Here is a 113,782-nt window from a genome sequence, read left to right as displayed (position 1 = left end):
CCGGTCGGGGTGCTGGTCGTGTCGGTGCTGCACTTCCTCCCCGACGAGGCGGACCCGGCGGGCGTGGTGCGCCGGTACATGGACGCGACGGTGCCCGGCAGCCACCTGGCCCTCTCGCACGCGCACCGCAGCGAGGAGCGCCCGGCCGGGATGGATCGTGCGCTCAGCGAGTACTCGTCCAACGTGCAGAAGATGCACGCCCGTTCGCACGACGGCATCCTGGCCATCTTCGGCGGCCTGGAACTGTTGCCCGCCCGCCTGGTCCCGGTGGACGTGTGGGGCCCCGAGGGCCGGCTCGGCGACCCCGAGGTGAAGCTGCCTCAGTTGGCGGGCGTCGCGGTCAAGGCCCGGGCGGCCGGCACCGGGTTGTAGAACTCGCGCTGGCCGACCACCAGACCGTCCCGGAAGGCCAGCACCACGATGTAGGTGTTCGCGTAGGCGCGGTCGGTGGGCCTGGCCCGCCCCTCGCCGGTGAACTCGACGATCACGGTGTCCGGGTCCACGCAGTCGTGGACCCGGGTCACCGTCAGGCGCAGCTCGAAGATGCCGAGCGCGACCTTCAGATAGGCGTCCACCGCGTCCCGGCCCTCGATCCGCACGGGCGGGTCGGCGTAGGGGAATTCGAGCACCACGTCCGGGTGGTAGCAGGCCACCTGGGCGCCCCGGTCGCCCGCGCTCACCGCCGCGAGCAGCCGCTCGGCGATCCGCACGTGCCGTGCGCGGGCCTGTTCGACATCACTGGATTCCATGGCCGCAGCCTGACCCACAACGGCCGACGAAGGAAGATCGATCACCGCCGACAGCGCGGATCGCCGGCGCACCGGGAAGCCGCCGCCGCCTCCGCATCAGGCGGTCGCCGGTCGTCCCTCCCAGGCCGGCACCGCGCGGGTCTCCGGCAGCGCCGAGAAGCACGCCACGCTGAGCACCGAAGCCGCCGCGAGATAGGCCGCGACGCTCCACGGGGTGCCGTCGCCCCGGGCCAGTTCGGTGGCCACGATCGGGGTCAGCGCGCCCCCGAGGACGCCGCCCAGGTTGTACGCGGTGGACGCGCCGGTGCACCGCACGCGCGGTTCGAACAACTCCGACAGGTACGTGCCGACCACCGAGAACATCGTGATGAAGGCGATCAGCGTGCCCAGGCAGGCCAGCGTCATCCACATCGGCTCACCGGTGGCCAGCAGCCCCAGCATCGGGAACGCCCACAACCCCATCGCCGCACAACCCGCCACGCACAGCGGCTTGCGCCCGTACCGATCACCCAGCAACGCGAACAACGGCGTGGCCGCGGCCTTGCCCACCACCGCGACCATGATGCACGCGAGCATCGTGGTGCGCCCGACCGCCAGCCTGTCGGTGGCGTAGTGCAGCGACCACGTCGTGGTCAGGTAGAAGCCCACGTAGCCGCAGGTCAGCGCCCCGGCGACGAGCAGGATCAGCCGCCAGTGCCCGCGCACCACCTCGGTGAAGGGGCTCGCCGACAACTCGTTCGCGGCGGCCAGTTCGACGAACGCCGGGGTCTCCTCGATCGAGGCGCGCAGCAGCAGCCCCAGGCCCGCGAGCACGCCGGCGAACAGGAACGGCACCCGCCAACCCCACGCCTGGAACTGGGCCTCGGTCAGCGCCCCCGACAGGGTCAGCATGATGCCGTTGGCGAGCAGGAACCCGATCGCGGGGCCCGCCTGCGGGAAGCTGCCCCACAACGCCCGGCGTCCCGGCGGCGCGTGCTCGGCCGCCAGCAACACCGCGCCGCCCCATTCGCCGCCGACCCCCAGCCCCTGGCAAAAACGCAGCAGCACGAGCAGGATCGGCGCGGCCAGGCCGATCCGGTCGTAGGTGGGCAACAACCCGACCAGCACGGTCGCGACGCCGGTCAGCAACAACGAGCCGACCAGGACCGGACGCCGCCCGCGCCGATCGCCCAACCGACCGAACAACACCGAGCCCAACGGCCGCGAGACGAAGCCCACCGCGTAGGTGGCGAATGCCGCGAGGGTGCCCGCGATCGGTGAGAAGCCGGGAAAGAACAGCGGCCCGAGCACCAGGGCCGCGGCCGTGCCGTAGACGAAGAAATCGTAGAACTCGATCGAGGTGCCGGCGAAGGACGCCGCCGCGATCCGGATCATGGAGACATTTCGCGTCACACCGGCCCAACGATCGGGTGGGGGGTGTGGTCACCCGTGCGGGCGTCACCCGTCCGGGGCGGTCTGCCGGGCCTTTCCGTGCGGGTCGCGCTGCCCGGGGGTGCGGGCCTCGCCCAGATCCGCCAGCCACGGCGCGCCCGCGTCGTCGCCCACATGCCCCAGCGCCCAGGCCGGGTTCTGGCACATCGCGGTCTGCACGATCTGGGTGCCCGGCAACGTCACCGGCCAGCACAGCAGATGACCGGCCAGCCACCAGAACTTGCCGAGCACCGCGACCGAGAGGTCGTCCTCGCCCGGCGGCCGGTCCCGATACTCGTGCCGGTACCAGGTGCGCACCACCTGCGGCCAGGTCTGCTCGGCGATCACCGTGCCGTCCCGATCGCGCAGCGGCCCGTTGCGAAACGACACGTCCCGGGCGATCCGGTGGGTCACCCGCAGACCCAACGCCCGCCGCACCGGCGTGAGCACGATGGTCACCGCGCCGCACACCGACCAGGTCAGCATGGACGGCCACAGGCCGAACACCAGGAACAGCACCGCGCCGGCGACACCGAGCGGCAGGCCGACCGCGCGCACCGCGACCGGCTCCGCGTAGACCTTGAGCGGGGTGATCGGGACCCGGAAGACGGTGTCGGGCGTGCCGGCGTAGCGCGACTCGTCGAAGTCGAGCGCGCGGGCCCGGCGGTGGGTCCGGGTCTGGAACCAGGGCAGCGACAGGGACAACACCGCGCCGGCGACACCGAGTACGAACCAGGGCAGGGACAGCTCGGGCAGTTCCATCGCCACGTCCCCCTTCGTGCGCGTCGATGTCTCCACGGTCGCCCATGGCGACCCCCGGGCGGAAGAGCACAGGCACGACAAGTGGCAGAAAATGTGCGCCTTCGCCCACGTCGGCATCGATCACCCGTACCCGTCACCGCCCGGCACCCGGCCCGACACCCGCAGGCCGCCCGGGCGTCACCGTCGGCGGAAGCCGGTCACCCCGTGGATCCGGGCCAGGTGTTGGCGCAGCGTGGACACCCGCGGGTGTTGCGGGCCCAGACGGTGCTCCTGCTCGGCCAGCAGCGGCATCAGCACGCTCTCGGACTGGTACGGGTCGCCCAGCGCCGCGAGCAACAACCCGATCCGCTCGCGCAGGTCGAACCCCTGGTACACGTCGGCGTCCGGGACCCGTCGATGCAGGTCCAGCAGTCGCCGGTACTCCCCCAGCGCGGCGGGCAGTTCGCCCAATTCCTCCAGGCACGCCGCGACCTGTCGGCCGTACTCCATCGCCTCCGCGTCGGTCGGCCCGCCGGAGGCCGCGAACACCCCGGCGAGGTACTGCAACTCCGGGAGCGCGCGCCGGAACCGACGATCCGCCAGCAACGTGTCGGCGAGCGCCTGACGCAACCCCAGGACGAGCGGGTCGTGTTCCCCGTGCCGGGCGATGGCGACCGGCAGGGCCGCGCCGAGCACGTCCACGGCCTGGGTCAACGCGCCCTCGCCGAGCAGCCGATTGGCCTCGTCCAGCGCGCTGCGCACGTCCGGCGTGGGGGGCGCGGCGGAGGGCACCGCGGCCCAGTCCGGATCCGGGCGCGGCGGGTACGCGGCGGGGCCGGCGCTCATCGCCCAGGGCGCCGCCGGCCGGTCGGGCACCGCCGCGCGTACCGGCCCCGGCAGCCCCGGCAGCGGCTGCGGCGCGGCCGGGAAGCGCAGCGGGCGGGTCGGGTCCATCGGCGCGGTCGGCGCCAGCGCGTCGCCGCTGCCCACCGGCAACAGCGGCGCGAGCAGTCGGTAGACCTCCTGCGCGTTCGCGGGCCGCTGATCGGGCTGCTTGCCCAGCAGGTGCAGCACGAGCCGGTCCAGCCCGGCGGGGATGTCCGGGCGCCGGGCGCCGAGCGGCTCCGGGGTGCCGTTGAGGTGTCCGAGCATCACCGAGGCCATCGTCGGCCCGGCGAACGGCGCCTGTCCGGCCAGCATTTCGTAGAGCAGGCAGCCGAGCGCGTACAGGTCGGTACGCGGCTCGACGATGCCGTTCATCTGCTCGGGCGCCATGTACGCGGGTGAGCCCGGCATCGCCCCGGTCGTGGTCAGCTTGGTCGACTCCGGGTCGAGCACCGCGGCCACACCCAGGTCGAGCACCTTGACCGTGCCGTCCCGGCGGACCATCACGTTGCGCGGCTTGAGGTCGCGGTGCACCACCGGCACCGCGTGCACCGCGGCCAGCACCGAACAGATCTGCGCGGCCACCGCGACCGCCCACTCCCACGGCACCGGTTGGTTCTCGGCGATCAGATCGGCCAGGTCGCAGCCGTCCAGGAGCTGCATCACCAGATACAGCTCGCCCTCGTCGGCGCCGCCGTCGAACACGGTGACCAGGCCCGGGTGGTCGATGCCCGCGGTGACCCGGCATTCGCGCAGGAAGCGTCGTTCCATCGCGCCGCGGTCGCCGGCGGTGTCCACCAGGTCGGTGCGCAGCAGCTTGACCGCGACCCGGCGCTGGAGGGTCTGGTCGTACGCCTTCCAGACCTGCCCCATGCCGCCGCGACCGATCGCCGCGGACAGTTCGTAGCGGCCCGCGATCACACGTCCGGGAATGCTCATCGAGGTCCTCCGGGATTGCCGCCGTCCTGCTCGCGCAGCCGTTCGCTGAGGCCCTGCAACCGGGCCCGGGCCCGCGCGGCGGGATCGTCGAGGGGCGGAGGCCCGGCGGCGGGCGGTGGAGCGACCGGCCCGCGCGAGTCGGCGGGCCCGACGGGCGGGGCGGGCCGGAGATACCCGGGCGGGGCCTGCGGCGGCGCCGGACGGTAGGGCATCGACTGCGGGTGCGGACGCGGGTGCGGCCCGACGGGCCCCTGCTGCCACGGCGCGTAACCGGCCTGCGGGTGCGGCTGGTGCCCGCCCATCGCCTTGGCCCAGCGGGCCGACCTGACGCACCACCAGATCGGCACCGCGACCATCAGCACGAGCAGCATGATCGTCCCGACGTCGTCCAGGATCGTCTGCGGTTCGGGCCCGCCCAGCGCCTCGCGCGCGGCCTTCTCGTCGTCCGTCTCGCTGCCCACGGCCAGGCACACGAAGGCGAGGACCACACTCACCGCGACGCCCGTCAGGACCACCCAGTCCCAGCGCCTGCGGGTGCGAACTCCGGCCACGAGCGGGAGGATCCAGGACAACAAGCCGATCGAGACGAACGCGAGCGCGGCGAGCCCGATCAGCCCGAACCAGTGACCGGCGGTACCGCGTCGACCGGGCACCGGATCGCGCGACGGACCTTCCATGTTGTGTGACTCCCGAGGCTGTGGGACTCCCGAGGCCGGCCGACTCCCCGCACGGGGTGAATCGAATGCCGCGTCCGCACCCGGTCTACCGGGAGTCGCGGGCAATGAACCGGGAGACGGCGTGCCGGAAGCCTATCGGCGGGACCGACCGGCCGGCTGCCGACCTGGAAAGCGGGACACCGGCACCGACGTCGGGTCGCCGGCCGGGCGCGCCGGCCTCGCCCGGCGACCCGCGGCACACCGCGTCGCGCCGCGCCCGAGGCCGCCCGCACGCACCCGGCGGGACGCACCGGGCACACCGAGGGGTACCGTGCTCGGGTGTACCGCTTCCTGCTGACCCCGCGCTGGATCGCGATGGCGCTGCTCGTCCTCGTGCTGGTCCCGATCATGGTCGAGCTCGGCTTCTGGCAGTTCCACCGGCACGAGCACAAGGTCGCGCACAACGACCTGATCAGCGCCAACATCGAGCGCAAGCCGGTGCCCGCACAGGAGCTCCTCGCGGTGGGCCGCAAGTTGCCCGGCGATCTGCAGTGGCGCCGGGTCACGGCGACCGGCAGGTACGACACCGAGCACGAGATGCTCGCCCGCAACCGCTCGCAGGACGGCGTCCCCGGTTTCTATGTGGTCACCCCGCTGATCACCGCCGACGGTCGGGCGCTCCTGGTCGATCGCGGCTGGGTGAAGAACCCGGCCACCGCCACCGACCGACCCGAGGTGCCGCCGGCGCCGACCGGTCAGGTCACGGTGACCGGTCGGCTGCGTCCGGACGAGACCCGCAAGGACTCCGGCATCCGCGATCTGGCGCTGCCCGACGGCCTGGTGATGCGGATCTCCGGCTTCGAACTGGCCGCGAAGCTGCCGCACCCGATCCTCGGCGGCTATGTCGAACTCACCGAGCAGACCCCGATGGCCGCGAAAGCGCCGGCGCTGATCCCGGAACCGGACGACGAGGACCTGGGCCCGCACCTGGCCTACGCGGTCCAGTGGTGGATCTTCGCGTTCGCCCTGGTGGCGATGCTGGTCAAGCTGGTGCGCAGCGAGGCCAAGGAGCTGGAGAGCGAACTGGCCGCGCTGGACGAGGACACCTCGGCCGCCTCGCCCGAGGAACAACCGGCCAAGGTCTGACCGGCGGCGCCCCGGGCCGCGAGCGCGGTCACAACCCCTTGACCAACTCCGGGAGCACGTCGCCGATCGGCTCGCGGATCACCGCGTCGGCGACCCGGTCGTAGGGCGTCTCCCCCGCGTTGACGATCACCAGCTTGGCGCCCGCCTCCCGGGCCACCCGACACAGCGACGCGGCGGGCTCGACCTGGAGCGTGGTGCCGATGGCGAGGAACACGTCGCCGATCTGCGCGGCGATCGCGGCCCGCTCCAGCACCCCGTGGTCCAGCCCCTGGCCGAACATGATCGTCGCGGTCTTCTGGATCCCGCCGCACCGCACGCAGCGCGGGTCGTCCTCGCCCATCGCCACCCGCTCCAGGGCCGTGTCCAGGGTCGTGCGCGCGTCGCAGTCGGTACACACCACGTAGAACATGGTGCCGTGCAGCTCGATGATCTTCTCCGGGCCGGTGCCCGCCCGCAGATGCAGGCCGTCCACGTTCTGGGTGATCAACGCGTTGAGCCGACCGGCCCGTTCCAGCGCCACCAGCGCGGCGTGACCCGCGTTGGGCCCGGCCAGGCGCGCGGGGTTGTCCCGGCGCAACAACCACGAACGGCGGCGGATGTCCTCGTCGCCCATGTAGTAGCCGTAGGTGACCAGCTTCTCCGCGTCCGGGTCCTTGGTCCACACGCCCTGCGGACCCCGATAGTCGGGAATGCCGGAGTCGGTGGAGATGCCCGCGCCGGTGAGCACGGTCACCCCGTCGTCGGCCGCCCGGATCCACTCCCGCACCACATCGATCTGCTCGGTCATGCCCCCGAGGGTAACGACCGGCCGACCTGATGACCTGTCAATTACCCCGCGTGGGGGCCGACAGCGGGCAGGATGGGGGGCATGGATCTAGGACTGCGCGATCGCGTATATCTGGTCACCGGCGGCACCCGCGGCCTCGGCCTCGCCACCGCCCGCGCGCTGGTGGACGACGGCGCCCGAGTGGTGGTCACCGGACGGGACGAAAAACGCGCGGCGGAGGCCGTCGCCGAACTGGGCGGCCCCGAACAGGCGCTGGGGATCGCCGCCGACAACGGCGAGAGCGGTACCGCCGAACGGCTGGTCGCCGCGGCGCTGGCCCGATTCGAGCGGCTCGACGGGGCGTTGGTGAGCGTCGGCGGCCCGCCCGCCGGGGCGATCACCGCGATCGAGGACGACCAGTGGCGGGACGCGTTCGAGTCGGTGTTCCTGGGCGCGGTCCGGCTCGCCCGGGCCACCGCCTCGGCGCTGGGCAACGGCGGTTCGATCGGCTTCGTGTTGTCCTCGTCGGTGCGCCAACCGATCCCCGGGCTCGGCGTCTCCAACGGCCTGCGCCCGGGCCTGGCGATGGTGGCCAAGACGCTGGCCGACGAGCTGGGCCCGCGCGGCATCCGGGTGTTCGGGCTGCTGCCCGGCCGGATCGACACCGACCGGGTGCGCGAGCTGGACGGCCTGAGCGGCGACGCGGAGGCGAGCCGGACCCGGCACGCCCAGTCCATCCCGCTGGCCCGCTACGGCACTCCGGAGGAATTCGGCCGGGTGGCCGCGTTCACCCTGTCCCCGGCCGCGTCCTACCTGAGCGGCGTGATGATCCCGGTCGACGGCGGCCTGACCCGCTCGCTGTGACCCGACGTGGGCCCGGAAGCTGAACCCGAAAGGGCCCGGGACACCCGTCCCGGGCCCACGAGCACGTCCTAGTCCAGATGCCGCTTGGGCAGGCCCCGGCTGGTCCGCAGGGTCAGCACCGTGGGCAGCGTGGACAGGCCCACCGCCTCGCGCGCGTTGGGCAACACCCGATCGCGCACCGCGCTCAGCAACGCGCGTGGTTCCGCGCCCGGTTCGGCCCGGACCAGGACCCGCAGCGTCGGGCCGTGCCGACGGCGGACCAGGTGCGCCGAGATGTGTTCGATGCCGTCCACGTAGGACAGGTCGTCCTCGATCGCGTCGGCGAGCGCGTTCCCGGTCACCGTCAGGGTGTCCGCCTCGTCGCCCACCATGCCGAAGCCGGTGCCCAGCCCCGACGGGCCGTCGCCGGCCCCGGCCGTGGTGTCGCGCACCCGGAGCGACCGCACCGGCCGCCGGCCGAACTGGGCGATCAGCCACCACAACGCGAGCAGCAGGAGCAGTCCCGGGGCACCGAAGGCGACCCACCACCACCAGCCGTGGTCGGTCAGCCGCTCGGCCTGACTGGTGGTGATGAACGGCTTGTCCGCCGTGTGCACCAGATCGGGATACCAGCCCCGGCCGCGCGCGGCGAGCGCGAGCCCGCCGCCGATCAGGCCCAGCCCGACCAGGAAGAGCAGGATCCGGTTGGTCACCGTACGCATGCCCGCCTCACCTCCCGCTCACCGGCTGCAGGCGCAGATCCACCCGCGGCACCCGGGCCAGCGTGAGCGCGTTGGCGCGTTCCTCCAGCCGTTCGATCAACTCGTCGTGCAGATCGTCCGGATCGCGGAAGTGGTAGTCCACCCGCAGCACCGCCTTGCGTCGACCCATCCGCACCCGCGCGTCCAACACGCCCGAGGAGGCCAGCGCGGTGTGCCGCAGGAACGAGGCTGCGGTGCGCCTGGTCATGTAGACGGTCATCGCGTCGCCCGGCGAGCGCAGCCGCAGCAGACTGCGCCGGCCCGGGGTGAGCGCGAGCAGGATCAGCCACAGCCCCAGCACCGCGGCGATCAGCCCGGCGATGATGGTCGCGTCGTCCCGCCACACGTGCGTCTGGGCGCGCTCCAGCAGGTCGCGGGACCAGCGCGGGGCCCGGTCGATCCGGGCCGTCACACCGATGTACAGCGCGGTGCCCGCGACCCCGCCCACGAGCAGCGCGACCAGCCCGGCCGGAAAGCCGCGCGGCGACCAGGCTCGGCGTACCTTCGCGCCGTCACCCCAGTCGTCGGTCGTACCCGCCGACGTCTCGGCCGGCGAGGCACCCGAGGGCGCCTCCGGCGCAGCCTCCAGGCTCACTCCACTCTCCTCTTGCCGTGCCCCCCACGGGTCAACCGGCCGACCGTCACGTCCACCCGGACCACCGGCATGCCGGTCAGGTATTCCACGTCGGCGCGCACCCGTTGCCGAATGGTCCGAGCGATCTCGACCACCGGCCCGGGATAGGGCACGTCCACGTCGAGGTTGACCGTCGCGTGGTCGTGGTGCATGGTGGCGCCCGCCCGCGGGGCGCGCAGCACGGTGTCCGGCGCGGCCTCGGTGGTGGCCGCGCGCGCGGCACGGGCGGCGATCTTCTCCACCACGCGCCCGCCGATCTGCAACACTCCGCGATGCGCGGCCGGCGCCAGGCCCTCCGCCGGTACCGCGCGCATCAGCGCCGCCGGTTGCGCGAGCTGAACAGCTCGCCGAGGTCCAGGTCGCCGTCCAGGAAGCGGCCGACCAGGAAGCCGACCACCCCGAGCGCGGCGACCAGGAGAAAGGCCCCGAACCCGCCGAGCGCGGCGGCCAGGCCGAGGGCCATGCCGACCAGCAGGCCGACCATGGGTGTAGTCATTGGCGAACGACTCCTCACTGAACCGACCATTGGTTGTTGTCGACGGTTGTCGTCGACGCCCGTCGGGTCGGGTGCCGAAGGGCCGTACGGATTCCGCCGAGCCGCCTCGCACCCCGCCCGCTACTCGACGCGCGGGTTGTTGCGCCGTCGATGCCGCTCCGCCAACTGCCGCCAGAGCCGCCCCGGCAACCGGCCGCGGCGGTAGACCGTGGTCTCCGCCGCGGCCCCCGAGCGAACCGGCGCCGGTGGCCCGGCCGCGTCGATCAGCGCTCTGAACCGCTCCAGCCCGGCGACGAATTCCTCCGGGTCACCCCCCCGGTCGGGATGACTCGCGCGGATGAATTCCCGGTACTCGCGCAGCAGTTGTCGCCGCGCGTCGTCGCCGGGCCCGACCGTCACTGAAGCTGGCGCTCCTTGGAGTCGTCTCCGTCGTACTCGATGTGGATGTCGTCCACCGCGATGTTGACCTCGACCACTTCGAGCGCGGTCATCCGCTCGACGGAGTCGATCACATTCTCTCGGACCGCTTGCGCCAATTCGGCGATGGGCACGCCGTAATCCACCACGATGTTGAGATCCACGGCACACTGCCGCTCGCCCACCTCGACGCTGACACCCTGCGCAACGTTGGGCTTGCCCCCCGGGATGCGCTGACGCACCGCGCCGAACGCTCGGGCGGCGCCCCCACCGAGCGCGTACACGCCCGGGATCTCCCGGGCGGCGATGCCCGCGATCTTGGCGACCACGCCGTCCGCGATGGACGTGCGGCCCTTCTCGGTGGCCAGCCTGACGACCTCCGTGGAACGAGCCCCGCCCGCCGGCGAACGCTCCTCGTCCTTCTGGAGCGCCTGCGTGCCGGTCTTGCTCTGGGTCGTTGTGTCCGCCATCGGCGCACTTCCTTCCTCGACTGCCCGAACCATGCGACCGGAACCCCACTCGGTCCCGCCTGTCATCGGTGCCCCTTGCCGGGTTCACCACACCTGTACGACACACACACCGGGCGAACGTCACGCGTCGTTCGGAGGATGTTTCGCGGAATCCGACGCTATCCCGCCGGGCGGTTCCCGGGCCGCATCCGGACCCGCGCCTCGCCGTGGGGTGGCGGTTCTCGTGTTGTGCCCTCGCGCGCAGTACCGTCGCCGGGTTGGGACGAGGAGGGAAGCCGATGGCCGACGAGGCCGAGCTCGACGAGGGCACCCTGGTGGTGCGGGCTCAAGAGGGCGACGCCGAGGCATTCGAGGTGCTGATGCGTCGGCACGGTCGTTCCCTGTACACGCTCGCGTTGCGCATCCTGGGACGCCCCACGGACGCGGAGGACGCGGTCCAGGAGGCGTTCATCAGCGCTTGGCGTCGCCTGCCCGGGTTCCGTGCCGAATCGTCGTTCCTGACCTGGATGTATCGCATCGTCACCAACCGCGCGTTGAACATCGCCCGGACCAGACGGCCCACGGTCGGCCTGGACCAGGTGCCGGATCGGGCGATAGAGCAGATGGCGGACAATCCGGAGCGACGGGCGGAGGGGTCGGCGGCGCTCAAGGCGCTTCAGGAGGCGATGACCACGCTCACCGAGGAGCAGCGCGCCTGTTGGGTTCTGCGCGAGTTGCACGGGCAGAGCTACGACGAGATCGCGGCGGCCGTGGGCATCGGGGCGAACGCGGTCCGAGGCAGGATCTTCCGAGCACGACAGACCCTGGCGGAGGCGATGCGGCCGTGGACGTGACGAACGAGGCGGGCGACGTGCCCGAGGCACTGCGGCTGCCGTCCGCGGCGGAACTGCTCGCGACGACCCGGCACGACCGGACGCCGGCCGGGTCGGGGGACGCCGAGCCGGATCCGAACCTGCTGCCGTGCGGGCGAGATCCCGAGGCGGTGCTCGAACACGCCGCCGCGGGCGAGTCGGACGAGCACGAGCGCTCGTGTCCCGAATGCCAGGCGCTGCTGCGCGACCACTCGGTGCTCGACCAGGTCACCCGCGAATGGGCCGAGTTGCCGGTCCCGGTACCGGACGACTTGGGCGTGCGGGTGATGCGCCTGGTCCGGGCCGAGTTGCACACCGGCCGGCTGCTGCCGCTGGGCGAGCCGGACGAGCAGTTGACGCTGACCGAGAGCGCGGCGGCGCGTACGCTGCGCGCGGCGGTGGACGCCGAACCCGGTGTGCAGGCCCGCAGTTGCCGGATCCGGCCGTACGAGAACCGGGCGGGCGCGGCGGTGCCGGGACCGGTCACCGTGCGGTTGTCGGTCGGCGTGCCCTACGGCGAGCCGATCCACGCGCTGGCCGATCGGCTGCGCGAGCGGGTGCGCCGGGCCGCGAGCGAACGACTGGGGTTGGAAGTGGCGAAGGTGGACGTGGACGTGGTGGGCCTGGAGTCGGCCGCCGGGGACCGGGAGGCGAACCGATGAGGCAGCCCGCGACGCGCATCTCGCGCGAGATGTCCATCCTGGCCCGGACCACCGCCGGCAGCGCGGCGCTGACCGTGCCGGGCGTGGTGGACCTGCAACCGGGCCTGCTGGACGCGGTCGCCCAGGTCTCGGGCGGCCTGATCCAGGGCCGGGTCCCCGGGGTGACCACGCGCGTGCTCGACGGAATCCTGCACGTGGACGTGCAGTTTCGCGCGGCGGCGGACCATCGGGTGCTGGACGTGGCCCGCGAGGTGCGCGCGGCGGTCACCGCCGAGGTGCGCCGGCAGACCGGGCAGCAGCGGGTGGTCGTGCACATCCTGGTCACCGACGCCGGGGTGTGAGCGGCCCGCTCGCCGGCGCCCGCGCCGGGGTCGGGCTCAGGCGTGCGCGAGGCTGTACGAGGGCCGCTCGTTCAGGCCGGCCGGATCGTGTCCGGGCAGGTGGCCGTAGGCCCCGATGATGCCGCCGATCTCCTCGGTGGCGGTCAGCGGGCCGGTCGCGTCGGCGGCCCTGGGCACCCGTCCGTGGCCGATCAGTTGCAGCCACTTGTTCAGGGGCAACCGGGCCCGCTCGTACACCTCCAGGGCTTCGACCGGATCCCGGTACGAGACCAACGAGCGGGCCAGCACCCGCGCGTCGACGATCGACTCGGACGCGCCGCCGAGCACGTAGGGGTACATCGGGTGGGCCGCGTCGCCGAGCAGGGTGACCCGGCCGAACGACCACTGGTCCAGCGGCGGTCGGGTCACCAAGGGATAGCCCGAGGCTTCGGTCGGCGTCCTGACCATCGCGCCGACGTCCGCGCCGGCGATGCTCCAGCCGCGGAAGACCCGGGTGAGCCGGCGCAGGTCCGCGGGCCCGTTCCAGCCGGTGTCGCCGAGCTCGCCGGCCGATTGCCGATCGGGCAGCTCCGCGAGCCAGTTGGTCAGCGTGGTCCCGTCCCGGGGGTCGATCGGCTTGATCGGGTGCGCCATGAAGCGCGCCTCGCCGTGGGCGGTCATGATCATCGTGTGCCCGTCGGCGAACGGCGCACAGCGGGTGGTGCCACGCATCAGGATGCGCGGCTGCGCGACCGGGGAGCCCTCCTGCGGCAACAGCGTCGCGCGGGTCGCCGAGTTGATCCCGTCCGCCCCGATCAGCACGTCGGCCCGCTCCTGCCAGGGCCGCTCCGCGCCGTCGACGAAGTACGCGGTCACGCCGTCGTCGTCCTGGTCGAACCCGGTCAGCCGCGAGCCCGTGCGCACCGCCGAGCGCCCCAGTCGCTGGTAGACCGCGCGCAGCAGGGCGACCTGCAACTCGCCGCGGTGCACCGACAGATGCGGCCACAGGAAGCCGGCCCGCTGGCCGCGCGGCGCGAGCACCACGCGCTCGGCCGCCCGGTCGGGATAGGCCACGCCGGACAGCGGCACGCCCAGGTTGGCGATCGGGTGGTAGAGGTCGAGTTCGGCGAGTTCGCGCACCGCGTGGGGCAGGAGGCTGATCCCCAGCCCGAGGGGCCGGATTCTCAGTGCCGCGTCGATCACCGTCACTTCGGTGATGCCCGCGTCGTACAGGCTCAGTGCCACAGCCAGTCCACCTATGCCGCCACCGGCGACGAGAACACGCACGTAGAAGCCCCTCTTGCCAACCACCTGGAATATCAACACACTACCCGCCGGTCGGGGCTGCGGTCGGCCGACGCGCGCTCAGATGGCCAGCGCCTCGGATTCGTCCGGCGCCACCTCCCGGTCCCGGAACTGACGGTGGTACAGGTCCGCGTACAGTCCGTTCCGGACGAGCAGCTCGGCGTGCGTGCCGCGTTCCACGATGCCGCCGCCGTCGACCACCAGGATCAGGTCGGCGTCGCGCACGGTGGACAACCGGTGCGCGATCACCAGCGCGGTGCGACCCTCGAGCGCGGTGGCCAGCGCCTGCTGCACTGCCGCCTCGGACTCGGAGTCCAGGTGCGCGGTCGCCTCGTCGAGCACCACCACCCGCGGTGACTTGAGCAACAGTCGGGCGATCGCCAGCCGCTGCTTCTCGCCGCCGGACAACCGGTGTCCGCGTTCGCCGACCACGGTGTCCAGCCGGTCCGGCAACTCGGCCACCAGTTCACCGATGTTCGCCCCGCGCAGCGCCGCCCACAGTTGCTCCTCGCTCGCGTCCGGCCTGGCGTAGAGCAGGTTGCCGCGGATCGTGTCGTGGAACATGTGCGAGTCCTGGGTGACCACGCCGACCGCGTCGCGCAGCGAGTCCAGCGTGACGTCGCGCACGTCGTGGCCACCGATCCGCACCGACCCCTCGGTCGCGTCGTAGAGCCGGCCGACCAGCGAGGTGATCGTGGTCTTGCCCGCGCCCGAGGGCCCCACCAGGGCCACCACCTGACCGGGCTCGGCCCGGAAGGACACGTCGTGCAACACCGGTTCGGAGCGTCGCCGATCGAGTACCGCGACGCTCTCCAGCGAGGCCAACGAGACCTGGTCCGCGCCGGGGTAGGCGAACCCGACGCCGTCGAACTCGACCGTGGCCGCATCCGCCGGCAGCGGCCGGGCGTCCGGCTTGTCGGCGATCATCGCGGGCAGGTCGAACACCTCGAAGACCCGCTCGAAGCTGACCAACGCGGTCATCACGTCCACCCGCACGTTCGCCAGCGCGGTCAGCGGCCCGTACAGCCGCCCCAGCAACACGGTCAGCGCGACCAACGTGCCCACCGTCAGCCGCCCGTCCACCGCCAGATGCCCGCCGATCAGGTACACCAGCGCGGTCGCCAGCGAGGCGACCAGGGTCAGCGCGGTGGCGAACACCCGGTTCACCAACGCGATCCGGATGCCGATGTCGCGCACCCGGGCGGCCCGCCCGGAGAACAGCGCGTCCTCCTCGTCGGGCCGACCGAAGATCTTGGCCAGCATCGCGCCGGAGACGTTGAACCGCTCGGTCATCACGGTCGACATCTCGGCGTTCAACTGCATCTGCTCGCGCGTCATGGTCTGCAACCGACGCCCGATCCACTTGGCCGGCAGCAGGAACAGCGGGAGCAGGACCAGCGAGATCAGGGTGATCTGCCAGGCCAGGTAGAACATCGTGCCCGCCACCAGCACCAGGCTCACCAGGTTGGACACCACACCGGCCAGCGTCGAGGTGAACGCGCGCTGCGCGGACAACACGTCGTTGTTCAGCCGCGAGATCAGCGCGCCGGTCTGGGTCCTGGTGAAGAACGCGATCGGCTGCCGCTGTACATGCGCGAACACCCGACTGCGCAGCTCGTAGATCGACCCCTCGCCGATCCGCGCCGAATACCACCGCTCGGCCAGGCCGAACCCGGCGGCGAGCAGCGCGATGCCCGCCACCACCATCGCGAGCACGGTCACCAGGTGACCGTCGCCCTCGAGCACCCCGTCGTCCACGATCCGCTGCGCGAGCAGCGGCGGCACGATGGTCAACACCGCGCCGATCACGACCAGGACCAGATACGCGGTGATCTGCCGCGCGAAGGGTCGCGCGAACTCGCCCACCCGCCGAACCGTGCCGGGCGCGAGCCTGCGCTCGACCACCGACGCGTCCCGCGTGTAGGACCGCAGATTCATGCCCATCGGGCCGCCGCCACTCATCCCGCCTCGCTCCCCGTACATTCCGTACATATCGAATGATCACAACAAAATCCTGAGTCAACCTCAGCACTTCGTGTACAGGAACGCCGGCATGGGCCTGCTTAGTCCCGGGTGCGATCCGGCTTTCGAGCGCGGACGGCGGCTCGACGTGTGACGTGGGTCTCGCTATTCGCCGGTCCCGGCGAGGTCGCGCAGCCGGCGGGCCTGGGCCGCGCGTTCGGCGGCACGCTGCTCGTCGTAGGTACGCGTCGAAGCGCCCGCGAGCAGGGCCTTCGTCTCGATCACCGCGTCGCGCGGCGCGGCCAGCAGCGCGGCCACCAGGTCGCGTGCGGCGCCGTCGAGTTCCTCGCCGGGCACGGCGAGGGTGGCCATTCCCGTCGACACCGCCTCCGCGGCGCCGACCCAGCGCCCGGTGACACAGATCTCCAGGGCGCGGGCATAGCCGACGAGGTCGACCAACGGCTTGGTCCCGGCCAGGTCCGGGACCAGACCGAGCGCGGTCTCACGCATCGAGAACCGCGCGTCGTCGGCACACACCCGCAGATCGCAGGCCAGCGCCAACTGGAAGCCCGCGCCCACCGCATGCCCCTGCACAGCGGCCACGGTGATCAGATCGGGGCGCCGCCACCACGTGAACGCCTCCTGGAACGAGGCGATGGTCGCGTCGAGTTCGTCGTCGCCCGCCCCGGCCAAGGTGACGAGATCCGATTCCCCCGCGATGCCCCCTCCACCGGGGAACATCCGCCGATCCAGGCCCGCGGAGAAGGACGTGCCCTCCGCGCGCAACAACACGGCCCGGACGTCACCGGGCAGGTCGCGACCGACTGCGGCGAGCGCGCGCCAGAGCGCGGGAGTCTGCGCGTTGCGCCGATCGGGGTTGGTGAGGGTCACCACCGCGAGCGAACCTTCGATCACGACCGAAAGGCCCTGCCGTGCCGCGTGATCGGCATCGCCGACCCCGCCGCCGTTGTTGTCCGTGCCGCCGTTGCTGTTCGTACTGTCGAGCTGATTCGCCACCACGTCCACGGTCCCTCCCGTGTTCGGGTCGCTTCCGTCGAACGACCACGCGCCCGACGTTACCGGTCGGTCACATGGTCGTTCGACGGACGGTACGGTGAATCCGATCCTCCGGAACTCGACCTCAGGCCGAGGACGACGCGGCGGTCTTGGCCTTGCCCCGCGTTGCCCCACCCCTGCCTCGGAGGGTCACCCCGGACTCGCTGAGCATCCGGTGCACGAAGCCGTAGGAACGGCCCGTCTCCTCCGCAAGCGCGCGGATGCTGGCACCGGAGTCGTACTTCTTCTTGAGGTCTGCCGCGAGCTGCTCGCGCGCGGCACCGGTCACCCGGCTGCCCTTCTTCAGAGTCTCGGCCACACGTGCCTCCTCATAGGAAGTGCGCTCTGGAATCCCATGATCACCCCTGGGGCATGGCATGGCCAGTGATTCCACCAGGCCCGAAGGCTTGATCATCGCGGCGCGTGGCCTCTTGCACACAAAGATCACCCGAGCGGAATCGCGCCTTCCCGTGCCGAATGCTTGACCGAATCCTGTGTCCGCCGACAAAGACGCTGGTCACCCATGAGATTCGCGACCTTGCTCTGCGTCGCCGTCGAGGCCGGTGAGCGACGTCACCCCAGGACCGGAACGACGGCTTCCCTTTGTGAGGGTTTCGTGGCGAAAACCTGTCGAGGGGACGAAAGCGATCACCCCGTCGGGTTGCCGATGACGGCAACCCGACGGGGTGTCGGTGGTTCCGGGGGTCCGGGCGCGGGCGCCCGGGTGGATCAGGCGAGCGCGACCAGGTCCGCGTAATCCTCGTTCCACAGGTCCTCGACGCCGTCCGGAAGCAGGATGATCCGCTCCGGCTGGAGCGCCTCGACCGCGCCCTCGTCGTGGGTGACCAGGACGACGGCGCCCTCGTAGGTGCGCAGCGCGTCCAGCACCTCGGCGCGGCTGGCCGGGTCGAGGTTGTTGGTGGGCTCGTCCAGGAGCAACACGTTGGCCTTGGAGACCACGAGCGTCGCGAGGGCCAGCCGGGTCTTCTCGCCGCCGGAGAGCACCCCGGCCGGCTTGTCCACGTCGTCGCCGGAGAACAGGAACGAACCCAGCACCTTGCGCACCTCGACCAGGTCGAGGTCGGGCGAGGACGAGCGCATGTTCTCCAGGACCGTGCGCTCCGGGTCGAGCGTCTCGTGTTCCTGTGCGTAGTAACCGAGTTGGAGCCCGTGGCCGGGTTCGATCTTGCCGGTGTCCGGATTCTCGACACCGCCCAGCAGCCGGAGCAGCGTGGTCTTGCCGGCGCCGTTGAGGCCCAGGATGACCACCCGCGAACCCTTGTCGATGGCCAGGTCGACGTCGGTGAAGATCTCCAGCGAGCCGTACGACTTGGACAGGCCGGTCGCCATCAGCGGGGTCTTCCCGCAGGGTGCCGGCTTGGGGAAGCGCAGCTTGGCGACCTTGTCCGACCTGCGCTCGCTCTCCAGCCCGGAGAGCAGCTTCTCGGCGCGCCGGGCCATGTTCTGCGCGGCCACCGTCTTGGTCGCCTTGGCTCGCATCTTGTCGGCCTGGGTGAAGAGCTGGTCGGCCTTCTTCTCCGCGTTGGCCCGCTCGCGCTTGCGCCGGCGCTCGTCGGTCTCGCGCTGGAGCTTGTAGGCGTTCCAGCCGACGTTGTAGATGTCGATGGTGGTGCGGTTGGCGTCCAGGTAGAACACCTTGTTGACGCACGCCTCCATCAGGCCGACATCGTGACTGATCACGATGAAGCCGCCCTTGTAGGTCTTGAGGAACTCGCGCAGCCAGCCGATCGAGTCGGCATCGAGGTGGTTGGTGGGCTCGTCCAGGAGCAACGTGTCGGCGTCCGAGAACAGGATCCGGGCCAGCTCGACCCGGCGCCGCTGGCCACCGGAGAGGGTGTGCAGTTCCTGGCCCAGGATCCGGTCCGGCAACCCCAGGCTGGCCGCGATGGTGGCCGCCTCGGCCTCGGCCGCGTAGCCGCCCTTGGTCAGGAACTCGGTCTCCAGCCGCGAGTACTTGCGCATCGCCTTCGCGGCGGTCTCGCCGCTGGCGCTGGCCATCAGGCCCTCGGCCTCGCGCATCCCGGTCAGCGCCACGTCCAGGCCGCGCGCGGACAGGATCCGATCCCGGGCGAGCACGTCCAGGTCGCCGGTGCGCGGGTCCTGCGGGAGGTAGCCGACCTCGCCGCTGCTGGTGATGGTGCCGGACGCCGGCTGGGTCTCCCCGGCGAGCGTCTTGGTCAGGGTGGTCTTGCCGGCACCGTTGCGGCCGACCAGGCCGATCCGGTCGCCGGCCGCGACCCGGAAGGAGGCCGGTTCGAGCAGGATGCGGGCGCCGGCCCGCAGTTCGACGTTGGTTGCGTTGATCATGAAGGACTGGACTCCCGGTCGGGGACTGACGAAGACGGACGGTCGTGCGGGGCTCGCAGGGGAAGCCACACCGCGCTAAGGCCGCTCGCGGGGATATCCAGAGAAACCGACCATGCACCCGAGTCTACGGGAGCGCCCACACCGGATTCCCGGGCGTCTTGCGGGCAGTGGAGCGACGCGGGCGATAAATACCTGAAAAAGGGATATCCGTCACCCCTGATCCCCCCTCCTCTTCTCCGCAGGCGGTGCCCCGATGCAGTTCGACGACGACGCGGATCTCGACACGTCGCAGATCGAGGACCGCCGCGGTGCGCGCGGCGGCGGGCCGCGCCGACCCGGCGTCGCGGTGGGCGGCGGCGCGGCGGGGCTGATCGTGGTGGTGCTCGGCCTGATCTTCGGCCTGAGCCCGGACCGGCTCGGCCTGAGCGACGACGGCGGCGGTGGCTCCGCGCCGGCGGACAACCGCGCGCTCGAGGACTCGTGCCGCAAGGGCACGGACGCCAACGCACGCGACGACTGTTGGATCGTCGGGGTGGTCAACAGCGTGCAGACGTACTGGACCGACGAATACCGGCGCCAAGGCGCCGCCTACCGACCCGCGCCCACCCGATTCTTCACCGGCAGCACCTCGACCGCGTGCGGCGGGGCGACCTCGGCGGTGGGCCCCTTCTACTGCCCGGGCGATCGCAGGGTCTACATCGACCTGGGCTTCTTCGACGACCTGCGCAGCAGGTTCGGCGCCAGGGGCGGCCCCTTCGCCGAGGCATACGTACTCGCCCACGAGTACGGCCACCACATCCAGGACCTGACCGGCCAAATGGCCAAGGTCGGCAACGACCGCCAGGGCCCGCAGAGCGGCTCGGTCCGCCTCGAACTCCAGGCCGACTGCTACGCGGGCGTCTGGGCCCGCCACGCCACCACGACTCCACAGAGCAACGGCCGCCCCCTGATCACCAGCCTCACCGACCAGGACATCGCCGACGGCCTCGACGCCGCAGCCGCCGTCGGCGACGACCGCATCCAACAACAATTCCAGGGCCGGGTAACCCCCGAAACCTGGACCCACGGCTCCGCAGCACAACGCCAAAAATGGTTCCACCAGGGCTACACCACAGCCGACCCCACCAAATGCAACACCTTCACCACCCCCCTCTAACCCCACCCGACCCACAAGGCCCCATCCCGCCGCCCCCAAAGCAAACCAACCCAGCCGGCGCATGAGGCGAACCAGCCCCGCCGGCGCATGAGGCGAACCAGCCCGGCCGGCGCTTGAGGCGAACCAGCCCGGCCGGCGCATGAGGCCAAATCAGCCCCGCCGGCGCATGAGGCGAACCAGCCCCGCCGGCGCATGAGGCGAACCAGCCCGGCCGGCGCATGAGGCCAAATCAGCCCCGCCGGCGCATGAGGCGAACCAGCCCCGCCGGCGCTTGAGGCGAACCAGCCCGGCCGGCGCATGAGGCCAAATCAGCCCCGCCGGCGCATGAGGCCAAATCAGCCCCGCCGGCGCATGAGGCGAACCAGCCCCGCCGGCGCATGAGGCCAAATCAGCCCCGCCGGCGCATGAGGCCAAATCAGCCCCGCCGGCGCATGAGGCGAACCAGCCCGGCCGGCGCATGAGGCCAATCACCGCAGCCCAGAACTCCCGCGCTCCGCGCCCGAGTTCAAGCCACGGTCTTCACATCGCACCAGACCACCTTCCCATCCGGCACCGGGTAACTCCCCCACTCCTCCGCCATCGCCTCCACCAACAACAACCCACGCCCATGCTCGTCCAGCAGGTCCACCGCACTCCCCGGCTCCGGAAGCGCCGCGTCGTGGTCCACGACCGCGATCCGAATCGAGTTCTCCCTCCGCAGCACCGCCACCGCGACCGTACGACCTCGCGTCGAGTGTTTGACCGCATTGGTGACCAGCTCCGACAGGAGCAGTTCGAGGGTGTCCCCGGGCGCATCGGGAGCTCTCTCGTCGAGCACCCGACGCAGCGCGTGCCGGGCTCGTGGGATCGCCTCCACGGTCGCCGTCAACCGCAACGACAGGAGCAGCGGACCGGCCGAAGCCTCCCCGGATCGCGGCGTTGATGCGGTTTCCCCCACGTCTCCCCCTGCTCTCCCCTGATGGCCCGAACGAGGCGGCCGGTGGCATCGGCGACCTTTGTCCAAGCTAGCCGTCCTTGTCTCCACTGTTGGTGAGATCGACTTCTTTCCCCCTCGTGAAACGTGGCGCGGGCCGGCGATGGACGCGTGACCGGCGCTCGATCGGCGCGCGTCCCCGGCGAAGGCGCCGTCGGGCGCCCTGGACACGGTTCCCGCCCTGCTCGGCGGGGTAGCGATCTCCGACGAAAGCCGCTCCGGGCAGCGCGCCGGGACCGCCGCGTGACCCGGATCGCACGGCCCGAGACGGGGCTCGGGGAACCAACCGATCCGCCGCTTCGTCCCGCAAGCAGATGGCAACGGCCCGGGACACCCCGGTGCCCGCTCGCCACCCGGCCGCTAACGTCGGGGGTACCGACCGCGTCACGGAGGACCTGCATGCAGCCCCGGCTCCAGGCCACTCTGGCCGATTTCGTACCGGCCCTGCGCTTCGTCGCGCCCGAACTCGTCGCGGACTACCTCGAACACGAGCACCTGCCCGCGGCGTGGTGGATGAGCGTGCCCGTGGTCCGGGCCGCGAACACCTTCGGTCGGGACGAGTTGCCGGGGCGCCTGGCCGATCTGGCCTACACCGAGCTTCGACACCTGCGCCTGGGCGACCTGTTGCCGGGGGCGTGGCTGGCCCGCAACGGCTTCCGCCTGTCCCAGTGGCCCGACGGCGCCCGGACGAACGTGATGGTGCGTACACCGGACTGGGCGGACCTGCTCACCACCACCGTGCGCGAGGTCGGCGACTGGACCCAGATCGGTACCTCGACGGTGCGCCCGTTGGTGGCCCGGCTGTTCGAGGAGGTGCTCGGGCTGCTGCCCGAGGACGACGAATCGGTGGACGTGGACGCGATGTTCGACCCACCCGAGACCGCCGCGAGCGAGCCGGTACCGGCACTCGCCTCGGCCTCGACGCTCGAACCGCGACCGGAACCGACCCCGACCGAGCCGGAGCCCGAGCCCGAGCCCGAACCCACCCCCGCACCGGCGCCCGTCCTGATCCCGCCCGCGCCGATCGACGGCGACTGGGACACCCCGGACGACTGGGGCGACCTGGACGAGGACGAACTACGCCCGGTCAAGCTGCCCGAGCCGCTGACCGCCGAACTGGGCACCGTGGTGCGCTGGCTGGCCGACCAGGCGCCGGACGTACCGCTGATGGCGCAACTCGCCCAGGTCACCCTGGAGACCGCCGCGGTGGTCGGCCTGGAGGACGCCTCGGAGGAGGTCCGGACGGCGTTGACCGCGCTGCTCACCCAGGTTCCGTCCGGGCTGCGGGCGTCGCTCGCGATGCCGGCGCCGCCGGTGGCCGGGCCCGGGAGCGACGAAGCGGCGGCCGAGCCGAGCGGGTCGTCCGCGTCGACGCCGGACGCGGCGGAGGGTCGGGACGCGTACGGCGAGATCCCGCCGCCCACCCGGGCCGACGTGGCCCCGGCCGCCGGCCGTCCGAAGCCGGTGCTCCGGACCGAGGACACCTCCGAGGACGCGCCGCCGCGCGCGGTGTCCGCCGAACTCGCGACCGAGGGCGACCAGCCCGGCGTGGACGCGTACGGCGAGACGCCGCCGATGACGGTCGCGGACATCCCGATCCGCACGCTCAAGGGACGCGGCCGGACCGCTACACCCGCCGAACCGGCACCGCAGTCGACATCGAAGGCGGAGCCGGCGCCGAAGTCGAAGTCGAGGTCCGCCGGGTCGGATTCCGCCGAAGACCCCGGGCAGGACGCGTTCGGCGAGGTCCCGCCGCCCACCGCCGGCGCGGTACCGGCGGTGGGCGAGTCGGACGTGCCGCGCACCCCCGAGGGCCTGCGCATCCCGCCCCGACCGAGCCACCCGCCGCGCACCGCACCGGCCCCGACCTCCGCCGCGGAGCCGGCCGCGGCCGCCGCGACCACGGCGGAGGTACCGTCGGTGCCCGCGCCGCCGGACCACTCGGTGGTGCCGCGGACCAACCGGGGCACCAAGGCCGCCGCCGCCGACCTGGAGGCCACCGTCGAGATGGTGCCGGGCACGCTGCCCGCGACCGAGGACGTCACGATGCTCGTCGACCGGCCGCCGTCGCGCGCCGGCGAACCCGGCGGCGGCGACCCGGTCGCCATCCTGGGGTCCTGGTTCACCACCGCCGAACCGCAGCGCAAGGTGCTCGCCCGGGATCGGCTGTTCACCGACGCACCACGCGATCTGGAGTCGTTGGCGGCCGAGTTCGGCACGTCGCCGGCCGAGGTCAAGATCATGGAGCGGGACCTGCGGCGCAGCCTGGACGAGCGGATCGCCCGCTCCGAGGGCGCACCGGTACGGGTGCACCTGAGCTTCGTCCGGGACCGGCTCGGCGTGCTGACCACGGTGTCCGAACTGCGCACGCTGCACCCCAAGCACACCGAGACCGTGCCGGGCCTGGAGATCCAGGTGTGGCAGGTGCTGCGCGGCCTGCTCGGCCTGCACACGTCGGTGGACGGGTGGCTTTCCACCGCGCCGCTCGGCGAGTTGTCCGACCGCACCCAGAGCACCCTGGACGCGGCCTGCGCGCACGGCCCGGTGCCGCTGCGGGCGCTGGAGCGCGACCTGGCCGCGATGGGCATCCGCAAGCCACTGCAGACCGCCTGGATCGGCCGGCTGGAGGGCTTCCAGGTGGAGAACGACCACGTGCTCTCCCGCTCGGCGGACACGCTGGAGCGGCCGGCCCAGAAGCAACAGCCGGCGCCGATCGGCGATCCGTCCTGGACCGCGGGCTGCTTCCGCGAGGACACCGGCGCGTGGGCGTTCCGGGTCGACGTGTCCACCGCGATGCTCGAAGGCGAGCCGGTCAAGGTGCCGGTGGCGTTCGCCCAAGCCCTGGGTGTCACCGCCGGCGGTCAGGTCCGGCTGCACCACGGACACGGCCCGGCGGCGCTGCGCTGGGCCGACACGCCCTACCTGGTGTCGCTGCGCGCGATCCTGGCCGGCCTGTCCGCGCACGAGGGCGACATGGTCTTCATCTCGTCCATCCACCAGGGCCGCCTGGAGGCCCGCCTGGTCCGCGGCGACGCCACGGTCCGCCTGCCCCGCTGGGCCCGCGCCCTACGCCACACCGGCGTCGACCCGGTCCCCGAGCAGGTCAACCTCCCCGAACTCCTCGGCGCCCGCATCGGCCTGGAACCCGGGATCGACCTCAAGGCCGTCCTGCACCGCCTCCAACAACGCGGCGACACCGACGTCCTCGAACTCCTCGGCGTGACCCAGCCCCGCCCCTGACGCGAAAAAGCGCCGGGCGGCCCGACGAAAGTCGACCACCCGGCGCCCCACACCAACCAACACCCAAGACCGATCCGGCCCACCCGGCACACGGGGCCGACTCGGGCCGGCGCACGAGGTCGAGCAGCCCGGCCGGCGCATGAGGCCGAAAGAGCCCGCCGGCCCCGGAAGCTACAGATTGAACCCGAGCGCTCGAAGCTGCTCGCGCCCGTCGTCGGTGATCTTGTCCGGCCCCCACGGCGGCATCCAGACCCAGTTGATCCGCATGTCCGCGACGATCCCCTCGGTCGCACTCCGCGTCTGGTCCTCGATCACGTCCGTCAACGGACACGCCGCACTGGTGAGCGTCATGTCGATGGTGGCGATGTTCGCGTCGTCCACGTGCACGCCGTACACCAGACCCAGGTCGACGACGTTGATCCCGAGCTCGGGGTCGACGACGTCGTACATCGCCTCGGTGACGTCCTCCGGCGTGGCCGCCGGTCGCGCCTGCGTCTCGGTCATTTCTGCCCTTCCGTCGTCTCCGACGCCCGCCCGGGCGTCTCCGGCACCGGCACACGCGTCTCGAGCGCCTGCGCCGTGGCGTCCTTGAAGGCCATCCATCCCAGGAGCGCGCACTTCACCCGCGCCGGGTACTTGCTGACGCCGACGAACGCCACGGCGTCCTCCAGGACGTCCTCGTCCGGCTCGCCCTGCCCCTTGGACTGCATGAGCGCGAGGAAGGCGTCCCCCGCGTGCAGCGCGTCCTCGATGGTGTGCCCGATCACCAGATCGGTCATCACGGACGCGCTGGCCTGACTGATCGAACAGCCCTGGCCCTCGTAGCTGACGTCGAGAACCTTCTCGCCGTCCAGCTTCACGCGCAGCGTGACCTCGTCCCCACAGGTCGGGTTGACGTGGTGGACCTCGGTGTCGAACGGGTCCCGCAGCCCCTTGTTATGGGGGTGCCGGTAGTGATCCAGGATGATCTCCTGGTACATCCCGTCGAGCTTCATCTCTTCGCCTCCCGCCCCTGCCCGGCCGAATCGTTGCTAACCGAAAAACTGTCGAACATGTTCCAGCCCGGCCACCAACGCGTCGACCTCGGCCGGCGTCGAGTAGAGGTAGAACGAGGCTCGTGTGGTCGCCGGCACGCCGAACCGCAGGCAGACCGGGCGGGCGCAGTGGTGGCCCACGCGGACCGCGATGCCCTGCTCGTCGAGCACCTGACCCACGTCGTGCGGGTGGATGTCGCCGAACGTGAAGGAGATCGCCGCACCGCGTGCCACGTTGTCCGCCGGACCGATGATCTTCAGACCCTCGACGGCGTTGAGCGCGTCGATCGCGTAACCCGTGATCGCGTGCTCGTGCGCGGCGATGCGATCCATGCCGATCGCCGACAGGTAGTCGATCGCCGCACCGAGTCCGACCGCCTCCGTGATCGGCGGGGTGCCGGCCTCGAACTTGTGCGGCGCGGGCGCGTACGTGGACGCGCTCATCGTCACGGTCTCGATCATCTCGCCGCCGCCCAGGAACGGCGGAAGCTCCTCCAGCAGGCCCAGCCGGCCCCACAACACGCCGATGCCGGTCGGCCCGCACATCTTGTGGCCGGTGAACGCGACGAAGTCGGCGCCCAGGGCCTGGACGTCGAGCACCATGTGCGGCGCGGCCTGCGACGCGTCGACCACGACCAGGGCGCCGACGTCGTGCGCCCGGCGCACGATCGGCTCCAGGTCGTTGACCGTGCCGAGGATGTTCGAGGTGTGCACGACCGAGACGACCTTGGTCTCCTCGGTGATCACCTGCTCGATGTTCGACAGGTCGAGCCGGCCCTCGTCGGTGAGCCCGAACCACTTGAGCTTCGTGCCGGTGCGCTGCGCGAGCAACTGCCACGGAACGATGTTCGAGTGGTGCTCCATCTCGGTGATCACCACGTCGGCGCCCACGCCGACCTTGAACGGTTCGTCCGCCCAGGTCAGCATGTTGGCCACGAGGTTGATCGCCTCGGAGGAGTTCTTGGTGAAGATCACCTCGTCCCGGCTGGGCGCGTTGATGAACGCCGCGACCTTGTCCCGGGCACCCTCGTACAGCGCGGTGGCCTCTTCGGCCAGCACGTGCACGCCCCGGTGCACGTTCGCGTTGCTGTTCGCGTAGTAGTGCGTCATGGCGTCGATCACCTGACGCGGGGTCTGCGACGTCGCCGCGTTGTCCAGATAGACAAGCGGTTTGTCGCCGTGCAGGAGCCGTTCGAGGATCGGGAAATCCTTGCGGATCGTGTCCGTGTCGAGCAGCCCCGGCAGGTGCACTGTCATGCAGTCCCCCCCTTGCCGGTGTACGCCTCGTAGCCTTCGTCTTCCAGCTTGTCCGCGAGTTCGGCGCCGCCGGACTCGACGATCCGGCCGGCCGCGAACACGTGCACGTGGTCGGGCTTGATGTACTTCAGGATGCGGGTGTAGTGGGTGATCAACAGGGTGCCGATCCGCCCGGTGGCCTGCACCCGGTTCACGCCCTCGGACACCACGCGCAGCGCGTCGACGTCCAGGCCGGAGTCGGTCTCGTCCAGGATCGCGATCTTCGGGCGCAGCAGCTCCAACTGAAGGATCTCGTGGCGCTTCTTCTCGCCGCCGGAGAAGCCCTCGTTGACGTTGCGCTCGGCGAAGGCCGGGTCCATCTGGAGACGCTCCATGGCCTCCTTGACCTCCTTGATCCACAGCCGCAGCTTGGGAGCCTCGCCACGGGTGGCGGTGGCGGCGGTGCGCAGGAAGTTGGACACCGAGACGCCGGCGACCTCGACGGGGTACTGCATGGCGAGGAACAGGCCGGCGCGGGCCCGCTCGTCGACGGTCATGGACAGCACGTCCTCGCCGTCGAGCAGCACACTCCCGCCGGTCACCTGGTACTTCGGGTGGCCCGCGACCGAGTACGCCAGGGTCGACTTGCCGGAGCCGTTCGGGCCCATGATGGCGTGGGTCTCGCCCTGCTTCACGGTCAGGTCGACGCCGCGAAGGATCTCGCGCGGACCGTTCTCGGCGTCCACACTGACGTGCAGGTCGCGGATCTCAAGCGTTGCCATAACGGACTCAGGACTCCTGGTTCACTTCGACATAGACGGCGCCGCCGTCGATCTTCACGGGGTACACGGGGACCGGCAGATTGGCCGGGGGGCCCGAGGGACGGCCGGTACGCAGATCGAAGCGCGAGCCGTGCAGCCAGCATTCGATCGCGCAGTCCTCGACCTCTCCCTCGGAGAGCGACACGTTGGCGTGCGAGCACACGTCGTTGATCGCGTAGACGTCGCCCTCGGTGCGCACGAGGGTGACCGGGACCTCGTCGAGCACGACGCGCAGCGGCGTGTCCTCGTGCAGGTCGGTCTCGGCACACGCCTTGAGGTAGCTCATCGGGCGCCGCCTTCGAGGCGCGCCTCGATCTGCTTCATCAACCGCTCCTGGAGGTCGGCGATGCCGACCCGGGCGATCACCTCGGCGAAGAAGCCGCGCACGACCAGCCGGCGGGCCTCGTCCGCCGGGATGCCGCGCGACTGGAGGTAGAAGAGCTGCTCGTCGTCGAAGCGCCCGGTCGCGCTGGCGTGCCCGGCGCCGGCGATCTCGCCGGTCTCGATCTCCAGGTTGGGCACCGAGTCGGCGCGCGCGCCGTCGGTGAGCACCAGGTTGCGGTTGAGCTCGTAGGTGTCGGTGCCCTCGGCGGCGGCCCGGATGAGCACGTCGCCGATCCACACGGTGTGCGCGTCCGCGCCCTGCAGCGCGCCCTTGTAGGTGACCAGGCTGCGGCACTGCGGCACGTCGTGGTCGACGAACAGCCGGTGCTCCAGGTGCTGGCCGGCGTCGGCGAAGTAGACGCCGTACAGCTCGGCGTCGCCGCCCGGGGCGTCGTAGACCACGCGCGGGAACAGCCGGACCAGGTCGCCGCCGAGGGTGACCACGACCGACGTGAACGACGCGTCCCGACCCACCCGGGTCAGGTGCGAGGCCACGTGCACGGAGTCGGCGTCCCAGTCCTGGATCGACACGACCTTGAGACTGGCGCCGTCGCCGACGATGAACTCGACGTTCTGCGCGTAGGTCGCGGAGCCGCCGTGGTCGAGCACCACGGTCGCCTCGGCGAACCGCTCGACCTCGATCGTGACGTGCCCGAACGCGGTGCCACCGGCGCCGTGCAGGGTGACCACGACCGGCTCGGCGAGCTGTGTGTCCTTGCCGACCACGACGAGCGTGGCCTTCTCGAACGAGCTGTACGCCTGGGCCGCGACCCGGTCGACGGGCGCGCCGGCCCGGCCGATCCGCGCGTCGGTGCGGTCGACGGTCTCGACGGTGACGCCCTCGGGCGCGGTCACCGAGACGGTGACCTCGCCCCGGTCGCCGCCGGCGGCGGTGCCGTCGTGCAGGCCGCGCAGGCGGGCCAGCGGGGTGAACCGCCAGTCCTCCTCGCGACCGGTGGGCACCACGAAGTCGGCCACGTCGTAGGACGCGGCGGCGACCTGACGGGCGTCCGCGGGCTGGGCGACCGAGCGGCCGGTGCCGGGGCCGGCGAGCACGTTCTCGGCCCCGGCCTCGCGCACGGCGATCGATCCGGCGGTGGTGCTACCGGGAGTGTTGGTGTTCGCAGCCATGGACTAGCCCACAGCCCCTTCCATCTGAAGCTCGATCAGGCGGTTCAACTCGAGGGCGTACTCCATGGGGAGTTCGCGCGCGATGGGCTCGACGAACCCGCGCACGATCATCGCCATGGCCTCGTCCTCGGTCATGCCGCGGCTCATGAGGTAGAAAAGCTGGTCGTCGGAGATCTTGGAGACGGTCGCCTCGTGACCCATCGACACGTCGTCCTCGCGGACGTCGACGTACGGGTAGGTGTCCGAGCGGCTGACCGTGTCCACGAGCAGCGCGTCGCACTTGACCGACGAGGTCGAGCCGTGCGCACCCTCCTCGATCTGGACCAGACCGCGGTAGGAGGTGCGGCCACCGCCACGCGCGACCGACTTGGACACGATGTTGGACGACGTGTTCGGGGCGCAGTGCACCATCTTCGAACCGGCGTCCTGGTGCTGGCCCTCGCCCGCGAAGGCGATCGACAGGGTCTCGCCCTTGGCGTGCTCGCCGAGCAGCCACACGGCCGGGTACTTCATGGTGACCTTGGAACCGATGTTGCCGTCGATCCACTCCATCGTGGCGCCCTCGTGGGCCACCGCGCGCTTGGTCACCAGGTTGTACACGTTGTTCGACCAGTTCTGGATGGTCGTGTACCGCACCCGGGCGTTCTTCTTGACGATGATCTCGACCACGGCCGAGTGCAGCGAGTCCGACTTGTAGATCGGCGCCGTGCAGCCCTCGACGTAGTGCACGTGCGAGCCCTCGTCGGCGATGATCAGCGTGCGCTCGAACTGGCCCATGTTCTCGGTGTTGATCCGGAAGTAGGCCTGGAGCGGGATCTCCACGTGCACGCCCGGCGGGACGTAGATGAACGAGCCGCCGGACCACACCGCGGTGTTCAGCGCGGAGAACTTGTTGTCGCCGGTCGGGATGACCGAGCCGAAGTATTCCTTGAACAGCTCCGGGTGCTCGCGCAGCCCGGTGTCGGTGTCCAGGAAGATGACGCCCTGCTCCTCCAGGTCCTCGCGGATCTGGTGGTAGACGACCTCGGACTCGTACTGCGCGGCGACGCCCGCGACCAGGCGCTGCTTCTCCGCCTCCGGGATGCCGAGGCGGTCGTAGGTGTTCTTGATGTCCTCGGGCAGGTCCTCCCACGAGGCGGCCTGCTTCTCGGTCGAGCGCACGAAGTACTTGATGTTGTCGAAGTCGATCCCGGAGAGGTCGGAGCCCCACGTCGGCATCGGCTTCTTGCCGAAGAGCCGAAGGCCCTTCATGCGCTGCTTCAACATCCACTCGGGCTCGGACTTCTTCGCCGAGATATCCGCGACGACCTCTTCGGAGATGCCTCGTCGCGCCGAGGCGCCGGCGGTGTCCGAGTCGGCCCAGCCGTACTCGTAGGTGCCCAGGCCCTCGAGCTCGGGGCGAGCGTCGGTGGTCATGAAGTAGTCCTCCCGGAAGCCGGGGTGGCGTCGGTCGATTCCCGCGAACGGGAAGGGCCCCGGCGCGGCGGATTCTTGTCTTCGCTGCGTTTGCGGCCGGACGAGCCGGCCAGGCCGGACGAGCCGACCTTCGGGCCGGACGAGCCGACCCCGCGACCGGTCGCACCGGCCGATTCAACCTGCACAGCGGGAACGTGCGTGGTGCAGACGCCGTCGCCGTGGGCGATCGTCGCCAGCCGTTGCACGTGCGTGCCGAGAAGGCGTGCGAACACCTCGGCCTCGGCCTCGCAGAGCTGCGGGAACCGCTCGGCGACATGAGCCACCGGACAGTGGTGCTGGCAAAGCTGCTCTCCGCCGGGTGCGGGCCGCGCACTCGCGGCATACCCGTCGGCGGACAGCGCCTCGGCCAGCGCTCGGGCCCGCTCCCCGGGAGGCGCGGACTCGACCGAGGGACGATACCTCTCCTCGCGGGCGGCAAGCCGCTCGCGGGCGAATTTCGCCACCGCCTCGTTGCCGAGATGCTCGGCCACGAAGCTCAGCGCCTCGGCCGCCAGCTCGTCGTACTCCTGGTGGAACCCGGAGCGGCCGACGTCGGTGAGCGCGAACACCTTGGCCGGACGGCCCCGGCCTCGGCGCCCGTGGACGCGCTGTTCGGTGGCCTCGACTACACCCTCGGCGACCAGTGCGTCCAGATGGCGACGCACGCCCGCCGGGGTCAGCTCCAATCGTTCGGCCAGATCCGCCGCGGTGGACGGGCCGTGGTCGACGATCGAACGGGTGACCCGGTGCCGGGTGCCCTCGTGACCGTCATGCTCGGGCGTGCCGACAGCCGCGGCGGGGGTCCGCCTCGGTGCCTCTTCGCTCGTCCGCATGTATTCCACAACACCATTGTTGCGTTAATCGTTCGCCAGACCAAACGGTGATCACGTGCGGTCCGTCACTTAGGCGTGCCTAACAACACACTCGCGCGGACGACCCCTCCGACCTGCGGATTTTCCTGACACACCGTCAGGTGCGCCGATCCGGAAGACCCCCACACGAGGGGCACCCGGACCTTTCTAGACTGACTCGTCATGGACTCCTCGCCGCCGGCAGTCGCGATCACCGGCCTGGTCAAGCGCTACGGCGACAAGACCGCCGTGGACGGGCTCTCGCTCACCGTCGAACGCGGCCTGGTGACCGCGGTGCTCGGCCCCAACGGAGCCGGCAAGACCAGCACGATCGAGATCTGCGAGGGCTACCGGCGGGCCGACGCGGGACGGGTACGGGTGCTCGACCTGGACCCGGTGCGCGACGCCGCCGCGCTGCGGCCCCGGATCGGGGTGATGTTGCAGGCGGGCGGCGTGTACTCGGGAGCCCGCGCCGAGGAGATGTTGCGCCACGTCGCGAAGCTGCACGCGAACCCCCTGGACGTGCCGATGCTGATCGAGCGACTGGGCCTGGACTCGTGCGGGCGCACCACCTACCGGCGGTTGTCCGGCGGACAGCAGCAGCGCCTCGCGCTCGCGCTCGCCGTGGTCGGCCGCCCCGAGCTGGTCTTCCTGGACGAGCCGACCGCCGGCCTCGACCCGCACGCCCGGCACGCCACCTGGGACCTGGTGCGCGAGCTGCGCACCGACGGGGTGAGCGTGGTGCTGACCACCCACCTGATGGACGAGGCGGAAAAGCTCGCCGACGAGGTGGCGATCGTGGATCGGGGTCGGGTGATCGCGTCCGGCTCGCCCGAGGCGCTGTGCCACGACGGCGCGGAGAATTCGCTGCGCTTCGCCGGGCCGCCCGGCCTGGACCTGGGCTCGCTGCTGAACGCGCTCCCGGAGGGCGCCAAGGCGATCGAGGTCTCCCGCGGCGCGTACCGGATCGAGGGCGACATCGACCCGCAACTGCTGGCCACGGTCACCTCGTGGTGCGCGCAGCACGGGGTGATGCCGGAGCGGCTGACCGTGGAACGACGCAGCCTGGAGGACGTGTTCATGGAGCTGACCGGACGGGAGCTGCGGAGTTGAGCGCGGTGGCGAAGGAGCAGACGCGCGGTACGTTCGTGCCCGCGCCGGGGGCGGCGCCGCTGCGCCGGATGATCCTGGCGCAGAGCGCCCTGGAAACCCGGATGTTGCTGCGCAACGGCGAACAACTGTTGCTGACGATCATCATCCCCACGCTGCTGCTGGTGGTCTTCTCCTCGGCGGACATCGTGGACACCGGGGACGGCGAGCGGGTGGACTTCCTGGCGCCGGGAGTGCTCGCGCTGGCGGTGTTGTCGACCGCGTTCACCGGGCAGGCGATCGCGACCGGGTTCGAGCGGCGCTACGGCGTGCTCAAACTGCTCGGCTCGACGCCGCTGCCGCGCTGGGGGCTGATGGTCGCCAAGACGGCCTGCGTGTTGTTGGTGGAGATCCTCCAGGTGGCGCTGCTCGTGGTGATCGCGCTGGCGCTGGGTTGGTCGCCGCACGGGAATCCCGTGTGGGTGGTCCTGCTCCTGGTCCTGGGCACGGCGGCGTTCTCCGGGCTGGGCCTGCTGATGGCCGGGACGCTGCGGGCCGAGGCCACCCTGGCCGCCGCCAACCTGGTGTTCGTCCTGCTGCTGCTGGGCGGCGGGGTGATCGTGCCGCTGGACAAATTCCCCTCCGGGGTCGAGCACACGCTCGCGCTGCTGCCGATCTCGGCGTTGTCGGACGGGCTGCGGGACGTGCTCCGGGACGGATCGGGGTTGCCGTTGGGCGACTTGGCGATTCTGGCGGTCTGGGCGGTTTTGGGGCTGGGCGCGGCGGCGCGCTTCTTCCGCTGGGAGTAGGGCCCGCGAGCGGGGCCGGGGGGCGGCGGGATCGGCGTCGACGGACACCCCTGGTGCGCTTGTGAATTCATTCACGACGTAGCATGTCGCGCATGAGTCTGCAGGCCGTCTCCCCACTCGTCGCGCGCCGCGTGTTCCTCGCGAACCTGGTGGCGCAGATCGGCATCGTCGTCACGGGCGGTCTCGTCCGACTCACCGACTCGGGCCTGGGCTGCGACACCTGGCCCCGGTGCGACAGCGACACCAGCAACTGGACGCCGCACGAGGCGGTGAGCCACCACGCGTACATCGAGTTCGGCAACCGCATGCTGACCTACGTGGTCGGCGCGATCGCGGTGGCCTGCGTGGTGGCCGCGTACCGGCTGACCGTGCGCCGCAAGGACATCACCACGCTGGCCTGGATCCAGATCGGCACCGTGGTCGGCCAGGCCGTGCTGGGCGGCATCACCGTGCTCACCGACCTGCACCCGATGGCGGTGGCCAGTCACCTGCTCCTGTCCATGTTGCTGATCGCGTCGGCGGTCGCGCTGTACGAACGCGCCGGCGAGGGCGACGCGCCGGCCCGGCTGCTGGTCCGCCCGGAGATCCGCTGGTTCGGCTACGGCACGTTGGCGGTGGCCGGCGCGCTGATCGTGATCGGCACCGTGGTCACCGGCTCCGGACCGCACGCCGGCGACCTCAAGGCCAAGCGCTTCGACGTGGACATCGACCAGATGGCCTGGCTGCACGCCGACCTGGCCTTCCTGCTCCTGGGCGCGGCCGTCGCACTGGCCCTGGCCATGCGCGTCACCGACGCCCCCGAGGCCGGCCAACGCCGCGTGTGGTGGCTGCTGGCCGTGCTGATCCCACAGGGTCTGATCGGCTACGTCCAGTACTTCAACGGGCTGCCCGAGTGGATGGTGCTCACCCACATGTTCGGCGCCGCCCTCACCGTGGTCACCGCCGTTCGGGCCCTCTTCGGCCTGCGCATGCGCGGCGACACCCCGCCCGAGGCCGGGGCGGACGACCTCGACGCCGAACTGCGCGAACCGGTCGCCACCAGCTACTGACCCGCCGCCGGCCGCTCGGCGCAGCGCCGTCGTCGGCGGGACGCGGAGTCCGTCACGGGTGGGTTCGGGCCGCGGGGTTCACGCGCGGCGGGCGTTCGCCCGACGAACGGCCTCCGGGGCCGTTCGTCGGGCGAGCGTCGGTCAGCGGCTGGGCACCGCCAGCAGGAGTGCGAAGCGGTTGCGGGTGTCGGTCCACCACTGGCGGACGGTGAAGCCCGCGTCGGCCAGTTCGACGAGCAGGGCCTCGTGGCGGAACTTGGTGGAGATCTCGGTACGCAGGAGTTCGCCGCGGGCGAAGTCGACGGAGAGGTCGACGACCGGGATCTTGACGGTCTGGTCGACGCGCGAGCGCAGGTGCATCTCGATCCGCTCCGCCTCGGCGTTCCACAGGGCGACGTGGTCGTAGGCGTCGGGGTCGAAGTCGGCGTCGAGTTCGCGGTTGAGCACGTGCAGCACGTTCTTGTTGAAGGCGGCGGTGACGCCCTGGCTGTCGTCGTAGGCGGCCACCAGCACGTCCGGGTCCTTGACCAGGTCGACGCCGAGCAGCAGGGTGTCGTCGGCGCTCAGGGCGCGGCGCAGGATGCGGTAGAAGTCCGTGCGCTGGGCCGGGTCGAGGTTGCCGAGCGTGCTGCCCAGGAAGCTGAGCAGGCGTGGGCCGGGTTCGTCGGCCAGGGCCAGGTCGTGTTCGAAATCGGTGACCGTGGCCGCGACCCGCAGTGCCGGGTAGTCCCGACACAGCGCCTCGCCGGCCTGGATCAGCGCCGAGTCGCTCACGTCCAGCGGCACATAGCGGTCCAGCGTGCCGGCGGCGGTGAGCGCGTCCAGGAGCAGCCGGGTCTTGCGGGAGGAGCCGGAGCCGAGCTCGATCAGGGTGTGCGCCCGGGTGACGGCGGCGATCTCGGCGGCGCGCCGGGTGAGGATCTCCTGTTCGGCGCGGGTGGGGTAGTACTCGGGCAGGTGGGTGATCTCCTCGAACAGCTCGCTGCCGCGCGCGTCGTAGAACCACTTCGGTGGCAGCGACTTGCTCGGCGCCGTCAGGCCCCGGAGCACGTCGGCGCGCAGGGTGCTGTCGAAATAGTCGGCGGGCAGCCGGTGATCGAGGGTGAAGCGGCTGTTCATGGGACGCCGTTCCTGTGGGGCGGATGACGGACGTGCGGCGACGGCCCGGACCGGGCGGATCGCGGCGATGCGGACACCGCTGCGGGTGGCCAGGAGGAGCGAGTGTTCGGGTACCTCGCACCACCGGCCCCAACCGTCGCCGGTGTTCTCGTCGGGCTCGGAGGCCACCAGGACCCGCCCGGGGGCGGTGCGGTACCAGAGGGTGTCCCCGTATCGGGTCGCGAAGACGGTGCCGCCGTCGGTGAGCAGCAGGTTGAGCCGGGCGCCCGGACGCACCTCGGCGATCTGTCGGACCAGCGCGCTCATCGCCCCGCCGACGGGCTCGCGCCGGCGGATGCGGCGCGCGAGCATGGCCCACAGCAGTGCCGAGTCGCACCGGGTCTCCAGGGCCAGCAGGTCGGCCGGATCGAGCGCGGGCCCGATCGGCAACCTGGTCCAGTCCGGGATCGCGCCGTTGTGGCTGAACAACCAGCGGCCGTCCCGGAACGGCGCCGCCGCGGCGGCGTCGGCACTGGTCCCGGCGGTCGCGCTGCGCACGGCGGCCAGGAACGCGCCGCTGCGCACGGTGCGGGCCAGATCGGGCAGGTTCGGGTCGGCCCAGATCGGCAACGCGCGCCGGTAGCGGGCGGGTTCGACGTCCGCAGCGGCCTCGGCCCCGCCGGTGGGCTGCTCCGACGCGGCCGGCCCGCCCGGATACCAGCCGAAGCCGAAGCCGTCCACGTTGACCGTCCCGTACCGCTGCCGACGCGGCGCCCAGGACTGCTCGTAGAGGCCGTGCGCCGGGTCGACCAGCACCTCGGCGAGGGTGACCTCCGGGCCCAGATAGGCCAGATGACGGCACATCAGCGGCCGTCCCGGGGTGCCGCGTCGCGGGCGGTCCGGAAGCCGGCGAAGATCTGCCGACGAATCGGCAGGTCCCAGTTGCGGAACGTGCCCCGGGCGACCACTTCGTCGACCCCGAACGCGCCGCCGCGCAGCACCTTGTGTCCGGGGCCGAAGAACACCTCGGAGTACTCCCGGTACGGGAACGCCGCGAACCCGGGGTAGGGCAGGAAGTCCGAGGCGGTCCACTCCCAGACGTCGCCCAGCAACTGCCGGGCCCCACAGGCGGCGGCGCCCGCCGGGTACGCGCCGGCGGCCGCCGGTCGCAGGTGCCGTTGGCCCAGGTTGGCGTGCTCGGGGGTGGGCTCCGCGTCGCCCCACGGATACCGCCGCGAGCGCCCCGCGGCCGGATCGTGCCGGGCCGCCTTCTCCCACTCGGCCTCGGTCGGCAATCGCCGGCCGGCCCAGCGGGCGTAGGCGTCGGCCTCGTACCAGCACACGTGCAGGACCGGCTCGTCCAGCGGCACCGGCTCGACACGGCCGAACCGTCGGCGCAGCCACGTGTCGCCGTCCCGATGCCAGAACAGCGGGGCGGTGAGGTCGGCCTCCCGTCGATGGCGCAGGCCCTCCGGACTCCACCAGCGGGACTCGGCATAGCCGCCGTCGGCGATGAACTCCAGGTAGTCCCCGTTGCTCACCGGCACGGTGTCCAACCAGAACTCCGGTACGTCCACGACGTGCGCGGGTCGTTCGTTGTCCAGCGCCCACGGATCGGTGTCCGTACCCATCTCGAACGTGCCCGCCGGGATCAGGACTTCGCTCGGCAGGGTGTCGGCGTCGGTCGCCCCGGGTGGTGCGGGGGCGTGCAACACCGGCTCACCGAGTCGGAGTTGGTGGGTCGCCAGCATGGTCTCGTCGTGCTGCTGTTCGTGCTGGGCGAGCATGCCGAACACGAATCCGTCGGCCAGCAGCGGATCGCCGCCGGTGCCCAGATCGGCGGATTCCAGTACGCGTGCCGCGAGTTCGCGCACCCGGCCGACGTACTCCCGGGCCTGCTCGGGATCGAGCAGCGGCAACGCGGGCCGATCCGCGCGCGGGTGTCGGAACGCGTCGTAGAGCGGGTCCAGGTCCGGGCGCAGCGCGGGTTCGCCTCCCGCGCGGCGGACCAGCCACAGCTCCTCCTGGTTGCCGATGTGCGCCAGGTCCCAGACCAGGGGTGACATCAACGGGGAGTGCTGCGCGGCCAGTTCCTTGTCGGTCAGGCAGTCGGTCAGGGCCAGCGTGCGGTGTCGGGCCCGGGTCAGCGCGGCCGCGGCTATCGACCGGCGGTCGGCGGGCGGGGGTTCGACGGGGGCCTCGATCGGCCCGGTGGCCGCCGTGGACCGGGCGGCCCGGGTCGTCGCCGGTCCGGACCGCTTCGACTGCTTCGACGCCTTCGACGGCTGCGATGGCTTCAACGACTTCATCGTCCGGTCCTTTCCAGCAGGTCGTCCGCGGGACATCGGCCCCGTTCGGCGTAGCGCCGGGTGAATTCGGCGACGGTCGCCCGGAGCGCGCCGGGGGCGTCGGCGTCGGCCAGGGCGTTCTCGGCGGCGGCGAAACAGGCCCGAACGGCCTTGCCGAGTACCGGATCGGCGGGTCCGAGTCGGGCGGCCCGGCTCCAGAGCGAGTCGGTCGGTACGGCCGAGCCGTTCGGACACAGCGGCTCGGTCGCCTCCCACGCGGCCTCGGCCGCGGCGGGATCGTCCAGCAGCGTGGCGGCCACGGCGGCGGGGACGACCCAGTCGTCACCGCACTGGGCGTCGATCATCCGCAATTCCAGCCAACCGCGCGGGCGAACCGGCGGGAAGAGCGTGGTCAGGTGGTAGTCGAGATCCTCCAGGGTGGGTGGGCGCACACCGGGTGCGCCGCGCAGCCAGGAGCGGAAGGTCAGCCCCTCGGGTGCGGTCCAGCCGTCCGCCGAAGCACCGCGTACACACAGCAGCGGGGCGTCCAGCGCGTAGCACGCCCAGACGGCGCGCGGATCGGGGTCGCTTCCCGGCGGTGCTCCCGGCGGCCGGGTGCGGCCGGGGTCCATCCGGGCCCAGACGAGTTGTCGGGTCGACCGCCATCCGGTCGGTTTGCCCTGCCACAGCGGCGAGTTGGCGAACGCGGCGACCAGTACCGGGCCGAGTCGGTGGGTCAGTTCCCACCGCGATCGGTAACCCCGGCGGCCGTCGCCCTCCTCACCCGCGTCCAGGTTGACCTGCACGGACGCGGTGCCGCGCATCATCATCCGGCCCCATGAGCCGTCCCGGTCGAAGTACGCCTCCATCGCCCGATAGCGGGGATGGTCCACCACTCGTGGTGGGTCCTGATACGGCTCCAGGCCGTGGCCGGCGAGTACCAGTCCGTTCGCGGCCAGCGCCTGCTCCAGGGCGGCCGTGTCGGCCCGGAGGTCTTCGGCGCATCGGGCGAGCGATGTGGCGGGCGGTGAACTCAGCTCGACCTGCCCACCCGGCTCACGGGTCAACCTGCTGCCGAACGGCAGCCCCTTCGCCTTCAGCGGGGCCAGGGCCTCGTCCAGCCGCTCCGGCGCCACCTCCCGGCGGGCGTCGGCGCCGTCGTGCACGATCCATTCCAACTCGATCCCGACCCGTGCGGGTGGGCCGGTCTTGAAGCACACGCCGTGTACGTGGGCCTGTGCGTCGTCCTCCTTCAGAGCGATAGCCATCGCTTCACTCCTTCACTCACTCCATCGTGTGGCCCCGGGTTCGGTCCCACACATGGCCCCCAGTTTGTCCCTCACGTAACTTTCCCGCTCTGCTGTACCCGTCGAATGCGACCGGAACACCCGTACCCCCATGAAGCCCGAACCACGCCCGGATGGCGCCCGCGCGCCCCCCGGCGAGACGAACCGGTTGTCCGGGGCCGATCCGCGCGCAGCCGTGCGGTGGCGGCGGGGCGGCGGGCAGTTTCGGGCGCGCCGAAGGGCGGCACCGCAGGGCGGGCCGCTCGGGTGTGGCCGCCGGCCGCCTCCGCCGGGGCGTCGTCGACGACGCCGCCGATACGGCCGCGCGAGTGAGATCTACGAGGCCAACCGCTCACCTGCGGTGTGACCGGAGCCGATCGGGGCGACACCATGTTCGGGCGGGTTGATCTCGGCCCACACCGCGTCGAGGGAGAGGCCGAGGACGTCGGCGATCGCCGCGATGGTCGGGAAGGCCGGGGTCGCCACGCGGCCCGTCTCGATCTTGCGGAGGGTCTCCGGCGAGACACCCGCGTCGAGCGCGGTCTCCAGCATCGAGCGTTCTCCCCGGGCGCGACGCAGCAGGGCGCCGAGGCGTTCGCCGCGCTCGACCTCCGCGGGAGTGAGGGGCAATCTGACCATGGCGCCGATTCTAATACCGGTACAGTTAGACCGGTATAGTTATTGGAAACGCAAGGAGGACGCCCCATGATCGAGATCCTGAACCGCGCCGAACTGGCCCGGGCCAAGGACACCGGCGCCCTGGTCGCCGACATCCTGCGGACCGTGAGGAGCCGCTGCACGGTCGGCACGAACCTGCTGGACATCGACCGGTGGACGCAGCGCATGATCGTCGAGGCCGGCGCGCAGTCCTGCTACGTCGACTACGCGCCGTCCTTCGGACGCGGGCCGTTCGGCCACTACATCTGCACCGCCGTCAACGACGCGGTGCTGCACGGACTACCCCACGACTACTCGCTGGCCGACGGTGATCTGTTGACCCTCGACCTCGCCGTCTCGCTGGGCGGCGTCGCGGCGGACTCCGCGATCAGCTTCATCGTGGGCGACTCGAAGCCCCCGGAGAGCGTCGCGCTGATCGACGCGACCGAACGCGCGTTGAGCGCGGGGATAGCCGCCGCCCGGCCCGGGGCTCGGACCGGCGACATCTCGCACGCGATCGGCTCGGTCCTCGGTGCGGCGGGATACCCGATCAACACCGAGTTCGGCGGCCACGGCATCGGATCGACGATGCACCAGGACCCGCACATTTCGAACACCGGGCGGCCCGGCCGCGGGTACAAGCTGCGCCCGGGGCTGCTGCTGGCCCTGGAGCCGTGGGTGATGGCGGACACCGCCGAGCTGGTCACCGATGCCGACGGGTGGACGCTCCGAAGCGCGACCGGCTGCCGGACGGCACACAGCGAGCACACCGTCGCCATCACCGAGGACGGAGCCGAGATCCTCACCCGCTGACGCCCGCCCGGCGGACCGGGAGGGCGCCGGCCCGTAGGTACGAAGGGCGGGACAGCGGCCCTGCGGCCCCGCCCCGCCCCGTGTAACCGCGCCGCCCCCGAGAAGGCTTCGACCTACTCGGGCAACTTCGCCGCCGCCGCCCGATCCAGCAGCCACAACGTCGCGCCGGTGCCGTACGCCCCGGCCGCCGGGGTCTCGGCCGCGTCCGAGGAGGCCCGGGCCGTCGCCACCGCGTCCGCCTTGTCCTCGCCCGCCGCGAGCAGCCACACCTCGTGGGCGGCTCGAATCGCCGGGAAGGTCAGCGTGATCCGGGTCGGCGGCGGCTTGGGGGCCTCGCGAACCGCGACCACCGTGCGCACCGACTCCGCCGTCGCGGCGAAGCCCGGGAAGAGCGACGCCACATGCGTGTCGGGGCCGACCCCGAACATGGCCAGCGTGAACGCCGGCACCGCCGCGCCGTCCGGCGCGGCGGCGGCCAGTTCGGCCGCATAGCGCCGCGCCGCCGCGTCCACGTCGTCGCCGTCCGGACCGTCACTGGCCGGCATCGCGTGCACCAGCTCCGGCAACACCGGGACCGTGTCCAGCAACGCCTCGCGCGCCTGCGTCTCGTTGCGGTCGGGGTGACCCGCCGGCAGGAAACGCTCGTCGCCCCACCAGATGTGCAGCCGATCGAAGTCGATCGCGCCCAGCGTGGGCGTGAGCGACAACTCGTGCAACAACGCGTTGCCGTTGCGCCCACCGGTGAGCACGATGTGCGCGACGTCGAACTCGGCCTGGGCGTCCGCGACCCGCTGGATCAGGCCGGTCGCGGCCGCCTTGGCCATCAGCGCCGTGTCGGCGTGCACCCGGACCGGGCCGTGAGCGCTCACGCGCCGTCGCCCTTCTTCTTCCGGCCGGCGCGCGGTGCGGCCTCGCCCTTGTCGACCGCCTTGCGGGTGGCGACCCGCCGGCCGGCCGCCGCGCTCGACGTGCGCTTGAGCGGCGGAGCCGTACCGACGTCCGTGGTCGCCCGAGGGCGCGGCGCCTCGCCCTCCTCGATCCGCTCCACGTCCTGCACCGGCGTCTGGGACACCGCCGGCTCCGTGAAGGAGGCCGCGGAGGGCACCCGGGCCGCCTCCAACGCGGCGCGGGCCAGCGTCGCCGCGTAGACGTCGTCCGGGTCCAGTCGGCGCAGTTCCTCGGCGACCAGGTCGGATGCCTCGCGGCGCTTGAGCGCGACCACCCGGTCCGGCTGGCCGGGCGAGGACAACGACGCCATCATCCCGTCCGGACGGTCGATCACGATCTCGCCGTCCTCGGTCACCAGCGTCACCGAGGTGATCCCGGGACCACCGGTCTCGGTCCGCTCGACCTCGACCTCCAGGCGGTCGGTCAACCACAGCGCGAGCAGTTCCGCGCTCGGGTTGCCCGCCTTCGCGCCGACCTTCGCGCGCAGGATCCGGCTGTACTTCTGGTCCAGCGCCGCGGCCAGCAGGCTGCGCCACGGCGTGGTCCGGGTCCAGGCCAGGTCGGTGTCACCCGGCGTGTACGCGCTCGCCCGCAGCCGCAGCACATCGGCGCGGCGCGGCGGCGCGGCGGCGTCGGTCACCCGCCGCGTGGCCAGCGCACCGAGCAGGTCCTTGCTGGGCACCTCCGGCGCGCGTCCGGGCCACCACACCACGACCGGCGCGTCCGGCAGCAGCAGCGGCAACACCACCGACTCGGCGTGGTTGGCCAACTCGCCATGCATGCGCAGCAGTACGGTCTCGCCCACGCCCGAGTCGCCGACCCGGACCTCGGCGTCCAGGCGCGGCGCGATCTCCGCTCCCGGCCGGCCGATCACCACCAGGATCCGGGACGGGTGCTCGCGGGCAGCCGTGCTCGCGGCCTTCATCGCGTCGTACTGGTTGGCCTCGTCGGTGACGATGACCAGGGTGAGCACCATGCCGAGGGTGGGGCTGCCCATTCCTCGGCGGGCCTCCACCAGCGCGGCGTTGATCTTGCTCGATTTGGTGTCCGTCAGATCGATCATCATGGGCGGCGCCAGCTCCGTCCGTCACGTGCGAGCATCTCGTCGGCCGCGTCGGGACCCCAGGTCCCGGACACGTAGGGTTCGGGCTTGCCGTGCTGTGCCCAGTGCTCCTCGATCGGGTCGAGGATCTTCCAGGACAGCTCGACCTCCTCGTGCCGGGGGAACAGCGGCGCGTCGCCGAGCAGCACATCGAGCAGCAGTCGCTCGTACGCCTCCGGGCTCGACTCGGTGAACGACTCGCCGTACGCGAAGTCCATGTTGACGTCGCGCACCTCCATCGCGGTGCCCGGCACCTTGGAGCCGAAGCGCACCGTCATGCCCTCGTCCGGCTGCACCCGGATGACCAGGGCGTTCTGGCCCAGTTCCTCGGTCGCGGTGGCGTCGAAGGGCAGGTGCGGCGCGCGCTGGAAGACCACCGCGATCTCGGTGACCCGGCGGCCGAGCCGCTTGCCCGCGCGCAGGTAGAACGGCACGCCGGCCCAGCGCCGGTTGGCGATCTCCAGCTTGATCGCGGCGTAGGTGTCGGTGCGCGAGTCCGGCGGGATGCCGTCCTCTTCGAGGTAGCCCTTGGCCAGTTCGCCGCCCTGCCAGCCGCGGGTGTACTGGGCCCGGACGGTGCCGCGCGACAGGTCGTCGGGCAGCTTGACCGAGCTGAGCACCTTGAGCTTCTCGGCCACCAGCGAGTCGGCGTCGAAGGAGACCGGCTCCTCCATCGCGGTGAGCGCGAGCAGTTGCAGCAGGTGGTTCTGGATCACGTCGCGCGCGGCGCCGATGCCGTCGTAGTACCCGGCCCGGCCGCCGATGCCGATGTCCTCGGCCATGGTGATCTGCACGTGGTCCACGTACGACCGGTTCCACAGCGGCTCGAACATGGTGTTGGCGAAGCGCAACGCCATGATGTTCTGGACGGTTTCCTTGCCCAGGTAGTGGTCGATCCGGAAGACCGCCTCGGGCGGGAAGACCTCGTCGACGACCTTGTTCAGCTCGCGCGCGCTCTTGAGGTCGTGCCCGAACGGCTTCTCGATCACCACCCGGCGCCACGAGTCGGCCCTGGGGTCGGCGAGTCCGTGCTCCTTGAGCTGGCGGACCACCTCGGGGAATGCCTTCGGCGGTACCGACAGGTAGAACGCGTGGTTGCCCTGGGTGCCCTGCTGCTCGTCCAGCTCGTCGATCGTCTGGCGTAGCTGGTCGAACGCCTTGCCGTCGTCGAACTCGCCCTGGACGAACCGGAATCCCTCGGAGAGCTGCTGCCAGACCTCTTCCCGGAAGGGAGTTCGCGCGTGTTCCTTGACCGCCTCGTAGACGACCTGGGCGAAGTCCTGGTTCTCCCAGTCGCGTCGGGCGAACCCGGTCAGCGCGAAGCCCGGCGGCAGCAGGCCGCGGTTGGCCAGGTCGTAGATCGCCGGCATCAGCTTCTTGCGGGACAGGTCGCCGGTGACGCCGAAGATGACCAGGCCGGACGGGCCCGCGATGCGCGGGAGTCGGCGGTCCTGCGGGTCGCGCAGCGGGTTCTCCGGCCACACGGCCGGCTCGGGCTTGCCGGCTTTGGGGCTCATCGAGCCACTCCGTCCGCGAGGGCGCGGGCGGCGTCGAGCAGTTGCCCGAGTCCGGCCGCGCGGTCGGTCAGGTGCAGGCGCAGCACCGGGCGCTCGCGCGAGGTGATCGCGCCGAGGTCGCCCAGCGCCTGGGCCAGTTGCAGCCGGCCGAAGCTGTAGGGCTTGGCCGGCACGTCCAGGTCCTCGGCGTTGGCGCCGGTGATCTGGAGGAACACGCCGACCGCGGGCCCGCCCTTGTGGAACTGGCCGGTGGAGTGCAGGAATCGGGGCGCCCAGCCGAAGGTGACCTGCTCCCCGTCCAGTGCCTCGGCCAGCAACGGGCGCAGCCCGGGCGCGTCGGTGTCGCCGAGCCGGTCCAGGTAGGCCATCACCGCGAGGTAGCCGTGGTCCGGCACCGTCGCGAGCAGCGCGCGCAGCGCACCGGGCAGATCGCTCGCGCCGTCGAGCAGCGCGGCGTCGCCGTGCACCTCGACCGCGCCGTCGACGAAGGCGGGGGTGCCCACCGGCAGCGGGCCGTCGTCGCCGGCGCGGGTCAGCAACGCGCCGGTGTTGTCCTTGGATTCCTGCACGTTCGGCTGGTCGAACGGGTCGATGCCGATCACCCGACCGGCGATCGCGGTCGCGTACTCCCACAACAACAACTGCGCGCCCAGCGGACCGGAGACGCGCAGGTCGGCCTTGAGCCGGTCGATGTCCTCGTCGCCGATCACGGTACGCACCGCGTCGTCGCCCACCGCGTGGTCGAAGCCGGGCGCCTCCACACCCTCGACCACGACCGGCAGGATGCCGCGACCCTGCTTGCCGGTGGACTCGGCGATCAACTGCTCGGCCCAGTCGCCGAAGCCGACGATGTCGCCGGTGTCGGCGAGCACGAGCTTGTCCCGGCCGTGGTTGGCGGCGGCGCCGAGCACCACGCCCAGCAGCAGGCCCGGGTTGTCCCGGTCGCCGGCCAGCGCGGGGGCGAGCGCGGCGGCGTCGTCGAGGAGTTGCTCGACGTCCACGCCGGCCAGCGCGCTGGGCACCAGGCCGAACGCGGTCAGCGCCGAATAGCGGCCGCCGACGTTGGGGTCGGCGAGCACGATCGTGTAGCCGGCGTTGCGCGCGGTGTTCTCCAGCGGCGAGCCCGGGTCGGTGACGACCACGATCCGGCCGGCCAGTTGGTCGTTGGTGAGGCCCTCGTCCAGGAATGCCTGTTCGAACGCGCGGCGGTGGCTGTCGGTCTCCACGGTGCCGCCGCTCTTGCTGGAGACGACCACGACGGTGCGCTCCAGGTCCTCGCCGAGCGCGCGGCGGACCTGGGCGGGGTCCGTGGTGTCCAGCACGGTGAGCTTCTTGCCGTAGGTGGCGGTGATCACCTCGGGCGCCAGCGACGAGCCGCCCATGCCGGCCAGGACCACGTGGTCCAGGCCCTCGGCGCTCAGGCGCTCGCGCAGTTCGGCCAGTTGCGGCAGCAACGCGCGCGAGGAGGCGGGCAGGTCCACCCAACCCAGGCGGATCGCGGCCAGCGATTCGGCCTCCGGACCCCACAGCGTGGCGTCGGAGGCGACCAGGCGCGCGGGCGCCTTGTCCACGACGCAGGCGGTGAGCACTTCGGCGACTGCGACGGCGTGCGATAGATCACCGGAAACGGTGACGTCCACGCCGCCGGCGGTCACGCGTTCGTCGTTTGCGTGTACCACGGGCGGTCAGCCCTCCTGTTAATGGGGTGGGAGTGTGCTGAAATCATGCCCTGATTGCGTGGAGTATCCGTCTCGTCGCCGCCGAACGGGTCACCCGCGGCGGCGACGGGACGAATGGGTGCTGCACCGGTCGGCGAGGGAGGCCGACCGGGTGTCACGGTCGTGGGTCCGCGGGGCGGTCAGCCCTTGGCGAGGCGATCCAACTCGCCCTGCACGGACGCGAGCAGCTCGTTCCAGGAGGTCTCGAACTTCTCGACACCCTCCTCTTCGAGCAGGTCCACGACCTCGTCGTAGGAGATTCCGAGCTTGGCGACCGCGTCCAGGTCGGCCTGCGCCGACTCGTACGTGCCGTGCACGGTGTCGCCGGTGATGGCGCCGTGGTCGGCGACGGCGTCCAGGGTGGCCTCGGGCATCGTGTTCACGACGCCCTTGACGACCAGGTCGTCCACGTACATCGTGTCGCGGTACGCCGGGTCCTTGACGCCGGTCGAGGCCCACAGCGGGCGCTGCGGGCGGGCGCCGGCGGCGGCGAGGGCCTGCCAGCGCTCGGTGCCGAAGACCTCTTCGTACGCCTGGTAGGCCAGTCGCGCGTTGGCGACGGCGGCCTTGCCGGCCGCGGCCTTCGCCTCGTCCGTGCCGAGCGCCTTGAGCCGCTTGTCGATCTCGGTGTCCACCCGGGACACGAAGAAGGACGCGACGGACTCGATCCCGGAGATGTCCAGGCCGGCCGCGCGGGCGCGCTCGATGCCCTCGACGTAGGCCTCCATCACCTCGCGGTAGCGAGCCAGCGAGAAGATCAGCGTGACGTTGACGCTGATGCCCTCGGCGAGCGCCTGCGAGATCGCGGGCAGGCCGGCCTTGGTCGCCGGGATCTTGATGAACAGGTTCGGCCGGTCCACCAGCCACCACAGTTGGCGGGCCTCGGCGATGGTCGGCTCGGTCTTGTGCGCGAGGCGCGGGTCGACCTCGATCGACACCCGGCCGTCGACACCGTTCGTCGCGTCGTAGACCGGACGCAGCACGTCGCAGGCCTGGCGCACGTCGGCCGCGGTGATCATCCGCACGGCCTCTTCGACGGTCACGCCGCGCACCGCGAGGTCGCGCAGTTGGGCGTCGTAGACGTCGTTGCCGGTGATCGCCTTCTGGAAGATCGCCGGGTTGGTGGTCACGCCGACGACCTCGCGGTCGCGGACGAGTTCGTGCAGGTTGCCGGACTCCAGCCGCGTCCGGCTCAGATCGTCGAGCCATACGGCCACGCCCTCGGCGGACAGGCGACGCAGGGGTTCCGTCATGACAATTGGCTCCTTCTCGAGTCGGCGGCCGGGTCCGGCTGCCTCTTGGGCGACGGATCGGCGCCCGGCACGGGCGGTGCCGGGCGGGTGTTCCCACCCGACACCGCCCGTGGGCTTACGTGATCTTCAGCTACCGGCGTGCGCCAGGGATTCCCGGGCGGCCGAAACGACCGCCTCGTGGGTCAGCCCGAACTCCGCGAACAGCTTCTTGTAGTCCGCGGAAGCGCCGAAGTGCTCCAGCGAGACGATCCGGCCCGCGTCGCCGACCAGCTCGCGCCAGCCCTGCGCGATGCCCGCCTCGACGGACACGCGCGCCTTGACCGACGGCGGCAGCACCTGCTCGCGGTACGCCTGGTCCTGCGCCTCGAACCACTCCAGGCAGGGCAGCGAGACGACCCGGGTCGGCACGCCCTCGGCCTCCAGGACCTCGCGCGCCGCGACCGCGATCTGCACCTCGGAACCGGTGCCGATCAGGATCACCTGCGGCGTGCCGCTGGACGCCTCGGCCAGCACGTAGCCACCGCGCGCGGTACCCTCGGCCGGGCCGAACTCGGTGCGGTCCCAGGTCGGTACGTCCTGGCGGGTGAGCAGGAGGCCGGCCGGGCGGTCGGTGGTCTCCAGGATCTTGCGCCACGCCACCGCGACCTCGTTGGCGTCCGCCGGGCGGACCACGTCCAGGCCGGGGATCGCGCGCAGCGCCGCGATGTGCTCGATCGGCTGGTGGGTCGGGCCGTCCTCGCCCAGACCGATCGAGTCGTGCGTCCACACGTAGGTGGTGGGCAGCTTCATCAGCGCGGCCAGCCGCACGGCCGGGCGCATGTAGTCGCTGAACACCAGGAAGGTGCCGCCGTAGATGCGCGTCCCGCCGTGCAGCGCGATGCCGTTCATGGTCGAGCCCATGGCGTGCTCGCGGATGCCCCAGTGCACGGTCCGGCCGTAGGGGTTCGCGCCCTTGAGCGGGTTGCCCTCGGGCAGGAACGAACTGCCCTCGTCGATGGTGGTGTTGTTGGATTCGGCGAGGTCGGCCGAGCCGCCCCACAGCTCCGGGACGACCTCGCCGAGCGCGGCGAGCACCTTGCCGGACGCCTTGCGGGTCGCGACCGGCTTGCCGGCCTCGAACTCGGGCAGCACCTTCTCCCAGCCGTCGGGCAGCCGACGGGCGGAGATCCGGGTGTGCTCGGCGGCGCGCTCGGGGTTGGTCTCGGCCCACTTGGCGAACGCGCTCTTCCACGCGTCGTGCGCGGCACGGCCCCGGTCGACGACCTTGCGGGCGTGCGCGAGCACGTCGTCGGCGACCTCGAAGTCCTGCTCCGGATCGAAGCCCAGCACCCGCTTGGTGGCCGCGACCTCTTCGGCGCCGAGCGCCGAGCCGTGCGACTTGCCGGTGTTCTGCGCGTTCGGCGCGGGCCACGCGATGATCGTGCGCATGCCGATCATGGTCGGCCGGCCGGTCTCCGCCTTGCCCGCCTCCAGCGCCGCGTTCAGCGCCGCGACGTCGATGTCGCCGTTGGCCTGCGGCTCGACCCGGATGGTGTGCCAGCCGTAGGCCGCGTAGCGGGCGAGGACGTCCTCGCTGAACGCGGTCTCGGTGTCGCCCTCGATCGAGATGTGGTTGTCGTCGTAGACCACGACGAGGTTGCCCAGCTTCTGGTGGCCGGCGAGCGAGCTGGCCTCGGCGGAGATGCCCTCCTCGAGGTCGCCGTCGGAGGCGATCACCCAGATGGTGTGGTCGAACGGCGAGGTGCCGGGGGCGGCCTCGGGGTCGAACAGGCCGCGCTCGTAGCGGGCCGCCATCGCCATGCCGACCGCGTTGCCCACGCCCTGGCCGAGCGGCCCGGTGGTGGTCTCGACGCCGGTGGTGTGGCCGTGCTCCGGGTGGCCGGGGGTGCGGCTGCCCCAGGTGCGGAACGACTTGAGGTCGTCCAGGGTCAGGCCGTAGCCGGACAGGTAGAGCTGCGTGTAGAGGGTCAGGCTGGTGTGACCCGGGGACAGCACGAAGCGGTCGCGACCGGTCCAGTCCGGGTCGGTCGGGTCGTGGCGCAGGAACTTCTGCCAGATGAGGTATGCCGCCGGGGCCAGGCTCATGGCCGTTCCGGGGTGGCCGTTACCGACCTTCTGAACGGCGTCCATCGCCAGCACGCGAGCGGTATCGACGGCTCGCTTGTCGAGGTCGCTCCAGTCGAGAGAGCTGTTGTCGGGGGTCGGCTTGGTGCTCACCCTGTTCAGGGCTCCTTCCGGGGTTTTCCGGGATAGGCCGAAAAAAAGCGGCCGGGTCGGGGCCTTCGCCCCGGCGCCTCAGGCACGTGGCCGAGCCTACCGGGGGCGACACGGTCCCTCGCTCGGAGGACGCCCACCCGGGTGGTGACGTTCGCCTTGTGGACAGGACGGGAGTTACCCGCGGGACCTGATGCGACGCACGGTGGGCACGGGGCCCGGAGGTGCGGCACCTTCGTCTCGGCTACCCGGCGGTGCGGCGGGCATGCCCCGGAGGGTTTGTGCCCCTGGTGAGGGACTACAGTTTCCTGCTAGTGGGTCCGGGCCTCGACGTCCCGACGCCGCTTGCATACCGCTTACATATTGACGAGCAAACCGGCTTCCGGGTGGCACCCGGGCCCGGCCGAAAACGCTGCTGATGGGGTGTTCGTGACAGCCGTCGAATCCCGACCGGCCGGGCTGGTGGGAAATGCGCCCGCCGGCGCCCGCCCGCCGATGGCCCGGATTCTCGCCTTCGTGGCCCTCACCAAGCCGCGCATCATCGAGCTGCTGCTGATCAGCACGATCCCGGTGATGTTCCTCGCGGCACACGGCCTGCCGGACCTGGGTCTGGTGCTCCTGGTCGTGTTCGGCGGCTACCTCTCGGCCGGCAGCGCGAACGCCTTCAACATGTATCTCGACCGGGACATCGACCGGCTGATGCACCGCACCGAACGCCGGCCGCTGGTCACCGGGATGGTGTCGCCGCGCGAGTCGATCGTGTTCGCGAGCGTGCTGGGCGTGGTCTCCACCACATGGTTCTGGTTCCTGGTCAATCCGCTGTCCGCGGCGCTTTCGGTCTTCGCGATCTTCTATTACGTGGTCGTCTACACGATGCTGCTGAAGCGGCGCACGCCGCAGAACATCGTGTGGGGCGGTATCGCCGGCTGCATGCAGGTGCTGATCGGCTGGACCGCGGTGACCAATTCGCTGGACTGGGCCCCCGTGGTGTTGTTCGCGGTGATCTTCTTCTGGACGCCGCCGCATTATTGGCCGCTGTCGATGAAGTTCTCCGACGACTACAGCAACGCCGGTGTGCCGATGTTGCCGGTGGTGGCGGGCAACAAGGTCGTGGCGAACCAGATCGTGATCTACAGCTGGGTCATGGTCGGCGTCTCGATGCTGCTGTGGCCGGCCGCGGACACCGGGCCGCTCTACCCGGTCGCGGCGGCGCTGTTGGGCATCGCGTGGTTGTGGGAGGCGCACGGTCTCCAGCGTCGGGCCAAGGCCGAGATCACCGGCGGCAAGCTCAAGGAGATGCGGCTGTTCCACTGGTCGATCACCTACCTGACGCTCCTGTTCATCGCGGTGGCCGTCGACCCGCTGCTGTTCTGATCCGGGCCGGCGCGCGGGCCGCGGCCCGCCGGCGTCGATCCGGATCCGCCGGTTCCGGGCGACGTGATCCGGACCACGCGCGTTCGCTCGGATCCGGTGACGTGCCCTCGGTAATGTGGGCGCCATGACGGACACCGAGACCACGACGGCCACGCCGGACCCGGGTTCCCCGGATGCGCGGGTCGAGCGACAGGTGCGCAGGATCGCCAAACACATCGAGCGCTTCACCGCCGCGCACGGCGGCGGGGGCGACGCGATCGTCGAGTATGTCGGGCGCGACGCGACCCGGATCGTGCTCGTCGGGACCGACGGGGCGTGGGGCGACCAGGTCGTACGCAACCCGGACATCGCACGGGCGGCCATCGTCGCGGCGGGCGTCACGCTGCACGAGGAGTTCCCGAACGACCTCGCGGCCAAGGTGCGCACGACGAAGTACGAGTGGTCCCGGATGGCGGGCACGCAACTGGGCGGCACGCAGGGCTGACGCGGCAACGGCGCGGCCGCGGTACGCCGGGCCGCGCCCGTCCTCGGCGGCCGCCGAGGACGGGCGCGGCGCCCTACCCGATCAAGATCCCGGTCGGCCGGCTCGGGCCGGCTGTCGGGCGCACCGGTTGGCGCAGGATCGTGCGCAGTTTCTCCGGCGCGGTGCGGACCGGGTTGCCCAGGTAGATCTCGTGGTGCAGACCGGCCGGCTCGCGGCCCTCGGCGGCGACGAACGTGTACAGCCGGTCCAAGGTGGTGTGTTCCGTGTCGTACGGGCCGGTGTGCAGCACCTGGGCGCACTCCCCCTCGGCGATCCGGCGCAGTTGCACCCGGTCGACGGGCGCGGCCGGTTTCTTCTTCGCCGTCCGGACGCGGGCCTCGCACACGAGTGCTTCGTCGGCCTGTGCGGGCTGCATCAGCAACATCGTCCAGTGCCAGTGCGCCCGGTCGACGGCGTGGTCGAACCCGCCGCGGTCGTCCGTCCACCACCGGCCCTGCAACGGCGGTACCGAATACTCCACGATGCCCGCGCCCTTGAGCGCGAACCGGATCGTGTACGCGAGGCCGTACAGCGCCTCGACCGCCGCCGCGTAGTCCGCGCCGGCCGGATCGCCGCACCCGTCGACGGCCAGGAACGGCAGTTCCGGCACCCGCAGCAGGGTCGGCGTCGCCGAGGCGGTGTACAGCGACGCGTGGGTCTTCTTGAAGTCGATCCTGGGCATGCTCACGCGGCGGCCCTCTCGGTCTCGATCGGGATCGACACCCGAGTGGTCAGGTCCTCCGGGTCGGCCTCGTTCGGCGTCACCAGGTATTCCTCCCGCGCGGGGCCGGTCGCACGCAGCCCCTCGGCGTGCATCCGGCCGAGCAACGCGTGGTAGGCCAAAGGCAGTTGGGCGTAGGGGCCGATATGCACGGTGGTCAGGGCGGGGCCCTCGGGCAGCACGGACGACTCGGTGCCCGGCGGGTCGTCCCCGGTCCCGGTCGGCACGCCCACCACGATCCGCATGCCCTCGACCAGGTCGAGCGGGAACAGGCCGCGGATCGGCGGCGTCCAGGGCGTGCCCGCGAGTGCGCCGAGCAGCCGGGTGACGCAGGCCGCCGTGGCCGCGCCCAGGTCGGCGGGCCCGCAACCGGCCCGGACCGCGGTCAGGCGCAGTGCGGGCTCGTGGGTCGTGGTCACCTCGTGGTCGCCCGCGCGGTCCGCCGCCAACCGGTCCAGCAGGTGCAGCCGTTCGCGGTCGCGCGCGATGCGTTCGGCCAACCGGTCCCGCTCGGCCCGCAGCACCAGTGCGCGGTCGGTGCCCCGGGCGGCCAGGGTCTCGGCGATCACCGCCAACGGCACGTCGATCTCGCGCAGCAGTGCGACGGTCAGCGCGTCCCGGGCCTGGCCGGTCGCGTAATAGCGGTAGCCGGTGGCGCGATCCACCCGTTCGGGCCGCAACAGCCCGACGTCGTCGTAGTGCCGTAGTTGCTTGACGCTCAGCCGACACAGCCGGGCGAAGCGGCCGATGGTGAGCAGTTCATCTTCCTGCATGCCGTCATGCTGGACCCTCCCTCGGTGGGAGGGTCCAGCCGAGGCGGCGGTTGCCCCGGATCAGGAGTGGAAGATCTCCCTGATGTCGGTGATCTGGCCGGCCGCGTTCAGGGTGACGTCGTACGCGCCGAAGGACGAGCACGAGTTCGCGCCGTCGCCCTGCCCGGACAGGCACTTGTCGATGTGGTCCCACACCTGGCCGAGGTACTCCGCCTTCTTCGCCGGCGGGCCGACCAGTGTGCCGGTGGCCTTGGGCGCGAACACCAGCGGCGTCTGCTCGGCGCCGACCGCCTCGTAGTGGCCGTCGTTGGGGTCGCAGACGAACTTGGTGTTCTTGTAGTACAGCGAGTCCTTGGCCGGCGCCTTGATCGGATACACGATCCTGTGCCCGGCCTTGGCCGCGGGCGGCGGCCCGCAGTCGTCACCGGGTTCGGCGCTCCCGCCGCCGGCCGACGGCTTGGCCGACTTCGGCGCCTGGGTACGCGCCGGGCCGGAGGCGGTGGGAGCACCGCTCGGCGCGGGTGCCACCACCGGTGCCGTGGCGGCCGGTGTGTCGGCCGCCTTCGGTGTGTCCTTCTTGTCCTTGTCGTCCGTGTCGCACGCGACCAGCGCGAGCGCGGCGACCGTCACGGCGGTGATCCCACCCGACATCCTGCGAGTCGTCGAATACATCGAACCCCCTGTACGCCGGGCGCGAGGCGCCCGCACTTCGATGGAACCCGCACACATTAGCGATCTTGGAAGTCGCTCACCGGGCAACCGACACGCGTAAGGTCAAGAGGAGTTCAAGGTGTATATCGGGCGGGGCAAAATAGCGCTCGGTCGACATCCCGTCACCGAACGGGCGAGCCGACGGTGGCCGGATCCGTACCCGTTCGGCCCCGTCGGCGGCCCGCTCGCGATAGCGTCACGCGGAGGTCTTCGGGACCAGAGGCGAGGTGGGACCCGTGCGGTTCGGATGGCTGCGGCGCCATGAGCGTCACCTGGAGGAATACCGGCACCGGCGCGAGCAGGAGTCGCCGTGTCCGGGCCGAGCCATGCCCGAACCCCCGCCCGCCGTGCCGCCCTTGGTCGAATTCGTCCGCCGGGACGGGCGCGATCCGGCCGAACCGGAATCGAATCCGCCGGGTGGCAACGCCGCCGCGCCGGCCGAGTCCGACGACGCCGAGGCGACCCGGGCGCGGATGCTCACCGAGAAGGCCCAACAACTGACCCGGGCCGGTCGGCACGCGGACGCGGCGGCGCCCGCCCGCGCCGCGGTGCGGATGCTGGGTGTGCTGGCCGGCAAGGACCACCGCCGACACGGCCCCGCACTGGTCGGCGGGCTGCGCGCGTTCGCGGCCGTGCTGGCGGCCGACGGCCGGGCCGAGGACGCGGTCAAGGTGGCCGCGAGCGCCTGCGAGCACGCCCGCAGACTGGCCGCGCTCGACCACCGCGCACACCGCCCGCTGCTCGCCCTGGCGCTGCGCGAACTCGGCGCCCGGCTCGGCGACCACGGCGACGAGTCGGCCGCGCTGGGCGCGCTGCGCGAATCGGTGCAACTGTTTCGCACGCTCGCCGCGCAGAACCCCGAGCGGCATCGCGCCGAACTCGCCCTGTCCCTGGACGAACTCGCCGGCCGACTGGCCGCCACCGGCGCCGCGGACGCCGCGCTCGCGGCCTTCACCGAGGCCGAACGCCTGCTCGGGATCGGCCCGCCGCAGGCCCGTCAGGCCGCCGTGCTGCTGCGGCACGCGACCCTGCTCGCCCGGCTCGGCCGAGGCCCCGAGGCGATCGCGCTGGCCGGCGAGGCGGTCGAGGTGCGGCGCGGCTACGCGAGCGCGGAGCACGCGCCCGCCGGCCGCCGCGAGGACGAACTCGCCGCGTCGCTGCAGAGCCTGGGTCTGCTGCACAGCGCCGGCGGCGCGCACGACGAGGCGGTGGACGCGCTGGAGGAGGCGGTCCGGCTGCGGGCGAGACGGGTGCGGGCCGACCCCGTACTGGCCCGCCGTCCCGAAGTCCCGGTCACCTACGCGCTGTACGGCATCGTCCTGGTGGCGGCGGGCCGACCCGCCGACGCGGTCCCGCCGCTCGCCGCGGCGCTGGGCGTGGGCACCGCGCTGAACCTGGACCGGGTCTCCGACCTGGCCGGGGACACCCTGGTTCGGGCACATCGCGCCGATCCCGACGCGGTCCGCAACCGCTGGATGGCGGCCACCGGCGAGGAACTGCCCGCCTGGATCGAACGCGGCCAACGCCCGCTCCCGCACCAGGCCGACCGCCGCCGGGTGCACCGCCCCGAACCGCAGGAGGCGCTGCCGGCCCGCGACTGACGACGCGGATACCCGAACCCACGGCAGGACGACGAGAAGAGCCGCCGGGCGTCACCACACACCCGAAGGTGTGTCGCGACTCCCGGCGGCTCTGCCCACCGCGGCCCTACGGCCGCACAGGTGGGTCGAAGCTCACGAACTCAGAGCTCGCCGCGCAGCTTCGCCAGCGCCTCGGCGAGGATCGCCTCGCCGTCGGCATCGCTGCGACGCTCGCGCACGTAGGCGAGGTGCGTCTTGTAGGGCTCGGTACGCGGGGCGTCCGGCGGGTTGTGCTGGTCCTGCCCGGCGGGCAGGCCGCAGCGGGGGCAGTCCCACGTCTCGGGGACCTGAGCGTCGGTCGCGAAGCTCGGCTGCGTCTCGTGCTTGTTCGCGCACCAGAAAGAAATACGGAGACGTGGGGCTGCTTCGCCGCGCTCTGCCTCCCCCATCGGGCCGGCGCCGACCCGACTCCCACGGATGGCGTTGCCACTTGCCACGGTAAAAACTCCCCTTGGTCCTTGAGGTCGCGCCCCCGTTGCGCGGCTTGGCGTCCAGTGTACGTGCGCCCCGCGCAAGGTTGAACCGAGCGGTGGGCCTTTTCCGACAGTCCGTCAGAAAGGCCACCGCGCGGGTGGAAACAGCGGCCGAACCGGCGCTGTCAGTACGTGTTCTTGAGCAGCAGACCGAGTACGACGATCGTCACGAACCAGCACACACCGACGATGATGGTCATGCGGTCGAGGTTCTTCTCGACGACGGACGAACCGCCGAGCGAGGAGGACATGCCGCCGCCGAACAGGTCGGACAGGCCGCCGCCCTTGCCCTTGTGCAGCAGCACCAACAGCACCATGAGCAGGCTGAAGACGATCAGGGCGATCGAGAAACCGGTGACCACGGCCGGGCCCAACTCCTTCTGGCGGAACGCGGGGGCCGGGGATTCCCGGCCATCGGACAGAGTACGCTGCCGCGCCCCGCAAGTGGGAGCCGTACGGCCCTTCGGCTAATCCGGCGGATCATACTATTACGGCCCACCGGGCTCGGACCGCTCCCCCTCCGACGCCTGCCCGTGCGGCCCCTCGCCCGGTTCGCCGACCGGCTCCGGGTCGGCCGGTTCGACGTCCCCGGTGTCCTCGACCTCCACCCGGTGGCCGCTGCCGCCGACCAGCGCACCCGTGCTGGTCAGCGGATGTCCGGAAGCGGAACCGCGCACGGCCCGGGCCGCCCCGGTGCGGCGCACGGTGACCTGGTTGTCACCACCGGCGACGATCGCGCCGGTGTTGCTCACCGGGCCGCCGGACAGGCTGATCCCGTCGTTTCCACGCGGCTCGCTCTCGTCCGCTTCCTCGTCGTTGGATGCGGCGCTGTTCACGTGGTACCTCCCGCTGTCGATCGTGCGCCCGATCCGGCTCCGCCGGAACCTCGTACGGACGCCTGGATGCCCCGGCCGGCGACGATCGCGCCGCTGTTGTTCAGGTCACCGGAGACGTGCTGGATGATCCCGTTGTTCAGGACCATTTCGTTGCGTTGGCGATACTCGGTCACGTCCACGTTCTTGCGCTGGAGGAAGTCCAGCACGAATACGGTGAACTTGCGCTCGATCAGCTTGAGGTACTTCTCCGCGTCCGAGTTCTGGAAGAACGTGGCGTAGTTCGCCGACGCGCCCAGTTCGCGCACCGAGGCCCGGGCGCCGCAGTCCACCGGCAGATTGCGCGCGGCGCGCTCGTGGGCCGCCCGCAGATTGCCCGCCCGGCGCCACCACGAGGCCCACACCCGCATCAGCCGACCCGCCGAGGAGACCATCACCCCCGGGGCCTCCACCAGCGAGCGGCCCAGCGCCGCCCACAACGTCGCCGCGTCCGCGGTGTGCAGCCACTCGTCGGCCACGTGGAAGTCCGGGCGGATCGGCGGCAGCACCAGCTCGTGCAGTTCGGTGTACAGCAGTCGGCCGTCCATCGTGAAACGGATCAGCACCGACACCACCACCTCCTGCGACCACGTGCCCACCCGCACGCACAGGTAGCGCCGGGTGGCCTCGGCCGGCGGCGGCACCGGCCCCCCGGTCACCCCGCTGCTGAACTCGTGCATCTGCACGCTCAGCCCGGACAACCGGTGCCGACCCTCCTCGGACCGGGCCAACTCCTCGAACGACGTGCAGATCGCGCCGGTGAGTTCGTCGACGGTGAACGGGGTGTACGCCGTCTTCGCCCGCTTGCCCTCGCGCGGCGCGTCCAGCACGGACGGCTCGGCCCCGCGCAGCTCGACCGGGAAGGTCCAGCTCTCGACCAGTTCGCCGGCGCCGACGAACGGCAGGTAGCCGCTGTAGCGCACCGTGGACGGGATCGGCGGCGCGGCGGGCACGAACACCGTGTCCGAGGCGAGGGGCGCATGGGTGGGTCGCGGCGGCAGCACCTCCGCCAACGCCCCCTGCAAACCCCCCGGCCCGGCGTACCCGCTCCCGTCGGCGGGCGGCCGGGTCGGCACCCAGCTCCGCCCCGGCCCCAGATCCGAGACCACGGTGGCGCGCTGCTGCATGCGTTCGATCCACACCACGAAGACCACGACCGCGTAGGTCGGCAGTACGGTCACCGCCAGGGTGTCGATCGCCGGGAAGCCGCCGTCCCCGCCCGCCACGTACAACATCAGCCCGAACAGCAGCGCCGCCACCCAGGACACCTGCGCCGCCGCCCGGGTCCGAAAGTCGCGCACCCCGCCCCCGCCGGCGACGCCCGAACGCACGGTCAGCAACCCGACGAAGACCACAATGGCGAGCCAGAACAACCCGGGCGCGAAGCCGAAGCCGATCAGGAACATCACCGCCGGCACCAGGAACGCGATCACGTCGCGCAGGATGCGCCGCCGCCGTGCGGCCAACGCATGCTCCAGGACCGCCTGTTCGTTGTATCCGTAGGACGGCGCCCGGTCGCGGTGCGCGTTCTCCCACAACTCCTCGATCACCCGTGCGGCGAACCGCTCGTCGATCTCCGCGCCCGTGCACAGATATCGCGTGGCACCGGTATCCCCGGTTCTGGACATGTCTGGAAATGGCACCCGGACCCCCTGGGGTCGGCCGGCCGATCCACCCTGAAGGGGCGACTACCGGCCACTTGGCGATGACTTATGGTCAGTCACCCGTTACGGGAGGGGCAAGCGGAATGGAAATAGTTGCGCCGGGTTTATGGGGAACGAACGATTCCGGCCGGCGGCCGGCGACGACCGGTTCCGGGCATCGCAAAGGGCCCGGAGCGGCATCCCGCTCCGGGCCCTTTCGTGATGCCCGGATCAACCGGCCTCGGCCGTCAGCCGGCCTTCTTCTCCTGGTAGCGGACGATCTGCGCGAACTCCTCGGCGGCCAGGCAGGCCCCGCCGACCAGGCCGCCGTCCACGTCCGGCTGCGCCATCAGCCCGGCCACGTTGCCGGGCTTCATCGAACCGCCGTACAACACCCGCACCCGGTCCGCGAGTTCCGGCGAGTACAGCTCGGCGAGCTTGGCCCGGATCGCCGAGCACACCTCCTGCGCGTCATCCGGCGTGGCCACCTCGCCGGTGCCGATCGCCCAGACCGGCTCGTACGCGATCACCACGGACTCGGCCTGCTCGGCGGTGATGCCCTTGAGCGCACCCTCGACCTGGGCGAGCGTGTGGGCCACGTGCCGGCCCGCCTTGCGTACGTCCAGGCCCTCGCCGACACACACGATCGGCACCAGGCCGCTGCGATAGGCGGCGTGCGCCTTCGCGTTCACCACGGTGTCGTCCTCGGCGTGGTACTGCCGCCGCTCGGAGTGGCCGACCAGCGCGTAGGTGCAGTTCAGTTTGGCGAGCATGGACCCGGCGATCTCGCCGGTGTAGGCGCCGCCCTCGTGTTGCGAGATGTCCTGCGCGCCGTAGCTGAAGCGCAGCTTGTCCGCGTCGACCATGGTCTGCACCGAGCGCAGATCGGTGAACGGCGGCAGCACCGCGACCTCGACCCGGTCGAAGTCCTTGTCGTTCAGGGTGAACGCGAGCTTTTGCACCAGGGAGATGGCCTCGAGGTGGTTGAGGTTCATCTTCCAGTTGCCCGCCATCAGCGGGATGCGGCCGGTGTTGTCGTTGAGCGCAGACATCGGGATCAGCCCTCCAGGGCTTCGAGACCGGGCAGGGACTTGCCTTCGAGGTATTCCAGGCTCGCGCCGCCACCGGTCGAGATGTGACCGAAGGCGTTCTCGTCGAAGCCGAGGGTGCGCACCGCCGCGGCCGAGTCGCCGCCGCCGACCACGGTGAACGCGTCGGAGTCGATCAGGCCCTGCGCCACCGCGCGGGTGCCGTGGCTGTACGGCTCCATCTCGAACACGCCCATCGGGCCGTTCCAGAACACCGTCTGCGCGTCGGCGAGCTTGTCCGCGAACAGTTCGCCGGACGCCGGACCGATGTCCAGGCCCAGCCGGTCGGCCGGGATGGCGTCGGCGGAGACCACCGCGTGGTCCGCGTCGGCGGCGAACGCGGTGGCCGCGATCACGTCGACGGGCAGCACGAACTCGACGCCGCCCGCCTCGGCCCGGGCCAGGTATTCGCGGACCCGGTCGAGCTGGTCCTTCTCCAGCAGCGACTTGCCCACCTCGTGGCCCTGCGCGGCCAGGAAGGTGAACACCATGCCGCCGCCGACCAGGATCCGGTCCGCCTTGTCCAGCAGGCTGTCGATGACGCCGAGCTTGTCGGACACCTTCGACCCGCCCAGGATCACCGCGTACGGACGCTGCACGTTCTCGGTGAGCCGCTCGAGCACGTCCAACTCGGTGGCGATCAGGCCGCCGACCGCGTGCGGCAGCCGGGCCGGCACGTCGTACACCGAGGCGTGCTTGCGGTGCACCGCGCCGAAGCCGTCGCCGACGTAGACGTCGGCGAGCTCGGCGAGGCGGTCCGCGAAGGCACCGCGCTCGGCGTCGTCCTTGGCCGTCTCGCCCGGGTTGAAGCGCAGGTTCTCCAGCAGCGCGACCTCGCCGTCGGCGAGCCCCAGGGCCGTGGTCCGGGCGCTGTCGCCGACCGTGTCGGTCGCGAACGCCACGTCGGCGCCCAGCAGTTCACCCAGCCGGGCGGCGACCGGGGCGAGCGAGAACCGCGGCTCGGGAGCGCCCTCGGGCCGGCCCAGGTGCGAGCACACGATCACCTTGGCGCCGCGCGCGACCAGGGCCTCGATGGTCGGCACGCTCGCCCGGATCCGACCGTCGTCGGTGATCCGCCCGCCGTCGAGCGGGACGTTGAGGTCGGCGCGCACCAGGACGCGCCTACCGGATACCTCGATGTCGTCGATGGTCTTCAAGTTCGATTCGTCCTTGGCTGGAGGAAACGGGTGGGGGTTGCAGAAACGGGCCCGGGTGACGACGTGTCACCCGGGCCCGCATCGTCAAGCGTCATCGGTGCGTGTGCCGCACCGTCAGAGCTGACCACCGATGTAGCCGACCAGGTCGACCAGACGGTTGCTGTAGCCCCACTCGTTGTCGTACCAGCCGACGACCTTGACCTGCTTGCCCTGGGCCATGGTCAGGCCCGAGTCGAAGGTGCACGAGGACGGGTCGGTGACGATGTCCGAGGAGACGATCGGGTCCTCGGTGTAGGTCAGGTAGCCCTTGAGCGCGCCCTCGGCGGCCTTCTGGAAGGCGGCGTTGACCTCGTCGCGGGTCACCTCGCGCTCCAGCTCGACGACCAGGTCGGTGACCGAGCCGGTGGGGACCGGGACGCGCATGGCGATGCCGTCCAGCTTGCCCTTGAGCTCGGGGATGACCAGCGCGGTGGCCTTGGCGGCACCCGTCGAGGTCGGGATGATGTTGGTCGCGGCGGCCCGCGCACGGCGCAGGTCCGAGTGCGGGAAGTCCAGGATGACCTGGTCGTTCGTGTACGCGTGGACCGTGGTCATCATGCCCTTGACCAGGCCGAAGTTCTCCAGGAGAACCTTGGCCATCGGCGCGACGCAGTTCGTCGTGCAGGAGGCGTTCGAGATGATCGTGTGCGCCGCGGCGTCGTACTTCTCGTGGTTGACGCCCATCACGATGGTGACGTCCTCATTCTTGGCCGGAGCCGAGATGATGACCTTCTTCGCGCCGGCCTCGATGTGCTTCTTGGCCTTCTCGGCGTCCGTGAAGATGCCGGTGGACTCGATCACGATGTCCGCGCCCAGCTCGCCCCAGGGCAGAGCGGCCGGGTCGCGCTCGGCGATGACCTTGAAGGTCTTGTCGCCGACGGTGATCGCGTCGTCGGTGTAGGTGACCTCCTGGCCGATCCGGCCGAGGATGCTGTCGTACTTCAGCAGGTGGGCCAGGGTCGCGATGTTCGTGAGGTCGTTGACCCCGACGATCTCGAAGTCCGCGCCCGAGGCCAGCGCCGCGCGGAAGAAGTTGCGGCCGATACGGCCGAATCCGTTGATGCCTACCCGGATCGTCACGAACCGATCTCCTCTGTCGAACGCCGAATGCCCTGATGGTGAATGGCCGAGGAGATGGTCAGTGGAATCTGCGATATCCCCGGCCATGTCCGACCCTACCGTGACGCCCCGGGCACCTTCACGCAGGCTTGCTGCGCAAAGTGCCCGAGGCGGGACGGACCATCGGAAAAGCGGATCAACGGGTGGTCGAAAATGCGGTCACTTCTCGCCGACGGACTTGGTGATTCCGAAGGCCGCGCCCCCGGCGAAGACGAAGACGAGGAAGTCCTGGAAGTCCAGCGTCTCCGTCCAACCGTCGACGAGTTCGCTGCCGAAGTCGGAGATCACGTCGAGCACCGAGATGTCCAGTTCGTCGCCGACGAACAGGGTGACCGCGGTGAGCTGCCCCAGCGCGACCCCCACGAGCGCGAACAGCGCCGCGACGAACGGCAGCACCGGGTTGCGTCCACCGATCCGCCCCACCGCGAACGCGATCAGCGCCGCGACACCCACGCCGAACCAGGTGCTCCGGATTTCCAGCGACTTGACGATCACGCCGTACACCCCGGCGCCGACCAGCATCGCCACCACCCCGGCCGCGATGGCCAGGCCCGCGTTGCCCTGCCGGTTCGGCTGCCGCGGCGGCGGACCGCCATACGGCCCCGACCCGAACGGCCCGGGCGGGCCCGGCTGTTGCTGCCCCCACTGACCCGGGCCGGGTTGGTTCGGCGGCGGCCCCCAAGGACCGGGCGCGTTGTTGCTCAAGGTGATTCCCCCCGAAAAAAGTGCACACGCGGGAACTCGCGTGTGCGCACAGACGTTAATGGCCCCCGGCGGAGAAGTCTCCGCCGGGGGCCATCGTTCGGCTACCGCTTTTCGCCGATCAACACACCGTGATCATCGGCGCCTACTTGTACAGCTCCCGCAGGATCCGGTCGACGACCACCTTGCGGTCGTCCGCGGTGGCCAACTGCTCCAGGCCGAAGCCGAAGAGCATGGTGTCGTCGGTGGCGATCACCGACGAACCGAACGCGGCCTGGCTGCGGGTGAAGCCCACGAGCGAGCGGTCACCGGGCGGCGGGGCGGCCAGGGTCCACGGACCCAGCCCGGCCTCGAAGCCCTCGGCGTCCACCACGCCCGCACTCGTGACGACCTTGGCGTCGTCCACGAACATCCCGGTGCCACCGGTGTTCGCGTCGCTCACGTACGCGATCGAGACCTCGACCTTCTTGCCCGCGTACGCGGACAGGTCGAAGGCGACCGGCTTCCAGCCGTTCGAGCTGCCGGTGAACGCGTTCCACGCACCGGTGCTGCCGGTGGGCAGGCACTTCGGGTTGGCCACCGTCAGGTAGTGCTTCAACTGCGGGTGGGTGGCGACGAGGTCGCCGCCCTCGCACGAGTCGGGCACCTGGGTGGTGGTCCCCCCGTTGAGGTCGGGCAGCGTGGTCCAGTCGTCGCCGCCGACCGTGTGCGCCTCGACGAGCGCGTGGTCCCAGTTGAGCTCGGTGTCGTACGAGAACTGCGCGGTCAGCTTCGCCGCGTCCGCCGCCGTCACCCCGGTGAGGTCGATCGTGCGGGTCAGTCGCTTGTACGCGTTGTCCGAGTGCAGACCGTTGATGTACCACGAACCCTCGGCCGGCGAGTACGGCCCGGACGTGTTGCCCGAGTAGGTCGCCACCGAACGGCTGTCGAACAGCGGGAACTTGTCCGGCGTCAGGATCGCGCTGGTGGGCAGGAACCCGCCCGCCTCGTTCAGCGGGTTGGACGCGGTGCCCGGCAGCGCCTTGTCGATGCCCTGGAGCGGTGCGGCCGAACCGACCACCCCGGTGGCGCCGTTGGTCGCCGACCGGTCGTACGCGCCCAGCCAGTATTGGCTGAAGTCGTCCGACACGATCAGACATTCGCTCGTCGCGTCCTGAACGACCTTGCAGGGCTGGTCCGGGTGCCCGTTCAGGCCGTAGTAGATGCCACCGCCGGCGGCACTGCGCAGGGGACCGTAGTAGCTCGCGGTCTCGCCGAGGTAGGCGAGCTTGCCGCCCTCGTTGAGGAAGTCGCGCACGTTGACGGTCAGTTCCTGGACCAGCGGGGTGACCTGGGCGTCCTTGACCGGTCGGCCGCGGAAGTCGGTGTTCTCCCGGGCCGCGTCCTGGGTCAGTCGGTTGTCGCCGAGGTACCAGAACACGCCCTTGAAGTGCGAGAGCACCCCGAGGTGGTGCGGCGCGCCGAACTTGTCCACGTCGTAGACGGCCGCCTTGACACCGTTGGCCGCGAGCGCGTCCACGTACTGCTGTGCGTACTTGGGGCCGACCGTGTTCGGCGGGTAGGTCGGGTTGACGCCCTTGTAGTCCTCGTTGGCCAGGACCAGCGTCTCGGTCTTCTCGGCGATGCCGCTCTCCACCGTGAAGGTGAAGCGATCGCTCTCCACCTTGCCGGTGCCGGCCTTGTCGCCGGTGAACCACACCTCGATCCGGTCACCGGTGCGCACGTTCTTGATGTCGCCCCGGTATTCGGCGTAGTAGGCCGAGCCCTGCTCGCCGTACCGCTCGCCGCCCTTCCACTCCTTGACGCCCGCCGTTTTGGCCGGGCCGCCGTTGACGCGGTAGTTGAGCTTGCGGTTGGTCAGCGAGCGCTTGGCGATCACCGCGACGGGCTGGTCGTCGTGGTCCTCGGCGAAGGAGTGCTCGAACCGGTCGGCCACCAGGTCGGGGGCCTTGCGCCCGACCGAGGAGACCGGGTCGTCCGGGTCCTTGGCCGACTTGGCCACGGACAGCGCGAACGCCTGGTTCTTGTCGTACTCCATCCGAACCAGCGTCTCGTCGTTCGGGAAGCTGAAGATGCTGCCGCAGTTGTCGACCGTGTACGGGTCGTCCGGCAGGTAGCCGGCGGCCGTGGCGCAGGTGGACATCTCCGGGGTGAACGACAACGTCTTGTACGCCTCGTTCATCTGCCCGTCGGTGTCACCGTTGGTCACGTACAGCTCGGCGGACAGGTCGGGGTCGAAGTCCGGCACGGCCGGGTGCGCGTCGTCGCCCGCGAGCGCGACCATGATCTCGTCGTCGGGGCTGGGCGTGGCCACCTGGGAGCCGACGCCGTACAGGATGAGCTGCGCGGCGGAGTGGTAGTTGACCACGAACTCCGCCTTGATGTGCTTGGCGAAGCCCTCGATCGCCCGGGTCTCCGGCTCGGAGGAGGGACCGGTGCCCCGGTAGGTCTCGTTCAGCGGGTCGGGCGAGGAACCCTCGTTGTCGTAACCCCACTTGTAGTCGAAGTTGCGGTTGAGGTCGACCCCGTCGCCGGCGGTGATCACACCGTCGCCGTTGTTGTCGCGCAGGTTCTTGCGCCACAACCGCTGATCGGTCTGGAAGGTCCAGTCGTAGCCGTCGGGGTTGGCCGAGATCACGAACCACAGTTCGTTGTCCGTGACCAGCTTGGTGGCCTCGTCGTCCTTGCCGTAGCCGTCCACGTAGTGGTGCAGGAGCCGGCGGGTCATCTCCGGCGTGATCCACTCGCGCGCGTGCTGGTTGGACATGTACAACACGCCGGGCTTGGAGCCGTCGGCGCTGGTGCGGACATTCTTGGTCACCTTGACCGCGAGGATGTCCTGCCCGAGCACGGTCTTGCCGATGCTGACGGTCTTGGCGATGTCGGGGTGGTCCTTGGCGAGCTGGACCAGCTCGGCGCCGAGGCCGTTCGGGCCGCTGTACTTGCGGAAAACGCCCGCGGCGGCGGCGCCCGATCGGTTCGCCGCCTGGGACTTCGCCTCCAGGGAGATGCCGGCGGCACGCAGCTTGGCGGCCTGGGGCTCGCCCAGGATCACCTCCAGCTTGGCCTTGCCGTCGGCGGCCCTGGTGGTCTTCGTCTCGTGTCGGTCCACGCCCAGGTCGAAGATCTGCTTCACCTGTGCGGCGTCGGCCGTGATCGTGTAGGACCGCAGACCGGCATCGCCCGCCGGAGGAAGCTTTGCTTCCGGCGGTGCACTGGTCACTTCGGGGTAGGAGCCCGGATTGTCGGCAGGTGCCGCGGTGCTCGCCGGCGCTGCGGTCAACAGACCGAGTGCCAGCGAGAGCGCCGCGACTCCCGTGATGCCGATCCGGACTCGTGTGGTGGTGCCCCTGGAACGATGACGCCTCATCGACCCCCCAGTCGTGGGTTCGGCGTGCATAGGGACGGCGCGAAACCACGACCTCAAGGTACGAAACGTGACTCCTGCGCCCGGGTGTTGCGCATGCTACGGCAACTACCGTGTGGTACACGAGACCTGACGCACGGTCATATTTGGTCAATGCTACGCGCAAAGATTCCGCATAGTGATCAGAACCAGTCGGGACACCACGGTTCACGCGCAGTGCGCAACAATGCCTCGGCACGCTCCGCCGCACCCGGCGTGCGCTCGGAGATCCGACCGGCCGCCGCGAGCCGCACCGGCGAGCCCGAGCCCAGATAGAGCGCACCCAGCGTGGCGACGTCCAGGGCCAGATCCGCGGGATCCCCGGTCGGCACGCAACGCGCCTGCTCGGCCGCGCCGTCGATGGCGAACCGACCCGCCGCGTGGCCCAGGTCGTCGTGCACCTCGACCACGAGCCGATCGCGCGTGCCGTAGGTGCGCGCCGAGAACGCGGCCGGCGCGTCCAGGATCCGCGCCCACACGAAGTCGCGGCGCGTCTGCGTGGTGATCGCCCGCGGGTCCCGCACGAGCAGCGGCAACAACTCGTCGGGACTGCGATCCGGCCCCTCGACCCGGTTGACGTAGTCGACGTTCACGCAGAATCGCCACAGCGCGATCTCGGCCGCCGGGGTGAGCGCGAGCAACGAGTCCACGGTCAGCGTGACCTTGGGTACGAACTCCTCCCAGTGGTCGTCGGTGCGGTAGCCCACCATCCCGGTCACCTTGCCGGACGGATCGCGGTACACCGCGTAGAAGCGGCCCGGCACCGGATTGATCGGCGACGGCTCCAGCCCGGTGTACAACCGCCACCACAGCGGGGTGCGCTCGATCGCCCCGGCCCGCATCGGGCGGAACTCCTCGTGCAGCGGCGGACCCAGCTCGATCACCTCCTCGGGGGTGATCAGCTCGATCCGGGCGCCGGGCTCGACCGGCGCGTCCGGCACGAAGTCGGTGCGCAACGTGTCCAGGCTGAACTTTTGATAGTCGGTGGCCACGCCGAAGCCGAACCGGCCGTATATCCGGTACTCGGCGGCGATCAGGATGGCCAGCGCCTCGCCGCGCGCGGCGGCGTCCGCCAGATCCAGGTGCATCATCTCGGTGAGCAGGCCCCGCCGGCGGTGGGTCGCCGAGACGGTGACGTTGGTGATCGCCGACGCCGGCACGATCGCCCCGCCGGGCACGGTCAGACCGGTGGCGAAGCTACGGAAGGTACCGACACAACGATCGCCGTCGTAGGCGCCGCGCGTCCGGGAGAAGTCGACCCGTTGGCGCCAGTGCGCGAGCCGCTTCTCCCGGTTGTCCTTGTTGTCGTCGGGGACTCGGAGAAACCCGATGCCAAGGGCGGCGGTCCACGGGATGATGTCTTCCTCGCCGATCGTGCGGATGTCCACTGCGGTGGTTCCTTCCTCGCGTGCGCGGCCTTCCTCCGAACACGGACGAAGGCGCCGACCCGGAGACCCTATGTCTCGCGGTTCGACGCCTTCGAGTGGTTTTCGGCGGCGCACGCCGGGCCCGATCCCGGTCAGGACACGAGTATGTCCACCGACAGGCCGGCGTCGGTGCCGGGCATGCCCAGTTCGCCCGCCCGCTTGTCGGCCATCGCCAGCAGTCGCCGGATCCGACCCGCGACCGCGTCCTTGGTCAGCGGCGGCTCGGCCAGCCCGCCCAGCTCCTCCAGGGACGCCTGCTTGTGGTCCAGGCGCAGCTTGCCGGCCGCGGCCAGATGCTCCGGGACCTCTTCGCCGAGGATCTCCAGGGCCCGCTGCACGCGCGCGCCCGCCGCCACGGCCGCGCGGGCCGAGCGGCGCAGGTTCGCGTCGTCGAAGTTGGCCAGCCGGTTCGCGGTGGCCCGCACCTCGCGGCGCATCCGCCGCTCCTCCCAGGCCAGCACGCTCTCGTGCGCGCCCAGCCGGGTGAGCAGCGCGCCGATCGCGTCGCCGTCGCGGACCACCACCCGGTCCACCCCGCGCACCTCGCGCGACTTGGCCGCCAGGCCCAGCCGACGGGCCGCGCCGACCAGCGCGAGCGCCGCCTCCGAACCGGGGCAGGTCACCTCCAGGGCGGAGGAGCGACCGGGCTCGGTGAGCGAACCGTGCGCCAGGAACGCGCCGCGCCAGGCGGCCTCCGCATCGCACGTCGCGCCGGAGACGACCTGCGGCGGGAGGCCCCGTACCGGCCGTCCGCGCGCGTCCAGCAAGCCGGTCTGCCGGGCCAACTGGTCGCCGCCGACGGCGACCCGCACCACGTAGCGGCTGCCTCTGCGCAGCCCGCCGGGGGCCACCACCACCAGGTCCGAGCTGTGCCCGTAGACCTCCAGGATGTCCTTGCGCAGGCGGCGCGCGGCCATCGCCGTGTCCAACTCCGCCTCGATGACGATTCGCCCGCCCACGATGTGCAGTCCGCCCGCGAAGCGCAAGAGCGCGGAGACCTCCGCCTTGCGACAGCACGACCGGGTGACCGGGAGGCGGCTGAGCTCGTCCTTCACTGCTGCCGTCATCGCCATGGAGCGATCCTTTCACGATCGACGAAGATCCGGCCGTAGGCTGCGGCCAACCGTTCCGGGTCGTGTCGCGGGGTGCCGTCGACCGCCGAAACGGGGGCCAGGTGCACGTGTCCGCCGAGCGCCGCCGTGGCCCGTTCCAGGCCCGGTACATCCTCCACACGGTCGCGGTCGCCGAGGACGATGTCAAAGGTCAGCCCGGGAGCATGGGCGGCCAGCACCTCCAGGTGCTGCTGCGGCGAGAAACCCGCCGTCTCGCCCGGCTGCGGGGCCAGATTCAACGCGAGCAGCCGCCGGGCCTTGGTCTCCACCAAAGCGGTCGCCAGCTCGGGAACGAGCAGGTGGGGCAACACCGAGGTGAACCAGGAGCCGGGCCCGACAACCACCCAATCGGCGTCACGCACCGCCGCGACCGCCTCCGGCACGGCGGGCGGATCCGCCGGCAGCAGCCGGATCCCGTGCACGTCGCCCGGGGTCACCGCGACCTGCGCCTGGCCGCGCACCACGGACATCTCGTCCGGCCGGGCCGGGTCGTGCCCGGCCACGTCCGCCTCGATGTCCAGCGGGACCGCCGACATCGGCAACACCCGCCCGTGCGCGCCGAGCAGCCGACCCATCCAGTCCAGGGCCGCGATCGGATCGTCCATCAGTTCCCACAGGCCGACCAGGAGCAGGTTGCCCACCGCGTGCCCGTTCAGCTCGCCCTCGCGGCGGAAACGGTGCTGGATGACCCGACTCCAGGTCACCCCCCACTCGTCGTCGCCGCACAGCGCGGCCAGCGCCATCCGCAGATCGCCGGGCGGCAACACGCCCAGGTCCTTGCGCAGCCGCCCGCTGGAGCCCCCGTCGTCGGCGACCGTGACGATCGCCGTCAGGTCGTCGGTGAGCCGGCGCAGTGCCGCCAGCGAGGCCGAGAGCCCGTGTCCGCCGCCCAACGCGACCACCTTGGGGCCGCTCATTCCCTGCCCATGTCGCGGTGCACGAGCACGGTGTCCAGGCCGTCCTCGGTAAGCCGGCGGGCCAGTCGTTCGGCCATCGCCACACTGCGGTGCTTGCCGCCGGTACAGCCCACCGCGAGCGTCACGAAGCGCTTGCCCTCGCGCCGGTAGCCCTCGGTGACGATGCGCAGCAGCTCGGCGTACCGGTCCAGGAACTCCTTGGCGCCGGGCTGGTCGAACACATAGCGGCTGACCGCCTCGTCCATGCCGGTGTGCGGGCGCAGCTCCGGGATCCAGTGCGGGTTGGGCAGGAAGCGACAGTCGACGACCAGGTCGGCGTCCACCGGCAGGCCGTACTTGAAGCCGAACGACATCACCGTGGCGCGCAGCTGCGGCTCACCGGAACCGGCGAACCGGTCGTCCATCTTCGCGCGGAGCTGGTGCACGTTGATGTCGGAGGTGTCGATCACCAGGTCGGCCTCGCCGCGCAGCTCGCGCAGCAGTTCGCGCTCGCGGGCGATGCCGTCCGGGATGCGCCCGTCGCCCTGGAGCGGGTGCGGTCGGCGCACTCCCTCGAAACGCCGCACCAGCACGTCGTCGGAGGCTTCCAGGAAGACGATCCGACGCACCACGCCGGCCGCGTCCAGCTCGCTCAGCGCCGAGCGCAGATCGTCGAAGAAGGTCCGGCCGCGCACGTCGACGACGACCGCTATCCGCGCCACCGCCCCCTGCGTGCGGGCGCCGAGGTCGACCATCGCCGGGATCAGCGACGGCGGCAGGTTGTCCACCACGAACCAGCCGAGGTCCTCCATGCCCTTGGCGGCGGTGCTGCGACCGGCGCCGGACATGCCGGAGATGATCACCAACTCCGGAGTGCCCTCGACCGCCGTGCTCGTGATCTCGGTACTCATGCGTCCCCCCGGTGCGTGGCACACCTACGGCTGGGCGAGTTCAACGCTTCCTCCTGCTGGTTCCTGCCTCGGGGGTACAACCGGGACCGCCTCGTCGGCGTCGACGGCCTCCTCCCGCACAACGTCGGCGTCGTCTTCAATGATCTCGCCCGTGGCGGTGTTCACCGCCGGGGCCGAGGGCGCCCGGGTGGCGAGCGCCGCCACGATCGCCGCCGCGGTGGCCCGACCGATGCCGGGCACCTCGGTGATCTGTTCGATGCCGGCGGCGCGCAGTCGCTTGAGCGAGCCGAAGTGGGCGAGCACCGCCTTGCGGCGGGTCGCGCCCAGCCCGGGGACGTCGTCCAGCGCACTGGCCGTCATCGTCTTGGACCGCTTGGACCGGTGATAGGTGATCGCGAAGCGGTGTGCCTCGTCCCGGATGCGCTGGAGCATCAACAGCGCCTCGCCGCTGCTGCGCGGGAGCACCACCGGGTCGTCCTCGCCGGGCACCCACACCTCTTCGAGCCGCTTGGCCAGCCCGCACACGGTGACGTCGACCACGCCCGCCTCCTCCAGGGCCCGCACCGCGGCGGCCACCTGGGGTTGACCGCCGTCGACCACGATCAACTGCGGCGGGTAGGCGAAGCGCTTGGGCCGACCGGTCTCCGGGTCGATCGGGCCGCCGTTCCGCGCCGCGTCCGCGTCGTCGTCGCCGACCGCGGCCGCATCGGCGTCGGCCACCGCGTCGCGCGCGAGATCCGCCTTGTACCGCCGAAACCGCCGGGTCAGCACCTCGTGCATCGCCCTGGGGTCGTCCTGGCCCTCGAAGGTCTTGATCGCGAACCGCCGATATTCACTCTTACGGGGCAGCCCGTCCTCGAAGACCACCATCGAGGCGACCACCTCGGTGCCCTGCAGATGCGAGATGTCGAAGCACTCGATGCGCAGCGGCGCGGTGTCCATCTCCAGCGCCTCGGCCAGTTGCTGGAGCGCGAGCGAACGGGCGGTCAGGTCGCCGGCCCGGCGCAGCTTGTGCAGGTTCAGCGCCTGTGCGGCGTTGCGTTGCACGGTCTCCTGGAGCGACTTCTTGTCGCCGCGCTGCGGCACCCGCAGTTCCACCCTGGCGCCGCGCAGCTCGCACAACCACTGGGTCAGCGCCGCGGTGTCCGCGGGCAGCGCGGGCACCAGCACCTCGCGCGGCACGGCCTCGCCGCGCTGCTCGCCGTAGAGCTGCTGGAGGAAGTGTTCGACCAGGTCGGCGGTGTCCACGTCCTCGACCCGCTCGGTGACCCAGCCGCGCTGACCGCGCACCCGGCCGCCGCGCACGTGGAAAATCTGGACGGCGACCTCCAACTCGTCCTCGGCCAGCGCGATCACATCCGCGTCGGTGCCGTCGCCGAAGACGATCGCGTTCTTCTCCAGGGCCCGGGTGAGCGCCGTTATGTCGTCCCGCAGTCGGGCCGCCTTCTCGTACTCCATCGCCTGCGCGGCCTGCTTCATCTCGCGCTCGACCCGCTTGATGTAGGGCCCGGTGCGGCCGGCCATGAACTCGCAGAAGTCCTCGGCGAGCGCCCGATGGTCCTCGGCGGAGATCTTGCCGGTGCACGGCGCCGCGCACTTGCCGATGTAGCCGAGCAGGCACGGGCGGCCGACCTGGCGGGCGTTCTTGAACACACCGGCCGAACACGTGCGCACCGGGAACACCCGCAGCAGCAGGTCGAGCGTCTCGCGAATGGCCCACGCGTGCCCGTAGGGCCCGAAGTAGCGCACTCCCTTGCGGTGCGGGCCGCGCATCACCTGGGCCCGGGGATACTCCTCGTTCAGCGTCACCGCGAGCGAGGGATAGCTCTTGTCGTCGCGGTATTTGACGTTGAAGCGCGGGTCGAACTCCTTGATCCAGGAGTACTCCAACTGGAGCGCCTCGACCTCGGTGCCGACCACGGTCCAGTCCACCGCGGCGGCGGTGGTGACCATGCTCTGGGTGCGCGGGTGCAGGTTGGCCAGGTCCTGGAAGTAGGACGAGAGCCGAGCGCGCAGGTTCTTCGCCTTGCCGACGTAGACGACGCGCCCGTGCTCGTCGCTGAACCGGTACACACCGGGCGACGTCGGGATCTGGCCGGGCGCGGGCCGGTACGACGACGGGTCCATTTCTCCACCCTATGTGCTGGCTCCAACAGATTTTTGCGGTCAACCCACCACGATTTCGCCGTTCGCGACCGTGACCGGCAGCGGCGTCAGGCCGCGCTTCGCGGGTCGGCGTACGACGGAACCGTCGTTCATCGAGAACTGGCTGCCGTGGCACTGGCACTGGATGACACCCTGGTCGACCTTGGTGACCAGACACCCCTGGTGCGGACAACGCGCGTCGAACGCCTTGTAATCGTCCTTCGCCGGTTGGGTCACCACGATCGAGGTGTCGGTGTAGACCTTGCCCTTGCCGACCGTCACGTCCTCGGAGCGACCCACCGTGACCGGACCGTCGAGCAGTTTCTTCTCGTGCGGCGACGCGGGCTGGTTGTCCGCGGTGCACGCGGTCATGGCGAGCCCGGCGGCGCCGACCGCGCCGACCACCGCGGCTGTGCGCAGCAGCGTGCGCCGGTCCGGCCCGTGCTCGGCCGCCGCCGGGTCGGGCGCGGTCTCGGGTCGGGGCTGCTGCTGCGGGGTCATCCGGGATCTCCTTGTGAACGGTGACGCCGGTGGCGTGCCCCGTTCGGGGCACGCCACCGTGAGGCCGGTCAATCCTCGCACCCGGCCCGAAGGCCGCTCACGTCACCGTCGGTCGTAGAGCACGTCCTGGAGGAACTTGCCGGTGTGGCTGCCGGGCACCTCGGCGACCTCCTCGGGAGTGCCCTCCGCGACCACCAGACCACCGCCGCTGCCGCCCTCGGGGCCCAGGTCGACCACCCAGTCGGCGGTCTTGATCACGTCGAGGTTGTGCTCGATCACGATCACCGTGTTGCCCTTGTCGACCAGGCTGGTGAGCACGCCCAGGAGCCGACGGATGTCCTCGAAGTGCAGACCGGTGGTCGGCTCGTCGAGCACGTAGACCGTCTTGCCGGTGGAACGGCGCTGCAGTTCGGAGGCGAGCTTGACGCGCTGCGCCTCGCCACCGGACAGCGTGGTCGCGGGCTGGCCCAGCCGCACGTAACCCAGACCGACGTCGTTGAGGGTGCGCAGGTGCCGGGCGATCGCGGGGACCGCCTCGAAGAAGGCCAGGCCCTCCTCGATCGGCATGTCGAGCACCTCGGAGATGTTCTTGCCCTTGAAGTGCACCTCCAGGGTCTCCCGGTTGTACCGCGCGCCGTGGCAGACCTCGCACGGCACGTAGACGTCCGGCAGGAAGTTCATCTCGATCTTGATCGTGCCGTCGCCCGAGCAGTTCTCGCAGCGACCGCCCTTGACGTTGAACGAGAACCGGCCCGGCAGGTAGCCGCGCACCTTGGCCTCGGTGGTCTCCGCGAACAACTTGCGCACGTGGTCGAACACGCCGGTGTAGGTGGCCGGGTTCGAGCGCGGGGTGCGCCCGATCGGGCCCTGGTCCACGTGCACGACCTTGTCCACCAGCTCGGTCCCGGTGATCCGGGTGTGCCGGCCGGGCACCAGGCGGGCGCCGTTGAGCTCGCGGGCCAGGTGCGTGTACAGGATGTCGTTGACCAGGGTCGACTTGCCCGAGCCGGACACGCCGGTGACCGCGGTGAACACGCCGAGCGGGAAGGCCACGCCGACGTCGCGCAGGTTGTTCTCCCGGGCGCCGTGCACGACCAGGCGACGCTTCTTGTCCGGCACCCGACGCTCGGTGGGCGTGGCGATCGACTTGCGGCCGGAGAGGTAGTCGCCGGTCGCCGAACGCTTGTTCTTGAGCAGTTCCTTGTAGCTGCCCGAGTGCACCACCTCGCCGCCGTGCTCGCCCGCGCCGGGACCGATGTCCACGACCCAGTCGGCGACCCGGATGGTGTCCTCGTCGTGCTCGACCACGATCAGCGTGTTGCCCATGTCGCGCAGCCGGACCAGGGTCTCGATCAGCCGGTGGTTGTCCCGCTGGTGCAGGCCGATGGACGGCTCGTCGAGCACGTAGAGCACGCCGACCAGACCGGAGCCGATCTGGGTGGCGAGCCGGATGCGCTGCGCCTCGCCGCCGGACAGGGTGCCGGCGGCCCGACTCAGCGAGAGGTAGTCCAGGCCGACGTCGACCAGGAACTTCAGCCGCTCGTTGACCTCCTTGAGCACCCGCTCGGCGATCTTCTTCTCCCGCGCCACCAGCTTGATCCGGCCGAGGAAGTCGGCGCAGTCGCTGATCGACATCGACGCGACGTCGGCGATCGACTTGTCCGCGATGGTCACCGCGAGCACGATCGGCTTGAGCCGGGCGCCGTGACACGTGGCACACGGCACCTCGCGCATGTAGCCCTCGAAGCGCTCGCGACTGGTGTCGGTCTCCGCCTCGGAGTGCCGGCGCACGATGTAGGGCAGCGCGCCCTCGAAGGACGTGTAGTACGAGCGCTCGCGGCCGTAGCGGTTCTTGTACTTGACGTGGATCTGCGTCTTGTGGCCGTTCAGCAGCGCCTTCTTGGCCCGCTGCGGCAGGCCGTCCCAGGCGATGTCGGTCCGAAAGCCCATCTCCTCCGCGACGGCGGCCACCAGCCGGCCGAAGTACTCCGAGGCGTGTCCGCTCGACCACGGCGCGAGCGCGCCCTCGTCCAACGACTTCTGCCCGTCGGGCACCACCAGCTCCGGGTCGACCTCCATCCGGGTGCCGATGCCGGTGCAGTCCGGGCAGGCGCCGAACGGCGAGTTGAAGGAGAACGAGCGCGGCTCCAGTTCCTCGAACGACAGGTCGTCGTACGGGCAGTAGAGGTGCTCGGAGAACATCCGCTCGCGATTGGCGTCGTCCTCGGGCAGGTCGACGAAGTCCAGGATGACCATGCCGGAGCCGAGCGAGAGCGCGGTCTCCACCGAGTCGGTCAGTCGGCGCTTGGCCGAGGACTTGACGGTCAGGCGGTCGATGACCACCTCGATGGTGTGCTTCTCCTGCTTCTTGAGCTTGGGCGGGTCGGTGAGCTGGATCACCGCGCCGTCCACCCGGGCCCGGCTGTAGCCCTTGGACTGGAGTTCGGCGAACAGGTCGACGAACTCGCCCTTGCGCTCGCGCACGATCGGCGAGAGCACCTGGAAGCGGGTGCCCTCCTCCAACTCCAGCACCCGGTCGACCACCTGCTGCGGGCTCTGCCGGGCGATCGGACGGGCGCACTGCGGACAGTGCGGGTGACCGATCCGGGCGTAGAGCAGGCGCAGGTAGTCGTAGACCTCGGTGATCGTGCCGACCGTGGAGCGCGGGTTGCGGTTCGTCGACTTCTGGTCGATCGAGACCGCGGGCGACAGGCCCTCGATGAAGTCGACGTCGGGCTTGTCCATCTGCCCGAGGAACTGGCGCGCGTAGGACGACAGCGACTCGACGTAGCGGCGCTGTCCCTCCGCGAAGATCGTGTCGAACGCGAGCGAGGACTTCCCGGAGCCGGACAGGCCGGTGAAGACGATGAGCGCGTCGCGCGGTAGGTCGAGGGAGACGTCCTTGAGGTTGTGCTCGCGCGCGCCACGGACGATGAGACGGTCGGCCACTTGAGAATCGAAACCCTTCGACGACATGCCGCTGCGGCTGAATGATGTCGAGCTGATCGGTACGCGTCGACAGTGCGGATCGAGGCGGCGCGGATCGGGACCAAGCCGACCGAAGCCATGCCTCGCGCCATCGTAAGCAGCCTGCGGCAGGTTTTTGTTCCCCTTTGAGCCGCCAGGCTATCGCACATTCATTCGAACAAAACTTCCTCGGACCACTCTTCACTCGATCGTGTGAAGCTTCGGCCCGGGCACTCGGGCCGACTCGCGCCACTAAGGTGAAACCCCAAGACCTCGCCGCACCGGGACCCGTCTCGTCCCGCGGTTCGGCGGCGAGGGCGATCCGGGGGAGGTATGCGTGACCACGGACGGGTTCGACCCCGCCGCTCTGCTCGCGGAGATCAACGAAGCGACCGCGCAGGTATTGGCGACCGCGGAACGACTGACGCCCGAGCACCTGGCCGGTCCGTCGTTGCTGCCCGGGTGGAGCAGAGGCCATGTGCTGACCCACCTCGCGCGCAACGCGGACGCCCTGACCAACCTGCTGAACTGGGCCCGCACCGGGATCCCGACGCCGATGTACCCGCCGGGGGACGCCCGCGACCGGGCCATCGACGAGGGCGCCGGTCGACCGCCGCAGGAGCAGCTCACCGACCTCTACGACGCGTCCAACCGGTTCGCCCAGGCGTTCACCGCGATGACGCCGACCGCGTGGGGCGCCAAGGTCACCGCGCGCAACGCGGGCGAGATCGCCGCCACGACGCTGCCCGCCAAACGACTGCGCGAGCTGTACATCCACCACGTCGACCTGGACGCGGGCTGGACCCCGGCGCACTGGCCGACCGAGTACACCGAGCGTGAGCTGAACGAGGTGGCCGCCTCCTTCCGGGGTCGACCGGACTGCCCGCCGCTGCTGCTGCGCGACGACATCACCCACCGCGAGTCGTTGATCGGCCCGGAGGGCGTGGCTCCCGCCGCGGTCGTCTCCGGTCGCCGACAGTCGCTGCTCGCGTGGCTGATCGGCCGGACCAACGGCGACGGCCTGACCGTCGAGCCGTTCGGCCGGCTGCCACCGCTGCCCGCGTGGATGTAACCGGCGGCGGCATCCGCCGGTCGGTAGCCGAGAGTGGCCGCGGCCGGGGAGGATGGCTCGTATGACGTATCACGGATCCGTGAAGGTCGGCGGCGCCCCGGCCGTGCGCGAGCTGGCCAATCTGATGATCACCAAGGTGGCCGTCGGGCCCTACGACAACGACGCCTACCTGCTCCGCTGCCGCGCCACCGATCAACAGTTGTTGATCGACGCGGCCAACGACGCCGGCACGCTGATCACCCTGGTGGGCGACGGCGGCCTGGCGAAGGTGGTCACCACGCATCGGCACCAGGACCACTGGCAGGCGCTCGCCGAAGTGGTCGCGCACACCGGCGCGACCACGCTGGCCGGGCGCGACGACGCCGAGGCCGTGCCGGTGCCCACCGACGTGCTCGTGGACGACGGCGACACGATCGCCTTCGGCGCGATCGAACTGCGGGCCATCCACCTGGTGGGCCACACCGAGGGCAGCATCGCGCTGCTGTACGACGACCCCAAGGGCCACCCGCACCTGTTCACCGGCGACTGCCTGTTCCCCGGCGGGGTGGGCAACACCTTCGGCGACCCGGCCGCGTTCGATCGGCTGATCGACGACGTCGAGCACAAGCTCTTCGACCGGCTCCCGGACGAGACCTGGGTCTACCCGGGGCACGGCAACGACACCACCCTCGGCGCCGAGCGCCCCGCCCTGACCGAGTGGCGCGAACGCCGCTGGTGATGTCGCCGCCGAGCGACGGTCGGGTCAGGCCCGACCGGCGCTCGGCGCCGCCGCCCGACGCCGGGCCCGGTGCGCGGCCACGTTGGCGCGGTTGGCGCACGCGTCCGAGCAGTAGCGCTTGCGGCCGTTGCGCGAGGTGTCCGCGAACACCCGCTCGCAGTCGGTGGCCGCGCACACCCCGGACCGCCCCAGGCCGTAGTCGGCCACCAGGTTGGCCAACCCCACCGCGGTGTTGATCCGAATGCGCTGCACGAACGGCACCCCCGAGGGCGCGTGGTGCAGGTGCAGACCGCGGCCGTGATCCACCAGCCGCGGACGCACCTCGACCCGCGCCAGCAGCGCGTTGATCTGCGCCACGCCCGCCTCCAGGTCGCCGATCACGAAGAAGGCGCGCAGCTCGCCGGCCCACTCGACCAGGGGTTCCAGCTCCTCCCGCGTCAGATCCGCGACCAGGAACGAGAACGTGCTCAGCACCTCCCGCGCGGATTCCAGATCCGGCGGCACGCCGTCCGCGCCCGTCCACGCGTTGACCATCGCGACGGCAGCGCCGACGCCGTCACTACGGTAACCGTTGACTTCCATTGAACCCTTACCTAAGCTGCCGGATATGTAAGGAGCTACACCAGGACACCCATTACCCTATTCAACCTGGGGGCAACCCGATGTCTTCCCGGTGCGACGCCTGCGGACGGATCGAGGATCCGCGCATGACCGTACTGTCCCGACACTCCACATCCCAGGGCGAGATCGTCTACACCCGCTGCCTGTGCGGCAGCGTCGGTGTGCGTCTGCGGCCCACCACGACACAGCGGCCCCCGCACGAGGTGCTCCTCGCCCAGGGGCCGCCGGCCGTACCGCTTCCGAACTAGACGCTCGCGTCCTTGTCGGCGGACGCCTCGGCCTCGGCCGCCGCGAGCTCGTCCTTCTTGTTCTTGCGCAGGCTCAGCACCGTGGTCACCGTCAAGGTCAACACGATCACGCCGAGCGAGAGCGGGATGCCGATCTCCGGCACGTGCACACCCTGACCGTGCAGCGCCTCGAAGATCAGCTTGATCCCGATGAAGCCGAGGATCACCGACAGGCCGTACGACAGGTAGACGAGCTTCTTGAGCAGCCCGCCGATCAGGAAGTAGAGCTGGCGCAGGCCCATCAGCGCGAACGCGTTCGCGGTGAAGACGATGTACGGCTCCTTGGTGAGGCCGAAGATCGCCGGGATGGAGTCCAGGGCGAACAGCACGTCGGTGGTGCCGACGGCGATCATCACGATCAACATCGGCGTGACGAGACGCTTGCCGTTCTCCTTCACCACGAGCTTCATGTCGCGGTAGCCGTCGGTGGTCGGCAACACCTTCTCGACCTTGCGCAGGAGGGCGTTCTCCTCGAACTCCTCCTCCTCGTCCGACTGGGCCTCCTTGATCAGCTTCCACGCGGTCCAGATCAGGAACGCGCCGAAGATGAAGAAGACCCACGAGAACGCGGCGACGACCGCGGCGCCGGCGGCGATGAAGATGCCGCGCAGCACCAGCGCGAGCAACACGCCGACCAGCAGCACCCGCTGCTGATACTGCGGCGGCACCGCGAACTTGCCCATGATCAGTACGAACACGAACAGGTTGTCGACACTCAGCGACTTCTCGGTGATGAAGCCGGCGAAGAACTCGCCGGCGGGTGCCGACCCGGAGAAGACCCACAGGCCGATTCCGAACAGCACGGCGAGGCCGACCCAGAAGACGCCCCAGAGGGACGCCTCCTTGAGGGTGACCTCGTGCGGCTTGCGATTGAGGAACAGATCGACTGCCACCAGTGCCAGCAGCACGACGATGGTCAGGATCCAGGCAACGGGTGAAACGTCCACTGCGCCTCCGGCAGACGTGGGGGGTCGCGTCATCGCCGGAGGGGGGATGTACCCCTCCGATTGCCTCCAGGATGCCAGAAGGTAAAGGAAAGACCAAGCGATCCTTTGCCAAACCCTGGTGACAGGCCGTCAGAAGACCTGCGGCGCCGGCCCGGTCGAAGTGCCCGGATACCCGTCAGATCCCCGGCGCGAACCCCCGGCGCGGCTTGAGTACGGGCGCGGGCAGCCGCTCCGGGGCCCGGGCGGGCGGCACCGGCAGCCCCAGACTGCGGGTACCCAGCCCCGCCAACAGCAGCGGCAGCAGCCGCGCGGTCACCCGGGCATCGGCCAGGGCCGCGTGCGCGTCGGGGAAGGTCAGCCCGAAGTGCGCACAACACGTCCCGAGCTTGTGGTCGGCCAACGGCAGCCCGGACGCCTTCGCCAGCTTCATCGTGCACAACGCCGGCAACGTCGGCGGCGCCAGGCCGGCCGCGACGAACTCGGCCTCCAGGAAGCGCTGTTCGAAGGACGCGTTGTGGGCGACCACCACCGCGTCCGCCAGCAACCCGGCCAACTCGCGGGCGATCTGCGCGAACCGGGGCGCGCCCACCACGTCGGCGGCGGTGATCCGGTGTACGTGGCTCGCGCCCACCGAACGCCCCGGATCCAGCAGCGTGGTCCACTCGCGCAGCACCTCGCCGGTGCCGCGGACGCGCACCACGCCGATCTCCACGATGCGATCCCCGCGCGCCGGCGAGAACCCCGTGGTCTCCAGGTCGACGACCGCGAATTCGGTCCGGGCAACCTCGGCGGGCACCCCGAGCGTGCGCACGGGATCGGCATAGGCGAACAAGGCGACATCCCTCTCCCCCGGCCGCCTTGGTCACGACCGACGGGGCGAGAGTCTATGACCCCCGCCCCGCCCGATTCACCGCATTGCCACAAACCACCCGCTTCGCCCCCACCCGGGCACCGGGCGGCGGCCCCGACAGCCACCCGAACAGCCCACGCCGGCCCGGCCCGCGTTCGAGGCCACCCGGCCGGCGGCCGAACCCCGCGCTCAGCGCCCGTCCGTGCCCGCGACCCAGGACAACAACTGCCGCGTGGCCTCCGCACCGCCGGACGGCAGATCCGCCGTGTACACCCACGGCAGCCCGATCCACGGGTCCATGATGTGGTCCTCCGGAATCGCGGTGAGCCGCAACAACGAGCGCCACAACGGATCCAGCAACGGCCCGAACGACTCGGCGTCCCCGCGCGAGCCCACCACGATCACGTGCACCCCGACCCTGGGGCCCTCCTCGACGATGTGCCGCAACTGCGCCGCACTGCGATCGTCGAAGCCGAACGGGAAGTCGTGCACGAGCACCAACTGTCGGGCCAGATCCAAATCGTCCGGCAGCGCGTCCACCGCGTCGTTGGCCACCGCCATCCGCACCAGCTCGATCCGGTCCAGGATCCGCCCCAGCAACGCGGACACGTCGGCCGCGTCGGTGGCCACCGGCCCCACCAGCAGCCCGGACGAGGCCAGCGGCTGCAACGGCGCGGCAGCCGTACCCTTGCCCGCCGGGTCGACCACGTGCACCTTGAACTCGCCCACCGGGAACGCCGCGAACATCCGCGCGGTCAACGACACCGCGAGCTCGTCCGCCCGCTCCGCGCCATTGCCCCGCTCGCCCTCCAGGCCACTGGCACCGGTGTCGATCCACAACCCGCGATCCATCGGCAGCCGCAACACCATCGGCACCCGCAACTCCGGCCGCTCCGGCAGATGCAGATCGCCGAGCCGAATCGCCGGCGCCCCGTCCTCCGGCGCCTGCCACCCGGCCCACGACGTGCTGTCCCAACGCGCCATCACCGGCGGCAGGTTCGGCTCCAACTGCTCGACCTCGCCGACCAACTGCGCGGTGTCCCGATCGAGCACGGCCTTGGCCTGCTCGGCCAACGCCCGGTGCCGGTCGCGCGCGGTGTCCTGCGCGGCGAGCCCCGCGGGCGAGAAGCGCGCGGCGGGGTCGCTCAGGACCCCCTCCAGCTCCTTGTCCAACCGACCGTCGGCGTACTCGATCGCCGACCGGTAGGCGGCGGCCGATCGCGCCGCGTCCTCGAACACGCCCCAGACCTGCTCGTACAGCTTCTCCACCTCGCGCCGCGCCGCCCGCTGCGCGGCCTCGCGCTCGACGTCCGGCGGGGCCGCGGCCCACGCCATGCCGCCGTTTTGATCCACCCGCGGCGCGGTGCCCGGCTCGCGCGGCTCGGTGGGCGCGTTCGCGGCGCTGAACGGCGCGGCGGCCGGTCCGCCGAGCGCGGTGCGCGCCCGGTCCACCACCCGCGCCCGGTTCTGCACGCCGACGTCCTTGAGCAGCGCCTCCAGGCCGGCCTCGTAGCCCTGCCCCACGGCGCGCACCTTCCACGCACCCTGGCGTCGATACAGCTCCACGGTCTGCAACGCGCGCTCGCTGCCCAGATCGGTGATCCGGAACGTGGCCAGGTCCTCCCCGGCCGCCCGCACGGTCACCACCGGCGCCGCGACCACGCCGAACCGGTCCACCCCGCCGCCCTCCAGCGAGGCGCCGACCAGCACCCGCTCGATCTCGGCGGGCAGCCGGTCCAGCTCGAAGGTCGCACCGGCCTGACGGATGGTCGCCCCGACGGTGTCGCCACCGCCGCGCTGGATCACGTCGTCGTCGTCGCGGACCCGATCGTCGGCCCCCACCAGGGTCACCACCAGCTCGACCGGGCATTGTGCCGCGATCTCGACCTCCACCCGGGTGTCGGGCAGTGCCAGGTTCTGACCCCGTACCAGTTCGGTGCTCACGTGCGTTCGTCCCCTCCCCGCCCCGCCGGGACGGACCCCGCGCGAGCGGGCCGGGAGGCGTACTCCGCCCGTCCCGGCCCGCCCACCATGTTTGGTTGTGCGTCCTACAGGTGCGCCATCAGAGCCGGGAGCAGGTCACGCAGGGTCTGACCGTGCGCGGGCTCGCCGATCGCGGCCATCTTCCAGCCGGTGCCGTGCCGGTAGAGCTTGGCCATGATCTGGCCGGTGTAGTTGCCACCGCCGGAGAGCGTGTAGCGCGCCAGCTCGGTGTTCGTGGTCTCGTCCACGATCCGGCAGAACGCGTTCTCGATCTCCTGGAAGGTCTGCCCCTGGAAGGAGCTGACCGTGAAGATGATCTGGTCCACGTGCACCGGCACGCGGGACAGGTCCACGAGGATCGACTCGTCGTCGCCGTCACCGTGCCCGGTCAGGTTGTCGCCGGTGTGGCGAACGGACCCGTCCTTGCTGGTGAGCTGGCCGAAGTAGCAGACGTCGACCGGCTGGTTCTCCGCGAAGAGCACGCACGACGCGTCGAGGTCGACCTCCTTCTCCCGGCTGCCGAACAGGCCGCGGCGCTTGATGGCGTCCCAGCCCAGGCCCATCCGGACCATGGTCAGCTCGCCACCACCCGGCTTGTCGAGTGAAATCCTCTGGCCCTTGGACATGTTGACGGCCACTGGCGACGTCTCCCCTCACAGATTTGGTCACGCGGCTCGCGAACGCCGTCCCCGGGTCGGGGCGGGCCCACACGGCCGCAGAGTAGTCCTCGGGAGTCGCCGGTGTCCCGGCGAGCCCCCTCGGTGACATTCAGGATCACGAACCTACCGGTCAAGACGTACGGGCTTCGCAGGCCGTTCCCCGATGCCCGTGATCCGTCCCGGCCGCGGGTCAGGCGATGCCCGCCGCCTTCATCCCGCGCAGCTCCTTCTTCAGCTCCCCGACCTCGTCGCGCAACCGCGCGGCCAGTTCGAATTGCAGTTCGGAAGCCGCGGCGTGCATCTGCTCGGTCATCACCCGGATCATGTCCGCGAGATCGGCCGCGGGCAGATTGTCCGTCGCCGCCTTCTTGCCCAACGAGGGCACCGGCGCCTTCTGCCGACCCTTGTTGCCGGCCAACAGATCGGCGGTGTCCGCGTCCTCGCGCGAGATCGAGTCGAGAATGTCCACGATCTTCTTGCGCAGCGGCTGCGGGTCGATGCCGCGCTCGGTGTTGTACGCGATCTGCTTGGCGCGTCGGCGGTTGGTCTCGTCGATCGCCTTGGCCATCGACGGGGTGATCTTGTCCGCGTACATGTGCACCTGGCCGGACACGTTGCGCGCCGCCCGACCGATGGTCTGGATCAACGATGTGCCCGAGCGCAGGAAGCCCTCCTTGTCCGCGTCCAGGATGGACACGAGCGAGACCTCGGGCAGGTCCAGGCCCTCGCGCAGCAGGTTGATGCCGACCAGCACGTCGTACTCGCCCAGCCGCAGCTCGCGCAGCAGCTCGACCCGGCGCAGCGTGTCGATGTCGCTGTGCAGGTAGCGCACCCGCACCCCCTGCTCCAGGAAGTAGTCCGTGAGGTCCTCGGACATCTTCTTGGTCAGCGTGGTGACCAGGACCCGCTCGTCCTTCTCGGCCCGGGTGCGGATCTCGTGCAGCAGGTCGTCGATCTGGCCCTCGGTCGGCTTGACCACGACCTCGGGGTCGATCAGGCCGGTCGGGCGGATGATCTGCTCGACCACCGCGTCCGCCTTGGCCAGCTCGTACTTGCCGGGGGTCGCGGACAGGTACACCGTCTGCCCGACGCGCTCCAGGAACTCCTCCCACTTGAGCGGGCGGTTGTCCATCGCGGAGGGCAGCCGGAAGCCGTGCTCGACCAGGGTGCGCTTGCGCGACGCGTCACCCTCGTACATCGCGCCGATCTGCGGCACCGTCACGTGCGACTCGTCCAGCACCAGCAGGAAGTCCTCGGGGAAGTAGTCGAGGAGCGTGTTCGGCGCGGTGCCCGCCTCGCGGCCGTCCATGTGCCGCGAGTAGTTCTCGATGCCGGAGCAGGTGCCGATCTGGCGGAGCATCTCGATGTCGTACGTGGTCCGCATCCGCAGCCGCTGGGACTCCAGCACCTTGCCCTGCTTGTCCATCCGGGCGAGCGTCTCCTCCAGCTCCCGCTCGATCCCGGCGACCGCGCGCTCCATCCGCTCGGGGCCGGCCACGTAGTGCGTGGCGGGGAAGACATAGAGCTCGTCGTCCTCGCTGACCACCTCGCCGGTGAGCGGGTGCAGCGTCATCAGCGACTCGATCTCGTCGCCGAACATCTCGATCCGCACGGCCAGCTCTTCGTAGACCGGGAAGATCTCGATCGTGTCCCCACGCACCCGGAAGGTGCCGCGGGTGAACGCGACGTCGTTGCGGGTGTACTGGTTGCCGACGAAGCGGCGCAGCAGCGCGTCCCGCTCGATCTCCTCGCCGACCCGCAGCCGAACCATCCGGTCCACGTATTCCTGCGGGGTGCCCAGGCCGTAGATGCAGGACACGGACGCGACCACGACCACGTCCCGGCGGGTCAGCAGCGAGTTGGTGGTCGAGTGCCGCAGCCGCTCGACCTCCTCGTTGATCGAGGAGTCCTTCTCGATGTAGGTGTCCGTGGTCGGGACGTACGCCTCGGGCTGGTAGTAGTCGTAGTACGAGACGAAGTACTCGACGGCGTTGTTGGGCAACAGCTCACGAAATTCGTTGGCGAGCTGCGCCGCGAGGGTCTTGTTGGGCGCCATGACCAGAGTCGGCCGCTGGAGCCGCTCGATCATCCACGCGGTCGTCGCCGACTTGCCGGTGCCGGTCGCGCCGAGCAACACCACGTTCTTGTCGCCCGCGTCGACCCGCTGTTCCAGAAGATCGATCGCCTGCGGCTGGTCACCGGACGGCCGATAGGGACTGACGACCTCGAAGGGCGCCACTTTGCGTTCGAGATCGGTAATGGGTCGCACGGGATACACGTTACGGGTCCGCACCGACAAGCGTCGTGAACCGAGCAACGCCTTGCAGCCGCGAGGCCCGATCACGCCGCTCCGCAGCCGCTCAGGCCCCCGTCAGCCGCTCCCACAACGCGCGCACCTGCGGCTCCAGCGCCGTCAGCGGCCCGTCGTTGTCGATCACCACGTCCGCGACGGCCAACCGCTGCTCGCGCGAAGCCTGCGCGGCCATCCGGGCCCGAGCGTCGGCCTCCGGCATGCCCCGCAGCCGAACCAGCCGGTCGAGCTGCGTCTGGGGAGCGGCGTCCACCACCACCACCAGGTCGTACAGCTTCGCCAGGTCGTTCTCCGCCAACAGCGGCACGTCGTTGATCAGCACCGCGTCCTCCCCGGCGGCGGCCGTCAGCTCCGCCGCGCGCGCGCCGACCAGCGGGTGCACGATCGCGTTCAGCGCGGCCAGCCGATCCGGCGAGCCGAAGACGATCCGGCCCAGCCCCGGGCGATCCAGCGAGCCGTCCGGCAGCAACACCGATTCGCCGAACTCGGCCACCACCGCGGCCAGCCCCGGCGTGCCCGGTGCCACCACCTCGCGCGCGATCCGGTCCGAGTCGATCACCACCGCGCCCAGTTCGGCGAGCCGGCGCGCCACCTCGCTCTTGCCGGCTCCGATGCCGCCGGTGAGCCCGACGTTGCCCCTGCTGCCCATGTGGCGCCCCTCGTACGTCTTTCGGGTGGACCAAGACCGGGCCACGGTAGGCCAGGCGACCCCAGGGTAGAAGGGCGCCGGCCCGCAATACGCGCGAGCCCGCCCCGAGGACGGGACGGGCTCGCGTGCACAGGCCGCGGGTCAGATGTTCAGCTTGCGGAAGATCGGCCGCGGCACGTGCCGCAGCGCGGACATCACGAAGCGGAACTGGCCCGGCACCCAGACCACGGACGACTTGCGGCGCAGGCCCTTGACGATCGCCTCGGCGACCGCCTCGGGCGTGGTGGCCAGCGGCGCGTCCGGCAGACCCTCGGTCATCTTGGTCCTGACGAAGCCCGGCCGCACCACCATCACGTGCACGCCGGTGCCGTGCAGCTTGTCGCCCAGGCCCTGGGCGAACGCGTCCAGGCCGGCCTTGGTCGAGCCGTAGATGAAGTTCGACTTGCGGGCCCGCTCGCCGGCCACAGAGGAGATCACCGCGAGCGCGCCGTGGCCCTGCCGGGACAGCGCGTTGGCCGCCGCCAGCCCGGCCGAGACGCCGCCCACGTAGTTGACCTGCGCGACGCGCGCGGCGGCGGCCGGGGACTTCGCGTCCGCCTCCTGGTCGCCCAGCACACCGAAGGCGAGCAGCACGACGTCGATGTCGCCGGCGGCGAAGACCTCGTCGATGGTCTTCTCGTGGTCGTCGGTCTCGGCCGCGTCGAAGCCGACCACCTCGACGCTCGCGCCGAGGCCGCGCAGTTCCTCGGCGGCCGTGTCCAGCGCGGCGGAGGGGCGACCGGCGAGCACGACCCGCCGGACCCGCTCGGCGACCATCGCGCGAGCCGTGGTCAGCGCGATCTCGGAGGTGCCGCCGAGAACGAGCAGGGACTGCGGTGCGCCCAGGGCGTCTTTCACGGTGTGTCCTTCACAAAACGTGGTTCACGAGACGACGGAAGAAGGGGTGGGTCAGATCCCGAGTCGGCGGGCCTGGTCGGAGACGAAGATCCCGTCCGGGTCGACCTTGGCCCGCACCTCGCGAAAGCGCTCCAGCCGCGGGTACATCCGGGCCAGGTCGGCCGGGTCCATCCGCGAGTCCTTGGCGAGGTAGAACCGGCCCTCGTTGGTCAGCACGATCTCGTCGAGCTGCTTGAGCAGCCGCGCCAGCCCGGGCGTGTTGGTCGGGAAGTCGAGCGTCAGCGTCCACCCCGGCTTGGGGAAGGACAGGAAGCCCTCGTTGCCGGGACCGAACCGCTTGAGCACCGTGAGCGAGGAGGGCGCGCCGTGCGCGCTGATCGTCTCGACCGCCTTGACCAGGCCGTCCTCGCGCCCGAACGGCACCACGAACTGGTACTGGAGGAAGCCGGTCCGCCCGTAGACCCGGTTCCATTCCTGGACCAGGTCCAGCGGGTGGAAGAACCCGGTGATCGACTGCAGTTGGCCGACCTTGTGCTTGGGCGCCTTGCGGTACCACAGCTCGTTGAACATGCCCATGGTGAGCTTGTTCGGCAGCCGCCCCGGGACCAGGTCCGGGACGGTCAGCAGCGAGCCGGTGCGAAAACGCAGCGGGTCCCGGCGCTTCTTCACGGGCAGGTCGTCGAGCGCGGCGAACTCGCCGCAGGTGAGCACGCAGCGGCCCAGGTTGGCGCCCTTGGCCAGGCAGTCCAGCCAGGCGACGGTGTACGTGTACTTCTCGTCCGTCTCGGCCATCAGCGCCATGGCCTCGTCGAGGTTCTTCGTGCGGTCGGTGTCCACCGACGCGAGCGAGGTCTCGATGGGCGTCATCCGGATGGTCGCGGACAGGATCAGGCCGGTCAGGCCCATGCCGCCGGCGGTGGCCCAGAACAACTCCGGGTCGCCCTCGGGGGTGATCGTGCGCTCGGTGCCGTCGGCCATCAACATGTCGATGGACAGGACGTGGTTGCAGAAGCTGCCGTCCGCGTGGTGGTTCTTGCCGTGTACGTCGGCACCGATCGCGCCGCCCACGGTGACCTGCCGGGTGCCCGGGGTGACCGGCACGAAGAAGCCGAACGGGACGAACAGTTCGATCAGCCGGTCCAGGCTCACCCCGGCCTCGCAGGTGACCAGGCCGCGTTCGAGGTCCACCGCGAGGATCCGGTCCAGGCCGGTCATGTCCAGCACGGTGCCGCCGGCGTTCTGCGCGGGATCGCCGTACGAGCGGCCCAGGCCGCGGGCGATCACCCCGCGCGAGGTGCGTTGCCCCAACGCGGTCGCGACCTGGTCGCGGTCGGTGGGGCGCACGACGTCGGCGAAGGTGGGGGTGGTGCGTCCCCAACCGTTCAGGCTGACCCGCCGCGCGGTTGGTCGTACGTCGGCCGACGGGCCGTCAGACATGGAAAACCCCCAGAACAAAGGTGAGAAGCCAGGCGAAGCCAAGGCCGACGAGGACCTTGTCCTTGAGAAGAACGTCCTCGGGGGACCCGGCGGTTCCGGCGTCCACGTAGACGGCGTAGCGCAGGAACGCGAAACCGAACGGAACCAGCGACAACTGGTGCCAGGCGAGCGTCGAATCGCCCTCGGGAATCTGGAACGCCCACAGCGAGTAGGTGAGCAGCGTCACCGACACCGCCATCTGCCACACGAAACGCAGGTAGGTGATCGAGTAGTTGGCCAGCGAGGCACGCGTCTTGGCGGCCTCCTCGCCCATCAGGACCATCTCCGAGTAGCGCTTGCCGGCCACCATGAACAGCGAACCGAAGCCCGCGGTCAGCAGGAACCAACGCGACAGCGGCAGTTCGGAGGCGGTACCGCCGGCCATCGCCCGGAACAGGAAGCCGGAGGCGACCATGGCCAGGTCGAGCACCACGACGTGCTTGAAGGAGAAGCAGTACGCGACGTTGAGCACCACGTACAGCGCCAGCACCAGCGCGGTCCCGGGGTTGCACAGCAACACCCCGAGCACGACGGCGGTGATGCCCAGGATCGGCCCCAGCACCCACGCGAGCTTGACCGGCACCGCGCCCGAGGCGATCGGGCGGTTGCGCTTGGTCGGGTGCTCGCGGTCGGCCTCGACGTCGAACGCGTCGTTGATGTAGTAGATCGCCGAGGCGGCCAGGCAGAACAGTACGAACATGATCGCGCTGTGCCCGAGGACGTAGCCCTCGTCCAGCCGTCCGGCCGCCAGGGGCGCGGCGAACACGAGCACGTTCTTGACCCACTGCTTGGGCCGGGCCAACTTCAGCAGACCGCCCGCGAGACCCCCGTGCGCCGGGCGCGCAGGCGCCTCGACGGGGGTGGTGCCGGCCGCGGTCGGAACCAGGGCCTCACTCGACTCGAGCGGAGATTCGACTTCGGATGTACTCAAGACCTCAGAACCCCTTCGGACGCTGTGCCCGACGAGCCCAGGCGCGGCCCAGGCCGCCGGCCGCGAGACCCATGGTCGCGCCGGCGGCCACGTCGGACGGATAGTGGACGCCCACGACGAGCCGCGAGAAACACGTCGCAGCGGCGGCCGTACCCGTGACGGCGGTGGGCAGGAGGCCGTGGAACGCCACGGCGGCGGCGGCGGAGGACACCGAGTGCGAGGACGGGAAGCTGTGCCGACCGGCGGTCCGCACCGTCGGCTCCAGGCCCGGTATGGCCGGCCGCGGTCGGCGCACCACACGCTTGACCACCATGCTGGCCACGTGTGCGCCGGCGACGGTGGCGGTGGCGCGCAGCCACTCCGGCCGACGGCCGCGGTCCACTGCCGCGCCGACCAGTCCGGCGGCGAGCCAGACCCCGGCGTGCTCCCCGGCGAAGGACAGCGCCTTGCTCGTGCGCTGGACGACCGGATGTCCGGTACGCCCGCGCACGCCGCGGTACAGGGCGACGTCGGAAGCGCCGACCGTCTTGACTACCTGCCCGGTGGCGAACGCTCCACCAAAGGCCATCGAGATCCTCATTCCTACCGCACGTCGAATGGGCGCCCTGCCCCGAAGTCCGGGGGCCTACGTGCTCCGGCGGTCGTCCCGACCGCCACACGGGCCACTTCCATACAAGCCCGGCGCATGGCACCAGTGAGTCAGGGTACGCGAACCGAGCACGGGCTCTTCGCCGAGCCGGCCCGGCGACCACCGGGGCGGGCCCGCGCCGGCCACGCCCCCGCGATACCTCGTCGTTCCTGGTCAGACGCTGTCAAACGGGTGACGGCGCCGGTGCGAGGCGGCGACCTTTCGTGACGGAACTGTGGCAGACCCGCAGCCTGCGCGATGCCGGGCCGATGCACAAGCGCGTCCTGGGACGGGAGTTCGCCCTTCGGCGGGGTCGGGTCAGCGCAGCGGCACGGGCGAGAAGCCGCCCGCCACCAGGCGCACCGGAGCGCCGCTTCCGTCGGCCGGGACGGACCACACATCGGTGGCCGCGCCCGCCCCGGTCGGCAGTGCGTAGCCCACCGTGCGCTCGTCCAGCCAGATCGCCTGGTCGTCCACACCCCGGGTCTCCGCGAGCGGTGTCTCGCGCATGCTCGCCAGGTCGAGCACGTACAGTCGCCACGGATTGCGGGTGCTCTGCGAGACCTTCTTCTTGAACACCAGGCGGGTGCCGTCCGGGGACAACGACGGGCACTCGACGTTCTCCCGCAGCACCGTCATGGTGCGGGCCCGCAGGTCGCCGCGCACCAGGTAGGTGCGGCCGGAGGTGTTGGTGGACAGCGTGGCGTAGAACGTGTTGTCGTCCGCGGTGAAGGTGACGCCCCAGAAGTTGCGGTCCGGCGACCTGAGTTCCTTGCCGTCCCGAGTGGTGGTGAAGTCCTCCAGGTTGGCGACCAGTTCGCCGGTGCGCGTGTCCAGGATCGAGGTACGGGTCGAGAAGGTCGTCGAGGCGTAGGAGTCCCCGTAGACGAACACCGTCCACGAGGCCATCCGGCCCGACGCCGACACGCGCGCCCGGTTGGGCGTGCCCGCGAGTTCGACCCGGCGCACCTGGCGCAGGTCGGCGTCCAGCACCAGCGCCACGCCGGTGCGGGTGAGGCCGCCCTCGGTGGCCAGGCACACCGCGGTGCCGCCGGCCGCGTAGACCCGGTCGCACGAGCGCTCGCCCACCGTGCGCGGCCCGCCCGGATCGGCCGCCGCGACGGTCGCCAGATGCCCGTACCCCGGGCCCGACTCGGTGCTGCGAAACAGCAGTCGCGGCGCCCCGGCCAGGGTCAGCGGCGGCCCGCCCGGCGCGGTTCCCGAACCGCCGTGCAGCCGCTCGTCCTCACGCTTGACCGCGTACACCGTGTACCCGATCGCGACCCCCGCGAGCAGGATCAGCACCAGGACGAAGATCAGGATCCGGCCCCTGGTCAGTGCCGGTTTCACCGGTGCGTCAACGGACATCGCGCACCCTTCCCCGCACGCGCCCGCCGCCCGCGAGGGCGAGCGCCGAGCCGAGCAAGGCCACCGCGAGCGCGAGGGCCAGCACCCGGATCGCGCCGGCCGGCCCCCAGGCCGTCCACAGCGCGCCGAAGATCATCGAGGACGCGAACCGGCCTGCGGCCTGCCCGGTCTGCACCACCGCGAGCCCGCCCGCCCGGCCCGTCGCCGGCAACCGCGCGCCCACCGCCGCCGCGAGCACCCCGTCGGTGGCCGCGTAGAACACCCCGTGCAGCGCGAGCACCGCGATCAGCAACGCGACCCCGTCGAGCGGACCCCCGAGCAGCAGATACGCCGCGAGCAACACGCCGTGCCCGGCCAGGAACACCCGCCGCCGGCCCACCCGGTCGGCGAGGCGACCCAGCGGCAGCGCGAGCACCAGGTAGACCCCGGCGGTGCCCAGCGGAAGCAGCGGGAACCAGTGCGGCTGGATCGACAGCCGGTGCTGGAGCAGCAGATAGACGAACGCGTCGCTGACGGTGACCAGACCGAGCACGGTCGCCACCACACACAGCCGGCGATAGGACCGATCCCGCAACAGCCCCAGCCCGTCGCGCCACCCGGGCCGATGCTCGACCGGGTCGCGGTGGTCGCGCACGAACAGCACCAGCATCGCGACACCGATCAGCCCCACGCAGAAGCTCACCACGAACACCGCGTCGTAGGCGGTGCCCACCGCGGCCAGGATGGCGAACGCCACCAGCGGGCCGGTGAACGCCCCGACGGTGTCCAGCGCCCGATGCACGCCGAACGCGCGCCCCTGCGCCTGCGGGCCGCTGGACAGCGAGATGAGCGCGTCCCGGGGCGCGGTCCGCAGCCCCTTGCCCGCCCGGTCGGCCGCCAGCACCGCGCCGATGCCCGGCACCGAGGCACCCACCAGCGGCAGTCCGAGCTTGGCCACCGCCGACATCCCGTAGCCGACCGCGGCGACCTGTTTGCGCGCGGCGAACCGGTCGGCGAGGTGCCCGCCGACCAGCCGCAGGAAGACCGTGACCCCGGAGTACAGGCCGTCCAGGAAGCCGAACTGGAGCATGGTCAGGCCGAGTCCGGTGACCAGGTAGACCGGCATCACCGCGGTGACCATCTCGGAGGAGACGTCGGTGACCAGGCTGACCAGGCCGAGCGCGATCACATTGCCGGTGACCACCGCGCCGACCCCGGACCCGGGCGGCCCGATCGCCGCCTCGGTCGCCGCTTCCGGACGTCCGGACGAGACGTACACCCCCGCACACCCCCCAGGCTGCCGTGTGACGGTCCCGACCCTAGCCGCGTTCGCGCCTCGGCACCGGGAAAGCACGAAGGCCCCACCTCCCCGAAGGGAAGTGGGGCCTTCGCCTGCGTCGGTATCGCTACCTACGAATCACGTCGAACACCGTGTTCGGCAGAGTCGACCGAGGTCAGCTCTGGCCGCCCGCCAGCTTCTCGCGGAGCGCGGCGAGCGCCTCGTCGGAGGCCAGGGCGCCACCGGTGGTGTCGGCCTCGACCTCGTCGTCACCGCCCGAGGAGTACGCGCCCGCGGCTTCGCCGGCCACGGCCTCGGCCTCGGCCTCGCGGGCCTTGACGACCTGCTGCTGGTGCGACTCGAAGCGCGTCTGGGCGTCGGCGTACTGCTTCTCCCACTCCTCGCGCTGCTTGTCGAAGCCCTCGAGCCAGTCGTTGGTCTCCGGGTCGAAGCCCTCGGGGTAGATGTAGTTGCCCGAGTCGTCGTACGTCGCGGCCATGCCGTAGAGGGTCGGGTCGAACTCGGCCGTGGCCGGGTCCGCGCCGAACGCCTCGTTGGCCTGCTTCAGCGAGAGGCTGATGCGGCGACGCTCGAGGTCGATGTCGATGACCTTGACGAAGATCTCGTCGCCGACCTGGACGACCTGCTCCGGGATCTCCACGTGGCGCTCGGCCAGCTCGGAGATGTGCACCAGACCCTCGATGCCCTCGTCCACGCGGACGAACGCGCCGAACGGAACGAGCTTGGTGACCTTGCCGGGAACGACCTGGCCGATCTGGTGCGTCCGGGCGAACTGCTGCCACGGGTCTTCCTGGGTCGCCTTCAGCGACAGGGAGACACGCTCGCGGTCCATGTCGACGTCGAGGACCTCGACGGTGACTTCCTGGCCGACCTCGACAACCTCGGACGGGTGGTCGATGTGCTTCCAGGACAGCTCGGAGACGTGCACGAGACCGTCGACGCCGCCGAGGTCCACGAACGCACCGAAGTTGACGATCGAGGACACGACGCCCGTGCGGACCTGACCCTTCTGCAGGGTCGTGAGGAAGGTCTGACGCACCTCGGACTGGGTCTGCTCGAGCCAGGCACGGCGGGACAGGACCACGTTGTTGCGGTTCTTGTCCAGCTCGATGATCTTGGCTTCGAGCTCCTTGCCCACGTACGGCTGGAGATCACGCACGCGACGCATCTCGACCAGCGAGGCCGGGAGGAAGCCGCGGAGGCCGATGTCCAGGATGAGGCCACCCTTGACGACCTCGATGACGGTACCGGTGACGATGCCGTCTTCTTCCTTGATCTTCTCGATGGTGCCCCAAGCGCGCTCGTACTGAGCCCGCTTCTTCGAGAGGATCAGGCGGCCTTCCTTGTCCTCCTTCTGGAGAACCAGGGCCTCGATGTGGTCACCGACAGTGACGACCTCGTGGGGGTCCACGTCGTGCTTGATGGAAAGCTCGCGGGACGGGATGACGCCTTCGGTCTTGTAACCGATGTCGAGCAGGACCTCGTCCCGGTCGACCTTGACGATCACGCCATCCACGATGTCGCCGTCGTTGAAGTACTTGATCGTCTCATCGATCGCTGCGAGGAAGTCTTCCTCGGAGCCGATGTCGTTGACCGCCACCTGCGGGGTGGTGCTGGGCGTGGCCTCGGTGCTGCTCGTCATGTGGGTAAGGGCTCCGGGTACGGACAGAAGTCGTTTTCAAACACGCTTGTGGACCCGGTTTCGCCCCCGACGCCCGCGTCCATGCAAGAGGATGGCGTGGGATCGACAAAGGTGAGCGCGACCTGCTCCGTCTGAGTTCACGCAGGCCCGCGGCGCAACTTGCAGCATACGGGGCCGACCGGGTGCGGTCAACGCGCACGGGATGCATGGGGTCAACCGGGACGCCCCGAAGGGAGTACCCTACGCGCGTCCGTGCCCGCCCGCAGCGACTGGAGCCCTGTGAACCGCCCCACTTCCCCCGACCCGCACGCGTCCCTCGCGGCGCGCTACGTCGATCCGGACGAGCTCGACGACGGCGACGACGCGGTGCGGCGCAAGGTGGGGCTCGTGGAGAGTGTGCGGGCCGGCCGCCAGTGGTGGGACGCCAACGCCGACGAGTATCAGGTCGAGCACGGCGATTTCCTCGGCGACGCGCGATTCACCTGGTGCCCGGAGGGGCTCGACGAGGACCGCGTCAAGCTGCTGGGCCCGGTCGAGGGGCGCGTCGTCCTGGAGGTCGGCGCGGGCGCGGCGCAGTGTTCGCGCCGGTTGCTCGCGCGTGGCGCCCACCCGGTCGCGCTGGACCTGTCGTTGCGCCAACTCCGGCATTCGCGCCGCCTGGACGTCGAGCACGGCACCCGGGTGCCGGTGGTGCAGGCCGACGCGGCGCGGCTGCCGTTCGCCGACGCGAGCTTCGACCTGGCCTTTTCCGCGTACGGCGCGTTGCCGTTCAGCCCGGACGGCGCGGGCATCATGCGCGAGGTGTTCCGGGTGTTGCGGCCGGGCGGGCGCTGGGTCTTCTCGATCACCCACCCGGTGCGCTGGGCCTTCCCCGACGAACCCGGGCCGGAGGGGCTGACGGCGGTCACCTCGTACTTCGACACCACGCCGTACGTGGAGCAGGACCACACCGGTCGGGCGACCTACGTCGAACAACACCGCACGCTGGGCGACCGGGTGCGCGAGGTGGTGGGCGCGGGGTTCCGGCTCGTCGATCTGGTCGAGCCGGAGTGGCCGGAGGAACTGGAGTCGGTGTGGGGAGGCTGGAGCCCGCTGCGCGGGCGGCTGTTGCCGGGGACGGCGATCTTCGTGTGCGAGAAGCACTGATCCTCAGCGGCCGACCTCACCACCCACCGGCGCGGGCTCGGCCCCGTCGGTGGTCGGCCGGCCGGCGGGGGTGGGGGTCGGGCGGTTCCGGCGGTCGGCGACGAATTGCAGGGCCACCGCGATCAGGAAGAGCAGGACGCCCGTGACCAGGAGGGCGAGCGGGATCGTGTCGTGGACGGCGCGCAGGGTCGCGCTGCGGTCCTTGGCGTCGGCGATGAGCTTTTGCGACCACGCGGGGCGGGGGACGAAGGTGCCCTCGAAGACCTTGGTGACCACCGGCTTGGCGTTGGGGTCGTCGGCCGGCGGGGAGCTGCGCAGTTCCTCCTTGCGGGTCTCCTCCAGGTAGACCGGGATGCCGGTGACCGGCTCGACCCACATCCTGCGGAGCACCGTGTACCAGAGCTGGAGGCCGTCCTTCTCCAGGGCGGCCGGGTCCAGGCCGCCGGGAAGCTGCCGGGGCATCGGGATCTTCATCCACGGCACCTCCTGCTCGAAGCGGTAGGTCTGCAACCCGCTGCGCTTCTCGGTGCCCTTGTACACGATCACGTTCGCGCTGTGCGCCTGCGAGTCGTAGTAGTTGTAGTCGCGCTTGCCGGTGAAGAACGGCCACTTGTAGGCGAGTCCGGTGTGCGCGGCGGGGGCGCCGTCGACCGATTCGCCGCAGCAGTTCCTGGGGATCTGGCCGGCCGCCTCGAACGCGTAGCGCTCGGGGAGTTGGGTGACCACCTTGCCGCTGCTGTCCAGGACCGCCAGGTTCAGGTCCCACACGACGGTGCCGTCCTTGGCCGCCTTGGCGTCCGGTCGGATCGTCTGGATCGCGGTGACCTTGGCCTTGCCCGCGCCGCTGCCCTCGGGGGCGCCCAGGAGGGTGGCGTTGTTCGCGTCCAGCACCACGACCCGGTAGGCGTCCTCGCCGGCCAGCGCCTTGGCGACCAGCTTCGGGAAGACGAACTCGCGCAACAGCGGCGCCATGGCGACACAAAAGACCGCGGCGGCCAGCAGGATCAGGCCGGACTTACGACGCATCTGGGTGGAGTGCTCTCTCGACGAGGGGCCGGGTACCGATCCGCCGGGCGGGCCTAGGGCCGGCCGGGCGGCGCGGTGACCTGGAGGGGCTGGTGCACCGGGGCGGGGTCGCCGATGGCACACGCGTTCAGCACGAATGCGGCACCGACGGCCAGGAGTGCCCCGACCACGACCGCTGCGAAGGAACGCATGTGGCGGTCCCACCTTCCTGCTGCTGCCTCGACCGTCGTCGCGACGGTCGACGATGGGGCACGGTAGCAAGAAACGAGAACAGGTTCCCGTTTTTTGCGGAGTGGATTACGACTACCCGACGATGACGACTACCCGATCGGGGCCGATGCCTCGGTCGAGCCCTCCGGGGCGGACGTGCGGCTCGACGCCGACGCGGACATCGAGCCCGACGCGCTCGCCGTACGACTGGTCGTGGGGCTGCTCGCCGGTTTGCTCGTCGCCGGCTTGGAGGTGGTCTGTTTGGGCGTCGGCGTCTGCCTGGACGTCGGCTGCCGGGCGTCCGGGACCGAGCGCGCGCCGGTCGCGTAGTACGTCATCCAGGACATCACGTTGCGCACGTACGCATCGGAATGGTTGTACGACAGGATCGCCGCGTTCAGCCCGGCGCCGGTGGACAGATCCCGGTTGCCCGCGCACAGATAGCGCCCCGCGGTCAGCGTCGCGTCGAAGATGTTCTGCGGGTTGATCTGGCCGTCCCGGTTGCCGTCCATGCCCCAGCCCTTCCAGGTGGAGGGGATGAACTGCATCGGACCCACCGCGCGGTCGAACTCGGTGTCGAAGTCGTAGCGACCACCGTCGGTGTCGGGAATCCGGGCCCACGGGCCGCCGTCCAGCCGCGGGCCCAGGATCGGGGTGACCGCCGTGCCGTCCACGGTCACGTTGCCGCCGTACGCGTGCTCCGACTCGACCCGACCGATGCCCGCGAGCAACGTCCACGGCAACTTGCAGCTCGGGTCCATCCGGGCCAGGTTCGAGGCCGCCTGCTGATAGGCCAACAACACCGTCTGCGGAATGCCACCGGTGCCGGTCGCGGTGGTGCCCCGAGTGCCCGCCGACGTGGTCGGCGTCGCCGACGCGGAGGCCGGCGCGGACGTGGTCGGCGCACCCGGCAACGCGGCCGGCAACACCGGCGGCGGCAACTCGAAGTGGCTGGGCCCGCCGCCGTTCGCCGAAGTGCCGTCGGCCGGCGCCGGATCGGACAATCGCGGCAAATCCGACGTGGGCACTCGATGCGCGGTGACCATGGTGAACGGCGACTGCACCGCCGCACCACATGCCAACACCACCAGGATCGCCGCCGCGCTGCCCAGCCACGGATTCAACACCCGTCTGCGCTTGCCCGGTTCGTCCGGCCCGCCGGATATCGGCGGCGCCTCGGGCTCCGGCTTCGGCGCGGGAGCGGCGGCGGATATCGACTCCGCCACCGCATCGACCGCGACCTCGTCCGGCGTGCCCGGCTTCTGCGGATCGGGCCTCGACTCGGCCTCTTCCACGAAGCTCCCCCCTCTGTACGCAAGTTCGGCTGTTCCCGGGACGGCGTCGTACACCGTGACCGTGCGAACCTATGCCGGCTGCGGCCGGCTCTCCACCCCCACGGCGCGCCGGTTCCCGATCAGTGGCCCGCGTCCTCCCAGTTCGGCCCGAAACCGACCGAGACATCCAGCGGCGCCCGCAGCGGATACGCGCCCGCCATCTCCCGACGCACCAGCGCCTCCAGCCGCTCCCGCTCGCCCGGCGCCACCTCCAGGACCAGTTCGTCGTGCACCTGGAGCAACACCCGCGAGGCCAACTTCTCCTGCCGCACCGCCCGATCCACCGCGAGCATCGCGACCTTGACGATGTCCGCCGCCGAACCCTGGATCGGCGCGTTCAGCGCCATCCGCTCGGCCATCTCACGGCGCTGGCGGTTGTCGCTGGTCAGATCCGGCAGATAGCGCCGACGGCCGAACACCGTCTCGGTGTAGCCGGTCTGCCGGGCCTCCTCGACCACCTTGTGCAGATAGTCGCGCACCCCGCCGAACCGCTCGAAGTAGGTCTCCATCAGACCCCGCGCCTCGCCCGGCTCGATGTCCAACTGCTGGGACAGACCGAACGCGGAGAGCCCGTACGCCAATCCGTACGACATCGCCTTGATCTTGCTGCGCAGCGCGTGATCCACCGCCTCCGGGGCCACCGAGAAGACCTGCGCGGCCATCGTCGAGTGCAGATCCTCACCCGTGGTGAACGCCTCGATCAACGCCGCGTCCTGCGACAGGTGGGCCATGATCCGCAGCTCGATCTGGCTGTAGTCGGCGGTCAGCAGGCCCTCGAAGCCCTCGCCGACCACGAACGCGCGCCGGATCAGCCGGCCCTCCTCGGTCCGGATCGGGATGTTCTGCAGGTTCGGATCCTGCGAGGACAACCGACCCGTGGCCGCCACCGTCTGATTGAACGTGGTGTGGATACGGCCGTCGTCCGCGACCGTCTTGATCAAACCCTCGACCGTGGTGCGCAGTCGGGTCTGATCGCGGTGCCGTAGCAGGATCACCGGGAGTTCGTTCTCGGTCTGGCCCGCCAACCAGGTCAACGCGTCCGCGTCGGTGGTGAAACCGGTCTTGATCTTCTTGGTCTTGGGCAGACCCAGCTCGTTGAACAGGATCTCCTGCAACTGCTTGGGCGACCCCAGGTTGAACTCGTGACCCACCGCCGCGTGCGCCTCGTCGGTGGCCTGCTTCACCGCCGCCGCGAACTGCTCCTGCAGCGACTCCAGATACGGCAGATCCGCCGCGATGCCGACCTGCTCCATCTGCGCGAGCACCGGCAACAGCGGCAACTCCATGTCCTGGAGCAGCTCCAGACCACCCTTGGCGGCCAACTCGACGTCCAGCGCCGCCGCCAGATCCACCACCGCCCGGGCCGCCAGCATCGACGCCGCCCCCGGCTCGGCGTCCTCCTGATCGGACATGTCCAACGCGAGCTGCCCGTCCCCCGCGCCGCTCTGGTCCAACTTCAACTCACGACCCAGGAAACGCTCGACCATCGTCTCCAGAGCGAACGAACGCTGACCCGGCAACACCAGATACGCCCCCAGCGCGGTATCGCTGGTCACCCCCCACAACGCCCAGCCGTGCGCGGCCAACGCCAGGATCGGGCCCTTCGCGTCGTGCACCGCCTTGGGCCGCAGCGGATCCGCCAACCAGGCCGCCAACGCCGCGTCGTCGTCCTGATCCATCACCGTCGGATCCACGAACGCCGCCGCGCCGTCCGCCGCGGCGAACGCCACACCCGTGACCTCGCCCGTCCCGCGCCCCCACGAACCGTCCACCGCCAGCCCGGTGCGCTGCGCACCCGCCGCGTGCTCGGCCAGCCACGCGGCCAGCCCGCCCGGCTCGACCACCGTGGTGTCCAGCTCGAAACCCGGCTCCGCCTCGATCACCTCCGGCACCAGACCCGGATCCACCGCCCACAGGCGATCCCGGAAGTTGGCGTTGCGGAACTCCAGCGTGTCCAGCACCACCTCGATCGCCGCCCGATCGAAGGGCTTGCGCTCCAGATCGGCCGGCGTCACCTCCAGCTCGACCTCGCGCACCAGCTCGGTCAACCGCCGGTTCAGCTTCACGTTGTCCAGGTGGTCGCGCAGATTCTGCCCGGCCTTGCCCTTGACCTCGTCCGCGCGCTCCATCAGCTCGGCGAACGAACCGAACTCGCGAATCCACTTCGCGGCCGTCTTCTCGCCCACCCCCGGGATGCCCGGCAGGTTGTCGCTCGGGTCGCCGCGCAGCGCCGCGAAATCGGGATACTGCGCCGGGGTCAGCCCGTACTTCTCCTCGACCGCGGCCGGGGTGAACCGGTGCAGCTTGCTCACGCCCATCATCGGATACAGCACCGTGACATCGGGGGTGACCAGCTGCAGCGCGTCCCGGTCGCCGGTGAGGATCAACACCTCGTAACCCTCGGCCGCCGCCCGGGTCGCCAGCGTGGCGATCACGTCGTCCGCCTCGAAACCGGACACCCGCATGGTCGGCACGCCCATCGCGGTCAGTTCCTCGACGATCAGCTCGACCTGACCCTTGAACTCCTCCGGGGTCTCCGAGCGATTCGCCTTGTACTCCGGGAACTCCTCGGTGCGAAACGACTGCCGGGACACGTCGAACGCCACACCCAAATGGGTCGGCGCCTCGTCGCGCAACACGTTCACCAGCATCGACGTGAACCCGTAGACCGCCTGGGTCGGCTGGCCCGTCGCGGTACTCATCGACGCTTCCTTGAGCGCATAGAACGCCCGATATGCCAACGAATGCCCGTCGAGGAGCAGAAGTCGCGGCCGGGAACCGGCGGGGACGGAGGTCTGGGGGGTCTGAGTCGCTGCCACGACCGCGATCCTAGGCTGTCAGGCCGACACAACCATGAATCCGGAGGAGCACCCCATGACCGACGAGACCCCACAGCCCAGCCTCGACGAGATCCTGGCGTTCATGAACATCGGCACCCGGGAGAGCCTGGCCGACCGCATGGGGATCGAATTCGTCGAAGCCTCCGCCCAGCGTGTCGTGGCCACCATGCCGGTCAAGGGCAACACCCAGCCCTACGGCCTCCTGCACGGCGGCGCGTCCTGCGTCCTGGCCGAAACCCTCGGCTCGGTCGGCACGGCACTGCACGCCGGCCGGGACGGCATCGCCCTGGGCATCGAGATCAACGCCACCCACCACCGCTCCGCCGAGTCCGGCCTGGTCACCGGCGTCGCAACCCCCGTACACCTGGGCCGCACCCTGGCCACCTACGAGATCGTGATCACCGACGAACACGACAGGCGCGTCTGCACCGCGCGACTGACCTGCATGATCAAACGCGCCTGAACCGCACCGCGCGGCGAAGGGGCCGACCCCCTCCGCCGCGCGGACGACCTACGCGCCCTCGCCGAGATACGCCTCGCGCACCTTCGGATCCGACAACAACTGTTCGGCCGGACCCGACAACACCACCGATCCGGTCTCCAGCGCATAACCGCGATGCGCCAGCCGCAGCGCCTGCGCCGCGTTCTGCTCGACCAGCAACACCGTGGTGCCCTGCTCGTTGATCTCCCGGATGATGTCGAAGATCTGCGCCACGATCAGCGGCGCCAGACCCATCGACGGCTCGTCCAGCAGCAGCAACTTCGGCTGCCCCATCAACGCCCGCCCGATCGCCAACATCTGCTGCTCGCCGCCCGACAGCGTGCCCGCGAGCTGCGTACGCCGCTCGGCCAGCCGCGGGAACAACTCGAACACCCGATCCAACTCGGCCCTGGGCACCGACTTGAACCGGTAGGCGCCCATGTTCAGGTTCTCCGTGACGGTCATCGCCGGGAACACCCGACGACCCTCCGGAGAATGCCCGATACCCAACCCCACCACATGGTGGGCGGGCACCCCGTCGATCCGCTCCCCACGCCAACGCACCTCGCCCTCACGCGGTGTGAGCAGCCCCGAGATGGTGCGCAGCGTCGTCGTCTTGCCCGCGCCGTTGGCGCCGAGCAGAGCCACGATCTCGCCCTCGTTCACCTCGATGTGCACGCCCTTCAACGCCTGGATGGCGCCGTAGAACACGTGCAGATCGTCCAGCTCCAGCATCTTCTTTCGCGGCGGCGTCGCGGTACCCGCGGCCGGCTTGGCCAACCCGACCGCATCCGCGGAATCGGCGGCGCTCATCGCTGCTCCTCCCCGTCCCGCTGCGCGGGGACCGTACCGTCCGAGCCGTCCACGGCCTCGGCCTCCGCGGCGGCGACCATCTCGGCGGCCATCTCGGCCCCCAGATAGGCCGCGACGACCTCGGGGTTGCGCTGCACCTCGGCCGGCGAACCGGACGCGATCACCTTGCCGAAGTTGAGCACCGTGACCCGGTCGGCGACCGACATCACCAGCCGCATGTCGTGCTCGATCAACAACACGCTGATCCCCAGCTCGCGGTTGATCCGCCGGATCAACACCTCCAGATCGAGCTTCTCGGTCGGGTTCGTGCCCGCCGCCGGCTCGTCCAGAAGCAACACCTGCGGATCGGTGGCCAACGCGCGGGCGATCTCCAGGCTCCGCTGCTGACCGTAGGACAACGACGCGGCCAACTCGTTGAGCAACCCGTCCAGACCCACGAAGTGCAACAGCTCCAACGCCCGCCGGTCGCTTTCGCGATCCTCGCGACGCGCGTTCGGCAGACCCAGCATGATCGACACCGGACCGGCCTTCTGCCGGGTCTCCGCCGCGATCTTCACGTTCTCCAGCGCGGTCAACGCGCCGAACAGGCGAATGTTCTGGAACGTCCGGGCCACCCCGAGCCGGTTCACCAGGTGCGGCTTGCGCCCCTTGAGCGAATGCTCGCCACCCGCCCGGTCGCGCAGCACGATGCTGCCTTCCTGCGGGACGTACATCCCGGTCAACGAGTTGAACAGCGAGGTCTTGCCCGCACCGTTGGGGCCGATCACCGCCAGGACCTCGCCCCGGTGCAGATCCAACGCCACGTCGGACAAACCCACCAGGCCGCCGAAACGCAGCGTGACACCGCGCACCCGCATGACCTGATCCTCGGGGTCCACCCGCGGCCGGTCGTCCGCCTTCGTCGTGGTGATGCTCACGTCATCCTCCCGCCGGCCGGCTCCGACATCGCGTCCGCGTCGCCGAGACCCGCCTTGGCCATGCTCAACTCGCGCTTGCGCCGAACCGAGGGAATCAGGCCCTGCGGGCGGTAGATCATCATGATGATCAACAACGCGCCCAGGTACATGAACCGGTCGTTCGGGTTGACCCAGTCCTTCATGTACTGCGGCAACCAGGCCAGGAACGCCGTGCCGATGATCACGCCCCACAGCGAACCCATGCCGCCGAAGATGACGTACGCCACCACCAGCACCGAGAACAGCAGCAGGAAGCTCTCCGGACTGATGAAGCCGGCCTTGCTCGCGTACGCGACACCGGCGATGCCGGACGTGGACGCGCCGATCGCGAACGCCATCAGCTTGAACTTCACCGTCGGCACGCCGGTCGCCGACGCGGCCACCTCGTCCTCGCGGATCGCGGTCCAGGCCCGACCGACCCGGGAGTGCTCCAACCGCAGGAACGCGATGATCAGGACCGTCGCGATGCCGATCAGCAGATACCAGTACGGCTCCGGGGCCAGTTCCCACTTGTAGTCGATCGGCCCGATGTGCACCCGGAAGTTCGAGATGCCCTGGACCCCGCGCGGACCGTTGGTGAACCCGTCCGCGTTCTTGGCGATCAGGTAGATGATCTCGTGGAAGCCCAGCGTCACGATCGCCAGATAGTCACCGCGCAGCCGCAACGTCGGCGCGCCCAGCAACAGTCCGGCCAGCAGACACGTGGCCACCGCGACCGGGATCACCAGGAACGCGTTCAGCTTGAACGGCGGATCCACCGGCATCGCGCCGGTCCAGTACGCCGTGCTGTACGCGCCGATCGCGAAGAACGCGATGAAGCCCAGGTCGAGCAGACCCGCCCAACCGATCACCACGTTCAGGCCGATCGCGAGCAGGACGTAGATCGCCACCTCGTTGACCAACACCTGGTTCCAGAACGTGGACAGCAGGCTCGGCAACAGGATCAGCAGGCCGATCACCACGACCGAAAATCCGATCCGGACCCAGACGATGCGACGCAGATTCGCCGAGGTCTCCCGGGTCTGCGCCACCAATTGCCGGACCGGCCCGGTCACCGGGGTGTGGAAACGCTCCAGCGGACCCACGCTCGCCGCCAGATACCGGTTGTACAGCGGCTTGGTGAACTCCAGGATCGCCCACAGCACCACCGCGCCGATGAGCCACCACACCACGCGCAACGACCCGAGGGTCTTGTCCAGCGAGAAGAACACGTCCTCGCGGCTGCCCTGCGGACCACTCATCACGTCCAGCAACACCGCCGCCGAGACGATGCCCACCAGCCGGCCGACCATCGGCTGCTGATACCAACGCTTGCGCCGCAGGCGGGCCAGCGCCGACCCGCTCGGCGCGACATCTGCTTCCTTCGTCGTCGTCGTGGTCACGCCGACCTCCCCAAGCGCTCGCCCAGGATGCCGGTCGGCCGGAACATCAGCACCAGGACCAGCACCGCGAAGGCACTGACGTACCGCCACGACTCACCGAAGATCGGCGACGAGAAGCTCTCGACGATGCCGAGCAGCATGCCGCCCATCATCGCGCCGCGAATGTTGCCGATCCCGCCGACCACAGCCGCGGCGAACGCGGTGATACCGGGCAGGAAGCCCATCGTGAACGACAACTGCAGATGCAGGCCGAACAGGAACCCGGCGATACCGCCCATGAACCCGCCGATGATGAACGTCCGCGAGATCACCTTGTCGATGTCCACACCCATCAGGCCCGCCGTCTCGGCGTCCTGCGCCACGGCCCGGATACCCGAGCCCAGCTTCGTGCGGTTCACCAGATAGTCCAGGCCGACCATCATCAGCACCGCCGCACAGACGATGAGGAGCTGAAGGATGGTGACCTGGGTGCCGAAGACCGAGAAGACCTTCTTGTTCTCGAACACCGTCGGCAGTGCCCGCGAGTCGCGGCCGAACAACTTCCCCGCCAGGTTCTGCAGGAAGTAGGAGGCCCCGATCGCGCTGATCAGGAACGCAAGACGAGGCGCGTTCCTGCGTCTGAGCGGTCTGTACGCCACTTTTTCGAGCGTAAAGGCCGTGGCCGCCCCGGCGGTACCGGAAACGGCCAGACCGGCCGCGACCAACAACACCGACATGAAGGTCGTCGGATTGCTGCTCGGGTCGATCCAGGTCAAGGCGAGCAGCGACGAATAAGCGCCCACCATGAAGACTTCGCTGTGTGCGAAGTTGATGAGTTGCAGAACGCCATAGACCAGGGTATAGCCGATGGCGATCACCGCGTACAACGCACCGAGCATGATCCCTGGAATAAGGTAATCCAGGATTTCATCAGGTTGCATAAGGAAAGCTTCCTCAAGAAAACCGGACGGGCCCGGGTCTTCCCGAAAACTCCGGGAAGACCCGGGCCCGATCGTCAGGTTGCGCCGCCCCGATTAACGGGTCAGCCGCCCACGAGCTGGTCGATGTCGCCCATGTAGCCGATCTTGCCGCCCTTCACCTGGTAGATGAAGGTCGTCGCGCCGTCGAATTCGCCGTTCGGCTGGAACTTGAACGACTTGGTCAGGCCCTTGTACGAGGCACCCTTGAGCTTGGTGAGCATCGCCTCGCGGGCGATCTTCTCCGTGCCGAAGGACTTCATCTGGTCGATCACCAGGTTGGCGATGTCGAACGACTCCGCCGAGTAGGTGCTCGGGTTCGTGTTGAAGCGCTTCTTGTAGTCCTCGGTGAACTGCTTCGTGGCCGCCTCGACGTTCGCGTCGGAGCACGGGCAGGTCAGGTACCAGTCGTTCGCGGCGTCCCCGGCGAGCGAGACGAACTGCGAGTCGTTGGTGCCGTCACCGGAGAACTTGGGGCCGGTGAAGCCGGCTTCCTTGAGCTTCTTCGCGAACGGCGCGCCGTCCTGGTAGTAGCCCGCGTAGATCATGGCGTCCGCGCCGGAGTTCTTGATCTTCGTGGAGATCGGACCGTAGTCCGGAGTCGCCTTCGGCACGCTGTCCGAGACGACCTGGACACCGGCCTTGGTCAGCTCGTCCTTGGCGACCTTCGACAGGCCCGCGCCGTACTCGGTCTTGTCGTCGACGACGAAGACCTTCTTGGCCTGGAGCTTCTTGGACAGGTACTTCGCCATCCCACTGCCCTGGGCGTTGTCGTTCGGCGTACCCCGCAGGAACGCGGTGAAATTGTTGCCCGCGCTCGTCAGGGAAGGGTTGGTCGCCGACGGGGACACCGTGGCGAGCTTCGCCTTGGCGTAGTTCGGCGACGCGGCCTTGGTCGGGCCGGAGAAGGCAGGGCCGATAACGGCAACAACGTTGCTGTCGTCGATCAGCTTCTGCGCCGCGGACACCGACTTGGTCTCCGATGCCTCGTCGTCCGAGGTCTTGAACTTGAGCGTGAAGGGAAGATCGCCCTTCGCGTTGGCCTGCTCGACGGCGAGCCGAGCGCCGTTCTCTTCGTTGATGCCAAGCTGGGCATTCTCCCCCGACAGCCCTGCTTGGAAACCTATCGTCCAGGTCGGCTTGTTACCGCCGCCGGTGTTGCCGGGAGCGGTGCTGCCACCGTCCTTCTTCTTGTCGCCGTCATCGTCACTGCCGCACGCGGAAAGCACGAGTGCCGCTGCCGCGATGGGCAGCGCGATTTTGATCACGCGTCGCTTGAGCACAGCAAACCCCAACCCCTTGTAGAAAAAGTTCGGAGCCCGCATCGGGGCGCCTTCACAAACCGCGATGAACATGCGGTGCCCGGAATGTAGTCCGGCCGGAAGGGCAGCGGCAGTCCGCCGACTGAGATGTGATGCGCCCGTAACCAGATGTAATCCAAAAGAAACAGTCAACGAATTCTTACGATCCAAAGTGATCAAATATGATCATCGAGTGCCGGAAAAACAACGAACCCGTCCGGTTTGCCAGCAACCGGACGGGTTCGTCAGAGTATGGGTACCCCTGGGTCAGTCGGCGACGTCGCCCCCGGACACGACCACCTCGGCCACCGTGCGCATCGACATCCGCCGATCCATCGACGCCTTCTGAATCCAGCGGAACGCCTCGGGTTCGGACATGCCGTACTTCTCCTGAAGCACGCTCTTGGCTCGGTCCACCAACTTGCGCGTCTCCAGCCGCTGGGTGAGGTCGCCGACCTCACGCTCCAGGGCGGCCAGTTCGGTGTACCGCGAGACGGCCATCTCGATCGCCGGAACGAGATCCCCCTTGGTGAACGGCTTGACCAGATAAGCCATCGCCCCGGCGTCCCGAGCCCGCTCGACCAACTCCCGCTGCGAGAACGCGGTCAGCATCAACACCGGCGCCAACCGCGCCTGGGCAATCTGCTCGGCCGCCGAAATCCCATCCAGTATCGGCATCTTCACATCGAGGATGACCAAGTCGGGCCGATGCTCGTGGACCAGTTCCACGGCCCGCTGTCCGTCCCCGGCCTCGCCGACGACGTGGTAGCCCTCCTCCTCCAACATCTCCTTCAGATCGAGCCGGATGAGCGCCTCGTCCTCGGCGATGACGACACGGGCACGTGGGCTGTCCGGCGATGCGGCGGGCGGCTGCGTGGCGGCGGTCACGTCGCTCCTCGATCAGGGAAATAGTGCGCACACGAGCCTACCGAGACACGGTATGCTGCTCTCCTAACAGGGGGTCCCGGGCCACCACCCCACCCCCCTGCCGGGTTGGCGGAATGGCATACGCGGATGGCTCAAACCCATCTGCCCGAGAGGGCTTGCGGGTTCGAATCCCGCACCCGGTACCAGTTCACTACGTGAACAACTCGTTCGAGTGAAACCGACTCGAACACCCAGGCGAGTGAGCCCTGGCGGCACATGTTGGATCCATGAACAACCCGGATCTCCGCCGCCAGGCACTGGCCCTGTTGCAGTCGGGCCTCTCCAATCACGCAACAGCCCGTAGTCTGCGCGTTCCCCGAGGAACCATCGGCTACTGGCTGCACATGGACCGCTCCCGCCGTGGCGAACTCCCCGCCCGACGCGGCGCCCCCTGCTTCCGCTGTCTGGACCTCGACGTCGACGGCCCGGCCTACGCCTACCTGCTCGGCCTCTACCTCGGCGACGGCCACATCGTTGCGCACGCCCGCTCGTACAGCCTCAGCATCTCCTGCGCCAACGCCTGGCCGGGCCTGATCCGAGAATGCGCGAACACCATCACTCGCGTTCTCCCGGGCTCCGCGGCCGACCTCGTACCCCGACCGGGATGCACGGACGTCAAGCGGTACTCCCGACACTGGCCCTGCATGTTCCCCCAGCACGGCCCGGGACGAAAGCACGATCGACCGATCATCCTCACCTGCTGGCAAACCAGGGTCGTCCGAGCCGAGCCCTGGGCCCTCGTGCGCGGCCTCATCCACTCCGACGGTTGCCGGAACATGAACTGGACCACCCGCATGGTCGCCGGCGAGCGCAAGCGCTACGAGTACCCGCGCTACCTCTTCGCCAACGAATCCATGGACATCATGCGCATCCTCACCACCACGCTGGACGAACTCGGCGTCGAGTGGAAATTCGCCCGTCGCAACCTGCTCTCCGTCGCCCGCCGAGCCTCCGTGGCACTCATGGACGAGCACATCGGCCCCAAATACTGATGGCCCGTCACCCACCAGAGCGGGTGACGGGCCATCGGTACCACCTACAACCGGGTACTACTCGGTCGGCAGATCCCCTATGTGGTGCAGGCGGATCAGGTTGGTCGATCCCGGCACGCCGGGCGGGGAGCCGGCCGTGATCACGACCAGGTCGCCCTTCTTGCAGCGGCCGATCGCGAGCAACGCCGCGTCCACCTGACGAACCATCTCGTCGGTGTGGCTGCACAGCGGTCCGAGGAAGGTCTCCAGGCCCCAGGTGAGCGCCAGGCGGCTTCGCACCGCCGGCTCCGGGGTGAAGGCCAACATCGGGATCATCGAGCGGTACCGGGACAACCTGCGGCCCGTGTCCCCGCTCTGGGTGAACGCCACCAGGTATTTGGCGTCCAGTCGTTCGGCGATCTCGATCGCGGCCTTCGCGATCACGCCGCCCTGGGTGCGCGGACCGGCGATGCTGCGGATCTCCTCGCGCATCGCCGAGGAGTCCTCCGCCGCGACCACGATCCGTGCCATGGTCTTGACGGTCTCGATCGGATACTTGCCGACCGAGGTCTCGCCCGACAGCATGACCGCGTCCGCGCCGTCCAGGACGGCGTTGGCGACGTCGGACGCCTCCGCCCGGGTCGGGCGCGAGGCGCTGATCATCGAGTCGAGCATCTGGGTGGCGACGATGACGGGCTTGGCGTTGGCCCGGGCCAGTGTGATCGCGCGCTTCTGCACGATCGGCACGGCCTCCAGCGGCATCTCGACGCCGAGGTCGCCGCGGGCGACCATGATGGCGTCGAAGGCGTGGACGATCTCCTCGAGGTTGTCCACCGCCTGCGGCTTCTCGATCTTCGCGATCACCGGGAGTCGGACACCGAACTCGTCCATGATCTTGTGGACGTCCTCGATGTCCTTCGCGGCACGCACGAAGGACAGCGCGATCATGTCGGCACCGAGGGCGAGGCCCCACTTGAGGTCCTCGATGTCCTTCTCGGACAGTGCGGGAACACTCACGGCCACGCCGGGGAGGTTGAGCCCCTTGTGGTCGGAGACCATCCCGCCCTCGATGACGATCGTGTGCACGCGCGGGCCCTCGACGTCGACGACCTCCAGGGTGACCCGGCCGTCGTCGATGAGGATCCGCTCGCCCTTGGTGACGTCGGCGGTCAGCCCCTTGTAGGTGGTGCCGACCTCGTGCTTGTCGCCGGGGACGTCCTCGGTCGTGATCGTGAACTCGTCGCCGCGCTCCAGGAGCACGGGGCCTTCGGCGAAGGTCTCCAGGCGGATCTTGGGGCCTTGGAGGTCGACGAGGATGCCGACGCTGCGACCGGATTCGTCGGATGCCCGACGGACGCGGTGATATCGCTCCTCGTGCTCGGCGTAGGCGCCGTGGCTGAGGTTGAAGCGGGCTACATCCATGCCTGCGTCGACCAGCGTGCGGATCTGTTCATACGAATTGGTGGCAGGACCCAGGGTGCAGACAATTTTGGCTCGACGCATGGTCATAGAGCCTAGTTCCTACCGCGGGGTAAGCCGTACTCGCGTCCGGTATATGGCGCTTTTCCGGCATGCGGAAAGGGCGCCGCAACGGCGGCGCCCTTTCCTGTTCACGCGACTTTCGTCACAGATTCAATCCGCGCCCGAGCGGTCGCCTCGGGTCAGACGGTGAGCGGTCGATCGGTGGGCCGGATGGGCGACGGCAGGTTGGTCCCGCCGGTCAGCCACGCGTCCACCGCGGCCGCGCACGAGCGGCCCTCGGCGATGGCCCAGACGATCAGGGACTGTCCGCGCCCGGCGTCGCCGGCCACGAACACGCCGTCCACGTTGGTCGCGTACGCCTCGTCCCGGGCCACGTTGCCGCGCTCGTCCAGGGCCAGCCCGAGCTGTTCGACCAGTCCGTTGGAGCGGTCGGTGCCGGTGAAGCCCATCGCCAGGAACACGAAGTCGGCCGGGATCTCCCGCTCGGTGTCGGGGACCGGTACGAAGCGGCCGTTCTCGAACACCACCTCGACCAGCTTGAGGGCCTTGACCCGGCCGTCCGCGCCGCCGACGAATTCCTGGGTGTTGACCGCGTAGACGCGCTCGCCGCCCTCCTCGTGCGCGCTGGCGACCCGGTAGGTCATCGGGTAGGTCGGCCACGGCTGGGCGGCGGGCCGCTCCTCCGTGGGTCGGGGCATGATCTCCAACTGGGTGACCGAGGCCGCGCCCTGGCGGTGTGCGGTGCCCAGGCAGTCGGCGCCGGTGTCGCCGCCGCCGATGATCACCACGTGCTTGCCGGCCACGTCGATCGGCGAGGCGACCAGGTCGCCTTCCTGCACCTTGTTGGCGAAGGGCAGGTATTCCATCGCCTGGTGGATGCCGCCGAATTCGCGTCCGGGGATCGGCAGATCCCGCGCCGCGGTGGCCCCGGCGGCGATCACCACGGAGTCGTAGCGCCGGCGCAGCTTGGCCGCGTCCAGGTCGGTGCCGATCTGCATGCCGGTGTAGAACTTGGTGCCTTCGGCACGCATTTGTTCGATGCGCCGGTTGATGTGCCGCTTTTCCATCTTGAATTCGGGGATGCCGTAGCGCAGCAGTCCGCCGATCCGGTCGGCGCGCTCGTAGACGGCGACCGTGTGGCCGGCGCGGGTGAGTTGCTGGGCGACGGCGAGGCCGGCGGGGCCGGAGCCGATCACGGCGACGGTCTTGCCGGAGAGGCGGTCGGGCGGTTGCGGGGCGACGTTGTTGTCGTCCCACGCCCGGTCGATGATCGAGACCTCGACGTTCTTGATGGTGACCGGCGCCTGGTTGATGCCGAGCACACACGCGGCCTCGCACGGCGCGGGGCACAGCCGGCCGGTGAACTCCGGGAAGTTGTTGGTCGCGTGCAGCCGTTCGCTCGCGGCCTGCCAGTCGTCGCGCCAGACCAGGTCGTTCCACTCGGGGATGATGTTTCCGAGCGGGCAGCCGTTGTGGCAGAACGGGATGCCGCAGTCCATGCAGCGGCCGGCCTGTTCGGTGATGATCGGGAGCAGCGTGCGCTCCTCGTACACCTCCTTCCAGTCCCGGATGCGCACGTCGACGGGGCGACGCTTGCCGAGCTCTTGGGGCGTGCTCAAAAAGCCCTTCGGGTCAGCCATGAACCGCCTCCATCATCTTCTGGACGATCTCGGTCTCGGTGAGACCGGCTCGCTCGGCGGCGTCCTTGGCGGCGAGCACTGCCTTGTAGTCCCTGGGCAGGATCTTGGTGAAGCGCCGGGAGGCGGCGTCCCAGTCGGAGAGCAGGGTTTCGGCGACGGCCGAGCCGGTCTCCTCGTGGTGCCGGCGCACAACGTCGTGCAGTTCGGCGCTGTCGGCGGCGTCGAGTTCCTCGATGCCGACGAGTTCGGTGTTGATGTTGTTGTGGTCCGCGTCGAGCAGGTAGGCGACGCCGCCGGACATGCCTGCGGCGAAGTTGCGGCCGGTTCGGCCCAGGACGACGGCTCGGCCGCCGGTCATGTATTCGCAGCCGTGGTCGCCGACGCCTTCGACGACGGCGGTGGCGCCGGAGTTGCGCACGCAGAAGCGTTCGCCGACGACGCCGCGCAGGTAGATCTCGCCGCTGGTGGCGCCGTAGCCGATCACGTTGCCGGCGATGATGTTGTCTTCGGCGGCGAAGGGTGCGGTGCGGTGCGGGCGTACGGTGATCCGGCCGCCGGACAGGCCCTTGCCGACGTAGTCGTTGCCGTCGCCTTCGAGCCGCAGGGTGATGCCCTTGGGGACGAAGGCGCCGAAGGACTGGCCGGCGGAGCCGGTCAGGGTGATGTCGATGGTGTCGTCGGGGAGGCCGGCGCCGCGGTAGCGCTTGGTGACCTCGTGGCCGAGCATCGTGCCGACGGTGCGGTTGATGTTCTGCACGGGAAGGTTGATGACGACCTTTTCCCCGTTTTCCAGCGCGTCGGCGCTGAGCTGAACGAGTTGGTTGTCCAGTGCCTTGGCCAGTCCGTGGTCCTGCGGGCCGGTGTGGTGCAGGGCGGCGCCTTCGGCGAGGGCGGGCACGTGGAACAGCGGTGCGAGGTCGAGACCTTCGGCCTTCCAGTGTTCGACGGCCGCGGCGGTGTCGAGCAGTTCGGCGTGGCCGACGGCCTCTTCGAGGGTGCGGAAGCCGAGTTCGGCGAGCAGTTCGCGGACTTCCTCGGCGATGAATTCGAAGAAGTTGACCACGTGGTCGGCTTGGCCGTTGTACCGCTCGCGCAGTACGGGGTTTTGTGTGGCGACGCCGACGGGGCAGGTGTCGAGGTGGCAGACCCGCATCATCACGCAGCCGGAGACCACGAGCGGTGCGGTGGCGAAGCCGTATTCCTCGGCGCCGAGCAGGGCGGCGACCAACACGTCGCGGCCGGTCTTGAGCTGGCCGTCGGTCTGCACCACGATGCGCTCGCGCAGGCCGTTGAGCAGCAGGGTCTGCTGGGTTTCGGCGAGGCCGAGTTCCCAGGGGCCGCCCGCGTGCTTGAGCGAGGTGAGCGGGGAGGCGCCGGTGCCGCCGTCGTGGCCGGAGATGAGCACCACGTCGGCGTGTGCCTTGGACACGCCCGCGGCGACGGTGCCGACGCCGACCTCGGCGACCAGCTTCACGTGCACTCGGGCCGCCGGGTTGGCGTTCTTGAGGTCGTGGATGAGCTGGGCGAGGTCTTCGATGGAGTAGATGTCGTGGTGCGGCGGCGGCGAGATGAGGCCGACGCCGGGGGTGGAGTGCCGGGTGCGGGCGACCCACGGGTAGACCTTGTGGCCGGGGAGTTGGCCGCCTTCGCCGGGCTTGGCGCCCTGGGCCATCTTGATCTGGATGTCGTCGGCGTTGACCAGGTATTCGCTGGTGACGCCGAATCGGCCGGAGGCGACCTGCTTGATCGCCGAGCGCCGCTCGGGGTCGTACAGCCGCTCGGGGTCCTCGCCGCCTTCGCCGGTGTTGGACTTGCCGCCGAGCCGGTTCATCGCGATGGCCAGCGTCTGGTGCGCCTCCATCGAGATGGAGCCGTAGGACATCGCGCCGGTGGAGAAGCGCTTGACGATCTCGGAGACCGGCTCGACGTCGTCGATCGGGATGGACGCGCGCTCGCCGCTCTTGAAGGCGAACAGGCCGCGCAGCGTCATCAGCCGCTTGGACTGTTCGTCCACTCGCGCCGTGTACTTCTTGAAGATGTCGTAGCGGCGGGTGCGGGTGGAGTGTTGGAGGCGGAAGATCGTCTCGGGGTCGAACAGGTGCGGTTCGCCCTCGCGGCGCCACTGGTATTCGCCGCCGATCTCCAGCCGGCGGTGCGAGGGGGCGATGCCGGTGGGCGGGTAGGCCTTGGCGTGCCGGCGGGCGACTTCCTCGGCGACGATGTCCAGCCCGATGCCGCCGAGCTTGCTGGTGGTGCCGGTGAAGTATTCGGCGACGAAGT

General features: G+C 70.5%; 103 protein-coding genes, 1 tRNA gene and 1 pseudogene (2 of these 105 cut by a window edge). 22 read left to right on the top strand and 83 right to left on the bottom strand.

The window, feature by feature from the left end:
* Nucleotides 1–372, top strand: the 3' end of a protein-coding gene (locus tag ACH4U8_RS18935; protein ID WP_360305325.1) for an SAM-dependent methyltransferase. 453 nt of this gene lie to the left of the window's left edge; 372 of the gene's 825 nt are visible here — the last part of the coding sequence; the start codon falls outside the window, past its left edge; it ends in the stop codon at nucleotides 370–372.
* Here the strand turns inward: ACH4U8_RS18935 and ACH4U8_RS18930 are convergent.
* The 5 genes from ACH4U8_RS18930 to ACH4U8_RS18910 form a co-directional block, all read right to left on the bottom strand.
* On the bottom strand, nucleotides 321–749 hold the full coding sequence (locus ACH4U8_RS18930; protein ID WP_395778834.1) for a nuclear transport factor 2 family protein: 429 nt from the start codon (nucleotides 747–749) through the stop codon (nucleotides 321–323). The genes ACH4U8_RS18935 and ACH4U8_RS18930 overlap by 52 nt on opposite strands.
* Nucleotides 750–845: 96 nt before the next feature.
* The gene (locus ACH4U8_RS18925; protein WP_360305321.1) at nucleotides 846–2,123 is read right to left on the bottom strand and encodes an MFS transporter; all 1,278 of its coding nucleotides are present in this window, start codon (nucleotides 2,121–2,123) and stop codon (nucleotides 846–848) included.
* 63 nt (nucleotides 2,124–2,186) lie between these two features.
* A complete protein-coding gene (locus ACH4U8_RS18920; RefSeq protein ID WP_360305319.1) occupies nucleotides 2,187–2,921 on the bottom strand; it encodes a hypothetical protein in 735 nt (244 codons plus the stop codon).
* A 177-nt stretch (nucleotides 2,922–3,098) separates the two neighbouring features.
* On the bottom strand, nucleotides 3,099–4,724 hold the full coding sequence (locus ACH4U8_RS18915) for a protein kinase (RefSeq protein ID WP_395778832.1): 1,626 nt from the start codon (nucleotides 4,722–4,724) through the stop codon (nucleotides 3,099–3,101).
* Nucleotides 4,721–5,401, bottom strand: coding sequence for a hypothetical protein (locus ACH4U8_RS18910; protein WP_395778830.1), 681 nt, complete (start codon nucleotides 5,399–5,401; stop codon nucleotides 4,721–4,723). Before ACH4U8_RS18910 ends, ACH4U8_RS18915 begins: the two co-directional genes overlap by 4 nt.
* A gap of 318 nt (nucleotides 5,402–5,719) precedes the next feature.
* On the opposite strand from ACH4U8_RS18910, the gene ACH4U8_RS18905 reads away from it, so the two are divergent.
* Nucleotides 5,720–6,526, top strand: coding sequence for an SURF1 family protein (locus ACH4U8_RS18905; protein ID WP_360305313.1), 807 nt, complete (start codon nucleotides 5,720–5,722; stop codon nucleotides 6,524–6,526).
* 28 nt (nucleotides 6,527–6,554) lie between these two features.
* Here the strand turns inward: ACH4U8_RS18905 and ACH4U8_RS18900 are convergent, their stop codons facing one another.
* Nucleotides 6,555–7,313 carry a Sir2 family NAD-dependent protein deacetylase gene (locus ACH4U8_RS18900; protein WP_360305311.1) on the bottom strand — a complete coding sequence of 253 codons (759 nt, stop codon included), beginning with the start codon at nucleotides 7,311–7,313 and terminating at the stop codon, nucleotides 6,555–6,557.
* A gap of 81 nt (nucleotides 7,314–7,394) precedes the next feature.
* Between ACH4U8_RS18900 and ACH4U8_RS18895 the strand changes: the two genes are divergently transcribed.
* Nucleotides 7,395–8,156 carry an SDR family oxidoreductase gene (locus tag ACH4U8_RS18895; protein ID WP_360305309.1) on the top strand — a complete coding sequence of 254 codons (762 nt, stop codon included), beginning with the start codon at nucleotides 7,395–7,397 and terminating at the stop codon, nucleotides 8,154–8,156.
* Nucleotides 8,157–8,224: 68 nt separating this feature from the next.
* On the opposite strand, the gene ACH4U8_RS18890 is transcribed toward ACH4U8_RS18895, so the two are convergent.
* The 6 genes from ACH4U8_RS18890 to ACH4U8_RS18865 all read right to left on the bottom strand — a co-directional run bounded on the left by ACH4U8_RS18890 (nucleotide 8,225) and on the right by ACH4U8_RS18865 (nucleotide 10,913).
* Nucleotides 8,225–8,857, bottom strand: coding sequence for a hypothetical protein (locus ACH4U8_RS18890; protein WP_395778828.1), 633 nt, complete (start codon nucleotides 8,855–8,857; stop codon nucleotides 8,225–8,227).
* A 7-nt stretch (nucleotides 8,858–8,864) separates the two neighbouring features.
* The gene (locus ACH4U8_RS18885; RefSeq protein ID WP_360305305.1) at nucleotides 8,865–9,491 is read right to left on the bottom strand and encodes a DUF6286 domain-containing protein; all 627 of its coding nucleotides are present in this window, start codon (nucleotides 9,489–9,491) and stop codon (nucleotides 8,865–8,867) included.
* Nucleotides 9,488–9,844: an Asp23/Gls24 family envelope stress response protein gene (locus tag ACH4U8_RS18880; RefSeq protein ID WP_360305303.1), complete on the bottom strand. Its 357-nt coding sequence runs from the start codon at nucleotides 9,842–9,844 to the stop codon at nucleotides 9,488–9,490. Before ACH4U8_RS18880 ends, ACH4U8_RS18885 begins: the two co-directional genes overlap by 4 nt.
* Nucleotides 9,844–10,026, bottom strand: a complete 183-nt coding sequence (locus ACH4U8_RS18875) for a hypothetical protein (protein ID WP_078977717.1) — start codon at nucleotides 10,024–10,026, stop codon at nucleotides 9,844–9,846. Before ACH4U8_RS18875 ends, ACH4U8_RS18880 begins: the two co-directional genes overlap by 1 nt.
* Nucleotides 10,027–10,146: 120 nt before the next feature.
* The gene (locus tag ACH4U8_RS18870) at nucleotides 10,147–10,425 is read right to left on the bottom strand and encodes a hypothetical protein (RefSeq protein ID WP_360305301.1); all 279 of its coding nucleotides are present in this window, start codon (nucleotides 10,423–10,425) and stop codon (nucleotides 10,147–10,149) included.
* Entirely contained in the window at nucleotides 10,422–10,913 is a 492-nt protein-coding gene (locus ACH4U8_RS18865) for an Asp23/Gls24 family envelope stress response protein (protein ID WP_360305299.1), read from the bottom strand. The genes ACH4U8_RS18870 and ACH4U8_RS18865 overlap by 4 nt, the downstream gene beginning before the upstream one ends.
* Nucleotides 10,914–11,191: 278 nt before the next feature.
* Here ACH4U8_RS18865 and ACH4U8_RS18860 point away from each other — a divergent pair, with 278 nt between their 5' ends.
* Genes ACH4U8_RS18860 through ACH4U8_RS18850 form a run of 3 tightly spaced genes read left to right on the top strand, consistent with a single transcriptional unit; the run spans nucleotide 11,192 to nucleotide 12,767 of the window.
* A complete protein-coding gene (locus tag ACH4U8_RS18860; protein WP_360305297.1) occupies nucleotides 11,192–11,746 on the top strand; it encodes a sigma-70 family RNA polymerase sigma factor in 555 nt (184 codons plus the stop codon).
* Nucleotides 11,737–12,426: an Asp23/Gls24 family envelope stress response protein gene (locus ACH4U8_RS18855; protein ID WP_395778826.1), complete on the top strand. Its 690-nt coding sequence runs from the start codon at nucleotides 11,737–11,739 to the stop codon at nucleotides 12,424–12,426. Before ACH4U8_RS18860 ends, ACH4U8_RS18855 begins: the two co-directional genes overlap by 10 nt.
* Nucleotides 12,423–12,767 (top strand): Asp23/Gls24 family envelope stress response protein, encoded by a 345-nt coding sequence (locus ACH4U8_RS18850; protein WP_379992288.1) that lies wholly within the window; start codon nucleotides 12,423–12,425, stop codon nucleotides 12,765–12,767. The genes ACH4U8_RS18855 and ACH4U8_RS18850 overlap by 4 nt, the downstream gene beginning before the upstream one ends.
* A gap of 36 nt (nucleotides 12,768–12,803) precedes the next feature.
* Here the strand turns inward: ACH4U8_RS18850 and ACH4U8_RS18845 are convergent, their stop codons facing one another.
* The 5 genes from ACH4U8_RS18845 to ACH4U8_RS18825 form a co-directional block, all read right to left on the bottom strand.
* Entirely contained in the window at nucleotides 12,804–14,033 is a 1,230-nt protein-coding gene (locus ACH4U8_RS18845; protein ID WP_379992289.1) for an FAD-dependent monooxygenase, read from the bottom strand.
* A gap of 78 nt (nucleotides 14,034–14,111) precedes the next feature.
* A complete protein-coding gene (locus tag ACH4U8_RS18840) occupies nucleotides 14,112–16,013 on the bottom strand; it encodes an ABC transporter ATP-binding protein (protein WP_395778824.1) in 1,902 nt (633 codons plus the stop codon).
* Nucleotides 16,014–16,178: 165 nt separating this feature from the next.
* Complete coding sequence (locus tag ACH4U8_RS18835; protein WP_395778906.1) at nucleotides 16,179–16,928, bottom strand: enoyl-CoA hydratase/isomerase family protein; 750 nt, start codon at nucleotides 16,926–16,928, stop codon at nucleotides 16,179–16,181.
* Between the two features lie 226 nt (nucleotides 16,929–17,154).
* On the bottom strand, nucleotides 17,155–17,388 hold the full coding sequence (locus ACH4U8_RS18830) for a helix-turn-helix domain-containing protein (RefSeq protein WP_020553538.1): 234 nt from the start codon (nucleotides 17,386–17,388) through the stop codon (nucleotides 17,155–17,157).
* A gap of 410 nt (nucleotides 17,389–17,798) precedes the next feature.
* Entirely contained in the window at nucleotides 17,799–19,397 is a 1,599-nt protein-coding gene (locus ACH4U8_RS18825) for an ABC-F family ATP-binding cassette domain-containing protein (protein WP_360305287.1), read from the bottom strand.
* Between the two features lie 253 nt (nucleotides 19,398–19,650).
* On the opposite strand from ACH4U8_RS18825, the gene ACH4U8_RS18820 reads away from it, so the two are divergent.
* The gene (locus ACH4U8_RS18820) at nucleotides 19,651–20,553 is read left to right on the top strand and encodes a neutral zinc metallopeptidase (RefSeq protein ID WP_395778822.1); all 903 of its coding nucleotides are present in this window, start codon (nucleotides 19,651–19,653) and stop codon (nucleotides 20,551–20,553) included.
* 505 nt (nucleotides 20,554–21,058) lie between these two features.
* Here the strand turns inward: ACH4U8_RS18820 and ACH4U8_RS18815 are convergent.
* The gene (locus ACH4U8_RS18815) at nucleotides 21,059–21,490 is read right to left on the bottom strand and encodes an ATP-binding protein (protein ID WP_395778820.1); all 432 of its coding nucleotides are present in this window, start codon (nucleotides 21,488–21,490) and stop codon (nucleotides 21,059–21,061) included.
* 435 nt (nucleotides 21,491–21,925) lie between these two features.
* Here ACH4U8_RS18815 and ACH4U8_RS18810 point away from each other — a divergent pair, with 435 nt between their 5' ends.
* Nucleotides 21,926–24,766, top strand: a complete 2,841-nt coding sequence (locus tag ACH4U8_RS18810) for a hypothetical protein (protein ID WP_395778818.1) — start codon at nucleotides 21,926–21,928, stop codon at nucleotides 24,764–24,766.
* 171 nt (nucleotides 24,767–24,937) lie between these two features.
* Here ACH4U8_RS18810 and ACH4U8_RS18805 read toward each other — a convergent pair whose 3' ends face one another.
* From ACH4U8_RS18805 to ACH4U8_RS18770, 8 genes are read right to left on the bottom strand one after another with little or no spacing between them, the layout of a single operon-like run.
* Nucleotides 24,938–25,270: a metal-sulfur cluster assembly factor gene (locus ACH4U8_RS18805; protein WP_020553543.1), complete on the bottom strand. Its 333-nt coding sequence runs from the start codon at nucleotides 25,268–25,270 to the stop codon at nucleotides 24,938–24,940.
* Nucleotides 25,267–25,761, bottom strand: a complete 495-nt coding sequence (gene sufU, locus ACH4U8_RS18800) for a Fe-S cluster assembly sulfur transfer protein SufU (protein ID WP_360305279.1) — start codon at nucleotides 25,759–25,761, stop codon at nucleotides 25,267–25,269. The genes ACH4U8_RS18805 and sufU overlap by 4 nt, the downstream gene beginning before the upstream one ends.
* Nucleotides 25,762–25,797: 36 nt before the next feature.
* A complete protein-coding gene (locus ACH4U8_RS18795) occupies nucleotides 25,798–27,057 on the bottom strand; it encodes a cysteine desulfurase (protein ID WP_360305277.1) in 1,260 nt (419 codons plus the stop codon).
* Nucleotides 27,054–27,818 carry a Fe-S cluster assembly ATPase SufC gene (sufC, locus tag ACH4U8_RS18790; protein WP_395778816.1) on the bottom strand — a complete coding sequence of 255 codons (765 nt, stop codon included), beginning with the start codon at nucleotides 27,816–27,818 and terminating at the stop codon, nucleotides 27,054–27,056. Before sufC ends, ACH4U8_RS18795 begins: the two co-directional genes overlap by 4 nt.
* Nucleotides 27,819–27,825: 7 nt before the next feature.
* Nucleotides 27,826–28,143, bottom strand: coding sequence for a non-heme iron oxygenase ferredoxin subunit (locus ACH4U8_RS18785; protein WP_360305273.1), 318 nt, complete (start codon nucleotides 28,141–28,143; stop codon nucleotides 27,826–27,828).
* Nucleotides 28,140–29,372: a Fe-S cluster assembly protein SufD gene (gene sufD / locus ACH4U8_RS18780; RefSeq protein ID WP_360305271.1), complete on the bottom strand. Its 1,233-nt coding sequence runs from the start codon at nucleotides 29,370–29,372 to the stop codon at nucleotides 28,140–28,142. Before sufD ends, ACH4U8_RS18785 begins: the two co-directional genes overlap by 4 nt.
* Before the next feature lie 3 nt (nucleotides 29,373–29,375).
* On the bottom strand, nucleotides 29,376–30,788 hold the full coding sequence (gene sufB / locus ACH4U8_RS18775) for a Fe-S cluster assembly protein SufB (protein WP_360305269.1): 1,413 nt from the start codon (nucleotides 30,786–30,788) through the stop codon (nucleotides 29,376–29,378).
* On the bottom strand, nucleotides 30,785–31,660 hold the full coding sequence (locus tag ACH4U8_RS18770; protein ID WP_360305489.1) for a metalloregulator ArsR/SmtB family transcription factor: 876 nt from the start codon (nucleotides 31,658–31,660) through the stop codon (nucleotides 30,785–30,787). Before ACH4U8_RS18770 ends, sufB begins: the two co-directional genes overlap by 4 nt.
* A gap of 201 nt (nucleotides 31,661–31,861) precedes the next feature.
* On the opposite strand from ACH4U8_RS18770, the gene ACH4U8_RS18765 reads away from it, so the two are divergent.
* From ACH4U8_RS18765 to ACH4U8_RS18755, 3 genes are all read left to right on the top strand, one after another.
* Nucleotides 31,862–32,791 (top strand): ABC transporter ATP-binding protein, encoded by a 930-nt coding sequence (locus ACH4U8_RS18765; RefSeq protein ID WP_360305267.1) that lies wholly within the window; start codon nucleotides 31,862–31,864, stop codon nucleotides 32,789–32,791.
* Nucleotides 32,792–32,859: 68 nt separating this feature from the next.
* Nucleotides 32,860–33,576 (top strand): ABC transporter permease, encoded by a 717-nt coding sequence (locus tag ACH4U8_RS18760; protein WP_395778904.1) that lies wholly within the window; start codon nucleotides 32,860–32,862, stop codon nucleotides 33,574–33,576.
* 92 nt (nucleotides 33,577–33,668) lie between these two features.
* Complete coding sequence (locus ACH4U8_RS18755; protein ID WP_360305265.1) at nucleotides 33,669–34,625, top strand: COX15/CtaA family protein; 957 nt, start codon at nucleotides 33,669–33,671, stop codon at nucleotides 34,623–34,625.
* A gap of 141 nt (nucleotides 34,626–34,766) precedes the next feature.
* Here ACH4U8_RS18755 and egtD read toward each other — a convergent pair whose 3' ends face one another.
* The 5 genes and pseudogenes from egtD to ACH4U8_RS18730 form a co-directional block, all read right to left on the bottom strand.
* On the bottom strand, nucleotides 34,767–35,744 hold the full coding sequence (gene egtD / locus ACH4U8_RS18750; RefSeq protein WP_360305485.1) for an L-histidine N(alpha)-methyltransferase: 978 nt from the start codon (nucleotides 35,742–35,744) through the stop codon (nucleotides 34,767–34,769).
* A gap of 120 nt (nucleotides 35,745–35,864) precedes the next feature.
* Nucleotides 35,865–36,587 (bottom strand): annotated as a pseudogene (gene egtC / locus ACH4U8_RS18745) (ergothioneine biosynthesis protein EgtC); the annotation flags it as partial.
* Entirely contained in the window at nucleotides 36,587–38,032 is a 1,446-nt protein-coding gene (egtB, locus tag ACH4U8_RS18740) for an ergothioneine biosynthesis protein EgtB (protein WP_395778814.1), read from the bottom strand. The pseudogene egtC and the gene egtB, both read right to left, overlap by 1 nt.
* Entirely contained in the window at nucleotides 38,029–39,279 is a 1,251-nt protein-coding gene (gene egtA, locus ACH4U8_RS18735) for an ergothioneine biosynthesis glutamate--cysteine ligase EgtA (RefSeq protein WP_395778812.1), read from the bottom strand. The genes egtB and egtA overlap by 4 nt, the downstream gene beginning before the upstream one ends.
* A gap of 354 nt (nucleotides 39,280–39,633) precedes the next feature.
* Nucleotides 39,634–39,936, bottom strand: a complete 303-nt coding sequence (locus ACH4U8_RS18730) for a helix-turn-helix transcriptional regulator (protein WP_360305259.1) — start codon at nucleotides 39,934–39,936, stop codon at nucleotides 39,634–39,636.
* Between the two features lie 66 nt (nucleotides 39,937–40,002).
* Here ACH4U8_RS18730 and map point away from each other — a divergent pair, with 66 nt between their 5' ends.
* The gene (gene map / locus ACH4U8_RS18725; protein WP_360305257.1) at nucleotides 40,003–40,767 is read left to right on the top strand and encodes a type I methionyl aminopeptidase; all 765 of its coding nucleotides are present in this window, start codon (nucleotides 40,003–40,005) and stop codon (nucleotides 40,765–40,767) included.
* A gap of 113 nt (nucleotides 40,768–40,880) precedes the next feature.
* Here map and pgl read toward each other — a convergent pair whose 3' ends face one another.
* The 6 genes from pgl to tkt all read right to left on the bottom strand — a co-directional run bounded on the left by pgl (nucleotide 40,881) and on the right by tkt (nucleotide 49,522).
* Nucleotides 40,881–41,636 (bottom strand): 6-phosphogluconolactonase, encoded by a 756-nt coding sequence (gene pgl, locus ACH4U8_RS18720; protein ID WP_379988043.1) that lies wholly within the window; start codon nucleotides 41,634–41,636, stop codon nucleotides 40,881–40,883.
* Nucleotides 41,633–42,781 carry a glucose-6-phosphate dehydrogenase assembly protein OpcA gene (gene opcA, locus ACH4U8_RS18715; protein ID WP_360305256.1) on the bottom strand — a complete coding sequence of 383 codons (1,149 nt, stop codon included), beginning with the start codon at nucleotides 42,779–42,781 and terminating at the stop codon, nucleotides 41,633–41,635. The genes pgl and opcA overlap by 4 nt, the downstream gene beginning before the upstream one ends.
* Complete coding sequence (zwf, locus tag ACH4U8_RS18710) at nucleotides 42,778–44,334, bottom strand: glucose-6-phosphate dehydrogenase (RefSeq protein WP_360305254.1); 1,557 nt, start codon at nucleotides 44,332–44,334, stop codon at nucleotides 42,778–42,780. The genes opcA and zwf overlap by 4 nt, the downstream gene beginning before the upstream one ends.
* Nucleotides 44,331–46,013, bottom strand: a complete 1,683-nt coding sequence (locus ACH4U8_RS18705) for a glucose-6-phosphate isomerase (protein WP_395778810.1) — start codon at nucleotides 46,011–46,013, stop codon at nucleotides 44,331–44,333. The genes zwf and ACH4U8_RS18705 overlap by 4 nt, the downstream gene beginning before the upstream one ends.
* Before the next feature lie 179 nt (nucleotides 46,014–46,192).
* Nucleotides 46,193–47,305, bottom strand: coding sequence for a transaldolase (tal, locus tag ACH4U8_RS18700; RefSeq protein ID WP_360305250.1), 1,113 nt, complete (start codon nucleotides 47,303–47,305; stop codon nucleotides 46,193–46,195).
* A gap of 126 nt (nucleotides 47,306–47,431) precedes the next feature.
* Entirely contained in the window at nucleotides 47,432–49,522 is a 2,091-nt protein-coding gene (gene tkt / locus ACH4U8_RS18695; RefSeq protein ID WP_395778808.1) for a transketolase, read from the bottom strand.
* A gap of 426 nt (nucleotides 49,523–49,948) precedes the next feature.
* Between tkt and ACH4U8_RS18690 the strand changes: the two genes are divergently transcribed.
* Nucleotides 49,949–50,893: a heme o synthase gene (locus ACH4U8_RS18690; protein WP_360305246.1), complete on the top strand. Its 945-nt coding sequence runs from the start codon at nucleotides 49,949–49,951 to the stop codon at nucleotides 50,891–50,893.
* 124 nt (nucleotides 50,894–51,017) lie between these two features.
* A complete protein-coding gene (locus ACH4U8_RS18685) occupies nucleotides 51,018–51,377 on the top strand; it encodes a hypothetical protein (RefSeq protein ID WP_360305244.1) in 360 nt (119 codons plus the stop codon).
* A gap of 73 nt (nucleotides 51,378–51,450) precedes the next feature.
* On the opposite strand, the gene ACH4U8_RS18680 is transcribed toward ACH4U8_RS18685, so the two are convergent.
* From ACH4U8_RS18680 to ACH4U8_RS18670, 3 genes are read right to left on the bottom strand one after another with little or no spacing between them, the layout of a single operon-like run.
* On the bottom strand, nucleotides 51,451–52,098 hold the full coding sequence (locus tag ACH4U8_RS18680; RefSeq protein WP_395778902.1) for a GyrI-like domain-containing protein: 648 nt from the start codon (nucleotides 52,096–52,098) through the stop codon (nucleotides 51,451–51,453).
* A 2-nt stretch (nucleotides 52,099–52,100) separates the two neighbouring features.
* Nucleotides 52,101–52,910, bottom strand: a complete 810-nt coding sequence (locus ACH4U8_RS18675; protein WP_395778806.1) for a MerR family transcriptional regulator — start codon at nucleotides 52,908–52,910, stop codon at nucleotides 52,101–52,103.
* 60 nt (nucleotides 52,911–52,970) lie between these two features.
* Nucleotides 52,971–53,561: a hypothetical protein gene (locus tag ACH4U8_RS18670; protein WP_395778804.1), complete on the bottom strand. Its 591-nt coding sequence runs from the start codon at nucleotides 53,559–53,561 to the stop codon at nucleotides 52,971–52,973.
* Between the two features lie 296 nt (nucleotides 53,562–53,857).
* On the opposite strand from ACH4U8_RS18670, the gene ACH4U8_RS18665 reads away from it, so the two are divergent.
* Nucleotides 53,858–55,222 (top strand): hypothetical protein, encoded by a 1,365-nt coding sequence (locus ACH4U8_RS18665; protein ID WP_395778802.1) that lies wholly within the window; start codon nucleotides 53,858–53,860, stop codon nucleotides 55,220–55,222.
* Nucleotides 55,223–55,362: 140 nt separating this feature from the next.
* On the opposite strand, the gene ACH4U8_RS18660 is transcribed toward ACH4U8_RS18665, so the two are convergent.
* The 16 genes from ACH4U8_RS18660 to uvrA form a co-directional block, all read right to left on the bottom strand.
* Complete coding sequence (locus ACH4U8_RS18660) at nucleotides 55,363–55,650, bottom strand: RNA polymerase-binding protein RbpA (protein ID WP_020553570.1); 288 nt, start codon at nucleotides 55,648–55,650, stop codon at nucleotides 55,363–55,365.
* Between the two features lie 209 nt (nucleotides 55,651–55,859).
* Nucleotides 55,860–56,096 carry a preprotein translocase subunit SecG gene (gene secG, locus ACH4U8_RS18655; protein WP_026218871.1) on the bottom strand — a complete coding sequence of 79 codons (237 nt, stop codon included), beginning with the start codon at nucleotides 56,094–56,096 and terminating at the stop codon, nucleotides 55,860–55,862.
* 126 nt (nucleotides 56,097–56,222) lie between these two features.
* The gene (locus ACH4U8_RS18650; protein WP_395778800.1) at nucleotides 56,223–56,570 is read right to left on the bottom strand and encodes a hypothetical protein; all 348 of its coding nucleotides are present in this window, start codon (nucleotides 56,568–56,570) and stop codon (nucleotides 56,223–56,225) included.
* Nucleotides 56,567–58,234 (bottom strand): hypothetical protein, encoded by a 1,668-nt coding sequence (locus ACH4U8_RS18645; RefSeq protein ID WP_360305234.1) that lies wholly within the window; start codon nucleotides 58,232–58,234, stop codon nucleotides 56,567–56,569. Before ACH4U8_RS18645 ends, ACH4U8_RS18650 begins: the two co-directional genes overlap by 4 nt.
* A gap of 263 nt (nucleotides 58,235–58,497) precedes the next feature.
* Nucleotides 58,498–59,301 carry a triose-phosphate isomerase gene (tpiA, locus tag ACH4U8_RS18640; protein ID WP_360305232.1) on the bottom strand — a complete coding sequence of 268 codons (804 nt, stop codon included), beginning with the start codon at nucleotides 59,299–59,301 and terminating at the stop codon, nucleotides 58,498–58,500.
* Between the two features lie 5 nt (nucleotides 59,302–59,306).
* On the bottom strand, nucleotides 59,307–60,494 hold the full coding sequence (locus tag ACH4U8_RS18635) for a phosphoglycerate kinase (protein WP_360305230.1): 1,188 nt from the start codon (nucleotides 60,492–60,494) through the stop codon (nucleotides 59,307–59,309).
* A 114-nt stretch (nucleotides 60,495–60,608) separates the two neighbouring features.
* A complete protein-coding gene (gap, locus tag ACH4U8_RS18630) occupies nucleotides 60,609–61,613 on the bottom strand; it encodes a type I glyceraldehyde-3-phosphate dehydrogenase (protein WP_360305228.1) in 1,005 nt (334 codons plus the stop codon).
* A 198-nt stretch (nucleotides 61,614–61,811) separates the two neighbouring features.
* Entirely contained in the window at nucleotides 61,812–62,357 is a 546-nt protein-coding gene (locus ACH4U8_RS18625) for a hypothetical protein (RefSeq protein WP_395778798.1), read from the bottom strand.
* A 142-nt stretch (nucleotides 62,358–62,499) separates the two neighbouring features.
* Nucleotides 62,500–65,724: a M14 family zinc carboxypeptidase gene (locus ACH4U8_RS18620; protein ID WP_360305224.1), complete on the bottom strand. Its 3,225-nt coding sequence runs from the start codon at nucleotides 65,722–65,724 to the stop codon at nucleotides 62,500–62,502.
* A gap of 179 nt (nucleotides 65,725–65,903) precedes the next feature.
* Complete coding sequence (locus ACH4U8_RS18615; RefSeq protein WP_395778796.1) at nucleotides 65,904–67,148, bottom strand: GNAT family N-acetyltransferase; 1,245 nt, start codon at nucleotides 67,146–67,148, stop codon at nucleotides 65,904–65,906.
* A 131-nt stretch (nucleotides 67,149–67,279) separates the two neighbouring features.
* A complete protein-coding gene (gene whiA, locus ACH4U8_RS18610) occupies nucleotides 67,280–68,260 on the bottom strand; it encodes a DNA-binding protein WhiA (protein WP_020553580.1) in 981 nt (326 codons plus the stop codon).
* On the bottom strand, nucleotides 68,251–69,216 hold the full coding sequence (yvcK, locus tag ACH4U8_RS18605) for a uridine diphosphate-N-acetylglucosamine-binding protein YvcK (RefSeq protein ID WP_360305220.1): 966 nt from the start codon (nucleotides 69,214–69,216) through the stop codon (nucleotides 68,251–68,253). The genes whiA and yvcK overlap by 10 nt, the downstream gene beginning before the upstream one ends.
* Nucleotides 69,213–70,106, bottom strand: a complete 894-nt coding sequence (gene rapZ / locus ACH4U8_RS18600) for an RNase adapter RapZ (RefSeq protein WP_360305218.1) — start codon at nucleotides 70,104–70,106, stop codon at nucleotides 69,213–69,215. Before rapZ ends, yvcK begins: the two co-directional genes overlap by 4 nt.
* A gap of 24 nt (nucleotides 70,107–70,130) precedes the next feature.
* Nucleotides 70,131–72,233 carry an excinuclease ABC subunit UvrC gene (gene uvrC, locus ACH4U8_RS18595; protein ID WP_379988048.1) on the bottom strand — a complete coding sequence of 701 codons (2,103 nt, stop codon included), beginning with the start codon at nucleotides 72,231–72,233 and terminating at the stop codon, nucleotides 70,131–70,133.
* Between the two features lie 39 nt (nucleotides 72,234–72,272).
* A complete protein-coding gene (locus ACH4U8_RS18590; protein WP_360305214.1) occupies nucleotides 72,273–72,752 on the bottom strand; it encodes a Rieske (2Fe-2S) protein in 480 nt (159 codons plus the stop codon).
* Between the two features lie 102 nt (nucleotides 72,753–72,854).
* Entirely contained in the window at nucleotides 72,855–75,701 is a 2,847-nt protein-coding gene (uvrA, locus tag ACH4U8_RS18585; RefSeq protein WP_379988049.1) for an excinuclease ABC subunit UvrA, read from the bottom strand.
* Nucleotides 75,702–76,056: 355 nt separating this feature from the next.
* On the opposite strand from uvrA, the gene ACH4U8_RS18580 reads away from it, so the two are divergent.
* Together ACH4U8_RS18580 and ACH4U8_RS18575 are read left to right on the top strand one after the other, a co-directional pair.
* A complete protein-coding gene (locus tag ACH4U8_RS18580; RefSeq protein ID WP_360305210.1) occupies nucleotides 76,057–76,791 on the top strand; it encodes a maleylpyruvate isomerase family mycothiol-dependent enzyme in 735 nt (244 codons plus the stop codon).
* 61 nt (nucleotides 76,792–76,852) lie between these two features.
* Nucleotides 76,853–77,509: an MBL fold metallo-hydrolase gene (locus tag ACH4U8_RS18575; RefSeq protein WP_360305208.1), complete on the top strand. Its 657-nt coding sequence runs from the start codon at nucleotides 76,853–76,855 to the stop codon at nucleotides 77,507–77,509.
* Nucleotides 77,510–77,533: 24 nt separating this feature from the next.
* Here the strand turns inward: ACH4U8_RS18575 and ACH4U8_RS18570 are convergent, their stop codons facing one another.
* The gene (locus tag ACH4U8_RS18570; protein WP_360305206.1) at nucleotides 77,534–78,091 is read right to left on the bottom strand and encodes a CGNR zinc finger domain-containing protein; all 558 of its coding nucleotides are present in this window, start codon (nucleotides 78,089–78,091) and stop codon (nucleotides 77,534–77,536) included.
* 125 nt (nucleotides 78,092–78,216) lie between these two features.
* Here ACH4U8_RS18570 and ACH4U8_RS18565 point away from each other — a divergent pair, with 125 nt between their 5' ends.
* Nucleotides 78,217–78,378 (top strand): hypothetical protein, encoded by a 162-nt coding sequence (locus tag ACH4U8_RS18565; RefSeq protein ID WP_360305204.1) that lies wholly within the window; start codon nucleotides 78,217–78,219, stop codon nucleotides 78,376–78,378.
* Here the strand turns inward: ACH4U8_RS18565 and ACH4U8_RS18560 are convergent.
* The 13 genes from ACH4U8_RS18560 to rpsA form a co-directional block, all read right to left on the bottom strand.
* A complete protein-coding gene (locus tag ACH4U8_RS18560) occupies nucleotides 78,375–79,364 on the bottom strand; it encodes a TerC/Alx family metal homeostasis membrane protein (protein ID WP_360305202.1) in 990 nt (329 codons plus the stop codon). The two genes, ACH4U8_RS18565 and ACH4U8_RS18560, sit on opposite strands and share 4 nt — an antisense overlap.
* Before the next feature lie 175 nt (nucleotides 79,365–79,539).
* Complete coding sequence (locus ACH4U8_RS18555; protein WP_360305200.1) at nucleotides 79,540–80,196, bottom strand: 3'-5' exonuclease; 657 nt, start codon at nucleotides 80,194–80,196, stop codon at nucleotides 79,540–79,542.
* 207 nt (nucleotides 80,197–80,403) lie between these two features.
* Nucleotides 80,404–82,158, bottom strand: coding sequence for a TerD family protein (locus ACH4U8_RS18550; RefSeq protein WP_360305198.1), 1,755 nt, complete (start codon nucleotides 82,156–82,158; stop codon nucleotides 80,404–80,406).
* 104 nt (nucleotides 82,159–82,262) lie between these two features.
* Nucleotides 82,263–82,835, bottom strand: coding sequence for a TerD family protein (locus ACH4U8_RS18545; protein WP_020553592.1), 573 nt, complete (start codon nucleotides 82,833–82,835; stop codon nucleotides 82,263–82,265).
* A 211-nt stretch (nucleotides 82,836–83,046) separates the two neighbouring features.
* A complete protein-coding gene (gene uvrB, locus ACH4U8_RS18540) occupies nucleotides 83,047–85,125 on the bottom strand; it encodes an excinuclease ABC subunit UvrB (RefSeq protein WP_360305195.1) in 2,079 nt (692 codons plus the stop codon).
* A gap of 91 nt (nucleotides 85,126–85,216) precedes the next feature.
* A complete protein-coding gene (gene coaE / locus ACH4U8_RS18535) occupies nucleotides 85,217–85,816 on the bottom strand; it encodes a dephospho-CoA kinase (RefSeq protein ID WP_360305193.1) in 600 nt (199 codons plus the stop codon).
* Between the two features lie 141 nt (nucleotides 85,817–85,957).
* Complete coding sequence (locus tag ACH4U8_RS18530; protein ID WP_360305191.1) at nucleotides 85,958–86,713, bottom strand: decaprenylphospho-beta-D-erythro-pentofuranosid-2-ulose 2-reductase; 756 nt, start codon at nucleotides 86,711–86,713, stop codon at nucleotides 85,958–85,960.
* Nucleotides 86,714–86,764: 51 nt separating this feature from the next.
* Complete coding sequence (locus tag ACH4U8_RS18525; RefSeq protein ID WP_395778794.1) at nucleotides 86,765–88,150, bottom strand: FAD-binding protein; 1,386 nt, start codon at nucleotides 88,148–88,150, stop codon at nucleotides 86,765–86,767.
* Nucleotides 88,143–89,120 (bottom strand): decaprenyl-phosphate phosphoribosyltransferase, encoded by a 978-nt coding sequence (locus ACH4U8_RS18520; RefSeq protein ID WP_395778792.1) that lies wholly within the window; start codon nucleotides 89,118–89,120, stop codon nucleotides 88,143–88,145. Before ACH4U8_RS18520 ends, ACH4U8_RS18525 begins: the two co-directional genes overlap by 8 nt.
* A gap of 4 nt (nucleotides 89,121–89,124) precedes the next feature.
* Nucleotides 89,125–89,688 (bottom strand): phosphatase PAP2 family protein, encoded by a 564-nt coding sequence (locus tag ACH4U8_RS18515; RefSeq protein WP_360305185.1) that lies wholly within the window; start codon nucleotides 89,686–89,688, stop codon nucleotides 89,125–89,127.
* A 378-nt stretch (nucleotides 89,689–90,066) separates the two neighbouring features.
* Nucleotides 90,067–91,116: a TolB family protein gene (locus ACH4U8_RS18510; RefSeq protein ID WP_395778790.1), complete on the bottom strand. Its 1,050-nt coding sequence runs from the start codon at nucleotides 91,114–91,116 to the stop codon at nucleotides 90,067–90,069.
* Complete coding sequence (locus ACH4U8_RS18505) at nucleotides 91,106–92,374, bottom strand: MFS transporter (protein WP_395778788.1); 1,269 nt, start codon at nucleotides 92,372–92,374, stop codon at nucleotides 91,106–91,108. Before ACH4U8_RS18505 ends, ACH4U8_RS18510 begins: the two co-directional genes overlap by 11 nt.
* Before the next feature lie 175 nt (nucleotides 92,375–92,549).
* A complete protein-coding gene (gene rpsA / locus ACH4U8_RS18500) occupies nucleotides 92,550–94,037 on the bottom strand; it encodes a 30S ribosomal protein S1 (RefSeq protein ID WP_360305180.1) in 1,488 nt (495 codons plus the stop codon).
* Nucleotides 94,038–94,316: 279 nt separating this feature from the next.
* Here rpsA and ACH4U8_RS18495 point away from each other — a divergent pair, with 279 nt between their 5' ends.
* Nucleotides 94,317–95,183: a class I SAM-dependent methyltransferase gene (locus tag ACH4U8_RS18495; RefSeq protein WP_395778786.1), complete on the top strand. Its 867-nt coding sequence runs from the start codon at nucleotides 94,317–94,319 to the stop codon at nucleotides 95,181–95,183.
* Nucleotides 95,184–95,186: 3 nt separating this feature from the next.
* Here ACH4U8_RS18495 and ACH4U8_RS18490 read toward each other — a convergent pair whose 3' ends face one another.
* The 4 genes from ACH4U8_RS18490 to polA all read right to left on the bottom strand — a co-directional run bounded on the left by ACH4U8_RS18490 (nucleotide 95,187) and on the right by polA (nucleotide 100,572).
* Nucleotides 95,187–96,209, bottom strand: a complete 1,023-nt coding sequence (locus ACH4U8_RS18490) for a DUF3068 domain-containing protein (RefSeq protein ID WP_360305178.1) — start codon at nucleotides 96,207–96,209, stop codon at nucleotides 95,187–95,189.
* Nucleotides 96,210–96,262: 53 nt separating this feature from the next.
* The gene (locus tag ACH4U8_RS18485) at nucleotides 96,263–96,400 is read right to left on the bottom strand and encodes a hypothetical protein (protein WP_360305176.1); all 138 of its coding nucleotides are present in this window, start codon (nucleotides 96,398–96,400) and stop codon (nucleotides 96,263–96,265) included.
* Nucleotides 96,401–96,529: 129 nt separating this feature from the next.
* Nucleotides 96,530–97,714, bottom strand: coding sequence for a lytic transglycosylase domain-containing protein (locus tag ACH4U8_RS18480; protein WP_395778784.1), 1,185 nt, complete (start codon nucleotides 97,712–97,714; stop codon nucleotides 96,530–96,532).
* 119 nt (nucleotides 97,715–97,833) lie between these two features.
* On the bottom strand, nucleotides 97,834–100,572 hold the full coding sequence (polA, locus tag ACH4U8_RS18475) for a DNA polymerase I (protein WP_395778783.1): 2,739 nt from the start codon (nucleotides 100,570–100,572) through the stop codon (nucleotides 97,834–97,836).
* Nucleotides 100,573–100,627: 55 nt separating this feature from the next.
* On the opposite strand from polA, the gene ACH4U8_RS18470 reads away from it, so the two are divergent.
* Entirely contained in the window at nucleotides 100,628–101,056 is a 429-nt protein-coding gene (locus ACH4U8_RS18470; protein ID WP_395778781.1) for a PaaI family thioesterase, read from the top strand.
* Between the two features lie 48 nt (nucleotides 101,057–101,104).
* Here ACH4U8_RS18470 and ACH4U8_RS18465 read toward each other — a convergent pair whose 3' ends face one another.
* From ACH4U8_RS18465 to ACH4U8_RS18440, 6 genes are all read right to left on the bottom strand, one after another.
* Nucleotides 101,105–101,809 (bottom strand): ABC transporter ATP-binding protein, encoded by a 705-nt coding sequence (locus ACH4U8_RS18465; RefSeq protein WP_360305475.1) that lies wholly within the window; start codon nucleotides 101,807–101,809, stop codon nucleotides 101,105–101,107.
* A 74-nt stretch (nucleotides 101,810–101,883) separates the two neighbouring features.
* Entirely contained in the window at nucleotides 101,884–102,744 is an 861-nt protein-coding gene (locus ACH4U8_RS18460) for an ABC transporter ATP-binding protein (RefSeq protein ID WP_360305473.1), read from the bottom strand.
* Nucleotides 102,745–102,800: 56 nt separating this feature from the next.
* Nucleotides 102,801–104,225 (bottom strand): branched-chain amino acid ABC transporter permease, encoded by a 1,425-nt coding sequence (locus ACH4U8_RS18455; protein ID WP_360305170.1) that lies wholly within the window; start codon nucleotides 104,223–104,225, stop codon nucleotides 102,801–102,803.
* Nucleotides 104,222–105,145 (bottom strand): branched-chain amino acid ABC transporter permease, encoded by a 924-nt coding sequence (locus ACH4U8_RS18450; protein ID WP_360305168.1) that lies wholly within the window; start codon nucleotides 105,143–105,145, stop codon nucleotides 104,222–104,224. Before ACH4U8_RS18450 ends, ACH4U8_RS18455 begins: the two co-directional genes overlap by 4 nt.
* 101 nt (nucleotides 105,146–105,246) lie before the next feature.
* Complete coding sequence (locus tag ACH4U8_RS18445; RefSeq protein WP_395778779.1) at nucleotides 105,247–106,506, bottom strand: branched-chain amino acid ABC transporter substrate-binding protein; 1,260 nt, start codon at nucleotides 106,504–106,506, stop codon at nucleotides 105,247–105,249.
* A 243-nt stretch (nucleotides 106,507–106,749) separates the two neighbouring features.
* A complete protein-coding gene (locus ACH4U8_RS18440; RefSeq protein WP_360305164.1) occupies nucleotides 106,750–107,370 on the bottom strand; it encodes a response regulator in 621 nt (206 codons plus the stop codon).
* Nucleotides 107,371–107,469: 99 nt separating this feature from the next.
* Here ACH4U8_RS18440 and ACH4U8_RS18435 point away from each other — a divergent pair.
* Together ACH4U8_RS18435 and ACH4U8_RS18430 are read left to right on the top strand one after the other, a co-directional pair.
* Nucleotides 107,470–107,555, top strand: a tRNA-Leu gene (locus ACH4U8_RS18435).
* A gap of 81 nt (nucleotides 107,556–107,636) precedes the next feature.
* Nucleotides 107,637–108,401 (top strand): helix-turn-helix domain-containing protein, encoded by a 765-nt coding sequence (locus ACH4U8_RS18430; RefSeq protein WP_379992618.1) that lies wholly within the window; start codon nucleotides 107,637–107,639, stop codon nucleotides 108,399–108,401.
* 57 nt (nucleotides 108,402–108,458) lie between these two features.
* Here the strand turns inward: ACH4U8_RS18430 and pyk are convergent, their stop codons facing one another.
* From pyk to gltB, 3 genes are all read right to left on the bottom strand, one after another.
* Nucleotides 108,459–109,883, bottom strand: a complete 1,425-nt coding sequence (gene pyk, locus ACH4U8_RS18425; protein WP_360305471.1) for a pyruvate kinase — start codon at nucleotides 109,881–109,883, stop codon at nucleotides 108,459–108,461.
* Between the two features lie 158 nt (nucleotides 109,884–110,041).
* A complete protein-coding gene (locus ACH4U8_RS18420; protein WP_360305160.1) occupies nucleotides 110,042–111,502 on the bottom strand; it encodes a glutamate synthase subunit beta in 1,461 nt (486 codons plus the stop codon).
* On the bottom strand, nucleotides 111,495–113,782 hold the 3' portion of the coding sequence (gene gltB, locus ACH4U8_RS18415) for a glutamate synthase large subunit (protein WP_395778777.1). It continues 2,263 nt past the right edge of the window; the window shows 2,288 of its 4,551 coding nt (coding positions 2,264–4,551); the start codon falls outside the window, past its right edge; it ends in the stop codon at nucleotides 111,495–111,497. The genes ACH4U8_RS18420 and gltB overlap by 8 nt, the downstream gene beginning before the upstream one ends.

Source organism: Embleya sp. NPDC020886, from assembly GCF_044333915.1.
Lineage (GTDB): Bacteria > Actinomycetota > Actinomycetes > Streptomycetales > Streptomycetaceae > Embleya.
The sequence above is the reverse complement of the archived record's forward strand: the minus strand, read 5'-3'. Positions and strand labels throughout refer to the sequence as shown.

Excerpts from the sequence above, each read along its gene's own strand:
- ACH4U8_RS18930 (WP_395778834.1), bottom strand. The coding sequence starts at position 749 with ATGGAATCCAGTGATGTCGAACAGGCCCGCGCACGGCACGTGCGGATC.
- ACH4U8_RS18925 (WP_360305321.1), bottom strand. The coding sequence starts at position 2,123 with ATGATCCGGATCGCGGCGGCGTCCTTCGCCGGCACCTCGATCGAGTTC.
- ACH4U8_RS18920 (WP_360305319.1), bottom strand. The coding sequence starts at position 2,921 with ATGGAACTGCCCGAGCTGTCCCTGCCCTGGTTCGTACTCGGTGTCGCC.
- ACH4U8_RS18915 (WP_395778832.1), bottom strand. The coding sequence starts at position 4,724 with ATGAGCATTCCCGGACGTGTGATCGCGGGCCGCTACGAACTGTCCGCG.
- ACH4U8_RS18910 (WP_395778830.1), bottom strand. The coding sequence starts at position 5,401 with ATGGAAGGTCCGTCGCGCGATCCGGTGCCCGGTCGACGCGGTACCGCC.
- ACH4U8_RS18900 (WP_360305311.1), bottom strand. The coding sequence starts at position 7,313 with ATGACCGAGCAGATCGATGTGGTGCGGGAGTGGATCCGGGCGGCCGAC.
- ACH4U8_RS18895 (WP_360305309.1), top strand. The coding sequence starts at position 7,395 with ATGGATCTAGGACTGCGCGATCGCGTATATCTGGTCACCGGCGGCACC.
- ACH4U8_RS18890 (WP_395778828.1), bottom strand. The coding sequence starts at position 8,857 with ATGCGTACGGTGACCAACCGGATCCTGCTCTTCCTGGTCGGGCTGGGC.
- ACH4U8_RS18880 (WP_360305303.1), bottom strand. The coding sequence starts at position 9,844 with ATGCGCGCGGTACCGGCGGAGGGCCTGGCGCCGGCCGCGCATCGCGGA.
- ACH4U8_RS18875 (WP_078977717.1), bottom strand. The coding sequence starts at position 10,026 with ATGACTACACCCATGGTCGGCCTGCTGGTCGGCATGGCCCTCGGCCTG.
- ACH4U8_RS18865 (WP_360305299.1), bottom strand. The coding sequence starts at position 10,913 with ATGGCGGACACAACGACCCAGAGCAAGACCGGCACGCAGGCGCTCCAG.
- ACH4U8_RS18860 (WP_360305297.1), top strand. The coding sequence starts at position 11,192 with ATGGCCGACGAGGCCGAGCTCGACGAGGGCACCCTGGTGGTGCGGGCT.
- ACH4U8_RS18850 (WP_379992288.1), top strand. The coding sequence starts at position 12,423 with ATGAGGCAGCCCGCGACGCGCATCTCGCGCGAGATGTCCATCCTGGCC.
- ACH4U8_RS18840 (WP_395778824.1), bottom strand. The coding sequence starts at position 16,013 with ATGAGTGGCGGCGGCCCGATGGGCATGAATCTGCGGTCCTACACGCGG.
- ACH4U8_RS18825 (WP_360305287.1), bottom strand. The coding sequence starts at position 19,397 with ATGATCAACGCAACCAACGTCGAACTGCGGGCCGGCGCCCGCATCCTG.
- ACH4U8_RS18820 (WP_395778822.1), top strand. The coding sequence starts at position 19,651 with ATGCAGTTCGACGACGACGCGGATCTCGACACGTCGCAGATCGAGGAC.
- ACH4U8_RS18810 (WP_395778818.1), top strand. The coding sequence starts at position 21,926 with ATGCAGCCCCGGCTCCAGGCCACTCTGGCCGATTTCGTACCGGCCCTG.
- ACH4U8_RS18805 (WP_020553543.1), bottom strand. The coding sequence starts at position 25,270 with ATGACCGAGACGCAGGCGCGACCGGCGGCCACGCCGGAGGACGTCACC.
- sufU (WP_360305279.1), bottom strand. The coding sequence starts at position 25,761 with ATGAAGCTCGACGGGATGTACCAGGAGATCATCCTGGATCACTACCGG.
- ACH4U8_RS18795 (WP_360305277.1), bottom strand. The coding sequence starts at position 27,057 with ATGACAGTGCACCTGCCGGGGCTGCTCGACACGGACACGATCCGCAAG.
- sufC (WP_395778816.1), bottom strand. The coding sequence starts at position 27,818 with ATGGCAACGCTTGAGATCCGCGACCTGCACGTCAGTGTGGACGCCGAG.
- ACH4U8_RS18785 (WP_360305273.1), bottom strand. The coding sequence starts at position 28,143 with ATGAGCTACCTCAAGGCGTGTGCCGAGACCGACCTGCACGAGGACACG.
- sufD (WP_360305271.1), bottom strand. The coding sequence starts at position 29,372 with ATGGCTGCGAACACCAACACTCCCGGTAGCACCACCGCCGGATCGATC.
- sufB (WP_360305269.1), bottom strand. The coding sequence starts at position 30,788 with ATGACCACCGACGCTCGCCCCGAGCTCGAGGGCCTGGGCACCTACGAG.
- ACH4U8_RS18770 (WP_360305489.1), bottom strand. The coding sequence starts at position 31,660 with ATGCGGACGAGCGAAGAGGCACCGAGGCGGACCCCCGCCGCGGCTGTC.
- ACH4U8_RS18765 (WP_360305267.1), top strand. The coding sequence starts at position 31,862 with ATGGACTCCTCGCCGCCGGCAGTCGCGATCACCGGCCTGGTCAAGCGC.
- ACH4U8_RS18760 (WP_395778904.1), top strand. The coding sequence starts at position 32,860 with ATGATCCTGGCGCAGAGCGCCCTGGAAACCCGGATGTTGCTGCGCAAC.
- ACH4U8_RS18755 (WP_360305265.1), top strand. The coding sequence starts at position 33,669 with ATGAGTCTGCAGGCCGTCTCCCCACTCGTCGCGCGCCGCGTGTTCCTC.
- egtD (WP_360305485.1), bottom strand. The coding sequence starts at position 35,744 with ATGAACAGCCGCTTCACCCTCGATCACCGGCTGCCCGCCGACTATTTC.
- egtB (WP_395778814.1), bottom strand. The coding sequence starts at position 38,032 with ATGAAGTCGTTGAAGCCATCGCAGCCGTCGAAGGCGTCGAAGCAGTCG.
- egtA (WP_395778812.1), bottom strand. The coding sequence starts at position 39,279 with ATGGCTATCGCTCTGAAGGAGGACGACGCACAGGCCCACGTACACGGC.
- ACH4U8_RS18730 (WP_360305259.1), bottom strand. The coding sequence starts at position 39,936 with ATGGTCAGATTGCCCCTCACTCCCGCGGAGGTCGAGCGCGGCGAACGC.
- map (WP_360305257.1), top strand. The coding sequence starts at position 40,003 with ATGATCGAGATCCTGAACCGCGCCGAACTGGCCCGGGCCAAGGACACC.
- opcA (WP_360305256.1), bottom strand. The coding sequence starts at position 42,781 with ATGATGATCGATCTGACGGACACCAAATCGAGCAAGATCAACGCCGCG.
- zwf (WP_360305254.1), bottom strand. The coding sequence starts at position 44,334 with ATGAGCCCCAAAGCCGGCAAGCCCGAGCCGGCCGTGTGGCCGGAGAAC.
- tal (WP_360305250.1), bottom strand. The coding sequence starts at position 47,305 with ATGACGGAACCCCTGCGTCGCCTGTCCGCCGAGGGCGTGGCCGTATGG.
- ACH4U8_RS18685 (WP_360305244.1), top strand. The coding sequence starts at position 51,018 with ATGACGGACACCGAGACCACGACGGCCACGCCGGACCCGGGTTCCCCG.
- ACH4U8_RS18680 (WP_395778902.1), bottom strand. The coding sequence starts at position 52,098 with ATGCCCAGGATCGACTTCAAGAAGACCCACGCGTCGCTGTACACCGCC.
- ACH4U8_RS18675 (WP_395778806.1), bottom strand. The coding sequence starts at position 52,910 with ATGCAGGAAGATGAACTGCTCACCATCGGCCGCTTCGCCCGGCTGTGT.
- ACH4U8_RS18670 (WP_395778804.1), bottom strand. The coding sequence starts at position 53,561 with ATGTCGGGTGGGATCACCGCCGTGACGGTCGCCGCGCTCGCGCTGGTC.
- ACH4U8_RS18660 (WP_020553570.1), bottom strand. The coding sequence starts at position 55,650 with ATGGGGGAGGCAGAGCGCGGCGAAGCAGCCCCACGTCTCCGTATTTCT.
- ACH4U8_RS18645 (WP_360305234.1), bottom strand. The coding sequence starts at position 58,234 with ATGTCCAGAACCGGGGATACCGGTGCCACGCGATATCTGTGCACGGGC.
- tpiA (WP_360305232.1), bottom strand. The coding sequence starts at position 59,301 with ATGTCTGCGCTCAACGACAACACCGGCCGCATCCCGCTGATGGCGGGC.
- ACH4U8_RS18620 (WP_360305224.1), bottom strand. The coding sequence starts at position 65,724 with ATGAGGCGTCATCGTTCCAGGGGCACCACCACACGAGTCCGGATCGGC.
- whiA (WP_020553580.1), bottom strand. The coding sequence starts at position 68,260 with ATGGCGATGACGGCAGCAGTGAAGGACGAGCTCAGCCGCCTCCCGGTC.
- yvcK (WP_360305220.1), bottom strand. The coding sequence starts at position 69,216 with ATGAGCGGCCCCAAGGTGGTCGCGTTGGGCGGCGGACACGGGCTCTCG.
- rapZ (WP_360305218.1), bottom strand. The coding sequence starts at position 70,106 with ATGAGTACCGAGATCACGAGCACGGCGGTCGAGGGCACTCCGGAGTTG.
- uvrC (WP_379988048.1), bottom strand. The coding sequence starts at position 72,233 with ATGGACCCGTCGTCGTACCGGCCCGCGCCCGGCCAGATCCCGACGTCG.
- ACH4U8_RS18590 (WP_360305214.1), bottom strand. The coding sequence starts at position 72,752 with ATGACCCCGCAGCAGCAGCCCCGACCCGAGACCGCGCCCGACCCGGCG.
- ACH4U8_RS18575 (WP_360305208.1), top strand. The coding sequence starts at position 76,853 with ATGACGTATCACGGATCCGTGAAGGTCGGCGGCGCCCCGGCCGTGCGC.
- ACH4U8_RS18570 (WP_360305206.1), bottom strand. The coding sequence starts at position 78,091 with ATGGAAGTCAACGGTTACCGTAGTGACGGCGTCGGCGCTGCCGTCGCG.
- ACH4U8_RS18565 (WP_360305204.1), top strand. The coding sequence starts at position 78,217 with ATGACCGTACTGTCCCGACACTCCACATCCCAGGGCGAGATCGTCTAC.
- coaE (WP_360305193.1), bottom strand. The coding sequence starts at position 85,816 with ATGGGCAGCAGGGGCAACGTCGGGCTCACCGGCGGCATCGGAGCCGGC.
- ACH4U8_RS18525 (WP_395778794.1), bottom strand. The coding sequence starts at position 88,150 with ATGTCTGACGGCCCGTCGGCCGACGTACGACCAACCGCGCGGCGGGTC.
- ACH4U8_RS18515 (WP_360305185.1), bottom strand. The coding sequence starts at position 89,688 with ATGGCCTTTGGTGGAGCGTTCGCCACCGGGCAGGTAGTCAAGACGGTC.
- ACH4U8_RS18510 (WP_395778790.1), bottom strand. The coding sequence starts at position 91,116 with ATGTCCGTTGACGCACCGGTGAAACCGGCACTGACCAGGGGCCGGATC.
- rpsA (WP_360305180.1), bottom strand. The coding sequence starts at position 94,037 with ATGACGAGCAGCACCGAGGCCACGCCCAGCACCACCCCGCAGGTGGCG.
- ACH4U8_RS18490 (WP_360305178.1), bottom strand. The coding sequence starts at position 96,209 with ATGCGTCGTAAGTCCGGCCTGATCCTGCTGGCCGCCGCGGTCTTTTGT.
- ACH4U8_RS18485 (WP_360305176.1), bottom strand. The coding sequence starts at position 96,400 with ATGCGTTCCTTCGCAGCGGTCGTGGTCGGGGCACTCCTGGCCGTCGGT.
- ACH4U8_RS18470 (WP_395778781.1), top strand. The coding sequence starts at position 100,628 with ATGACCGACGAGACCCCACAGCCCAGCCTCGACGAGATCCTGGCGTTC.
- ACH4U8_RS18465 (WP_360305475.1), bottom strand. The coding sequence starts at position 101,809 with ATGCTGGAGCTGGACGATCTGCACGTGTTCTACGGCGCCATCCAGGCG.
- ACH4U8_RS18460 (WP_360305473.1), bottom strand. The coding sequence starts at position 102,744 with ATGCGGGTGCGCGGTGTCACGCTGCGTTTCGGCGGCCTGGTGGGTTTG.
- ACH4U8_RS18450 (WP_360305168.1), bottom strand. The coding sequence starts at position 105,145 with ATGCAACCTGATGAAATCCTGGATTACCTTATTCCAGGGATCATGCTC.
- ACH4U8_RS18445 (WP_395778779.1), bottom strand. The coding sequence starts at position 106,506 with ATGCGGGCTCCGAACTTTTTCTACAAGGGGTTGGGGTTTGCTGTGCTC.
- ACH4U8_RS18430 (WP_379992618.1), top strand. The coding sequence starts at position 107,637 with ATGAACAACCCGGATCTCCGCCGCCAGGCACTGGCCCTGTTGCAGTCG.
- pyk (WP_360305471.1), bottom strand. The coding sequence starts at position 109,883 with ATGCGTCGAGCCAAAATTGTCTGCACCCTGGGTCCTGCCACCAATTCG.
- ACH4U8_RS18420 (WP_360305160.1), bottom strand. The coding sequence starts at position 111,502 with ATGGCTGACCCGAAGGGCTTTTTGAGCACGCCCCAAGAGCTCGGCAAG.